This window comes from Hoeflea sp. 108, from assembly GCF_000372965.1.
In the GTDB taxonomy this organism is placed as follows: domain Bacteria; phylum Pseudomonadota; class Alphaproteobacteria; order Rhizobiales; family Rhizobiaceae; genus Aminobacter.
In genome coordinates this window covers 3,655,415-3,767,088 of record NZ_KB890024.1, presented here as the reverse complement: position 1 = coordinate 3,767,088, position 111,674 = coordinate 3,655,415, and the positions used below count along the sequence as shown (strand labels likewise).

General features: G+C 64.1%; 106 protein-coding genes (2 of these 106 running past the window's edge). 59 read left to right on the top strand and 47 right to left on the bottom strand.

Features of this window, described 5'->3' with window-relative positions; genetic code table 11:
• From flgB to B015_RS0118660, 5 genes are all read right to left on the bottom strand, one after another.
• Window positions 1–121, bottom strand: partial view of a flagellar basal body rod protein FlgB gene (flgB, locus tag B015_RS0118680; protein ID WP_018429260.1) — the 5' end (the start) only. The gene continues 260 nt to the left of window position 1, outside the view; the window shows 121 of its 381 coding nt (coding positions 1–121); the start codon lies at window positions 119–121; the stop codon falls past the left edge of the window.
• Between the two features lie 82 nt (window positions 122–203).
• Complete coding sequence (locus B015_RS0118675) at window positions 204–833, bottom strand: hypothetical protein (RefSeq protein ID WP_018429259.1); 630 nt, start codon at window positions 831–833, stop codon at window positions 204–206.
• Complete coding sequence (gene fliI / locus B015_RS0118670) at window positions 817–2,175, bottom strand: flagellar protein export ATPase FliI (RefSeq protein WP_018429258.1); 1,359 nt, start codon at window positions 2,173–2,175, stop codon at window positions 817–819. The genes B015_RS0118675 and fliI overlap by 17 nt, the downstream gene beginning before the upstream one ends.
• 50 nt (window positions 2,176–2,225) lie before the next feature.
• Window positions 2,226–2,948 (bottom strand): flagellar basal-body rod protein FlgF, encoded by a 723-nt coding sequence (gene flgF, locus B015_RS0118665; RefSeq protein ID WP_018429257.1) that lies wholly within the window; start codon window positions 2,946–2,948, stop codon window positions 2,226–2,228.
• A 7-nt stretch (window positions 2,949–2,955) separates the two neighbouring features.
• On the bottom strand, window positions 2,956–4,077 hold the full coding sequence (locus B015_RS0118660) for a DUF1217 domain-containing protein (protein ID WP_026227461.1): 1,122 nt from the start codon (window positions 4,075–4,077) through the stop codon (window positions 2,956–2,958).
• A gap of 151 nt (window positions 4,078–4,228) precedes the next feature.
• Between B015_RS0118660 and motA the strand changes: the two genes are divergently transcribed.
• From motA to B015_RS0118630, 6 genes are read left to right on the top strand one after another with little or no spacing between them, the layout of a single operon-like run.
• On the top strand, window positions 4,229–5,104 hold the full coding sequence (gene motA, locus B015_RS0118655) for a flagellar motor stator protein MotA (protein WP_026227460.1): 876 nt from the start codon (window positions 4,229–4,231) through the stop codon (window positions 5,102–5,104).
• A 36-nt stretch (window positions 5,105–5,140) separates the two neighbouring features.
• Entirely contained in the window at window positions 5,141–6,073 is a 933-nt protein-coding gene (locus tag B015_RS0118650) for a FliM/FliN family flagellar motor switch protein (protein WP_018429254.1), read from the top strand.
• Between the two features lie 54 nt (window positions 6,074–6,127).
• Window positions 6,128–6,526 (top strand): flagellar motor switch protein FliN, encoded by a 399-nt coding sequence (gene fliN, locus B015_RS0118645; protein WP_018429253.1) that lies wholly within the window; start codon window positions 6,128–6,130, stop codon window positions 6,524–6,526.
• 44 nt (window positions 6,527–6,570) lie between these two features.
• Window positions 6,571–7,581: a flagellar motor switch protein FliG gene (locus B015_RS0118640; RefSeq protein WP_018429252.1), complete on the top strand. Its 1,011-nt coding sequence runs from the start codon at window positions 6,571–6,573 to the stop codon at window positions 7,579–7,581.
• Between the two features lie 21 nt (window positions 7,582–7,602).
• Window positions 7,603–8,682 (top strand): flagellar biosynthesis protein FlhB, encoded by a 1,080-nt coding sequence (gene flhB, locus B015_RS0118635; RefSeq protein ID WP_018429251.1) that lies wholly within the window; start codon window positions 7,603–7,605, stop codon window positions 8,680–8,682.
• Window positions 8,679–9,119, top strand: coding sequence for a hypothetical protein (locus B015_RS0118630; protein ID WP_026227459.1), 441 nt, complete (start codon window positions 8,679–8,681; stop codon window positions 9,117–9,119). Before flhB ends, B015_RS0118630 begins: the two co-directional genes overlap by 4 nt.
• A gap of 72 nt (window positions 9,120–9,191) precedes the next feature.
• On the opposite strand, the gene B015_RS33895 is transcribed toward B015_RS0118630, so the two are convergent.
• Both B015_RS33895 and B015_RS0118620 read right to left on the bottom strand, forming a co-directional pair.
• Complete coding sequence (locus B015_RS33895; protein WP_018429249.1) at window positions 9,192–9,944, bottom strand: helix-turn-helix transcriptional regulator; 753 nt, start codon at window positions 9,942–9,944, stop codon at window positions 9,192–9,194.
• On the bottom strand, window positions 9,941–10,642 hold the full coding sequence (locus B015_RS0118620) for a helix-turn-helix transcriptional regulator (RefSeq protein WP_018429248.1): 702 nt from the start codon (window positions 10,640–10,642) through the stop codon (window positions 9,941–9,943). The genes B015_RS33895 and B015_RS0118620 overlap by 4 nt, the downstream gene beginning before the upstream one ends.
• 392 nt (window positions 10,643–11,034) lie before the next feature.
• Here B015_RS0118620 and B015_RS0118615 point away from each other — a divergent pair, with 392 nt between their 5' ends.
• A complete protein-coding gene (locus B015_RS0118615; RefSeq protein WP_018429247.1) occupies window positions 11,035–12,219 on the top strand; it encodes a TMEM43 family protein in 1,185 nt (394 codons plus the stop codon).
• A 107-nt stretch (window positions 12,220–12,326) separates the two neighbouring features.
• Here B015_RS0118615 and B015_RS0118610 read toward each other — a convergent pair whose 3' ends face one another.
• Window positions 12,327–13,358 (bottom strand): histone deacetylase family protein, encoded by a 1,032-nt coding sequence (locus B015_RS0118610; protein WP_018429246.1) that lies wholly within the window; start codon window positions 13,356–13,358, stop codon window positions 12,327–12,329.
• Window positions 13,355–14,029, bottom strand: a complete 675-nt coding sequence (locus B015_RS0118605; protein WP_018429245.1) for a TetR/AcrR family transcriptional regulator — start codon at window positions 14,027–14,029, stop codon at window positions 13,355–13,357. The genes B015_RS0118610 and B015_RS0118605 overlap by 4 nt, the downstream gene beginning before the upstream one ends.
• Before the next feature lie 262 nt (window positions 14,030–14,291).
• Here B015_RS0118605 and B015_RS0118600 point away from each other — a divergent pair, with 262 nt between their 5' ends.
• From B015_RS0118600 to B015_RS0118565, 8 genes are all read left to right on the top strand, one after another.
• Window positions 14,292–15,968 (top strand): amidohydrolase, encoded by a 1,677-nt coding sequence (locus B015_RS0118600; RefSeq protein ID WP_026227458.1) that lies wholly within the window; start codon window positions 14,292–14,294, stop codon window positions 15,966–15,968.
• 126 nt (window positions 15,969–16,094) lie between these two features.
• On the top strand, window positions 16,095–17,189 hold the full coding sequence (locus tag B015_RS0118595; RefSeq protein WP_026227457.1) for an ABC transporter ATP-binding protein: 1,095 nt from the start codon (window positions 16,095–16,097) through the stop codon (window positions 17,187–17,189).
• 3 nt (window positions 17,190–17,192) lie between these two features.
• Window positions 17,193–18,113: an ABC transporter permease gene (locus B015_RS0118590; RefSeq protein WP_018429242.1), complete on the top strand. Its 921-nt coding sequence runs from the start codon at window positions 17,193–17,195 to the stop codon at window positions 18,111–18,113.
• Window positions 18,106–18,906, top strand: coding sequence for an ABC transporter permease (locus B015_RS0118585; protein WP_018429241.1), 801 nt, complete (start codon window positions 18,106–18,108; stop codon window positions 18,904–18,906). The genes B015_RS0118590 and B015_RS0118585 overlap by 8 nt, the downstream gene beginning before the upstream one ends.
• Before the next feature lie 17 nt (window positions 18,907–18,923).
• Window positions 18,924–19,958: an extracellular solute-binding protein gene (locus B015_RS0118580; protein WP_018429240.1), complete on the top strand. Its 1,035-nt coding sequence runs from the start codon at window positions 18,924–18,926 to the stop codon at window positions 19,956–19,958.
• Window positions 19,959–20,073: 115 nt separating this feature from the next.
• Window positions 20,074–21,096 (top strand): extracellular solute-binding protein, encoded by a 1,023-nt coding sequence (locus tag B015_RS0118575; RefSeq protein ID WP_018429239.1) that lies wholly within the window; start codon window positions 20,074–20,076, stop codon window positions 21,094–21,096.
• 69 nt (window positions 21,097–21,165) lie between these two features.
• Complete coding sequence (locus B015_RS0118570) at window positions 21,166–22,362, top strand: serine hydrolase (RefSeq protein WP_018429238.1); 1,197 nt, start codon at window positions 21,166–21,168, stop codon at window positions 22,360–22,362.
• A 32-nt stretch (window positions 22,363–22,394) separates the two neighbouring features.
• Window positions 22,395–23,573, top strand: a complete 1,179-nt coding sequence (locus tag B015_RS0118565; protein ID WP_018429237.1) for a serine hydrolase — start codon at window positions 22,395–22,397, stop codon at window positions 23,571–23,573.
• Between the two features lie 73 nt (window positions 23,574–23,646).
• On the opposite strand, the gene B015_RS0118560 is transcribed toward B015_RS0118565, so the two are convergent.
• Window positions 23,647–24,633, bottom strand: coding sequence for a LysR family transcriptional regulator (locus B015_RS0118560; protein ID WP_018429236.1), 987 nt, complete (start codon window positions 24,631–24,633; stop codon window positions 23,647–23,649).
• Window positions 24,634–24,909: 276 nt separating this feature from the next.
• Here B015_RS0118560 and chvE point away from each other — a divergent pair, with 276 nt between their 5' ends.
• The 5 genes from chvE (at window position 24,910) to B015_RS0118535 (ending at window position 30,800) form a co-directional block, all read left to right on the top strand.
• A complete protein-coding gene (gene chvE / locus B015_RS0118555) occupies window positions 24,910–25,977 on the top strand; it encodes a multiple monosaccharide ABC transporter substrate-binding protein (protein ID WP_018429235.1) in 1,068 nt (355 codons plus the stop codon).
• Window positions 25,978–26,078: 101 nt separating this feature from the next.
• A complete protein-coding gene (gene mmsA / locus B015_RS0118550; protein WP_026227456.1) occupies window positions 26,079–27,614 on the top strand; it encodes a multiple monosaccharide ABC transporter ATP-binding protein in 1,536 nt (511 codons plus the stop codon).
• The gene (gene mmsB, locus B015_RS0118545; protein ID WP_018429233.1) at window positions 27,611–28,867 is read left to right on the top strand and encodes a multiple monosaccharide ABC transporter permease; all 1,257 of its coding nucleotides are present in this window, start codon (window positions 27,611–27,613) and stop codon (window positions 28,865–28,867) included. Before mmsA ends, mmsB begins: the two co-directional genes overlap by 4 nt.
• Window positions 28,868–29,020: 153 nt before the next feature.
• Window positions 29,021–30,016, top strand: coding sequence for an AraD1 family protein (gene araD1 / locus B015_RS0118540; protein ID WP_026227455.1), 996 nt, complete (start codon window positions 29,021–29,023; stop codon window positions 30,014–30,016).
• 13 nt (window positions 30,017–30,029) lie between these two features.
• Window positions 30,030–30,800, top strand: coding sequence for an SDR family oxidoreductase (locus B015_RS0118535; RefSeq protein ID WP_018429231.1), 771 nt, complete (start codon window positions 30,030–30,032; stop codon window positions 30,798–30,800).
• 7 nt (window positions 30,801–30,807) lie between these two features.
• Here the strand turns inward: B015_RS0118535 and B015_RS0118530 are convergent, their stop codons facing one another.
• The 5 genes from B015_RS0118530 to B015_RS0118510 form a co-directional block, all read right to left on the bottom strand.
• A complete protein-coding gene (locus tag B015_RS0118530; RefSeq protein WP_018429230.1) occupies window positions 30,808–31,827 on the bottom strand; it encodes an aldose epimerase family protein in 1,020 nt (339 codons plus the stop codon).
• 174 nt (window positions 31,828–32,001) lie between these two features.
• Window positions 32,002–32,853, bottom strand: coding sequence for a formyltetrahydrofolate deformylase (gene purU / locus B015_RS0118525; protein ID WP_018429229.1), 852 nt, complete (start codon window positions 32,851–32,853; stop codon window positions 32,002–32,004).
• Window positions 32,854–32,960: 107 nt separating this feature from the next.
• Window positions 32,961–34,187 (bottom strand): FAD-dependent oxidoreductase, encoded by a 1,227-nt coding sequence (locus B015_RS0118520; protein ID WP_157632783.1) that lies wholly within the window; start codon window positions 34,185–34,187, stop codon window positions 32,961–32,963.
• A gap of 5 nt (window positions 34,188–34,192) precedes the next feature.
• On the bottom strand, window positions 34,193–34,507 hold the full coding sequence (locus B015_RS0118515) for a MocE family 2Fe-2S type ferredoxin (RefSeq protein ID WP_018429227.1): 315 nt from the start codon (window positions 34,505–34,507) through the stop codon (window positions 34,193–34,195).
• Between the two features lie 43 nt (window positions 34,508–34,550).
• Window positions 34,551–35,639 (bottom strand): fatty acid desaturase family protein, encoded by a 1,089-nt coding sequence (locus tag B015_RS0118510; protein WP_018429226.1) that lies wholly within the window; start codon window positions 35,637–35,639, stop codon window positions 34,551–34,553.
• Window positions 35,640–35,800: 161 nt separating this feature from the next.
• Between B015_RS0118510 and B015_RS0118505 the strand changes: the two genes are divergently transcribed.
• The 12 genes from B015_RS0118505 to B015_RS0118450 all read left to right on the top strand — a co-directional run bounded on the left by B015_RS0118505 (window position 35,801) and on the right by B015_RS0118450 (window position 50,157).
• Window positions 35,801–36,832, top strand: a complete 1,032-nt coding sequence (locus B015_RS0118505) for a LacI family DNA-binding transcriptional regulator (RefSeq protein ID WP_018429225.1) — start codon at window positions 35,801–35,803, stop codon at window positions 36,830–36,832.
• A 164-nt stretch (window positions 36,833–36,996) separates the two neighbouring features.
• Window positions 36,997–37,812: a TIM barrel protein gene (locus tag B015_RS0118500; RefSeq protein ID WP_026227453.1), complete on the top strand. Its 816-nt coding sequence runs from the start codon at window positions 36,997–36,999 to the stop codon at window positions 37,810–37,812.
• Window positions 37,813–38,120: 308 nt separating this feature from the next.
• Entirely contained in the window at window positions 38,121–39,056 is a 936-nt protein-coding gene (locus B015_RS0118495) for a substrate-binding domain-containing protein (RefSeq protein ID WP_018429223.1), read from the top strand.
• A gap of 95 nt (window positions 39,057–39,151) precedes the next feature.
• The gene (locus tag B015_RS0118490) at window positions 39,152–40,696 is read left to right on the top strand and encodes a sugar ABC transporter ATP-binding protein (protein ID WP_026227452.1); all 1,545 of its coding nucleotides are present in this window, start codon (window positions 39,152–39,154) and stop codon (window positions 40,694–40,696) included.
• A gap of 32 nt (window positions 40,697–40,728) precedes the next feature.
• Window positions 40,729–41,772, top strand: a complete 1,044-nt coding sequence (locus tag B015_RS0118485; protein ID WP_018429221.1) for an ABC transporter permease — start codon at window positions 40,729–40,731, stop codon at window positions 41,770–41,772.
• A gap of 103 nt (window positions 41,773–41,875) precedes the next feature.
• Window positions 41,876–42,865 carry an inositol 2-dehydrogenase gene (gene iolG, locus B015_RS0118480; protein ID WP_026227451.1) on the top strand — a complete coding sequence of 330 codons (990 nt, stop codon included), beginning with the start codon at window positions 41,876–41,878 and terminating at the stop codon, window positions 42,863–42,865.
• Window positions 42,866–43,036: 171 nt separating this feature from the next.
• Window positions 43,037–44,965 (top strand): 5-dehydro-2-deoxygluconokinase, encoded by a 1,929-nt coding sequence (iolC, locus tag B015_RS0118475; RefSeq protein WP_018429219.1) that lies wholly within the window; start codon window positions 43,037–43,039, stop codon window positions 44,963–44,965.
• A 61-nt stretch (window positions 44,966–45,026) separates the two neighbouring features.
• Window positions 45,027–46,877, top strand: a complete 1,851-nt coding sequence (gene iolD / locus B015_RS0118470; protein WP_018429218.1) for a 3D-(3,5/4)-trihydroxycyclohexane-1,2-dione acylhydrolase (decyclizing) — start codon at window positions 45,027–45,029, stop codon at window positions 46,875–46,877.
• A gap of 284 nt (window positions 46,878–47,161) precedes the next feature.
• Window positions 47,162–48,079, top strand: a complete 918-nt coding sequence (gene iolE, locus B015_RS0118465; protein ID WP_018429217.1) for a myo-inosose-2 dehydratase — start codon at window positions 47,162–47,164, stop codon at window positions 48,077–48,079.
• Between the two features lie 160 nt (window positions 48,080–48,239).
• Window positions 48,240–48,440: a hypothetical protein gene (locus tag B015_RS0118460; protein ID WP_018429216.1), complete on the top strand. Its 201-nt coding sequence runs from the start codon at window positions 48,240–48,242 to the stop codon at window positions 48,438–48,440.
• Between the two features lie 6 nt (window positions 48,441–48,446).
• The gene (gene iolB, locus B015_RS0118455) at window positions 48,447–49,259 is read left to right on the top strand and encodes a 5-deoxy-glucuronate isomerase (RefSeq protein ID WP_018429215.1); all 813 of its coding nucleotides are present in this window, start codon (window positions 48,447–48,449) and stop codon (window positions 49,257–49,259) included.
• A 91-nt stretch (window positions 49,260–49,350) separates the two neighbouring features.
• Window positions 49,351–50,157 (top strand): 3-methyl-2-oxobutanoate hydroxymethyltransferase, encoded by an 807-nt coding sequence (locus B015_RS0118450; protein WP_018429214.1) that lies wholly within the window; start codon window positions 49,351–49,353, stop codon window positions 50,155–50,157.
• Between the two features lie 109 nt (window positions 50,158–50,266).
• On the opposite strand, the gene B015_RS0118445 is transcribed toward B015_RS0118450, so the two are convergent.
• The 5 genes from B015_RS0118445 to B015_RS33350 form a co-directional block, all read right to left on the bottom strand.
• A complete protein-coding gene (locus B015_RS0118445; protein WP_018429213.1) occupies window positions 50,267–51,889 on the bottom strand; it encodes a GNAT family N-acetyltransferase in 1,623 nt (540 codons plus the stop codon).
• Window positions 51,890–51,910: 21 nt separating this feature from the next.
• Window positions 51,911–53,248: an HlyD family type I secretion periplasmic adaptor subunit gene (locus B015_RS0118440; RefSeq protein ID WP_018429212.1), complete on the bottom strand. Its 1,338-nt coding sequence runs from the start codon at window positions 53,246–53,248 to the stop codon at window positions 51,911–51,913.
• A 12-nt stretch (window positions 53,249–53,260) separates the two neighbouring features.
• Window positions 53,261–55,729 (bottom strand): type I secretion system permease/ATPase, encoded by a 2,469-nt coding sequence (locus B015_RS31210; RefSeq protein WP_018429211.1) that lies wholly within the window; start codon window positions 55,727–55,729, stop codon window positions 53,261–53,263.
• 20 nt (window positions 55,730–55,749) lie between these two features.
• Complete coding sequence (locus B015_RS0118430) at window positions 55,750–57,783, bottom strand: hypothetical protein (RefSeq protein WP_018429210.1); 2,034 nt, start codon at window positions 57,781–57,783, stop codon at window positions 55,750–55,752.
• 137 nt (window positions 57,784–57,920) lie between these two features.
• Window positions 57,921–59,741, bottom strand: a complete 1,821-nt coding sequence (locus B015_RS33350) for a hypothetical protein (protein WP_018429209.1) — start codon at window positions 59,739–59,741, stop codon at window positions 57,921–57,923.
• 773 nt (window positions 59,742–60,514) lie between these two features.
• Here B015_RS33350 and B015_RS0118420 point away from each other — a divergent pair.
• Together B015_RS0118420 and B015_RS0118415 are read left to right on the top strand one after the other, a co-directional pair.
• Window positions 60,515–61,258 (top strand): response regulator transcription factor, encoded by a 744-nt coding sequence (locus B015_RS0118420; RefSeq protein WP_018429208.1) that lies wholly within the window; start codon window positions 60,515–60,517, stop codon window positions 61,256–61,258.
• A gap of 7 nt (window positions 61,259–61,265) precedes the next feature.
• Complete coding sequence (locus B015_RS0118415) at window positions 61,266–61,748, top strand: hypothetical protein (RefSeq protein WP_018429207.1); 483 nt, start codon at window positions 61,266–61,268, stop codon at window positions 61,746–61,748.
• Window positions 61,749–62,045: 297 nt separating this feature from the next.
• Here B015_RS0118415 and B015_RS33615 read toward each other — a convergent pair whose 3' ends face one another.
• On the bottom strand, window positions 62,046–62,285 hold the full coding sequence (locus tag B015_RS33615) for a hypothetical protein (RefSeq protein WP_051091915.1): 240 nt from the start codon (window positions 62,283–62,285) through the stop codon (window positions 62,046–62,048).
• Between the two features lie 2 nt (window positions 62,286–62,287).
• Here B015_RS33615 and B015_RS33610 point away from each other — a divergent pair, with 2 nt between their 5' ends.
• The gene (locus tag B015_RS33610; protein ID WP_018429205.1) at window positions 62,288–62,638 is read left to right on the top strand and encodes a hypothetical protein; all 351 of its coding nucleotides are present in this window, start codon (window positions 62,288–62,290) and stop codon (window positions 62,636–62,638) included.
• 57 nt (window positions 62,639–62,695) lie between these two features.
• On the opposite strand, the gene B015_RS31200 is transcribed toward B015_RS33610, so the two are convergent.
• Together B015_RS31200 and B015_RS0118395 are read right to left on the bottom strand one after the other, a co-directional pair.
• Window positions 62,696–64,411 (bottom strand): GNAT family N-acetyltransferase, encoded by a 1,716-nt coding sequence (locus B015_RS31200; protein WP_018429204.1) that lies wholly within the window; start codon window positions 64,409–64,411, stop codon window positions 62,696–62,698.
• 94 nt (window positions 64,412–64,505) lie between these two features.
• Window positions 64,506–66,101 carry an ABC transporter substrate-binding protein gene (locus B015_RS0118395; RefSeq protein WP_018429203.1) on the bottom strand — a complete coding sequence of 532 codons (1,596 nt, stop codon included), beginning with the start codon at window positions 66,099–66,101 and terminating at the stop codon, window positions 64,506–64,508.
• 325 nt (window positions 66,102–66,426) lie between these two features.
• On the opposite strand from B015_RS0118395, the gene B015_RS0118390 reads away from it, so the two are divergent.
• From B015_RS0118390 to B015_RS0118375, 4 genes are all read left to right on the top strand, one after another.
• Entirely contained in the window at window positions 66,427–67,350 is a 924-nt protein-coding gene (locus B015_RS0118390; protein WP_018429202.1) for a sulfurtransferase, read from the top strand.
• A 120-nt stretch (window positions 67,351–67,470) separates the two neighbouring features.
• A complete protein-coding gene (locus tag B015_RS0118385) occupies window positions 67,471–68,682 on the top strand; it encodes a YeeE/YedE family protein (RefSeq protein ID WP_018429201.1) in 1,212 nt (403 codons plus the stop codon).
• Between the two features lie 157 nt (window positions 68,683–68,839).
• The gene (locus tag B015_RS0118380) at window positions 68,840–69,094 is read left to right on the top strand and encodes a hypothetical protein (RefSeq protein WP_018429200.1); all 255 of its coding nucleotides are present in this window, start codon (window positions 68,840–68,842) and stop codon (window positions 69,092–69,094) included.
• A complete protein-coding gene (locus B015_RS0118375; RefSeq protein WP_018429199.1) occupies window positions 69,075–69,683 on the top strand; it encodes a hypothetical protein in 609 nt (202 codons plus the stop codon). The genes B015_RS0118380 and B015_RS0118375 overlap by 20 nt, the downstream gene beginning before the upstream one ends.
• A gap of 5 nt (window positions 69,684–69,688) precedes the next feature.
• Here the strand turns inward: B015_RS0118375 and B015_RS0118370 are convergent, their stop codons facing one another.
• From B015_RS0118370 to B015_RS0118360, 3 genes are all read right to left on the bottom strand, one after another.
• Window positions 69,689–70,795, bottom strand: a complete 1,107-nt coding sequence (locus tag B015_RS0118370) for a serine hydrolase domain-containing protein (protein ID WP_018429198.1) — start codon at window positions 70,793–70,795, stop codon at window positions 69,689–69,691.
• 28 nt (window positions 70,796–70,823) lie between these two features.
• Window positions 70,824–72,419 (bottom strand): ABC transporter substrate-binding protein, encoded by a 1,596-nt coding sequence (locus B015_RS0118365; RefSeq protein ID WP_026227450.1) that lies wholly within the window; start codon window positions 72,417–72,419, stop codon window positions 70,824–70,826.
• 108 nt (window positions 72,420–72,527) lie between these two features.
• On the bottom strand, window positions 72,528–73,661 hold the full coding sequence (locus B015_RS0118360) for an FAD-binding oxidoreductase (RefSeq protein WP_018429196.1): 1,134 nt from the start codon (window positions 73,659–73,661) through the stop codon (window positions 72,528–72,530).
• Window positions 73,662–73,777: 116 nt separating this feature from the next.
• Here B015_RS0118360 and B015_RS0118355 point away from each other — a divergent pair, with 116 nt between their 5' ends.
• A complete protein-coding gene (locus B015_RS0118355) occupies window positions 73,778–74,401 on the top strand; it encodes an XRE family transcriptional regulator (protein ID WP_051091979.1) in 624 nt (207 codons plus the stop codon).
• A 62-nt stretch (window positions 74,402–74,463) separates the two neighbouring features.
• On the opposite strand, the gene B015_RS0118350 is transcribed toward B015_RS0118355, so the two are convergent.
• The 6 genes from B015_RS0118350 to phnC form a co-directional block, all read right to left on the bottom strand.
• Window positions 74,464–75,600, bottom strand: coding sequence for an alpha-D-ribose 1-methylphosphonate 5-triphosphate diphosphatase (locus tag B015_RS0118350; RefSeq protein WP_018429194.1), 1,137 nt, complete (start codon window positions 75,598–75,600; stop codon window positions 74,464–74,466).
• Between the two features lies 1 nt (window position 75,601).
• Complete coding sequence (locus B015_RS0118345) at window positions 75,602–76,309, bottom strand: DUF1045 domain-containing protein (RefSeq protein WP_018429193.1); 708 nt, start codon at window positions 76,307–76,309, stop codon at window positions 75,602–75,604.
• Between the two features lie 189 nt (window positions 76,310–76,498).
• Window positions 76,499–77,884: a phosphonate ABC transporter, permease protein PhnE gene (phnE, locus tag B015_RS0118340; protein ID WP_018429192.1), complete on the bottom strand. Its 1,386-nt coding sequence runs from the start codon at window positions 77,882–77,884 to the stop codon at window positions 76,499–76,501.
• 2 nt (window positions 77,885–77,886) lie between these two features.
• A complete protein-coding gene (phnE, locus tag B015_RS0118335) occupies window positions 77,887–78,840 on the bottom strand; it encodes a phosphonate ABC transporter, permease protein PhnE (protein ID WP_026227447.1) in 954 nt (317 codons plus the stop codon).
• 73 nt (window positions 78,841–78,913) lie between these two features.
• Entirely contained in the window at window positions 78,914–79,825 is a 912-nt protein-coding gene (gene phnD / locus B015_RS0118330; protein WP_018429190.1) for a phosphonate ABC transporter substrate-binding protein, read from the bottom strand.
• A gap of 91 nt (window positions 79,826–79,916) precedes the next feature.
• Complete coding sequence (gene phnC, locus B015_RS0118325; protein ID WP_018429189.1) at window positions 79,917–80,759, bottom strand: phosphonate ABC transporter ATP-binding protein; 843 nt, start codon at window positions 80,757–80,759, stop codon at window positions 79,917–79,919.
• 237 nt (window positions 80,760–80,996) lie between these two features.
• Between phnC and B015_RS0118320 the strand changes: the two genes are divergently transcribed.
• On the top strand, window positions 80,997–81,341 hold the full coding sequence (locus tag B015_RS0118320) for a GFA family protein (protein WP_018429188.1): 345 nt from the start codon (window positions 80,997–80,999) through the stop codon (window positions 81,339–81,341).
• Window positions 81,342–81,415: 74 nt separating this feature from the next.
• On the opposite strand, the gene B015_RS0118315 is transcribed toward B015_RS0118320, so the two are convergent.
• Window positions 81,416–81,754, bottom strand: coding sequence for a helix-turn-helix domain-containing protein (locus B015_RS0118315; protein WP_018429187.1), 339 nt, complete (start codon window positions 81,752–81,754; stop codon window positions 81,416–81,418).
• 145 nt (window positions 81,755–81,899) lie between these two features.
• Here B015_RS0118315 and B015_RS0118310 point away from each other — a divergent pair, with 145 nt between their 5' ends.
• The 4 genes from B015_RS0118310 (at window position 81,900) to gltS (ending at window position 85,853) form a co-directional block, all read left to right on the top strand.
• Window positions 81,900–82,814 carry an NAD(P)-dependent oxidoreductase gene (locus B015_RS0118310; protein ID WP_040456307.1) on the top strand — a complete coding sequence of 305 codons (915 nt, stop codon included), beginning with the start codon at window positions 81,900–81,902 and terminating at the stop codon, window positions 82,812–82,814.
• Window positions 82,774–83,214, top strand: coding sequence for a GFA family protein (locus tag B015_RS0118305; RefSeq protein WP_343122996.1), 441 nt, complete (start codon window positions 82,774–82,776; stop codon window positions 83,212–83,214). The genes B015_RS0118310 and B015_RS0118305 overlap by 41 nt, the downstream gene beginning before the upstream one ends.
• Window positions 83,215–83,390: 176 nt before the next feature.
• On the top strand, window positions 83,391–84,425 hold the full coding sequence (locus B015_RS0118300; RefSeq protein WP_018429184.1) for a Tim44 domain-containing protein: 1,035 nt from the start codon (window positions 83,391–83,393) through the stop codon (window positions 84,423–84,425).
• A 222-nt stretch (window positions 84,426–84,647) separates the two neighbouring features.
• Window positions 84,648–85,853, top strand: a complete 1,206-nt coding sequence (gltS, locus tag B015_RS0118295; RefSeq protein WP_026227445.1) for a sodium/glutamate symporter — start codon at window positions 84,648–84,650, stop codon at window positions 85,851–85,853.
• 2 nt (window positions 85,854–85,855) lie between these two features.
• Here gltS and B015_RS0118290 read toward each other — a convergent pair whose 3' ends face one another.
• The 7 genes from B015_RS0118290 to phnG form a co-directional block, all read right to left on the bottom strand.
• On the bottom strand, window positions 85,856–86,473 hold the full coding sequence (locus B015_RS0118290; RefSeq protein ID WP_018429182.1) for a DapH/DapD/GlmU-related protein: 618 nt from the start codon (window positions 86,471–86,473) through the stop codon (window positions 85,856–85,858).
• Entirely contained in the window at window positions 86,470–87,177 is a 708-nt protein-coding gene (gene phnL / locus B015_RS0118285; RefSeq protein ID WP_018429181.1) for a phosphonate C-P lyase system protein PhnL, read from the bottom strand. Before phnL ends, B015_RS0118290 begins: the two co-directional genes overlap by 4 nt.
• Window positions 87,178–87,244: 67 nt before the next feature.
• The gene (gene phnK / locus B015_RS0118280) at window positions 87,245–88,021 is read right to left on the bottom strand and encodes a phosphonate C-P lyase system protein PhnK (RefSeq protein ID WP_018429180.1); all 777 of its coding nucleotides are present in this window, start codon (window positions 88,019–88,021) and stop codon (window positions 87,245–87,247) included.
• The gene (locus B015_RS0118275; RefSeq protein ID WP_018429179.1) at window positions 88,018–88,911 is read right to left on the bottom strand and encodes an alpha-D-ribose 1-methylphosphonate 5-phosphate C-P-lyase PhnJ; all 894 of its coding nucleotides are present in this window, start codon (window positions 88,909–88,911) and stop codon (window positions 88,018–88,020) included. Before B015_RS0118275 ends, phnK begins: the two co-directional genes overlap by 4 nt.
• Complete coding sequence (locus tag B015_RS0118270) at window positions 88,908–90,017, bottom strand: carbon-phosphorus lyase complex subunit PhnI (RefSeq protein ID WP_018429178.1); 1,110 nt, start codon at window positions 90,015–90,017, stop codon at window positions 88,908–88,910. Before B015_RS0118270 ends, B015_RS0118275 begins: the two co-directional genes overlap by 4 nt.
• Window position 90,018: 1 nt before the next feature.
• Window positions 90,019–90,615 carry a phosphonate C-P lyase system protein PhnH gene (gene phnH, locus B015_RS0118265; protein WP_026227444.1) on the bottom strand — a complete coding sequence of 199 codons (597 nt, stop codon included), beginning with the start codon at window positions 90,613–90,615 and terminating at the stop codon, window positions 90,019–90,021.
• 8 nt (window positions 90,616–90,623) lie between these two features.
• Entirely contained in the window at window positions 90,624–91,094 is a 471-nt protein-coding gene (phnG, locus tag B015_RS0118260; protein WP_026227443.1) for a phosphonate C-P lyase system protein PhnG, read from the bottom strand.
• A gap of 85 nt (window positions 91,095–91,179) precedes the next feature.
• On the opposite strand from phnG, the gene phnF reads away from it, so the two are divergent.
• The 11 genes from phnF (at window position 91,180) to B015_RS0118200 (ending at window position 102,949) form a co-directional block, all read left to right on the top strand.
• The gene (gene phnF, locus B015_RS0118255) at window positions 91,180–91,962 is read left to right on the top strand and encodes a phosphonate metabolism transcriptional regulator PhnF (protein ID WP_018429175.1); all 783 of its coding nucleotides are present in this window, start codon (window positions 91,180–91,182) and stop codon (window positions 91,960–91,962) included.
• A 90-nt stretch (window positions 91,963–92,052) separates the two neighbouring features.
• Window positions 92,053–93,999, top strand: a complete 1,947-nt coding sequence (locus B015_RS31195) for an acyltransferase family protein (RefSeq protein WP_018429174.1) — start codon at window positions 92,053–92,055, stop codon at window positions 93,997–93,999.
• Window positions 94,000–94,385: 386 nt separating this feature from the next.
• On the top strand, window positions 94,386–95,492 hold the full coding sequence (locus tag B015_RS0118240) for an extracellular solute-binding protein (RefSeq protein WP_018429172.1): 1,107 nt from the start codon (window positions 94,386–94,388) through the stop codon (window positions 95,490–95,492).
• Window positions 95,493–95,699: 207 nt separating this feature from the next.
• Window positions 95,700–96,635, top strand: a complete 936-nt coding sequence (locus B015_RS0118235) for an ABC transporter permease (RefSeq protein WP_026227441.1) — start codon at window positions 95,700–95,702, stop codon at window positions 96,633–96,635.
• On the top strand, window positions 96,635–97,429 hold the full coding sequence (locus B015_RS0118230) for an ABC transporter permease (protein ID WP_018429170.1): 795 nt from the start codon (window positions 96,635–96,637) through the stop codon (window positions 97,427–97,429). Before B015_RS0118235 ends, B015_RS0118230 begins: the two co-directional genes overlap by 1 nt.
• Window positions 97,429–98,514 (top strand): ABC transporter ATP-binding protein, encoded by a 1,086-nt coding sequence (locus B015_RS0118225; RefSeq protein WP_018429169.1) that lies wholly within the window; start codon window positions 97,429–97,431, stop codon window positions 98,512–98,514. Before B015_RS0118230 ends, B015_RS0118225 begins: the two co-directional genes overlap by 1 nt.
• A 75-nt stretch (window positions 98,515–98,589) precedes the next feature.
• Window positions 98,590–100,083: an NAD(P)/FAD-dependent oxidoreductase gene (locus B015_RS0118220; protein ID WP_040456911.1), complete on the top strand. Its 1,494-nt coding sequence runs from the start codon at window positions 98,590–98,592 to the stop codon at window positions 100,081–100,083.
• 9 nt (window positions 100,084–100,092) lie between these two features.
• On the top strand, window positions 100,093–100,593 hold the full coding sequence (locus B015_RS0118215; protein ID WP_018429167.1) for a hypothetical protein: 501 nt from the start codon (window positions 100,093–100,095) through the stop codon (window positions 100,591–100,593).
• Complete coding sequence (locus B015_RS0118210; RefSeq protein WP_018429166.1) at window positions 100,590–101,165, top strand: peroxidase-related enzyme; 576 nt, start codon at window positions 100,590–100,592, stop codon at window positions 101,163–101,165. The genes B015_RS0118215 and B015_RS0118210 overlap by 4 nt, the downstream gene beginning before the upstream one ends.
• A gap of 37 nt (window positions 101,166–101,202) precedes the next feature.
• On the top strand, window positions 101,203–101,811 hold the full coding sequence (locus B015_RS31190) for an XRE family transcriptional regulator (protein ID WP_018429165.1): 609 nt from the start codon (window positions 101,203–101,205) through the stop codon (window positions 101,809–101,811).
• Window positions 101,812–101,869: 58 nt separating this feature from the next.
• The gene (locus B015_RS0118200; protein ID WP_018429164.1) at window positions 101,870–102,949 is read left to right on the top strand and encodes an NAD/NADP-dependent octopine/nopaline dehydrogenase family protein; all 1,080 of its coding nucleotides are present in this window, start codon (window positions 101,870–101,872) and stop codon (window positions 102,947–102,949) included.
• A 46-nt stretch (window positions 102,950–102,995) separates the two neighbouring features.
• Here the strand turns inward: B015_RS0118200 and B015_RS0118195 are convergent, their stop codons facing one another.
• Genes B015_RS0118195 through B015_RS0118180 form a run of 4 tightly spaced genes read right to left on the bottom strand, consistent with a single transcriptional unit; the run spans window position 102,996 to window position 105,698 of the window.
• Window positions 102,996–103,805, bottom strand: a complete 810-nt coding sequence (locus B015_RS0118195; protein WP_018429163.1) for an anti-sigma factor — start codon at window positions 103,803–103,805, stop codon at window positions 102,996–102,998.
• Entirely contained in the window at window positions 103,802–104,359 is a 558-nt protein-coding gene (locus B015_RS0118190) for a sigma-70 family RNA polymerase sigma factor (RefSeq protein ID WP_018429162.1), read from the bottom strand. The genes B015_RS0118195 and B015_RS0118190 overlap by 4 nt, the downstream gene beginning before the upstream one ends.
• Before the next feature lie 19 nt (window positions 104,360–104,378).
• Window positions 104,379–104,711 carry a cupredoxin family copper-binding protein gene (locus B015_RS0118185; protein ID WP_018429161.1) on the bottom strand — a complete coding sequence of 111 codons (333 nt, stop codon included), beginning with the start codon at window positions 104,709–104,711 and terminating at the stop codon, window positions 104,379–104,381.
• A gap of 30 nt (window positions 104,712–104,741) precedes the next feature.
• Window positions 104,742–105,698, bottom strand: a complete 957-nt coding sequence (locus B015_RS0118180; protein ID WP_026227439.1) for a metallophosphoesterase — start codon at window positions 105,696–105,698, stop codon at window positions 104,742–104,744.
• 207 nt (window positions 105,699–105,905) lie between these two features.
• Between B015_RS0118180 and fghA the strand changes: the two genes are divergently transcribed.
• Window positions 105,906–106,739: an S-formylglutathione hydrolase gene (fghA, locus tag B015_RS0118175; RefSeq protein ID WP_026227438.1), complete on the top strand. Its 834-nt coding sequence runs from the start codon at window positions 105,906–105,908 to the stop codon at window positions 106,737–106,739.
• 48 nt (window positions 106,740–106,787) lie between these two features.
• On the opposite strand, the gene B015_RS0118170 is transcribed toward fghA, so the two are convergent.
• Entirely contained in the window at window positions 106,788–107,726 is a 939-nt protein-coding gene (locus tag B015_RS0118170; RefSeq protein ID WP_018429158.1) for a LysR family transcriptional regulator, read from the bottom strand.
• Between the two features lie 72 nt (window positions 107,727–107,798).
• On the opposite strand from B015_RS0118170, the gene B015_RS31185 reads away from it, so the two are divergent.
• Together B015_RS31185 and B015_RS0118160 are read left to right on the top strand one after the other, a co-directional pair.
• A complete protein-coding gene (locus B015_RS31185) occupies window positions 107,799–109,199 on the top strand; it encodes an MFS transporter (RefSeq protein WP_157632782.1) in 1,401 nt (466 codons plus the stop codon).
• A gap of 38 nt (window positions 109,200–109,237) precedes the next feature.
• Window positions 109,238–110,293, top strand: coding sequence for an alpha/beta hydrolase (locus B015_RS0118160; RefSeq protein ID WP_018429156.1), 1,056 nt, complete (start codon window positions 109,238–109,240; stop codon window positions 110,291–110,293).
• 39 nt (window positions 110,294–110,332) lie between these two features.
• Here the strand turns inward: B015_RS0118160 and B015_RS31180 are convergent, their stop codons facing one another.
• Window positions 110,333–111,289 carry a LysR family transcriptional regulator gene (locus B015_RS31180; protein WP_018429155.1) on the bottom strand — a complete coding sequence of 319 codons (957 nt, stop codon included), beginning with the start codon at window positions 111,287–111,289 and terminating at the stop codon, window positions 110,333–110,335.
• A gap of 52 nt (window positions 111,290–111,341) precedes the next feature.
• Window positions 111,342–111,674 carry the end of an aminobutyraldehyde dehydrogenase gene (locus B015_RS0118150; RefSeq protein ID WP_018429154.1) on the bottom strand. It continues 1,101 nt past the right edge of the window, so 333 of the gene's 1,434 nt are visible here — the last part of the coding sequence; its start codon lies off the right edge, out of view; the stop codon is at window positions 111,342–111,344.

Genomic DNA, 111,674 nt, shown 5'->3' with positions numbered 1-111,674 from the left:
CGTCGTGCGTCCGGTATCCGGGCGTGTTGGCGTTGGCTATGTTGCCGGCGATGGTCGTCTGGCGCACCGAGAGCCAGCGCGCCTGCTGGCTGGCCAGATCGAACAGGTTGACGGGGTCCATGGAAATCTCCGATCAGATTTCCAAACACTATTGCGCCAGTCTTGCGCGGGCCTTGCGAGGCCCGGCAAGCTTCGGGGCGCGGTCAGCGGGTGACCTGGAGGACCTCTTCGCGCGAGGTGACGAGCACCCACTTGCCCTTGCGCTGTTCGATCGAGGCGACCTTGCTGGAATCGGGCAGGACCGATCCGCGCTGGACGACCCACACGCCGGCGTCGTCCTCGATCATGGCGCGGCCGTTGGCAACATGGACCAGCTTGAAGCTGATCTTGGGGCCGGGGAAGGGCTGGTCGGCAATCTGGGCGCTGCTGCTGCCATCTTCGGTGGCGGGCTTCAGCGAGCCGGTGGCGAAGAGATCCAGCTTCATCGGCGGAATTTCCTCGGGCGTGATCGGCGCGCCGACGCGCTCGACCTGCTGGCCCATGGCCAGCGGCACGGACTGTTCGCTGTCGCCCTTGCCGCTGAACTTCATCGCGCGGATGCCGAACTTGTCCTGGTTGAAGAAGATGTACCAGGGAAACAGCGCACAGGTGGTGCCCAGCGCGATGCCAAGGCAGGCGATGATGAAGTCGCTCCTGTGATCGCGCTTCTTGCGGCGCGGCTCGATGGTCAGCGGCGGGCGCTGCAGCCCGACGCGCTGGAGCAGCGTGCGGGGCCTGTCCTGCGCGCCGATGATGTCGAGCAGTTCGCGCTCGGGATCACTCCGCCTGAACATTGGGTCTTTCCTTGGCTCTCAGATGGCTGGCGAGATCGGAGAAGGGATCGTGCGAAGGGCCGTCGGCGGGCGACTGGGCCAAGGCTTCATAGATCACCGGCACCTGTCGCACGGCGAGGTCTAGTTCGGGGTCGGCGCCTGGCTGGTAGGCGCCGAGCAGGCGGATGTCGCGGGTGTCCTCGAAGCGCGAAATCATGGCCTTGAGCTTGCTGACCAGAAGTCGCTGGTCGGGGCTCCAGGCTTTTGAAGCGAGACGCGAGATCGACGACAGCGGATTGACCGGCGGATAGCGGCCCTGCTCGGCGATGGAGCGGTCGAGCACGACGTGGCCGTCGAGGATACCGCGCACGGAGTCGGCGACGGGATCGTTGTGGTCGTCGCCATCGACAAGCACCGAGATGATGGCGGTGATCGATCCCTTGCCTTCCATGCCGGGGCCGGCGCGTTCGAGCAGTTTCGGCAGTTCGGTGAAGACGGACGCCGGATAGCCCCGCGCCACCGGCGGTTCGCCGGCGCCGATCGCCACCTCGCGCAGGGCATGAGCGAAGCGGGTGATGGAATCGAGCACGAGCAGCACACGGTCGCCCTGGTCGCGGAAATGCTCGGCGACGCGCATTGCCGTGTCGGGCGCGCGCCGGCGCATCATGGCGCTTTCGTCCGACGTGGCGACGACGGCGACCGTCTTGGCCATGCTGGCCGCACCGATCGTGTCTTCAAGGAATTCGCGCACCTCGCGGCCACGTTCGCCGATAAGCGCGACGACGACCGTGTCGAAGGCATCGGCGCCGGCAAGCATGGCAAGCATCGTCGATTTGCCGACGCCCGAGCCGGCGAAGACACCCATGCGCTGGCCGAAGCAGAGCGGGGTGAAGATGTCGATGACGCGCACGCCGGTCATGAAGCCGGTTTCGACGCGCTGGCGCGCCAGCGCTGCCGGCGGCGCGGCCTCGGACGTCTGGGTGATGGAGGCGCGGATGAGGGGCGGCCCGTTGTCGATGGGCCGAGCCATGGCGTCGATGGCACGGCCGCGCCAGCTCGGGTGAGGGGTGATGACGATCGGGCCACGGGTGAAGATGGGGTCGCCGACGCCAACCTCGCCGCTGCTTTCATAAGGGGCGACGAGCACTTCGTCGCGACCGATCTGCACGATCTCGCCACGGCGGCTGCGGCCATGGCCGCGATGCTCGACGATGTCGCCGAGGCGGGCAATGGCTGACAGGCCGCCGACCTTGTAGTGGGTCGGGGCGATTTCGGTTACGCGGCCGCCGCGCCGCACCAGTGTGCGGTCGTCGGCAAAACGGCGCTGGATGCGCTCGAGCGCCTCCAGCCGGTCGTCGTGCATTGTCTCTGCTTCCGTACGGATGGCGTGCGGGGTGGTGCTCACTTAACGGCCTATTTCGAGCCGAGCGTCTTGATTGCGTCGGAGAAGGAGCTTTCCGTCTGGCGCATCAGGGCGGCGGTGTTCTCGAAGGCGCGCTGCACCATGATGAGCTTGGTCATTTCCTTGACCGGATTGACGTTGGACTCCTCGACGAAGCCCTGCACCATGCCGGCTTCCATACGGTCCACGACCGGTTCCGGCGTGGTCGGCGCGACGACGCCGGAATTGCCGTAGCGGATGAAATCCGGACCCGGGTTGAATTCGTAGAGGCCGATGGCACCAACCAGGCGGCCGTCCTGGCGCAGCGTACCGTCGGCGCCCGCCTGCGGCGGACCGGCACGCGGGTCGAGCTGGATCGGGGAGCCGCCGGCGTCGAGCACCGGGTGGCCTTCATGGGTGATGAGCTGGCCTTCCGTCGTCATCGAAAACCGGCCGTCGCGGGTCATGACGATTCCAGCCGGCGTGTCGATGCCGAACCAGGCCTGGCCTCTGATGGCGAAGTCGAACGGGTTGCCCGTCTGGGTCATCGCGCCGTGTTCGGTCGACAAATAGGTGTTGCCGGGCGAGGTGAACGACACCGACTTGGAGCCGAGGCCGGAGACGACATCCTCGAACTTCACTCCAGTGGCGCGGAAGCCGACGGTGGAGGCGTTGGCGACGTTGTCGGCAATGGTGTTCAGACGCTTTTCCAGCGCCACCTGCGCCGATAGCGCGACATAGAGACCGTTCTGCATGATCGGTTCAGAACCTCAGCTTCTGCATGGCAAAGAGGAGGTCGGTCGAGACCCCGTATGTGTTGGGCATCCCGAAAAGGATGCCGGTCGATTGCGCAGTGGGCGAACTCGGGTTCTCGAGTTCCCAAAGACTGGTGAAGCGCTTCAGGAACTGGTCGAGCTTCTTGGGATCGGAGAGATCGCTGACCTTCATCTTCTGTTCGAAAAACTTGACCTGCCGGTCGATGTCGGCATTGGCGAAGGATGCGGGCAGGCCCAGCGCGGTGCGCATCACCTTGCCCATCGCCGGATCGGCGAGCACTTCGTAGAAATTCTTGATGCCTGGCGCCTTGCGCTGGAAATAGAGGGCCAGGCGGACGCCTTCATTGTCCTTGCCGGCGTCTTCCTCGAGCTTCTGCCGGAAGAACTTCTCGGTCGCGGGTTTCTGCGAGGCGTTGATGGTGGTGGTATCGGCGCCAAGGGCCTCGAAATTATATGTCGAGGCAAACGCTGCGAAGCGCTTGTCGACCATCTGGTTGGCGTAGCTCTTGGGATCGCGGACGCCGCCATCCAGAACCTTGGCCATCATCTCCTTGTTGGGGATGGAGGAGCTGAGACCGAAGGCCTTCATGGCGAAGGTGTAGAGGCGGTCGTCGGCGAGCAGATCCTTTGAAGACTTCACCTTGACGATGTTGTCGAGGTAGTACTTGACCTCGGCCTTGGTCGCATCGGAGGTCGGATCGCCACCGCCCAGCTTGACGGCTGCGAGGTATTTGTCGACCGCACCCTTCTGGGTCTGGTTGTAGGTGGTGGCGTTGGCGCCGAGTTCGGCGAAGTTGAAGCTCTTGACGAATTCGGCGTAGCGCTTGTCGGTCAGCTTGTTGGCGAAGGCGCCCGGTTTGGCGATGCCTTCATTCAACACCTTCTTCATGAAGGCCTTGGCGTAGGCCATGTCCTCGAGGCCGTGGGCCTTCATCGCATATCTGAAAAGCCGATCGTCCTTCAGGAGCTCGTCGACGCTTTTCACCTTGACGATGTTCTTGAGGTAATACTCGGTCTCGCGCTCGACCGTCGGCTGGTTTTCGACACGGTCGATTGCCTTGCCGATGTTCTTCGCGATCAGCATGTAGCTTGTGTAAGTATTGAGCACGGCAAGGCCCTTCCGTCGCAGGATAGTCGGGACAGGCTATGCGCAAATGCTTGCGCGAGGCTGAATCATTTCGCGACAAGGCTTCAAGCCTCACACAAGGCACGGCCGCTATCTCTGAGTGCATATTGCTTTCAATGCGGAAGGACCTGCCGTGGGCATTCTTATCGGACTCGTCGTGACGCTGGGCTGTGTGCTCGGCGGTTTCATGGCGATGGGCGGCCATCTCGAGGTCCTTATCCAGCCTTGGGAACTCGTCATCATCGGCGGTGCAGCACTCGGTACCTTCCTGGTCGCCAACCCGATGTCGGCGGTCAAGGATACCGGCAGGGGCATCATGGAGGCCTTCAAGCAGGCGGTGCCGAAAGAGCAGAACTACCTTGAGACGCTGGGCGTGCTGCACTCCCTGATGCGCGAGCTGCGCACCAAGACGCGCACGGAGGTCGAAGCGCATATCGACAACCCCGACGACTCGGTGATCTTCCAGGCCTTCCCGACAGTGCTGAAGAACTACGACCTGACGCATTTCATCTGCGACTACTGCCGCATCATCATCATCGGCAACGCCCGCTCGCACGAGGTCGAGGCGCTGATGGACGAAGAAATCCAGACCATCCGCGCCGACAAGCTGAAGCCCTATCACGCGCTGACCGCCGTTGGTGACGGCCTGCCCGCACTCGGCATCGTCGCCGCCGTGCTCGGCGTGGTCAAGGCGATGGGCGCGCTCGACCAGTCGCCGGAAATCCTCGGCGGCCTGATCGGCGCTGCGCTCGTCGGCACCTTCCTCGGCATCTTCCTTTCCTATGCCGTGGTCGGTCCGATCGCCACCAAGGTGAAGACGGTGCGCGAGAAGAACAACCGCCTCTACATCATCGTCAAGCAGACCCTGATTGCCTACATGAATGGCTCGCTGCCGCAGGTGGCGATCGAGTTCGGCCGCAAGACGATTTCCTCCTACGACCGTCCGTCCATTGACGCGGTCGAACAGAGCACCTTGAATACCGGCATTATCGAGAAGAAGGCGGCCTGATCCCATGCGGGACGCTGACAAAGGGCAACTGCAATCATGAACACCACCGCAAGCCCGGCGGAACCGCGCGACGTCGTCATCGAGCGCATGCTCGGCGATACGGGCGAGCCTGCCAAGGTGCATTCCGCCGCCCGCCGCCTGGCGGAGCGCTCGGCGCCGCTGATTGCAAAATACCTGACCGACGTGTTGCCCGAGCAGGTCTTCGTCGAGGTGGTCGAGGTCAAGCTCGGCCGCATGGCCGATGCCAAGGCCGGCAAGAACAACCAGGCCATGGCCGTGGCGCTGACGCAGAGCTCGCCCGATGGCCTGGTGATGACGCTCGACCCTCAGGCGATTGCGATCCTGGTCCACCTCCTTTTCGGCGGCGAACCCAGCCGCGAAGTGGCGCCGATCGACCGCGAGCTCTCGGCCATCGAGATGGGCGTGGTGAACCTGGTGTTCCAGGATGTCGCCAAGGCGATGAACGCGCAGGGCCCGGACGGCGGCGTCGGCGTGAAGTTGCCGGTGGCCGAGCCGATGAGCGGCACGACCATGAAGAAGCACGTGTTCCGTGACGGGCCCTCGGCACGCATCACGCTGTCGGTGGCGACCGCAGTGTCGCGCGGCACGCTGACCTTGACGCTTCCGCAGCGCGTGCTGATCGAGGACAAGCGCGGCAAGGCCGAAAAGGAAGCGGCGATGCCGACCACCGAATGGCGGTCGCGCTTCTCCGATGAGCTGATGCGCTCGGCCGTCCGTCTCGAGGCCTCGATGCCGCTCGGTCGCATGACGCTCGGCGAACTGACCGGGCTCGAGGTCGGCCAGGTCATCGAACTGCCGGAAAACACCCAATCCAACGCCGTCATCGCGGCGCGCGGCAAGACGCTGTTCGCCTGCGAGTTCGGCAAGCTCGGGCAGAACTACACCGTCCGCATCAAGCGTCCGTTCGATTCGACGGAAGAAACCATTGAAGGGATCGTCGCAGGCTGATCACGGCCGCTACGCAGCGGCCGACAGCGCGACCGATAGAACTGGAGAAGACCGATGACCAAGGCGCAGGCAAAGCCCGAGATCGACAAGCCGGAAGTCGTGACCGAAGACGACGATCAGCTCAACCGCGCCATCGAAGAGCTGCGCGGCGTGCTGAGCGAGGAAGAGAAGCGTCCCGGTCCGGGCCGCGGCGCTCCTGCCGGCAACAATGTCATCCTCGACATCCCGGTCGAAGTGCAGATCGTGCTCGGCAGCACCGAGATGCCGGTGTCGGACCTGATGACCCTGCAGAAGGGTTCGACGGTCGCGCTTGACCGCCGTATTGGCGAACCTGTCGATGTTGTGGTCAACGGTCGCCGTATCGCGCGCGGGGAAATAACCGTGCTAGAAAGCGATCCGTCCCGCTTCGGCATCCGACTCACCGAGATCGTTGCCGCGACCAAGAGTGCCTGAGGTTTCGTGAAAGTGCTTTCCCATCCTACCCGAAAGGCTTCCGCATGAGCCCGCTGTCGACGCTGACGCGGCCGCAGAAGGCCGCGGCCATATTGGTGGCGATGGGCAAGCCTTCTGCCAGCCGTCTGCTCAAGTTCTTCAAGCAGGAGGAGCTGAAGGCGCTGATCGAGGGCGCACGGCTTTTGCGCACCATCCCGCAGGCCGATCTCGAAAGGATCGTCGCCGAATTCGAGGCCGAGTTCACCGAGGGTGCCGGCCTGCTCGATTCGGCCGACAAGATGGACACGATCCTCAACGAATCGCTGTCCGAAGAAGAGATGAATGCGCTGATGGGCCGGGGCGAGCCCGTGGTGAAGAAAGACAATTCGCCACCCGTCTGGCCGCAGCTTGAGAAGCTGGAGGCAGCGCAGGTGTCGGCCTTCCTCGTCAACGAGCACCCGCAGACCTCGGCGATGATCCTCGCCAATCTCGCGCCGAGCTATGCCGCCAGCGTCGTGCTGACGATGGACAAGCCGATGCGCAGCGAGATCATCAAGCGCATGATGGAAATGGCGACCGTTCCGGAAGCGGCGGTCAGGATGGTCGAGAGCCAGATTCGCACCAACGTGCTTTCGGGAGGCGCGCAGAAGGACAATTCTGCCGGCCAGACGCGCGTTGCCAGCCTGCTCAACGAGCTCGACAAATCGCAGCTCGAAGAGGTGATGACCGATCTGCAGGAAGTCGGCATGAACGACCTCGACGCGATCCGCGCTCGCCTGTTCTCGTTCGACGACATCCCGATGATGACGCAGAAGGCGCGCGTGTCGCTGTTCGACGGATTGTCGAGCGAGCTCATCACGCTGGCGCTGCGCGGTACGCAGCTGACGGTGGCCGAAGCCGTGCTGTCGTCGATCGGCGCGCGTACCCGGCGCCTGATCGAATCCGAGCTGAGCCAGGGGTCGGAGGGTGTGCTGCCAGCCGATATCCTGAACGCACGCAAGTCCATTGCCTCGACCGCGCTTCGCATGTCGAACGAGGGACTGCTCGAACTGCCGCAGGCGCAGAACGCGGCCTGACCGGGCGAGCGTCGTTGAGCCATGTCTGAAAACGACGACAAAGACTCAAAAACAGAAGAAGCCACAGAGAAGAAGATCCGCGACACGATCGAGAAGGGCAAACTGCCCGTCTCGAAGGAAGCCGCGATCTTCACCTCGTTCCTGGCTATCCTGGTCTACGCCGTGTTTTTTGCCAGCAGCTCGGTGGCCGAGCTTGGCGTCTTTCTGTCCAATTTCCTTGAAAAGCCGGAATCCTGGCCGCTCGGCACGGAGCGTGACGTCATCGAGCTGTACCATTCGGTGATCATGGAGATCGGCCGTGCCGTTACAAGCCTGTTGATCATGCTTGTCGTCGCCGGTCTCGCCGCCTCCATCCTGCAGAACGTTCCGCAGTTTGTCGGCGAACGCATCCGGCCGCAGCTGTCGCGCATATCTCTGACCAAGGGCTGGAGCCGCATGTTCGGCGTGCAGGGCCTGGTCGAGTTCTTGAAGTCGGTGGCCAAGCTCAGTCTCGTCGTGCTTGTGCTGATCTTCGTGCTGTCCAACGACCACCGACGGCTGTTGGCCGGCATGATCACCAATCCGGTCGCCTTTGCCAGTGTCATCCGCAGCATCGCGGTCGACATCCTGGTTGTCATCGTCTTCGTCATGGGCGCTATCACGGTGGCCGACTTCGTCTGGTCGCGGTTCCATTGGCGCCAGGAACAGCGCATGACCAAGCAGGAGGTCAAGGACGAGATGAAGCAGGCGGAAGGCGACCCGATCATCAAGTCGCGCCTGCGCTCCATCGCCCGCGACCGCGCCCGCCAGCGCATGATAACGGCAGTGCCGCAGGCGACCCTCGTTATTGCCAACCCGACCCACTTCGCCATCGCGCTGCGCTATGTGCGCGAGGAGAATGCCGCCCCTGTGGTGCTTGCCAAGGGACAGGATCTGGTGGCGCTCAAGATACGCGAAATCGCCGAGGCAAATGGAATTCCAGTCTTCGAAGACGTGGCGCTCGCCCGCTCCATGTACAAGCAAGTTTCAGTAGATAGTGTGATCCCACCTCAGTTCTACCAGGCGGTCGCCGAGCTCGTGCGCATCGTTTATGGAAATAAGGCTCAACGCAGGACACCATGAATCTTCAGCCACATGCTACGTCCCGGGAAATGATTGTTGCCACCGCCATCCAGCCTGTGGTGCGTGAGCTCAGGCTTGTCGATATCGCAGACTACATAGCCTTTATTCGCATGGAGCATTTCGCCAGCGTCGCCGACCTGGTGGATTCGGCGGCGGAGCTCTTTTTCATGCCGGGCGCCCTGCGCATGGGCCTTGGCGGGGAGGCGCATGTCTGCTGGACCGGCAGCCCCAGGATCGTGCTCGATCTGGAGCTTCGGCCCGAAGGTGCGGTCGTCTATTTCCAGCTGTCGATGACGGCCGACCATGCCTCGGTCGAGGTTCACTATGTGTCGTTCGAAAAGCCTGACGCGGAGCCGGAGAAGAACACCGAATATCTCGCCGCAGCGATCGAGCAGGCGATGATCCGGCGCACGGTGCCGCGGGCGGAGGCGGCCTGAGCCGCAACGCGCAAAGGCGCACGCCCTGAAGGCGTGTGCCGCGTGACGGTCAACGTTTCAGAAAAGAAGAAATCAGTCGATCAGGCCGAGGCGCAGTGCCTTGGCAACCGCATGCATGCGGTTGACGGCGTTGAGCTTCTGGGTCGTCTGGGTGAGGTACTGGTTGGCGGTGTGGACCGACAGCTTCAGTTCCTTGGCGATCTCCTCGCTGGTGTAGCCGCGCGAGGTAAGCTTCAGGCATTCGATCTCGCGGCGCGACATCGAGGGCATGGCGGCGGCGCGGCCGCGCGCCAGAGCGGCAATCGAATTGAACAGCTGGAAGCAGCGGCCGTGCAGGTCGTGAAGCGCAGCTGAACTGGGCGCCAGCTGGGCGCCGGCAAAGACGAAAAGGCCGGCCTGGCCACAATCGCTGTAGACCGGGAAGGCGATGCCGCGTCCGCCTCCGGCGGTAGGCTCCAGGCGGTTGGTCCAGACGAGGCCCGCAAAGGCCTCGGCTTCCGCCTCGTCGGCCCACCAGCACGGTGCGGTCGAATGCCTGACCTGGCGCAGCAACTGCTCGCCGATGCCGTCGTCGAGAAGACGGGTCGAGGCCGAGGCGACGAGATGATCGGAATCGAAGCATGGCACCAGGCGGCCGCTCTCGGCCGCCGAGCCCACCGTGCAGAACGCGAAGTCCTGTGCGCCGAGTTCGATGGCGATCCAGCGGCAGCGCCTGATGGCATCCGCCAGCGCGATTGCCCGCGAGGCGTTGCCGCCGGCGCGGGATGGAACGTCCTGCGCGACTTCGGGCGCAGTGGACGTCTGTCTTGCGTGCGCCCGGGTCAAATGATGCCGCTCCTGATCGCGGTCGCAATCGCCATGGCGCGATTGCTGGCCGACAGTTTCTGGATTGCGTGAGTGATGTAGCTGTTGACGGTGTTGGAGGAGACGCCAAGGATCAGCGCCACGTCCTCCGTCGTCTTGCCTTCGGAAACCCAGAACAGGCACTCGCGCTCGCGGTCGGAGAGCGGATCCTGAAGCGAGGCGGAGGCGAGGATGCCCTGCGCCTGCGACAGCGCATAGCAGCATTCGAGCTGGGCGCGCGGCATGGCCGTGGCATCGATCTGGCCGGCCTCGGCGGCTGAGAACAGGACGAACAGCCGCTGGCGTCCGACTTGCAGGCGCAGCGCGAAGATTTCGGAATGACCGAGCACCTCCAGCAGGCGGGCTTCCTCGCCGCCGAGCAGCGCCGGCGCCTGGGAGGCGACGAGGCTTTGCGGGCGGACACCCGGAGCGCTGGCGTATGGGCTCTGCGCCAGCCCGGCGATCAGCGCGTGGCCGGCCATCTGGATGGCGTCGTAGATCCAGTTGGAGGCGATGATCTGAAGATTGTCACGGTCTTGGTCGTGCGAGATGGCGACCAGCATGTAGCCGTCGGCGCCGATTTCGTCGGTAAGGCCCATGAAGAAGGCGGTCAGATCGCTGCGCGAAGCGAGCCTTGCTGCGACGGTCGTCTGTGCGGTGCGGGCTGCGAGGGCGGTCATGCGAGTACTTGGCCGAATCCATTGGAGGCCGGAAAAGGCCGCTGCCCGGTCCGGTCGAAAACGCTTCACTTGAGACGAAAAACGCCACGCAGATGCCTGACAGCATCCATCGGCCGAATCCGTACGGGTCGCGCGAAACCTGACGCGCTCTCAACCGAGGAAAGCCCCGGCATTTCAGAGAGTTGGTGGTTCGCCGCGCCCCCCGTGGACCGGCTGATTCGGGTTCAATTTAACCCCTCGCGAATCGCTCCGCAAACAGAATTGACAAAAAGTTAATTCAGAGTCCTTCCGCAGACTCGGAAGGCCGGAAATGCTGGAATCGCAGGGCGCGAAAACCATTGATCGGCTGGTGCAAACGGCTTAACCCTCCCCGCATTTGGGTGGGGATTTCAATGAGCGATCAATTTCGAGAGGTGAATTCGGTTTCCTGGTTCGGCCGGATCAAGAATGCGCTGATCGGCGTCTTGGTCGGGCTGCTGCTGGTTGTGGCGATGGTGGTGGTTCTGTTCTGGAACGAGGGCAGGGCTGTGACCACGGCGCGGTCCCTGGCCGAAGGAGCAAGCGCGGTGGTGTCGGTCACGGCCGATGCGGTCGACCCGGGCCATGACGGCAGGTTGATCCATGTCGGCGGAGCGCTTGCGACGTCGGAAGGCCTCGAAGACGAGGATTTCGGCATCGCGGCCAAGGGTGTGCGCCTGGTGCGCGAGGTCGAGATGTACCAGTGGGTCGAAAGCTCGAAATCGGAGTCGACCACCAAGCTGGGCGGCGGCGAGGAGACGGTCACCACCTATAGCTATGCCAAGGAGTGGCGCGACCGTCCTGTCTCGTCCTCGGAATTCAAGCAGCCTTCCGGACATGAAAACCCGTCAATGGAAATCGAGGGGCGCACATTCCAGGTTGCCGAGGCGAAGCTCGGCGCCTTCACCCTTGGCGAGCCGGTACTCGACCTCATGGGCAATGCCGACAAGCTGTCAATCTCCCCGACGCAGAAGGCGGCCATCGAGAGTGTTTTTGCGGGGTCTCAGCGCGTGGGCATCAGCGACGGGCAGATTTTCCTCGGGGCCAACCCGACTGCGCCTGGCGTCGGCGACTATCGCATCGGCTATCGTCTGGTTCCTCTGGGCGAGGTCAGCGTCATCGGGCGGCAGGAAGGGACGGGCGTTGCGGCCTACCAGACGGAAGCGGGCGACGAGCTGCTGATGGTCGACAGCGGCAGGGTACCGGCCGAAAAGATGTTTGCCGAGGCCGTGACCGCAAACAAGATCATCACCTGGCTGTTGCGCGCCGGGTGCCTGCTGTTTCTGGTGTTCGGCTTCAGCCTGCTGCTCGGACCGCTCGGTGTCCTGGCCGATGTCATCCCGTTCGTGGGTTCTATCGTGCGCATGGGCACCGGCCTCATCGCTTTCGTCCTGGCACTTCTGGTGGGAACGTCGACGATCGCCGTCGCCTGGTTCTGGTATCGGCCGCTGCTGGCGCTCGGCATCCTGGCGGCGGGACTTGCGGTGGCTTACCTGCTGACGAAGATCGGGCGCAGGAAAGCAGCAGCTCCGGCTGCTGCAGGGCCCGTTTCGGCATAGTGATTTGAGAATGGCCGGGGCAGCATTGGCGCTGCCCCTCATCCGCCCCTGAATTTGCCGAAGGGCTGGGACCTTCACCCCGCTGGCGGGGAGAAGGGGCTTGACGGCTAGCGTCCCTCGAAGCCGGTGAGCACGCCGACGGCGTTGATGCCGATCTCGTCCACGGCATAGCCGCCTTCCATGACGAACAGCGTCGGCAGGCCGAGCTTTGCGATGCGGGCGCCGATCTTCGGATAGTCGGCGCTCGTCAGCTTGAACTGGCTGATCGGATCCTTCTCGAAAGTGTCGACGCCGAGCGAGACGACAACGACGTCGGGCGCATAGGCGGTAAGTTTCTGGCAGGCATCCTCGAGCGCCTCGTTCCACTTTTCCCACGAGGTGCCGAAGGGCATCGGGTAGTTGAGGTTGAAGCCTTCTCCTTCGCCCGCGCCGCGTTCGTCGGCATGGCCGAGGAAGAACGGATATTCGGTCATCGGGTCGCCGTGCAGGTTGATGACCTGGATGTCGGCGCGCGAATAGAAGATCTCCTGGGTGCCGTTGCCGTGGTGGTAGTCGACGTCGAGGACGGCGACGCGCTTGGCGCCCTGGTCGCGGAACCATTGAGCTGCGACTGCTGCGTTGTTGATGAAGCAGTAGCCGCCCATGAAGGCAGCGCCGGCATGGTGCCCCGGCGGACGGCAGAGCGCGAAAGCTGCGCGTTCGCCTGCCTTGACGAACTGGGCAGCGGTCAGCACCACGTCATAAGACGACTTGATCGCTTCCCAGGTGCCCTCGACGAAGGTGGCGCCGCCATCGAATGAATAATAGCCGAGCAGCGCCTCGATGCCCTTTGGCCTGACATCGCCGCGCAGGCCGCGCGTCGGCCAGGCGAATGGGATGGCCGAACCGGACTTGCCGGCGGCCTGCCATTGCGGCCAGACGGTCGGCAGGAAGTCGATGTAGTCGGCGGTGTGTACGCGCTTGGCGGCGGCGAGATCATGCACCTGGGGTGCCACGATCGAGCCGAGCTTCTCGCTCTCGACGCGCTTCCTGATGATCTCGGCCCGCGAGGGCTTCTCGAAGCCGGGCACGATGGCGCCGGCGACAAGCTCCATCTGGTCGCGGTGACCGGCGTGGAGCGGCGAAAAGACTGTCTTCATGAAAATCCTTCCTGGTTCTGGTTGAGGTCGAGATAGGGGGCGACGAGGGCAAGCCACATGGTCTTGACGTCGTCCTGGATGAGATCGAATGCCTTGCGGTCGCGCTTGAGGCCGACGAGGCGGCAGACGTGGCCGACTTCCATCATCACCACGCCGAGCCGGCTGGCGATGTCGCCCTCGAGGTTCGGGTTCACATGCTGCAGCCAGGCGGCATAGAGCGCGATGATCTGCTCGTCATATTCGTTCTGGATGGGCCTGAGGTCGGGATTGCCAGTAATCGCCTCGATGACCGGCATCAGGCTGGCATTGTCGAGATAGAGCCTGGAGGTGTCGACGAAGAGCTTGTCCACCTCCTTCTGGAACTCGTCCTGATTGGACGGGCGGGGAGCCTCGATGCGCTTGGCGATGACCTCGGGGAAGGCGCCGAGCCAGCGCCGGGCGAGGTCGAGAAGAATGGCTTCCTTGTTGGGGTAGTATTGATAGACGGAGCCGACGGACAGCCCGGCATGCTGGGCAATGGCAAGCGTGGTCGGCGTCTTGGTTCCCTGTTCCCTCGTCAAGACGAGGGCGGCATCGAGAATCCTGTCGACAACTTTGCTCGACCGTTCCTGTCGCGGCTGCTTGCGCGGACTGAGCGCCGCGCTGGCCTTCTTGGTCAGACTGCGATTCACGGGCAGAACTTCTCGCTCCCTGCTTGTTGCCAACATACACGAGAGACGTCCTCCACAACGCATCCCCGGGGAAACCCGCATATTGACAAACGCGAATAATTAGTCGCATTTTTTCTTGGCGCTGTCTTTAGGGAAACAAGGGGAATTCCTTGAAGTAGCGGATCGGTCTCAGGCTTTCCGTCTGGCTGCTCATTTCCTCGGGAATGGCGGGCAATCGGCGCAAGTTTGAATGGTCACTGTCAGTCAAGTGCGCGGAGTCGCGATGTCTGTCCAAACGGTTCGCAATGCCGACCTGATCGTCATCAACGGCCGCGTGCTGACCATGGACACGACCCGGCCGACGGCAGAAGCGGTGGCCGTCACGGATGGCCTGATTGCAGCTGTCGGCGACCTCTCCACGATCGAAGCCTTGCGTGGGCCCGATACAAGGGTGATCGACGCGCGCGGCGGCTCGGTGGTTCCGGGCTTCATCGAAGCACACATGCATCTCTTCTCCGGCGCTGCCGAACTGGCGCATCTGCAGCTCGCAGGCGTTCACGGCTTCGAGGCCCTGCGCGAGGCCGTGCAGGCCTATGCCGCTTCGCGCCCGAACCAGCGCATGCTGGTTGGCCAGGGCGCCGACTACACCATTCTCGGCAGCGAACGCGTGACGCGGCATCACCTCGACGCCATCCTGCCCGACAGGGCTTTCCTGATGGCGGCCCCCGACCACCACACCTACTGGGCCAATACCCGGGCGCTGGAGATGGCCGACGTGCTGCATGGGCGGGAGCTTACGCCCGGCAACGAGATCGTGATGGGCATCGACGGTCTGGCCGAGGGCGAGCTGCGCGAGAACGAGGCGTTCAACCCGGTGCTGAAGCTTGCGGGGGAGGAGCGGGTGCGGCTCGGCCTGTCGACCGGTGGCGAGCCCAACCCTATGCCCGATGCCGACGAGCGCGAAGGCGACCGCGCCATCATGCGACGGGGTCTCGACTGGTGCGCGCGCCACGGCATCACCTCCATCCAGAACATGGACGGCAACTACTACCAGCTCGAACTGCTGTCGGAGGTCGAGGCTGAAGGTGACCTGATCTGCCGCGTGCAGGTGCCGTTCCATTACAAGAACTTCATGACACCAGACATGCTGGACAAGGCGTCCGACATGGCCGAGCGCTACGACAGCGACTGGCTGTCGTCGGGTCTGGTCAAGCTGTTCTATGACGGCGTGCTGGACTCGTGGACGGCGGTCATGATCGAGCCCTATGCCGACCGGCCGGGTTGGGTCGGCGAGCCGCTGTTTTCGCCCGAGGAGTTCAAGCGCTTCGCTGTCGAGGTCGACCGGCGCGGCCTGCAGATCGCCGTGCATTCGATTGGCGACGGTGCGACACGCGCCGTGCTGGACGGTTATGAGGCGGCACAGGAGGCCAACGGCAAGCGCGACAGCCGCCACCGCGTCGAACATGTCGAACTGACCACCGCACGCGACATCCAGCGTTTCGTCGATCTCGGCGTCATCGCCTCGATGCAGCCTCCGCACCCGCCCGGCGGCATGAGCTTCCCGCTGGAGCCGACCGTGTCGCGCATCGGCCGCGAACGCTGGCCCTATGCCTATCCGACCCGCACGCTGATCGATGCCGGTGCACATGTGGTGTTTGCTTCCGACTGGCCGGTGGCGCCTATCGACCCGATCCAGGGCATGCAGGCGGCCATGCTGCGCAAGCCATGGGCTGACGACATGCCCGACCAGAGCGTTTCGCTGCACCAGGCGCTGGCAGGCTACACCGTCGAGGGCGCTTATGCCGAGTTCATGGAAGACAGGAAGGGCACGATCAAGCCGGGCTATTTCGGCGATCTGGTCGTGCTGTCGGCCGACTTGGAGGCGACCGATCCGGCCGCGCTGCACGAGGTGCGGCCCGTGACCACCATCTGCGGAGGGCGGGTGACCTACCAGGCGTGAGCCGCATGGCGAGCGTCTGGCGAAATGATTGAGTGCTGTTGTTGCCAAGCCATTTGGCCTGTGGTGACAATCGGTCAGGGAAAAAAGTTCCACTGTGAAGGTGGACGAAAACAATGGGGCGTTTGAGTGCCGGACACACCGGGTAAGAATGCGATCGAGGTTCGTGGGGTTCGAAAGGTGTTCGGGACGGGAGAGGCGCAGGTCGCGGCGCTGGACACCGTTTCGGTTTCGATCCGGGAAAACGAGTTCTTCACGCTGCTTGGACCTTCCGGCTGCGGCAAGACCACACTTCTGAGGCTGATTGCCGGTTTTGACTTCCCGTCGGAGGGCGAGATCATGCTCTACGGCCAGGACATCGCGCCGCTGCCGCCGTTCAAGCGGCCGGTCAACACCGTATTCCAGTCCTACGCGCTGTTCCCGCACATGACGGTGGCCCAGAACATCGGCTTCGGGCTGGAGATGCTGGGCAAGCCGCGGGCCGAGATCGACGCCCGCGTCGCCGAGATGCTGAAGCTGGTGCGCATGGAAAAGCTCGCCAAGCGCCGCACCAGCCAGATTTCCGGCGGCCAGCAGCAGCGCGTGGCCTTGGCTCGCGCATTGGCGCCGCAGCCCAAGGTTCTGTTGCTCGACGAGCCGCTGTCGGCGCTCGACTACAAGCTGCGCAAGGAAATGCAGATCGAGCTCAAGCGTCTGCAGCATGAGACTGGCATCACCTTCATCTTCGTCACCCACGACCAGGAAGAAGCGCTGACCATGTCGGACCGCATCGCGGTGATGTCGGCCGGCAGGATCCTGCAGGTCGGCAGCCCCCGCGACATCTATGACCGGCCGGCCGAACGCTTCGTTGCCGATTTCATCGGCGAGACCAACTTCCTCGATGCCAAAATCGACAGTCTGGACGGCGCCAAGGCCAAGGTGACGCTCAAGTCGGGTGCGACGATAGCCGCGACCGTGGCCGAGGGCTTCAAGCCCGATGGTGACGCCACCGTCGTGATCCGGCCCGAACATGCCAAGGCCGTCAAGGGGCAGGGCGATATCTCGGGCATCGTCGAAACCGTCGTCTATTTCGGCACCGACACGCATGTGCACATCCGCCTCGACGACGGCGAGACGTTCACCGTGCGCCAGCAGAACGCGCGCGGCGCGGTGGCTGCCTTTGAACGCGGCGACCGCGTCGGCATCGTCATCGGCGACGATGCGGCCCAGATCCTCAGGGACTGAGCCATGGCGACCGCTGCTGAAATCGAAAAACAGGCAGAGCAACGCGAGATCCGCAATCGCTGGTTCCTGTCGGCGCCGGCGCTGCTGATCATCTTCCTGGCCGCCTCCGGTCCGCTGGTGATCGTGCTGATCTATTCGTTCCTGACGCCCGGGCCGTATGGCGACGTCGTCTGGAAATTCTCGACCGACGGCTGGATGTCGGTCTTCCTCGAACGCGACATTTTCGACGACACGCTGTCGTTTGCGAGCGCCCATATCACCATTTTCTGGCGCTCGCTGAAGCTGGCGCTGATGGCCACGGTGGCGACGCTGATCTTCGGCTTTCCCACCGCCTATTTCATCGCCACGCGTTCGGAGCGGACGCGCGACATCTGGCTGTTCTTGATCACCATTCCGTTCTGGACCAACCTGCTGATCCGCACCTTCGCGGTGCTGCAGGTGATCCGCAACGAAGGCATCATCAACACGGCGCTGATCAATCTCGGCATCGTCAACCAGCCGATCCAGATGCTCTACACCGACTTCGCCATCATGGTGGGCATGGTCTATGTCTACCTGCCGCTGATGGTGCTGCCGCTTTATGCCAGCATGGAGAAGCTGGACTTCCGTCTGGTCGAGGCCGGCTACGACCTCTACGCCTCGCGCTGGCAGGTGCTGCGCCGGATTATCTTCCCGCTGGTCCGGCCTGGCGTTATCGCCGGTTCGATCCTGGTGTTCATCCCGGCCATCGGCGCCTATGTGACGCCGAGCGTGCTCGGCGGCGGCAAGAACATGATGTTTGCCAACCTGATCGAGCTGCAGTTCGGCCAGGGGCGCAACTGGCCGCTGGGGGCAGCCCTGTCGATCACGGTCATGGCCATCGTGATGGTGGCGCTGCTGGTCTATGTCCGCAACACCTCGGGTTCGGAGACGCGTCATGGCTAAGCGTTTCTCGATCCGCCACCAGACCGGCTTCACCGGCATAGCGGCTGCCTGCTTCGTGCTGCTCTATCTGCCGATCGCCGTGCTTGTGGCCTATGCCTTCAACGAGTCCACCTCGGTGTCGGAATGGGGCGGCTTCTCGCTGCGCTGGTTCGTCTCCGCCTGGAACAACGTCCAGGTGATCGACGCATCGGTGCGCTCGCTCAAGATTGCCGCTTCGGCTGCGATCATCGCCACCACCGTCGCCACCATGGCGGCACTGGCGACGACGCGGACGCAGGCCTATCGCGGGCTCACCTTCAAATACGCCTTCATCAACCAGCCGCTGATGGTTCCCGAGATCGTCACGGGCGTTGCGCTCCTGATCTTCTTCTCGCAGATCAAGGTCGCCACCGGCTATTCGGGGCTGGGCTACCTGATCGCCGCGCACACGGCGTTCTGCATTCCCTTCGCCTATCTGCCGATCCGGGCGCGCCTCGAGAACATGGACCTGACGCTCGAACGCGCGGCCGCCGATCTCTATGCCACGCCCTGGAATGCGTTCCGTCGGGTGACGCTGCCGCTGCTCTGGCCGGGCATCATCGCCGGCCTGATGCTCGCTTTCGTCATCTCGCTCGACGACGTGGTCATCACCGAGTTCGTCAAGTCGGGCGGCCAGGACACCTTGCCAACCTACATGCTGGGGCAGATCCGCCGCGGCATCACGCCGGAGGTCAATGCGATATCGACCGTCTTCCTGCTCTTGTCGGTCGTCATCGTCACGCTGTTCTTCTTCTTGAGCAGGAAACGGGATTAATCAACGGGAGTGAAATGATGAACCTGAAATCCATGTCGATGGCCGCCGGCCTGGCGCTGCTGGCCTCGACCAGCCTCGCCTCCGCCGCCGGCGAGCTGAACATCTACAACTGGGGCAACTACATCAGCCCCGACATGATCAAGAAGTTCGAGAAGCAGTACGACGTCAAGGTAACGGTGACCGACTACGACTCGAACGACACGGCACTTGCCAAGGTGCGCCAGGGCGGTACCGGTTTCGACATCGCCATGCCGTCCCAGACCTTCATCCCCATCTGGATCAAGGAAGGCCTCATCCAGGAGACCGATCCGGGCAAGATGGAGAACGCGAAGAACATTGCGCCGGAATGGGCCAATCCCGACTTCGATCCCGGCCGCAAATATTCGGTGCCATGGGCCTGGGGTACGATCGGCGTCGTCGTCAACACCGACACCTACAAGGGACCGGCCGACAGCTGGGGCATCATCTTCAACACGCCGGAAGAGCTGAAGGGCAAGGTCAACGTCGTTCCCGAGATGAACGACGTGATGTTCGCCGCGATCAAGTATGTCGGCGGCCAGCAGTGCACCGAGGACAAGGAAATCCTCAAGAAGGTGCGCGATACGCTGGTGGCGGCCAAGCCGAACTGGATCGCCATGGAATACAACACCATCGAAAAGATGGGTGCCGGCGACTTCAAGGCGACCAGCGACTGGAACGGCTCGGCCCTGCGCCAGCGCCTGGCCAATCCGGCGATCCACTACAACTATCCCAAGGAGGGTTATGGTCTCTGGAGCGACAACATCGTCGTGCTGAAGGAAGCCAAGAACCTCGAAAACGCCAAGCTGTTCCAGAACTTCATGATGGATCCGGAAAACGCGGCGATGAACTCGGCCTTCCACCGCTATGCCAACGGCATTGCCGGCTCCGACAAGTTCATGCCGGCCGACATGAAGGACGCGCCTGAAGTGATCATCCCTGAGGCTGAAAAGTCGCGTGGCGAACTGCAGCGCCTGTGCTCGCCGGAAGTGCAGGCACTGTACACCAAGATCTGGACCGAACTGCAGAAGTAAGCGTTCGCCAGGAACCATCACAGCCGGACGCGCTCCGGCTGTGATGTGACTGTAGCCTGCCGCTGGCAGGGTGCTCACAGCCAACAAAAAAAGGAGACCCGCTGTGAAACCAATCATGTCCACTGCTGTTGCGGCGATCGCGCTGCTTGCGGCGACCGGCCTCGGCCGCGCCGAGGGCCAGCTCAACATCTACAACTGGGGCAACTACACCAACCCCGAAGTCATCAAGAAGTTCGAGGACAAGTACCAGGTCAAGGTGACGATCACCGACTACGACTCGAACGAGACCGCGCTCGCCAAGGTGCGCCAGGGTGGCAGCGGCTTCGACATCGTGGTGCCGTCGCAGACCCACCTGCCGATCTGGATCAACGAAGGCCTGCTGCTCGAGACCAATCCCGGCGGCATGGAGAACTTCAAGAACGTCGCGCCCGAATGGGCCAACCCCGAGTTCGACCCCGGCCGCAAATATTCGGTGCCGTGGGCCTGGGGTACGCTCGGCGTGGTCGTCAATACCAACACCTACAAGGGCGACATCAACACCTGGAAGATCCTCTTCGACACGCCCGACGAGCTGAAGGGCAAGGTCAACGTCGTTCCTGAAATGAAGGACGTGGTCACGGCCGCCGTCCACTATGTCGGCGGCGAGCAGTGCACGACCGACAAGGACGTGCTGAAGAAGGTGCGCGACCTCCTTGTTGCCGCCAAGCCGAACTGGGTGGCCATGGAATATGGCGCCGTCGACAAGATGAAGGCCGGCGACTTCCAGGCCTCGAGCACCTGGAACGGTGCCGGCCTGCGCATTCGCCTGGCACGCCCCGAGGTGCATTTCGGCTATCCGAAGGAAGGCTTCACCTACTGGAGCGACAACGTGGTCGTCCTGAAGGACGCCAAGAACGCCGAGAACGCCAAGCTGTTCCAGAACTTCATCATGGACCCGGAAGTGGCCGCTGGCCTGTCCGCCTTCCACCGCTATGCCAACGGCATTGCCGGCTCGGACAAGTTCATGCCAGCCGACATGAAGGATGCGCCGGAGATCGTCATTCCGGAGGAAAGCAAGGCGCATGGCAAGATGGCGCTGATGTGCTCGCCGGAAGCGGATGCGATCTACACCCGCATCTGGACCGACCTGCAGAAGTAAGCAGTTTCGACTGCGGGGTCCGGCGTTCGCGCCGGACCCCAAGCATCCCGGCTGCGCGAGGGTGATACCATGAGCTCGTACCGCAACAGCGAAAACGTGCCTCCGATCATGCAGGGCTCGCCGCCCGCAATGCCCGTGCCGAAGGCGGCATGGGACATGCCGCCATGGAATCGCTGGGCCTTCCAGCATGTGCGCGAGATGGTGCCGACGGTCGAGGTGTGGCGCGGCGAAGGCCCGGTGCGCGCCTTGCCGCGTGCGGAGATCGATCTCGACCAGCTCGCTGTGACCGACAGCGAGGGCAGGGCAACGACGCTGTCGGGCCTGCTCGATGAGACTTACACCGACGGCCTCCTGGTGCTCAAGGACGGCAAGATCGCCTATGAGCGCTACTACAACGGCATGACGCCGCGCACGCCGCATCTGTCGCAATCGGTGGCAAAGTCGGTGACGGGTAGCGTGTTCGGTATCCTCGCCGGACGAGGCATCGTCGACCCCAGGAAGCTGGTGACCGACTATCTGCCGGAGCTTGCAGCGACCGGCTGGAACGGAGCCACCGTCCAGCACGTGCTCGACATGACCACGGGCGTGCGCTTCAGCGAAGCCTACACCGATCCCTATTCCGACATCGGCCAGGTCGATGTCGCCTGCGGCTGGAAGCCGGTTCCATCAGGGACCGATCCCGGCTTCCAGTGGCCGAAACATGTGTTCGAATTGATCCAGCGGCTGACAGGCACCACGCGCCCGCATGGCGCTGCCTTCGAATACCGCTCGATCGAAACCGACGTGCTTGCCTTCATCATGGAGCGGGCGACCGGCAAGCGGCTGGCGCAGCTGGTGTCCGAAGAGCTGTGGCAGAAGATCGGCGCCGAGGAGAGCGCCTATTTCACCGTCGACAGCGCCGGCTATGCGCTGGCCGACGGCGGCTTCAACGCGACGCTGCGCGACTATGCGCGCTTCGGCCAGACGATTCTCGAAAACGGCGCCGGCATCGTTCCAGCCGACTGGATCGCCGAAACGCGCAATGGCGTGCACGGCCCCAACTACAGCGCCTCGATGCCCGAGGGCAGCTACCGCAACCAGTTCTGGATCGAGGACCCGCGCTCACGCGCCTTGATGTGCCGAGGTGTGTTCGGGCAGCTGATCCATATCGACTGGGACAGCCGCATGGTGACGGTGAAGCTGTCGACCTGGCCCGAATTCACGTCCGTCGCCTATTCGGTGGCGACGCTCAAGGCCATCCACGCGATATCAGCTGCGCTCGCCTGAACGGCCGTACGATCAACAAGCAAGGACATATCATGACGACTTCCACCGCGTTCGAGCGCATGTTCGGCTTCGCCCGCAAGGATCTGAGCCTGGGCAACTGGCGCGAGCAGCCTTTCAACCGCTGGGCCTTCCAGAATGTCGCGGAGATGGTGACCAGCACGCGGATCGCGGCGCGCGAAGGCAATCTCGAGGCCGCCCCGGTCGATTTCGGCGGCCTCCTCGGCGAGACGGTCGAGATCAACGGCAAGAGCGAGACGGTCGCCGATTTCCTCGCACGCTCGTCGACCGACGCGCTGACCGTGATGAAGAAGGGGCGCTTCGTCGGCGACTGGTTCGCGCCGACCATGAAGCCAGATGCACGTCACATCATCTTCTCGATCTCGAAGTCGCTGACGGCGATCCTCGCCGGCGCGCTGGAGGGCGAAGGCAAGCTCGATCCGAACGCGCCGGTGACCGACTACGTGCCGGAGGCCAAGGGCTCTGTCTATGCCAATGCCAGCGTGCGGCATGTGCTCGACATGACCGTCGCGCTCGACTTCGAGGAAGCCTATCTCGACCCCGAGAGCCTGTTTGCGCGTTATCGCCGCGCCACGATGTGGAACCCCGGCGGCGGGGCGGAGTCGCTGCGAGAATTCCTCGTCACGCTGCAGCAGCTGAACGAACCGCACGGCCAGACCTTCCGCTACCGCTCGCCCAACTCCGACCTGCTCGGCATCATCGTCGAGCGTGCATCGGGCCAGCGCTACGCCGACCTCATGTCCGACAGGCTGTGGAAGCCGCTGGGCGCCAAGCGCGACGGCTTCGTCACCGTCGACAAGGAGGGCTCGGCGCGCGCGGCCGGCGGCGTGTCGATGGCGGTGCGCGACCTTGCCCGCGTCGGCGAGATGATGCGCCAGGGAGGTACGTCGGAAGGCGGGCGCATCGTGCCGCAGGCCTGGGTCGAGGATACGATCCATGGCGGCGATGCGGCCGCCTGGCAGCGCGGCGACATGACCAACCTGTTCGCCGGCGGCCGCTATCGCAACAAGTGGTACCAGAGCGGCAATGCTGCCCAAGCCTATTGCGGCATCGGCATCCACGGCCAGTGGCTCTATGTCGACCCGAAGGCAGAGGTGGTCATCGCCAAGATGTCGTCGCAGGCGCTGCCGGTGGACGATCCGCTCGACCTCGACAATGTGGCCTTCTTCGAGGCGCTGTGCACGAGAGTTTGAGGCGTCGGGCTTTTCGGGCCCAATAGCCCCTCTCACCGGTCACGGCTTCGCCATGCCGGTGAAGGCGTCATTGCTACGCGATCTCGCGCAGGATGTGATCGTGCAGCAGCTGCGCGGTGGGCGAGAGCGTGCGGCCGCGGACGGTGATCAGGCTGTAGGGCTGGACGTTGATCTCGAACGGGATCGGCACGACCTCGATCGACCCGGCGAGGCCGTTCTTGCTGTTGACGAAATCGGCGACCTCGATGGCAATGGGCGCGATGGCGTCGGTTTGCGCCACCATGACCAGGGTGAGCAGCAGCGAACTGGTGTTGAGGACGCGGTCGGGCATGCGCACGTTGCGGCTCATGAAGATGCCCTGCATGGTCTGGCGCAACAGCGAGCCGCCCGGCTGGAACACCCAATCGTATTCGGCGAGCCTTTCCAGGTCGACGGTGCCGCCTGAAGTGAGAGGGTGGCCGCGCCGGGCGATCAGACAGGCCTTTTCGACGCCGATGATGCGGCTGTCGAACAAGCGTGGATCGAGATCGTCGGGAATGCGGGCGATGATGAAGTCGTGGCGCGAAGCGAGCAGCTCGCGGGCCAGGACCGCACTTGTTTCGACCTGGACGCTGATTTCGACGCGGGGATAGCGCTCGCGGATCTTGCGGATCGCCGGCACCGCCAGTTCGATCGCCGGCGCCGTCACCGCACCCATCGCAACCGAGCCGCCCTTGCCCGATTTGAGATCGGAAATCTCGCGGTCGACCTGCTGCATCTCGAGCAGGATGGCGCGGCCGCGACGGGCGAGCGCGGCACCATAGGAGGTGAGTCTCACGCCGCGCGGCAGCCTTTCGCAGATGTCGACGCCGATGATGCCCTCGATCTCCGCGATCATCCGCGAGGCGGCCGGCTGCGACATGTTCATGAGCTGGGCTGCGGCGCTGATCTGTCCGTGGTCGTCGAGTGCCACGACCATGCGCATGTGCCTGAGCTTGAGGCCGCTGCGCAGCAGCGTCTCACTCTCGTTCAGCCGCACATGGGCGCCGGGCACTCTGGCGTCAGTGGCGAGATCGACCATGTGCGATGCTTTCCTACAGGAGGCGATCCCACAGTCTGGCATATCGTAAATGGCATAGGAACAGCCGATATTTGCATTTGACTGTTATGGTTTCGTCCGTGAACTTGTCATCGTCGCGAGTTCGATGCCAGCCCGGTTGGCTCATCGAGCGGAGGAGACGCAGCGCTCGCGACCCTGGAGGATGACACGCAGATCTGGCTTTGCCGCGCCATTCATGGCGAGGCCACGCGCGAGCGTTCGTGCCCGCGCGCCGGCATTTCACAAGGGAGAGAGAAGGTGAAGATCATCAAGACACTCGTCGCCGCACTCGCGGTGAGCCTCGCCGCCATGTCCTATCAGGCCCACGCCCAGGACAAGGGCGCCATCGGCATTGCGATGCCGACCAAGTCTTCGCTGCGCTGGATCAGCGACGGCAACGAGCTGAAGGCCGCGCTCGAGGCAAAGGGCTATACCGTCGACCTGCAATATGCCGAAGACGACATCCCCAACCAGCTGGCCCAGATCGAAAACATGGTGACCAAGGGGGCGAAGGCCCTGGTGGTCGCTTCGATCGACGGTACCACGCTGAGCGACGTGCTGCAGAAGGCGCATGACGGCGGCTCGATCGTGGTGGCCTATGACCGGCTGATCCGCCAGAGCCCGAACGTCGACTATTACACCACCTTCGACAATTTCAAAGTCGGTGTGCTCCAGGCCAATTCGCTGCTCAAGGGCCTCGGCTATCCCGAAAAGCCGGGTCCGTTCAATATCGAGCTGTTCGGCGGCTCGCCCGACGACAACAACGCCTTCTTCTTCTACGACGGCGCCATGAGCGTGCTGCAGCCGCTGATCGACAAGGGCGTGCTGGTGGTGAAGTCCGGCCAGATGGGCATGCAGAAGGTCGGAACGCTGCGCTGGGATGCCGCCGTTGCCCAGGCCCGTATGGACAACATCCTGTCGGCCAACTACTCGGACGGCAGCCGCGTCGATGCCGTTCTGGCCCCCTATGACGGCCTGTCGCGCGGCATCATCTCGTCGCTGCGCGGCGTCGGCTACGGCACTGCGGACCAGCCGTGGCCGATCATCTCCGGCCAGGACGCCGAGACGCCTTCGGTCAAGGCGATCATCGCCGGTGAACAGTACTCGACCGTGTTCAAGGATACGCGCGAGCTCGCCAAGGTGACCGCAAATCTGGTGGACGCCGCACTTGCCGGCGGCAAGCCGGAGATCAACGACGAGAAGACCTACAACAACGGCGTCAAGGTGGTCCCGTCCTACCTGCTCGAGCCGGTGTCGGTCGACAAGTCGAACTACGAGGAAATCGTGGTCAAGTCGGGCTACATCAAGGCCGACGACCTGAAGTGATCGTTGCGACCGGAAGGCCCTCGGGCCTTCCGGTTTCCATCCAGCCTTTGTAGGCTACAATGTCCGGCATCCGCCTGAGCTTGTCCGAACGGGAGAGGACGATGGGCCAGACCATCCTGGAGATGCGCGACATCACCAAGACGTTTCCGGGCGTAAAGGCCTTGTCGAACGTCAATCTGAGCGTCGAGGCAGGCGAGATCCATGCCATCGTCGGCGAGAACGGCGCCGGCAAGTCCACGCTGATGAAAGTTCTCTCGGGCGTCTATCCGCACGGAACCTACGAGGGAGCGATCCACTACGAAGGGCGCGAGTGCCGTTTCCATGGCATCCATGACAGCGAGCGCGTCGGCATCGTCATCATCCATCAGGAACTGGCCCTGGTGCCGCTGCTTTCGATCGCCGAGAACATCTTCCTCGGCAACGAGCAGACCCGCTTCGGCATCATCGACTGGAACATGGCGCGCCGCCGCGCCGCCGAATTGCTGCGCAAGGTCGGCCTGCGCGAAAATCCCGACACGCTCATCACCAATATCGGCACCGGCAAGCAGCAGCTGGTCGAGATCGCCAAGGCCCTGGCCAAGGAGGTGAAGCTTTTGATCCTCGACGAGCCGACGGCCAGCCTTTCGGAAAAGGACAGCGCCGCTCTGCTCGACCTGCTGCTCGAGTTCAAGCGGCAGGGCATGACCTCGATCCTGATCTCGCACAAGCTCAACGAGGTGAAGAAGGTGGCTGACCGCGTCACGGTCATCCGCGACGGCCAGACCATCGAGACCATGGGCAGGGACGAGGTGACCGAAGACCGGATCATCACCTCCATGGTCGGACGCACGATGGAAGACCGCTATCCGACGCGCACGCCAAACATCGGCGAGACCATCTTCGAGGTGAAGAACTGGACGGTGCACCATCCGCTGCACCCGGAACGCCAGGTCATCAAGGGTATCGACGTCAAGGTCGGCAAGGGCGAGGTCGTCGGCATTGCCGGCTTGATGGGTGCGGGCCGCACCGAATTCGCCATGAGCGTCTTTGGCCGCACCTATGGAACCAACATCAGCGGCGAGGTCTGGCTGCACGGCAAGAAGGCCGACACATCGACAGTGGGCAAGGCGGTCGCCAACGGCCTCGCCTACGCGACCGAGGACCGCAAGGTCTATGGCCTCAACCTCATCGACCACATCAAGCACAATGTGACCATTGCAAACCTGCCGAGCGTGTCCAGGAAGGGCGTCATCGACGACATGGCAGAACTGAAGGTCGCAAACGAATATCGCCGCAAGACTAATATCCGCTCGTCGTCGGTCTATCAGATCACCGGCAATCTTTCAGGCGGCAACCAGCAGAAGGTGGTGCTGTCCAAATGGCTGTTTGCCAACCCCGACGTGCTGATCCTGGACGAGCCGACGCGCGGCATCGACGTCGGCGCCAAATACGAGATCTACACCATCATCAACAAGCTGGCCGAGGAGGGTAAGGGCATCCTGGTCATCTCTTCCGAGATGCCGGAGCTGCTTGGCATCTGCGACCGCATCTATGTGCTCAACGAAGGCCGCATCGTCGGCGAGATGGCCGGGCACGAGGCGAGCCAGGAAAAGATCATGCGGGCGATCGTCCGTGGGGAGGAAAGGGCTGCATCATGAGCACTGACACCGCCGGCACGACCACCAATGCGGCCAAGGCCACGGCGCGCGATGCCATGAAGGAGAATTTGCGCCAGTACGGCCTGGTGCTCGCGCTCATGGCGATCATGGGCTTTTTCGGTGTCATGACCAACGGCATCCTGTTCCTGCCGGTCAACCTGACCAATGTGGTGCTGCAGAATTCGTACATCGTCGTGATGGCGCTCGGCATGCTCCTGGTCATCGTGGCAGGGCACATCGACCTCTCGGTCGGCTCTGTGGCCGGCTTCGTCGGCGCGGTGGCGGCCGTGCTGATGGTCGACTACGGCTTCCATCCGCTGCTTGCCGCCATCTGCTGCATCGCCGTCGGCGGCGTCATCGGCGGCGCGCAGGGCTACTTCATCGCCTATATGAAGATCCCTTCCTTCATCGTCACGCTGGCGGGCATGCTGGTTTTCAAGGGCCTGCTCTTGTGGCTGCTCGGCGGCCGCTCGGTCGGGCCGTTCCCGACCGGCTTCCAGATGCTCAGCGCCGGCTTCATTCCCGACGTGATCGGGCGCTGGACGATCATCGAGCCGCAGCTCAACGCTTCGGGCGCAGCGATCCCCAACACCGGCCTGTCGTTGCATACCACCACCCTGCTGATCGGCGTGCTGATCGTGGCGGCGATGCTGTATTTTGCGCTGCAAAGCCGCAGAAGCCGGGAGAGCCATGGCTACGAGGCCGAGCCCTTTGCCCTGTTCGTCGCCAAGAACCTGGTGATTGCAGGCATCATCATGTTCCTGATGTACAAATTCGCGTCCTACAGGGGCCTGCCCAATGTACTGATCGTGATGGGCATCCTGATTGCGCTGTTCGTGTTCATCACCAAACGCATGACCTTTGGCCGACGTATCTTCGCCATGGGCGGCAACGAGAAGGCTGCCAAGCTTTCGGGCATCCACACCGAGCGCCTGACATTCCTCGTCTTCGTCAACATGGGCATGCTGGCAGCGCTTGCCGGGCTGATCTACGCCGCCCGCCTCAATCAGGCGACGCCCAAGGCGGGCGCGGGCATGGAGCTCGACGTGATCGCGGCCGTGTTTGTCGGCGGCGCTTCCGCCATGGGCGGCGTCGGCGAAGTGGCCGGCGCTGTCATCGGCGCGTTCATCATGGGCGTGATGAACAATGGCATGGGCATCATGGGCATCAACATCGACTGGCAGCAGGTCATCAAGGGGCTGGTGCTGCTCGGGGCGGTGGCGTTCGACCTATACAACAAGAAGAAGACATAGGCCCGGGGAGAGGCCGAGCGCGGGCCTGCGAAAGCCGGGCGCCGCTATCTGAAAGACAAGAGTTTGAACGTGCGGCAGTTGCCGCGCGAGAAGAAGGTTTTTGCCGATCGTCGGATGCGAGGCCGGCTGTGGCGAAACGAAAGGAGTGCCGAAATGCTGATGTCCCAGATTGTCTCCGCTGACGGCAGGGGGCGGGTTGCGGTCCGCGACGGCGAGGTTGCGCGGCTGGTCAACGACGCCAAGTCGATCTATGCGCTAGCGCTCGAAGCGGTACGGGCGGGGACGACGCTTGCCGCCGTCGTTGCCGACCGCGGGCTTGGCGAAGCTGTCGATCTGGTGGCCGCGCAAAAGGCGGGACAGCTGTCGTCGCCGGTCCGGCATCCCGATCCGGCGCATCTGCACCTCACTGGAACCGGGCTCACCCATCTCGGCTCGGCCGCGACGCGCGACAGCATGCACAAGAAGGCTTTGGCCGATGGCGAGGAACAGCTGACCGATTCCATGAAGATGTTCCGCATGGGACTCGAAGGCGGCAAGCCGGGCCGCGGGCAGGCAGGCGTCCAGCCCGAATGGTTCTACAAGGGTAACGGCAACATGGTGGTCGATCCCGGCAAGCCGCTGGTGTCGCCGCATTTCGCGCTCGACGCCGGCGAGGAGCCGGAGATCGCCGGTGTCTATCTGGTCGGCGATGACGGTACGCCCTACCGGATCGGCTTCGCGCTGGCCAACGAGTTTTCCGATCATGTGACGGAGCGGATCAACTACCTCTATCTGGCCCACTCGAAGTTGCGCAACGCCTCCTTCGGTCCCGAGATATTGATCGGCGAGTTGCCGGCCGACGTCCGGGGCACATCGCGTATCCAGCGCGGCGGCAAGACCGTGTGGGAAAAGCCGTTCCTGTCGGGCGAGGCCAACATGTCCCACACCATTGCCAATCTTGAGCACCATCATTTCAAATATGGCGTGTTTCGCCAGCCGGGCGACGTGCATGTGCATATGTTCGGCACCGCAACGCTCTCCTTCGCCGACGGGGTGCGGGCCGAGCCTGGCGATGTGTTCGAGATCGAGGCCGAGGGCTTCGGGCTGCCGCTGCGGAATCCGCTGAAGCAGGCCAGGGCGAGCGCGCCCGTGGCCATCAGGGCGTTGTGAGGAGGCCAGGGCGATGAGCGAGAACCAGTTCGGGCGCTATCCGAGCCTCAAGGGCCGGTCGGTGCTGATCTCAGGCGGGGCCACTGGTATCGGCGAGGCGCTGGTGCGGGCATTTGCAGGCCAAGGGGCCAGGGTCGGCTTCGTCGACCTTGCGCAAGACGAAGGCGACGCCTTGGCGGCCGAACTGAACGACGGCGGCGCAACAGTGGCGTTTCGGCGCTGCGACGTCACTGACATCGAGGCCTATCGCGCCGCGATATCAGAGATCGAGGCACTGCATGGTCCCGTGCAGGCGCTGGTCAACAATGCTGCGAACGATACCCGGCACGATTGGCGCGAGGTGACGGCCGACTATTTCGACGGCCGTGTTGCGGTGAACATGCGCCACGCTTTCTTCGCCATTCAGGCCGTGGCTCCGGGCATGGCCGCCGCGGGCGGCGGCTCCATCGTCAATTTCGGTTCGATCGGCTGGATGAAGGCGTCGGGCGGCTATCCTGTCTATGCGGCGTCGAAGGCGGCCATCCATGGCATGACACGCTCCTTCGCCCGCGACCTGGGCAAGCACGGCATCCGCGTCAACACGCTGGTGCCGGGCTGGGTGATGACAAAACGCCAGCTCGATCTCTGGGTCGACGATGCCGCCAATGCCGAGATCGACAAGGCGCAGTGTCTTTCGGGACGGGTGACGCCGGAAGACATCGCGCGCATGGCGCTGTTTCTGGCGGCCGACGACTCGCGCATGTGCACGGCGCAGAACTTCGTCGTCGATGGCGGGTGGGTCTAGGCCCCGCTCACTCGACCATCGAGAAACGATATTCCGTCATCTGCGAGTAGATCTCGCCGGGCCTGAGCACGGCGCTCGGGAAATGCGGATGGTTGGCCGCGTCGGGGAAACGTTGCGGCTCGAGGCAGAGCGCGCCGTGGCGGACGCCTTCGATGCCGCCGCGCAGGGTGGGGGCGACGGGCAGGTGGACGCCGTCGTAGAACTGCAGCCCGGGTTCGGTGGTCCAGAGATCGAGACGGATGCCGGAGCTCGGTCCCTCCAGCCGGGCGGCATGCCAGGGTTCGGGCGCCGGCTGCATGGCGAGCACGAAATTGTGGTCGTAGGCTTGATGCGTTTCGTCAGGGCCGTTGCGGACGGCGCGCATCTCGCGGAAATCGAAGAGGCTGCCGTCGACCGCCGGCACCTCGCCAGTGGGGATGCTCGCGGCATCGACAGGCGTATAGGCCTCGGCCGCGATCTTGAGGCGATGGTCAAGGATCGAGCCTGAGCCGTCGAGATTGAAATAGGCGTGGGTGGCGAGGTTCATCAGGGTGGGCGCATCGGTGCGGCCGCCGAGCGCGATGCGCAGGCGGCTCTTGTCGACCGAATAGCGGCAGGTGACGATGACCTTGCCGGGGTAACCCTGGTCGCTGTCAGGCGAGGTCAGGCCGAGCAGCACAGAGCTTTCGCTGACGTCGATAATCGTCCAGTTGCGGCGGAAGAAACCGTCCGAACCGCCATGCAAGTGGGTGCGGCCGGCTTCGTTGAGATCGAGTTGGTGTTCCGTGCCGTCGAGCGTGAAGCGGCCGCCGGCTATGCGGTTGGCCGAGCGCCCGGCGATGGCGCCGAAATAGCCGCTATGGGTCAGGTAGCCGTCGAGGCTGTCGAAGCCGAGAATGACAGAGCGCGGGCCTCCTGGCGTCGCGACGACGAGGTTGGCGAGCGTTGCGCCGAAGGTGAGCACCTTGGCTTCGATGCCCCCGGCCGCGATCGAGATGGCCTCGACCACCGAACCATCGGGCATCCTTCCGAATTCGCTGACCGGCATTTTGACACTCCTCAAGCTTGCCCCCAGAGTCGGTCCCGCGTTTCTGCGAAGCACGGATCCCACTCTGTCCTCTCAAGCAATCCGGACGGAAAACCGCTGCACGGTTTTCCTGGAATTGCTCTCGGGCAGGCAGACAGTGTCACCACTGCCGGCCGGATGCCAGTGCGGAAAGGCTTAAAACACAACGGTCCTGTGGCCGTTGATGACCACGCGGGATTCGAGGTGGTACTTCACCGCGCGGGCCAGCACCCGGCTTTCGATGTCGCGGCCGGCTGCGACGAAATCGTCCGCCGTCATGGCGTGGCTGACGCGTTCGGTCTCCTGCTCGATGATCGGGCCTTCATCGAGGTCGGAGGTGACGTAGTGGGCGGTGGCGCCGATCAGCTTGACGCCGCGCTCATGCGCCTGGTGGTAGGGCTTGGCGCCCTTGAAGCTCGGCAGGAACGAGTGGTGGATGTTGATGGCGCGGCCGTAGAGCCGCTTCGACAGGCTGTCGGAAAAGACCTGCATGTAGCGGGCGAGGATGACCAGCTCGGCGCCGGTCTCGTTGACCAGGGCCAACAGCTTGTCTTCCTGCTCGGCCTTGTTGTCCTTGGCGACCTGCCAGCAATGATACGGAATGCCCTCGATCTCGGCGGTACGGCGGCTATCCTCATGATTGGAGACGATGGCCGCGACCTCGGCGTTCAGCCAGCCGACGCGGATCTGGTAGAGCAGGTGCAGCAGGGCATGGTCGAATTTGGAGACCATGACGATGATTTTCGGCTTGCGCGCCTGATCGACGAGCGCGGTCTTCATGCCGAAGCGGTCGATGGGCGATTTCAGCGAGCGCTCGACGCTTTCACGGTCGAGCTTCTCGGGGGCGGCAAAGGCGATGCGCATGAAGAAGCGGTTGGTCTGGCGGTCCCAGAACTGGCTGCTCTCGGCGATGTTGGCGCCCATCGAGGCGAGTTCGGTGGTGACGGCGGCGACGATGCCGGGCTTGTCGTCGCAGGACAGAGACAGCACGTAGTTTCGTTCGGACATGGCTTTTCCGTAGGTTGCAGGCGGGAGAGCCGCGAAGCGAATCCGCAGCCAGGGGGCAACAATGATCTATTGGCAACGCGGCTCGATGTCAGCCGTGTGACGTCGCCTCAGAGAAGGCTTTTCAGCTTGATGGCCGATGACGCCAGGGCCTCGGGATCGGGGCTGGCCATCTTGCCGATCAGCATCTCGGCAAGCCGGATATCGCGGGCGACCGCATTGTCGGGGCCGATGCCGCTGGCGGCGACCAAGCGGCCATCGTTCTTGAGATGGAACAGGATGAAAGCACCGTCACCGAGATCGCGGCGGACAGTGCGCTCGCCTTCGTCGGGCAGGCCGGCGATCTGCAGGGTAAGGCCGTACTGGTCGGACCAGAACCACGGCACGCCGGCGTGAGGTTCTTCCGATCCGAGCATGTTGCGGGCAGCGAGTGCGCCATGTTCCTGGGCGCTGCGCCATGCTTCGAGACGGACGCGGCGGTCGCCATAGATGGCGAGCGGGAAGGAACAGCAGTCGCCGGCGGCGAAGATCTCGGCATCGCTGGTGCGCAGACGAGCGTCGACCGAGATGCCGTTGTTGAGGGCGAGGCCGGCAGTTTCGGCGAGTGCTGTGACCGGCATCGCACCGATGCCGATGACGGCGAGGTCGGCCACTATCGCGCGGCCGCTCGACAGTGTGATGCGCACGGTCTCGCCGTCGTCTTCGATTGAGGCGATGCCGTCGCCGCAGACGATCTCGACACCGGCGGCCGTGTGAGCGTCATGGACGATGGCGGCGATTTCCTCGGGCACGCCGCGCATCAGGATGCGGGGTTGTGCCTCGATGACGGTCACCTCAGCGCCGAGTTTGCGGGCCGAAGCTGCCAGCTCGAGGCCGATGAAACCGCCACCGACGATGGCCGCGTGGACACCTTGGCGAAGATGCCTGCGGATCAGGAGCGCGTCGTCGAAGGTCCGGAGATAGACCGAGCGCGGACCCATGCCTTGAAGCGGCAGTTTGCGCGGCACGGCACCGGTGGCCAGCAGAAGCTTGTCGTAGGCGAGGTCGGAACCGTCGGCGAGGCGCACCGAACGATTGGCCCTGTCGATGCAGGTGGCGTTCGTCGAGCCCTTGAGGTCGATGCGGTGCTCGGCCAGGCGCGCAGCATCGGCGATGGCCTTGAGCGAAGGCGCTTCGTCGCCCGTCATGGCTTCCTTGGAGAGCGGCGGGCGCTCATAGGGCAGGTGGGATTCGGCGCCGATGAGCGTGACCTTGCCGTCATAGCCCGCCTCGCGCAGGGCGAAGGCGGCGCGCGTGCCGCACTCGCCGGCACCGATGATCACCATTCCCGCAGTCATGTCGATCAACCCAGCTGGATGAAGACTTTGCCGCCGTCGACCTTGACCGGATAGGTCTGGAGGTTGACGCAGACGGGCGCGCCGCGAGCGGCGCCGGTCTTGTAGTTGAAGCGGCCGTTATGCTTGGGGCATTCGATGATGTCGCCCATGACCAGCCCCTGCGCGAGGTGAATCTGCTCGTGGGTGCACAGGCCGTCGGTGGCGAAGAACTCGTCTTCCGGGCTGCGGTAGATGGCGAAGCTTCTGCCCGCATGGTCAAAGCGGATCACGTCTTCCTCGTCGATGTCCTCAGTCGTACAGGCCTCGATCCAGTCACTCATGTCTCTCTCCCTGGGATTTTGGAATGCGGGGCGCCTTGGGAGGCTATTCGGCCGCAAGCGCTGCCTCGCTGTGGAACTCCTCGCGATAGGGCCGCGCCGTCGGCGGCAGCTCGCGCTTGACGAAATAGTCCTCGTTGCGGAGCTGGCGGACGAAGGCCGGCAGCATTTCGCGGTAGCCTTGCCACATGGACTGAGATGGCGCCGGCAGGTCGTGCTTGATCATCTCATGCAATTTCGGCAGTGCGTGATAGGGCACCATCGGGAACATGTGGTGTTCGACGTGGTAGTTCATGTTCCAGTAGATGAAGCGGCTGATGGGGTTCATCAGCACGGTGCGGCTGTTGAGGCGGTGGTCGACGACGTTGTCGGCGAGGCCGCCATGCTGCAACAGGCCGGTCAGCACGTGGTGCCAGGCGCCGTAAAGGCGGGGCAGGCCGACCAGCATCAGCGGCAGCCACGAGCCGAGATAAAGCGCGAGTGCCACGGTTGCCACATAGATCGCGAGCCAGATGCGGGCGATGCGGATGGCACGGGGCTGCTCGCTTTCGGGGATGAAGGTCTTCTCTTCCTTGCCGATGATGCCTGATGCGTTGCGGACCATGTCGACCATGGCGTGCCAGGCGTCGAGCAGGCCGAAGAAGTTGAGCACGACGCGCAGAAGGTCCGGCGGACGCATGACGGCGATTTCGGGATCGCGGCCGACGATGACGGTGTCGGTGTGATGGCGGGTGTGGCTCCAGCGCCAGGTCACCGGATTGCGCATGATCATGAAACAGGCGATCTGGTAGACCGCGTCGTTCATCCATGGCGTCCTGAAGGCCGTGCCGTGGCCGCACTCATGCCAGCGCGAGTCGGTGGCCGAACCGTAGAGCACGCCGTAGCAGAGGAAGAAAGGCACGCACCACCAGCTGCCCCAGAGTGCTGCACCGGCCGCACCGAAGGCGATGAGCAGGCCGAGCCAGATTGCCGTGTCGCGGATGGCCGGGCCGTCGGAGCGCTGCATCAGCTCCTTCATCTGCTTGCGCGGAATGTCGGTGTGATACCACTCGGCGGCGGCAAGGCCGCTCTCGACGGCGCGGCGCGCGCTTTCTCCCACAAGGCTGTAGTCGCGCGCCGAAGGCGTCACGGTCATGGCTCTCTCCCTGGAAGTCGGAAACAGGTCCGCGATGGGCGCCGGACATCGTTCACTGGAAGAATGGTAGCTCATGATGCGATATTTTCAATCATGCTTTGATAGTTTCTATCATTTTCTATCATGGTGCGTTAAGCTGCGACCAAATCCAGGGATTGGACATGAGCAAGCGCCCGACCATCACCGATCTCGCCCAGGCCTCGGGCGTCAGCGTCGCCACCGTCGACAGGGTGCTGAACGGGCGGCTGCCGGTACGCGAGGAAACGCAGCGTCGTGTCTATGAGGCCGCGACATCGATCGGCTATCATGCCGCCGGGCTGATCGCGCAGCGCATGCGCAAGGAGCTGCCGGTGTATCGGCTCGGCTTCGTTCTGCTGCGCCCGCAGGATGTTTTCTACCGCGCTTTCGCCGGTGAGCTGGAGAAGGCGATCGCCCAGTCGACTGGTTTTCGCGGCACTGGTGTCATCGAATTCGCCGACACGCTTGCGCCCGAGGAGATTCTGGAGAGGCTGAGACGGCTGGCGGCGACCTGCGATGCGGTGGCGCTGGTCAGTCCCGACCATCCCAGCGTGACGGCTGCCGTGGCCGAGCTTAAGGAGCGCGGCATGCCGGTGTTCTCACTGCTGTCGGATTTCGCGTCAGGCATCCGCGAGGGCTATGTCGGCATCGACAATCTCAAGGTCGGGCGCTCGGCTGCCTGGATGATCTCGAAATGTGCGCGACGGCCGGGCAAGGTGGCATTGCTTGTCGGCAGCCACCGCTTCCACGGCCACGAGTTGCGCGAGATCGGTTTCCGCGCCTTCTTCCGCGAGCATGCCTCCGAATTCACGCTGCTCGAGACCATCGTCAATCACGAGTCCCACGAGATCACGCAACAGGTGCTCGGCGATCTGCTCAAGCAGCATGACGATCTCGTCGGCTGCTATGTGGCTGGCGGCGGCATCGAGGGGGCGATCTCGGCGCTGCGGCAGGTGCGGCCCGACCCACTGCCGGCGCTGATCTGCAACGAGATAACAGCCGATACCCGCGCCGCGCTCGCCGACAATCTGGCTGTCATGGTCATTGCGACGCCGCTCGGACCGCTGTGCCGCGAGCTCGTCGCGCTGATGGCGCATTCGATCGAGGCGGGGGCGGCCAATGCGCCCGGGCAGACCTTCCTGCCGTTCGACATCTATCTGCCCGAAAACATCTGAGTGAGCCTGGCGCCGGCGTGGCTCGGCGGCGACAGCGGCCGCCGTCCATCCGAATCTATCAGCGAATGATAGATTCCGCTCAGCTTCCGGATTGACTATTCCGTTTTACGAGTAGAATGGAACGTAAATATCGAGGCCTGTCGCCCGCGGAGGAGAAATTCGGCATGACCAGCAAGCTCACATTCGCGCTGAACCATATGGTGGCTCCGGGCCTGAAGCCTGCGGCGTTCTTTGCGCTCAGCCGCGAGCTCGGCCTGAGCGACGTCGAAATCCGCAACGACCTCGCCGGCAACGCCATCGTCGACGGCACGCCGGCCGCCGCTGTCGGGGCGCTCGCGGCGGAAAATGGAATATCCATTGCAAGCATCAATGCGCTGCAGCGCTTCAACGAATGGAATACGGCGCGGGAAGCCGAGGCGATCGAACTCGCTGATTACGCGCGCGACGTAGGTGCGCAGGCTTTGGTTCTGGTGCCGGTCAATGACGGCACGGGGCAGGCGGATGGCGAGCGCCAGCGCAATCTGAGGACGGCGCTGTCGGCGCTGAAGACCATTCTCGGCGATCGTGGCGTGCGCGGCCTGGTCGAACCGCTCGGCTTCGAAATCTGCTCGCTGCGTTCCAAGCGCGAGGCCGCCGAAGCCATCGAGGATGTCGGCGGCACGGCAACGTTCCGCATGGTGCACGACACGTTCCATCATCATCTGGCCGGCGAGCCCGATATCTTTCCCGGCATGACCGGACTGGTGCACATTTCGGGTGTCGATGATCCGGCCGTGACTGTGCCCGACATGCGCGATCCGCACCGCGTCCTGGTCGATGCAGCCGACCGCCTCGACAATGTCGGCCAGATCCGGGCGCTGCTTTCGGGCGGCTATCAGGGACTGCTGTCCTTCGAGCCGTTTTCGCCTGCTGTGCAGAAGCTTGCCGACCCGCGCACCGCACTTGCCGAGAGCATCGCGTTCATCCGCGAACGGCTGTAAGCCGCTGCAACGGCAGGGCGGTCCCCGTCCGGCCGGTTGCAACCGTCTGAGGTGCGCTTTTCACGCAAAGATTGATCGGCCAGCGATGGAATGCCTCTTGACGTTCACACGAAATATGGAATAAATATTTCATATACAAAAAGCACGGCCCGAACATTCTGAAATCAGGGCTGGCATCGGGAAACGGGCGGCACATTTTGCATCGCGGAGGAGCGATGGTGGCGCCCGCAGAGACGGGCCTTCGGCATGACCGCGGGCTTCCGGCACAACGGGGTGCAGCCGGACACCATTGTTGGAGGAGAGTGATCATGAAGAAATTCTTGCTCGGCGCTGCCATGACCGCGCTGATGACGGGTTCTGCATTTGCCGGCGACATCGGTGTCAGCATGGCCAATTCGGACACCTTCCTGACGGTCCTGCGCAAGGGCATCGAAAAGGCCGCAGCCGACGCCAAGCAGCCGGTCGTCATCGAAATCGCCGACGACGACGTCAACAAGCAACTCAGCCAGGTTCAGAACTTCATCGCCGCCAAGGTCGATGCCATCATCGTCAACGCCGTCGACACCTCGGCGACAGCCCCGATGACCAAGCTCGCCAACGACGCCGGCATTCCGATCGTCTATGTCAACCGCCAGCCGATCGACGTCGATGCGCTTGGCGCAAAGGGTGCGTTCGTTGCTTCGAACGAAGCCGATTCCGGCACGCTCGAGACCAAGGAAGTCTGCCGCATCCTCAAGGAAGCCGGCAAGACCGAAGCCGGCATCCTGGTGATGCAGGGCGATCTCGCCAACCAAGCAGCGCAGATGCGGACCAAGGACGTCCACGACGTCATCGCCACGCCGGACTGCTCGTTCATGAAGATCATCGACGAACAGACCGCCGGCTGGGATCCGGTCAAGGCGCAGGACCTGATGACCAACTGGATCGCCGCCGGCCACAAGCCCGACGCCGTGATCTCGAACAACGACAACATGGCCATCGGCGCCATCAACGCCATGAAGGCGGCCGGCTGGGACATGAAGGACGTCGTCGTCGGCGGTGTCGACGCCACTCAGGAAGCGCTTGCCTACATGAAGGCCGGCGATCTCGACGTGACCGTGTTCCAGGACGCGGCCGGCCAGGGCAGCGGTGCTGTCGATGCGGCGATGAAGCTCGCCAAGGGCGACAAGGTCGAAGCCAAGGTCTGGATTCCGTTCCAGCTGGTGACGCCTGCAAATATGGACCAGTTCACGTCCAAGAACTGATATGATCCACTCAATGCGCCGCCGCTCGGCGGCGGCGCATTTCCCCTGATAGACTGTGCCCCCGCGCAAGCGCCGGGCCGGGTCTGGGAGGACCGATCGCCATGAACGGCACAGGCACGATGGAAGCGGCCCCCGCAGGCGCCGCTGCGGTGAACGACGGCTATCTTCTCGAGGTCGAGAATGTGCGCAAGGAATTTCCAGGCGTGCTTGCGCTCGACAACGTCCAGCTCAGATTGAAGCGCGGCAGCGTGCATGCGCTGATGGGCGAGAACGGCGCCGGCAAGTCGACGCTGATGAAGATCGTGGCCGGCATCTACACGCCCGACACCGGCACCTTCAAGCTGCGCGGCGAGGATATCCGCCTCAAGGGCCCGCTCGACGCGCTGGAGCATGGCATCGCCATGATCCACCAGGAACTCAACCTGATGGCGCCGATGACGGTGGCCGAGAACATCTGGATCCGCCGCGAGCCGCTGACACGTCTGGGCTTCGTCGACCATGGCGAGATGCGGCGCAAGACGGCAGCGCTGTTCAAGCGCCTCAACATCGACATCGATCCCGACATCCAGGTCGGCACGCTGAGCGTCGCCAACCGGCAGATGGTCGAGATCGCCAAGGCCGTATCCTACGAATCCGACGTGTTGATCATGGACGAGCCGACATCCGCGCTGACCGAGCGCGAGGTCGACCACCTGTTCACCATCATCCGGGCGCTGCGCGAGCAGGGCAAAGGCATCATCTACATCACTCACAAGATGAACGAGCTGTTCGAGATCGCCGACGAGTTCTCGGTGTTCCGGGATGGCAAGTACATCGCCACCAAAGCGTCGACCGAAGTCACCCGCGACGACATCATCCGCATGATGGTCGGTCGTGAGATCACCCAGATGTTCCCCAAGGAGGAGGTGCCGATCGGCGATGTCGTGCTGTCGGCCAAGGGGCTGACGCTCAAGGGCGTATTCTCGGACGTTTCCTTCGACGTGCGCTCGGGCGAGATACTCGGCATTGCAGGGCTCGTCGGTTCTGGCCGTTCGAACATCGCCGAAACCGTGTTCGGGGTGACGCCGTCGGACGCCGGCACGATCGAGCTGTTCGGCAAGACAGTGCGCATCGACAGCCCGGCAACGGCGATGAAGCACGGCATGGCGTTCCTGACCGAGGATCGCAAGGAAACCGGCTGCTTCCTGCTGCTCGACATCCAGGAAAACACCCAGATGGCGGTGCTGCAGTCGGGTTATGTCAAGAACGGTTTCGTCAAGCAGAAGCACCTGGCCAGGGATTCGGTCGAGATCAGCCAGCAGCTCAGGGTGAAAACGCCCGACATGGCAGAGCCGATCATCAATCTTTCCGGCGGCAACCAGCAGAAGGTGCTGATCGCGCGCTGGCTCCTGACCAAGCCGAAGATCCTGATCCTGGACGAGCCGACGCGCGGCATCGACGTCGGCGCCAAGGCCGAAATCCATCGCCTGATCTCGAAGCTGGCGGGGCAGGGCGTGGCGGTCATCATGATCTCGTCGGAGATGCCCGAGGTGCTGGGCATGAGCGACCGCATCATGGTGGTGCATGAGGGCCGCGTCACCGGCTTCCTCGACCGCGCAGAAGCCAGCCAGGTCAAGATCATGGAACTCGCGTCGCACTGATCGGCGCCAACTAGCTCAAGGGTGGAAGAACCATGTCGACGAACGAGATTGCGAGCCCCGCAAACGTCATCGGAAGCAAGAAGCGCCTGCCGCCCGAGGTCTCGATCCTGGGTGTGTTGATCGGCATCGCCATCGTCTTCGAGATTCTCGGCTGGATCTTCGTCGGCGACAGCTTCCTCGCCAACAAGCAGCGCCTGTCGATCATCATCCTGCAGGTGTCGGTGATCGGCATCATCGCGGTCGGCGTGACCCAGGTCATCATCACCGCCGGCGTCGACCTGTCCTCGGGCTCGGTCGTCGGCCTCGCGGCCATGGTGGCGGCCAGCCTGGCGCAGACATCGGCCAATCCGCGCGCCGTCTATCCCTCCTTGACCGACATATCGCCTATCTGGGCGATCCTGGCGGGTCTCGGCGTCGGTCTGATTGCGGGCACGATCAACGGGTCGCTGATCGCTCGAACAAAGATACCGCCCTTCATCGCCACGCTCGGCATGATGGTGTCGGCGCGGGGTCTCGCCAAATGGTACACGCTCGGCCAGCCGGTGGCGCTGCTCGACGACAGCTTCACCTGGTTCGGCAAGAGCTTCAACATCCTGGGCTTTCCGCTGCCTCTGCCGGTCATCGTGTTCCTGCTCGTCGCCGTCATCTTCCACATTGCACTGGGCTACACACGCTACGGCAAGTTCACCTACGCCATCGGCGCCAATCCGCAGGCGGCGCGCGTGTCGGGCATCAATATCGGCGGCCATCTGGTCAAGGTCTATGCCATCGCCGGCCTGCTTTCGGGCCTGGCAGGGGTGATGACGGCGGCGCGTGCCGCCTCCGGCCAGCCGGGCATGGGCGTGGCCTATGAGCTCGACGCCATTGCGGCGGCTGTCATCGGCGGCACCTCGTTGTCGGGCGGCGTCGGGCGCATCACCGGCACGGTGATCGGGACGATCATCCTCGGTGTCCTGACTTCGGGCTTCACCTTCCTCAAGGTCGGCGCCTACTATCAGGAAATCATCAAGGGCATCATCATCGTGGCGGCCGTGATCATCGACCAGCACCGCCAGAACAAGCGCAAGAAGGCCTGATGCAAAACCAAGGTCGCCCGGCACCCGTCGGCAGGCGGCCCTTTATCCTCCCAATTCAAGATTGCAGGCCCGGACGGCGCGGGCCAAGGAAAATGAGGTTGTCATGACAGTTCGGTTCGGTGTCCTGGGTGCAGGCCGCATCGGCAAGGTTCACGCCAAGGCGGTGGCCTCCAACCCGCAGGCGAAGCTGGTGGCGGTTGCCGATGCCTTCGAGAAGGCGGCGAACGATCTCGCCGAGGCCTATGGCTGCGAAGTGCGTTCCATCGACCAGATCGAGAAGGCGTCGGATATCGATGCGGTGGTGATCTGCACGCCGACCGACACCCATGCCGACCTGATCGAGCGCTTCGTGCTCGCCGGCAAGGCGGTGTTCTGCGAGAAGCCGATCGATCTCGATGCGGCCCGTGTCGAGAAATGCCTGGCAGTGGTCGAGAAGGCCGGCGGCACGTTGATGGTCGGCTTCAACCGGCGCTTCGACCCGCATTTTGCCGCCGTGCGCAAGGCCATCGACGACGGCGCCATCGGCAAGGTCGAGCAGGTGGTGATCACCTCGCGCGACCCCGGCCCGCCGCCGGCAGAATACATCACGCGTTCGGGCGGCATTTTCCGCGACATGACGATCCACGACTTCGACATGGCGCGTTTCCTGCTCGGCGAAGAGCCGGTGGCGGTGACGGCGACGGCCTCCGTGCTGGTCGACAAGAAGATCGGCGAGCTCGGCGATTTCGACAGCGTCTCGGTGATCCTGGTGACCGCAAGCGGTCGTCAGTGCGTCATCAGCAATTCGCGCCGCGCCACCTATGGCTATGACCAGCGCATCGAGGTGCATGGCTCCGACGGCATGGTGTCGGCCGAGAACCAGCGCGCGGTTTCGATCGAGGTCGCCGGTGCGATGGGCTACACCCGCCCGCCGCTGCACGACTTCTTCATGACCCGCTACACCGAGGCCTATGCCAACGAGATCGCGGCCTTCATCGCCTCGGTGACGAAGGGCGCAAAGATCTCGCCCGACGGCAAGGACGGCCTGATGGCGCTGAAGCTGGCTGATGCGGCGCTGAAGTCAGCCAAGGAAGGCAAGACCGTCAGGCTCTAGGCCGACGGGCAGACAGTCGCCTCGGGGCAATGGGCCTCGGGGCGGACAGTCACAATCTGTCGATGGAATGAAAATTCCGATTGACTGATTTATGGAATTGAAATTGCATTGTGTGGCCTGCGAGCGGAGCAAGCGGGCAGGCCGGCGCGGCGGAGCGACCGGGAGGACAAAATGACCGACCCCAAGAACCAGCCTACACTCGACGTCATCACCATCGGGCGCGCATCGGTCGATCTCTATGGGCAGCAGACTGGATCGCGGCTGGAGGACGTTGCGTCCTTTGCCAAATCGGTCGGTGGTTGCCCTGCCAACATTGCCATCGGCACGGCGCGTCTCGGCCTGCGCTCGGCGCTTCTGACCCGGGTCGGCGACGAACATATGGGCCGCTACATCCGCGAGCAGATGCTGCGCGAAGGCGTGTCGGACAAGGGGCTTGTCACTGACAAGGAGCGGCTTACGGCACTGGTGCTGTTGTCGGTCGAGGACGACAAGACGTTTCCGCTGATCTTCTATCGCGAGAATTGCGCCGACATGGCGCTCGTCGAAGACGACATCGATCCTGATTTCATCAAGTCGGCGCGGGCGATCGTCGTCACCGGCACGCATTTTTCGCGGCCCTCGACCGATGCTGCGCAGCGCAAGGCGATGCGGCTGATCAAGGAAGCAGGCGGCAAGGTGGTGTTCGACATCGACTACCGCCCGAATCTCTGGGGCCTCGCCGGCCACGCCGCCGGAGAGAGCCGCTACATCGCCTCCGATGCCGTCTCCAACCATCTCAAGGGTGTGCTGGCCGATTGCGACCTGATCGTCGGCACCGAAGAAGAGGTGATGATCGCCTCCGGTGAAAGCGAGCTTCTTGCAGCCCTCAAGACGATCCGCTCGCTGTCCAAGGCAACGATCGTGCTCAAGCGCGGTCCGATGGGCTGCATCGTCTATGACGGGGCGATCTCTGATGACCTTGAGGACGGCATCGTCGGCAAGGGTTTTCCGATCGAGGTCTACAATGTGCTGGGCGCCGGCGATGCCTTCATGTCCGGCTTCCTACGCGGCTGGCTGGGCGGCGAGAGCCTGGCGACTTCGGCGACCTGGGCCAATGCCTGCGGTGCTTTTGCCGTATCCCGGCTGCTCTGCTCGCCTGAGATCCCGACCTTCGACGAGCTGCAGTTCTTCCTCAAGAACGGCAGCAAGGAACGCGCGCTGCGCAAGGACGAGGCGATCAACCACGTGCATTGGGCAACGACCCGCCGACACGAGATCCCGTCGATGATGGCGCTGGCCTGCGACCATCGCATCCAGCTCGAAGACATCGCTGCCCGCACCGGCGCCGATGCGTCACGCGTCCGCGATTTCAAGGTGCTGGCGGTGAAGGCTGCGGCCAAGGTGGCCGACGGACGCGACGGCTACGGCATGCTGATCGACGAGAAGTTTGGCCGCGAGGCGATGTTCGAATTCGCCCGCCATCCCTTCTCCTGGCTTGGCCGGCCGGTGGAGCTGCCGGGCTCGCGACCGCTGCGTTTCGAGTTCTCGCAGGACATCGGCTCGCAGCTGGTGGAGTGGCCGGTCGAGCACTGCATCAAATGCCTGTGCTTCTACCACCCCGACGATCCGGCCGAGCTCAAGGCCGAGCAGCAGCAGAAGCTGCGCACGCTGTTCGAGGCGGCGCGGAAGGTGGGCCGCGAACTGCTGGTCGAGATCATCGCCGGCAAACACGGCAAGCTCGACGAGAACACCATTCCACGTGCGCTGGAAGAGCTCTACGCGCTTGGCATCAAGCCCGACTGGTGGAAGCTCGAGCCGCAGGCTTCAGCTGCCGCGTGGAAGAAGATCGAGGCGGTCATCAACACCAACGATCCCTATTGCCGTGGTGTCGTGCTGCTGGGGCTCGAGGCGCCGCTGGCCGATCTGGAGGTAGCGTTCGCCGCGACCGCGGACGCTGCGGTGGTCAAGGGTTTTGCCGTGGGGCGCAGCATCTTCGCCCATGCGGCTGAAGAATGGCTGGCCGGCCGCATGAACGACCAGGCTGCGGTCGACGACATGGCCCAGCGTTTCGAACAGCTGACCAAGGCATGGCTTGCGGCGCGCGACCGTCGGGCGGCATAAACAGACAGCCGAGGCGAGGCCGGCATCTCAGGATGCGCCGCCGAAGCGGGAGGAGAAGACGATGACCAAGACCGTTCGCCTGACCATGGCGCAGGCGCTGACGCGCTACCTGACGCGGCAGATGACCGTGATCGACGGCAAGATGGTGCCGCTGTTCGGTGGCGTCTGGGCGATATTCGGCCACGGCAACGTCGCCGGCATCGGCGAGGCGCTCTATCAGGTGCGCGAGGAGCTGCCGACCTACCGTGCCCATAACGAGCAGGCGATGGCGCATGCGGCGATCGCATTTGCCAAGGCGAATTTCCGCCAGCGCATGATGGCGGCGACGAGCTCCATCGGCCCCGGCGCGGTCAACATGGTGACGGCCGCAGCACTCGCCCATGTCAACCGTCTGCCGGTTCTGCTTCTGCCCGGCGACGTGTTTGCCAACCGCGTGCCCGACCCGGTGTTGCAGCAGGTCGAGGATTTCGGCGACGGCACGGTCTCGGCAAACGACTGCTTCCGTCCCGTGTCACGCTATTTCGACCGCATCACCCGGCCAGAGCAGATCATCCCGGCGCTGGCGCGCGCCATGCAAGTGCTGACCGATCCGGCCGAATGCGGGCCGGTGACGCTGTCCTTGTGCCAGGACGTGCAGGCCGAGGCTTATGATTATCCCGAGAGCTTCTTTGCCGAGCGCGTGTGGACGCCGCGCCGCCCGCGTCCGGATCGCGACGAGCTTGCGACTGCGGCAGAGGTGCTGAAGGCGGCGAAGAAGCCGCTGATCGTGGCGGGTGGCGGCGTGCTCTATTCCGGTGCGTCGGAAGAACTCGATCGCTTCGTCCAGGCCACGGGCATTCCTGTCTGCGAGACCCAGGGCGGCAAGTCGGCGCTGACCGATGAGCATGGGCTGAACATGGCGGCGGTCGGCGTGACCGGTACAGCGGCAGCCAACCGGCTGGCCGAGGAAGCCGACGTGGTGCTGGCCGTCGGCACGCGCCTGCAGGACTTTACCACGGGATCTTGGTCGCTGTTCAAGAACGCCGGCAAGGCCATCATCGGCCTCAATGTGCAGCCCTTCGACGCCGGCAAGCACATGGCGCTGCCGTTGGTGGCGGATGCGAGGGAAGGGCTCGTCGAACTGGGCGCCGCTGTTGCCGGCTACAAGGCGCCGGCGTCCTGGACCGAAAACGCCAAGGCAGGCAAGGCCGAGTGGCGCAAGGCTGCGGCCAAGGTGACGGCGGCGACCAATGCCGCCTTGCCGTCGGACGCGCAGGTGATTGGTGCTGTGCAGCGCACGCTGGGCAGCGACGTCATCGTGCTGCATGCGGCCGGCGGCTTGCCGGGCGAGATGCACAAGCTGTGGCAGGCGGGCGGCCCCGGCTCCTACCACTCCGAATATGGTTTCTCCTGCATGGGCTACGAGATCGCAGGAGGCCTGGGCGCCAAGATGGCGCGGCCGGACAAGGAGGTCGTCATCATGATCGGCGACGGCTCTTACCTGATGCTGAATTCGGAGATCGCGACCTCGGTCATGCTGGGGCTGAAGCTCACCATCGTGCTGCTCGACAACAGGGGCTATGGCTGCATCAACCGGCTGCAGATGGCGACAGGCGGCGCCAACTTCAACAATCTGCTGCGCGACAGCAGGCATGAGGTTCTGCCCGATATCGACTTCGTCGCGCATGCGAAAAGCTTGGGCGCCAACGCCGAGAAGGCTGCGTCCATCGCCGACCTGGAAGCCGCGCTCGACCGGGCGCGCAAGAGCGACAGGACGACGGTGGTGTTGATCGATACCGATCCGCTCATCTCGACCGGCGAGGGCGGCCACTGGTGGGACGTGGCCGTGCCTGAGGTGAGTGCGCGTGCCGAGGTGAATGCCGCCCGCAAGGGCTATGAGGAGAAGCTCAAGCTGCAACGCGTGGGCGACTAGGTGCCCGGACTTGCGAGGTCGGCGCTGCCCTTGCTTGTGATGTGCACGCTGCCCCTCACTGTCCTGCCGGACATCTCTCCCCGTGAACGGGGAGAGACCCGCTGGTCGCGCTGATTTCGCCAATCGGCACCGCTGGAAATGTTGGCGCGACGGTGGTGACAGCCACTCTCTCCCCGTCTGCGGGGAGAGATGTCCGGCAGGACAGTGAGGGGCAGCGCTACGTTGGAAGATCATGCGCCGCCTGGGGCGGGGCGCCGGAAAAGAATTGAGACTGGAGAACTGACGTGAAAGCCAAACTGGGCATGTCCCCCATCGCGTGGTGGAACGACGATCTTGCCGAACTGAGCGATGACGTGTCGCTGGAGGAGTGCCTGCGGCAATCGCGCTCGGCCGGCTTTACCGGCATGGAGCAGGGGCGCCGCTTTCCGAGCACGCCCGAGGCGATGCTGCCGATCCTGAAGGCCGCCGACGTCACGCTTTGCGGCGGCTGGTTTTCCGGCACGCTGGTCAATGAAGACCTCGCCGCCAACAAGGACCGCATCCAGCCGATGATCGACCTGTTCAAGGCGGTGGATGCGCCCTGCATCGTCTATGGCGAGGTCGGCCGCTCGATCCAGGGCGATCGCTCGAAGCCGCTGGCGACCAAGGCGGTGCTATCAGACGACGAGATGAAGGCCTATGCCCGCAAGCTGACCGAATTCGGCGAATGGTGCGCGGAGCAGGGCATGCCTTTGTCCTACCACCACCACATGGCGGCGGTCGTGCAGTTCGAGCGTGAGCTCGACGCCTTCATGAAGCATTCGGGCGAGGGCATTCCGCTGCTGCTCGACGCCGGCCATCTCGCCTTTGCCGGCGGCGATGTGCTGCGCGCCATCGACAACCACCACAAGCGCATCAGCCATGTGCATGTGAAGGACGTGCGGATGGATGTCATCAAGGCGCTCGACTGGACGAAGCAGTCGTTCCTCGACGCGGTTGCGCTCGGCGCCTTCACAGTGCCCGGCGACGGCTCGCTCGACTTCGGCGCGATCGTGCAGAAGTTCGCCGACCATGGTTATGAGGGGTGGTTCGTCGTCGAAGCCGAGCAGGACCCGAAGAAGAACCCGCCGCTGAAGATGGCTCAGGTCGGTCATGCCGAGCTGATGCGGGTGATGACGGCTGCCGGCTACACGGTCGAAACGCAAGGTTTTCCGAACGCATGACTGCGAAAATCGAAGCGGATTTTCGGACAAGACCATTCACAGGTTCAAAAAGCTACAGCATCCTTTGCGCGTCGAGGACGTGCCGCGCTGTAATGCTTGAGCCCAATGTTCCGGGCGGCTACGATCCCGAGAGTATCCGAGGCAAGGCAGTACGCGATTGATGAACGACCAGAACCATCCGTTCCTCAGGCCGCTGTGGCGGCGCGTTGCGCTCGTCGCCTTCTGTGCGGCCTGGTCTATCTTCGAGTTCGCTACCGGATCGGCCTTCTGGGGCACCTTGGCCGGCGGCATGGCGGCACTTGGCGCCTACCAGTTTCTGATCGCCTACAAGCCCGGCAACGACGCCACCGACAAGGAGTGAGAGACCATGTCGAAACTTCTCATCAAGCCGAAGCATGGCACGGGCCGGGTGACGCGTGTCACGCCCGAAAGCGCTGGCTGGACCTATGTCGGCTTCGACCTGCACAGGCTGGAGCCCGGCGACACCTTCGGCGACTGGAGCAACGACCGCGAGACCTGTCTGGTGCTGGTGTCAGGCAAGGCGCATGTGCGTGCCGACGACCAGGATCTCGGCACGCTGGGTGAGCGCACGACGCCCTTCGAGGGCAAGCCGTGGTCGGTCTATATGCCGGCGGGCACGGAGTGGTCGGTACGGGCCCAGACGAATGTCGAACTGGCGGTCTGCAGCGCGCCGGGCCTTGGCGGCGGGCATGCCACCAGGGTGATCGGACCTGACGACGTCAAGCAGGAGGTGCGCGGCAAGGGCACCAACACGCGCTACGTCACCAACATCCTGCCCGAAGGCGAGCCGGCGGATTCGCTTCTGGTGGTTGAGGTCATCACCCCAGGCGGCCACACCTCGAGCTATCCGCCGCACAAGCACGACCAGGACAATCTTCCCGCTGAATCGCTGCTGGAGGAGACCTATTACCACCGGCTCAACCCGCCGCAGGGTTTTGCCTTCCAGCGCGTCTATACCGAGTTCAACGACGCCGGCCACCGTGAGATCGACGAGGCGATGGCGGTGGAGGACGGCGACGTGACGCTGGTGCCCAAGGGTTATCACCCCTGCGCTGCCTGCCACGGCTACGATCTTTATTATCTCAACGTCATGGCGGGGCCCAAGCGGACGTGGAAGTTCCACAACGCCAAAGAGCATGAGTGGCTGCTGAAGGCCTGAGGGCCCAGAGCCAATACATTCACGTTGTTAAATCCGCGCATCGTGCTTTCCGAAAACGATTTTCGGGCGATGCGCCAGAGAGGACGAAACGATGGCACGCAACAGGCCAACGGTCGCGGATCTGCGCGCGTTGAAAGGCAGACGGCAACTGTCGAAGCTGAGGGTGACGACGCTGGAGGAAGCGGAGGCCGCCGAGCGCGCCGGCATCGACCTGTTGTCGGTCACTTACGGCCTGATGCTCGATCCCCGTTTCCGCGATGCGGCACCGACCTGCTTTACCGTGCCCGGCGACGAGTACGGCATGATGGGGGCGACCTCAGACGAGATCCTGCGCACGGCGGTGAAGCTGAAGGCTGCGAGTGCGGATGCGGTCTACTGCTCGGCGAGCGCGCAAACCATTCGGCGGCTTGCCGACGAGCGCATTCCGGTGTGCGGCCATGTCGGGCTGATCCCCGTTCATTCGACCTGGACGGGTGGGTTCCGCGCCGTGGGCAAGACCGCCGAGATGGCCGAACTCGTCTGGCGGCAGGTCAAGGAGTTGGAACAGGCGGGCGCCTTCGCCGCCGAGATCGAAGTGGTGCCGGCGGAGGTGGCCGCAGCGATTTCGAAGCGCACGCCGCTGGTGATGATATCGATGGGGGCGGGGGCGGGCTGCGATGCGCAATATCTGTTCGCAGAGGACGTGCTCGGCCTCAATCGCGGTCGCTATCCGCGCCATGCCAAGGTCTATCGCAACCTGGCCGCCGAGTATGACCGCATCCAGCAGGAGCGGATCTCGGCTTTCGGCGAGTATGCCAGCGACATCGCCAGCGGCGCCTATCCGGCCGACAGCCACATGGTCGGCATCGAGGCGGAGGAACTGCGCAAGTTCGAGGCGTTTCTTGCGGCGCAAGGCTGATCAAGGCGAGTCCCGGACCTCGCAGGCAGAATCAACAAGCTCATGGCCAGATTCATCTGGCTCGGCGAAGTCCTTGTAAAGTTTGGTTTTCGCGGCCGATGTCCCCGCCCTACAGTGCCTGCATGGACGCTCGCACGGCCGGTCTCTGCAGTGGCGTGAGCACGAGGTAGTCGGAGCTTGGTTCCGGCCGCAGTTCCTTCAGCAGCGCGTCGGTGTTCGAAGCCAGGACGTTATTGCCTGGCGCTTCCTCCAGCCTGTGGTGGAGATCTTCGAGGATGTCGATTGCCTGTTCGCGCTGTCCCATGGCGGCAAGGCTCTTGCCGAGCATGAGGCGTGCGCCGGCGAAGTCCTCGTTGAGCGCCAGCGACTTGCGGAAGGCGCCAGCTGCATCGTCGTGGCGGCCAAAAGCCTGCAGGGCGGCGCCCAGCCTGAACCAGACTTTCGAGGCGCTCGGGGCGACTTCGGCGAGAGTCGCAAACAGCGCCTGCGCTTGCTGGTGGTCGCCCTTGTCGGACATCATCTGGCCAAGGCCGTAGAGTGCGCGGGCGTGCCTGGGGTCGGTGCCGAGGATCTGGCGATAGCCATTTTCGGCACGGGCAAGCTCGCCCTGCTCGTGCATGCGGGTGACCTCGGCAAAGACGCTGTCGAGCGTGCGCGGGTCGAGCCGGTCGCCCAGATTGCGGCCATCCTTGGTGGCGACGAGGGCGCAGCGGATCCTGCTTTCGGTGACGCCGAACGCCATCTTGTAGGGCTCGTCGCCGCGAAGGAAATCGTAGGTCTCCAACCCCTGTTCGATGGCCAGCCGGATGCTGTGCCCGTGCAGGATCAGGCCGACCGGGGTTGAATTCGCTGTCTCGTCGCGGCCGGAGATGTAGAAGAGCATGGCCTTCTTGACCGGATCGACGAAGCTCGCAAGCACGCCGAGCGGCCGCTCGCCCTGCCACAACACCGGCATGAACAGCGAACCGCTGTCGAAGGCCGTACGCAGGACGATGCGGTTGTGGCGGAGGATCGATTGCAGGCGGTCGCCCTTGCGGGACCCCCAGCGTGTCCGCCAGAAGGTCAGCAGCGTGTCGATGTCGCGGTCGATGGTGGTGGCATCGGCATGGGTGATCCGGAGCTGGCCTGCGTCGACCTTGCGCGTGAAGCGCTTCAGCTTCTGTCGGGTGTTGCTGCTCAGGACCGTTTCCACATAAGCGTCGAAGCTGTCGGGCAGGCTGGCTGCAAAGCAGCGGCAGTTGTTGACGTTGTCGGACTTGTTGATGCGGAGAAACTCGCGCGCGGTCAGCGTGTCCGACGGCAATTGCCCCATCATGGCCAGCAGCCGCTCCTCGGACATGTGCAGGTTCTCGAGGTGGATGCGGGTCCAGTGCATGTCGCGCAGATGGCGGCCGAAGGCCTGCATGGCGGCCACGGCAAGTTCTGGAAGGCAGACGGCCCCGGTATAGTCGGCAGCGTAGTTGCCTGCCATGTTGATCTCGTTGAAGAACTCGCCGGTCTTGATGTTCATCCGGGTCCGCAGGCGCAGGGGCATCAACGCCGCGTAGGGCGTGCCGGGCCCGCCATCGCGGGCGGCGAGCAGAAACCATGTGCCTTCATAGAGCCTGAGGTGGCGGGCCAGCCAGGTCCAGGAGAGGAAGAACTGCGCCTCGGGATCGGCCTCGTAGAGGCGGTCCCAGTTTTCCCTGAGACCGTCGAGCGCTTTCGGATCGGTGATGACGTCGACCTGCATAATGTCCCCCGGCTGGTGGTTTCAGCGCTCCATGAAGGCGCGCGACATGCTGTCTTCGATCGGCTTGGTGAGGTAGCGGAAGAAGGTCCGCTCCTGGGTCTGGAGAAGGACCTCGGCGGGCATGCCGGGCGTGGGCGTGAAACCCTGGACGCGGGCGATTTCGGTGCCTGGAAGGCTGACCCGGGCGAGATAGATTTCGCGCGGCGCCGGACCCGACATGTCGGCGATGGCGTCTGCCGAGACGTAGATGACCTTGCCGTCGAGCACCGGCGTGGTGCGGCGGTTCAAGGTGGTGAGGCGGATGGTTGCCTGCTGGCCGACATGGACGTTGTCGATGTCGGTGCGCGACACCTGCGCCTCGATGACCAGCGGCACGTCGGATGGCAGGATCTCCATGATCGGCTTGCCGCTTTCGATGACGCCGCCGGCGGTGTGGTAATAGGCGCGCACGATGGTGCCGGCGACGGGAGCGTTGATGGTGACTCGGTTGAGCACGCTGCGTGCCTGGCGCAGTTGTTCGCGGACCGTGTCGAGGTCGCCTTCGAGGTTCTGCAACTGTTCGAGGGCCTGTTGCTTGTAGGCTTCCTCCGTCTGGTTGATCTGCTGTTCGAGCTTGATGATCTCGGCGCCGGCCTCGGCGACTTCGGCGGCCAGGCGTCCGATCTGGCCTTCGGCGTCGGCCATGGCGCGCTGGATCGACTTGACCTCCGTGGCGCGCAGCAGTCCCTTGTCGAGCAAGACTTTCTTGCCGGCATATTCTTCCTTCATGAGCGCCAACTGGCGTTCGACGGCGTCGTGCTGCTGCTGGTAGCCGTCGGCGCGAAAATGGAAGGCGGCTATGTTCTGCTGCAGCAGGCCGATCTCGCTCTGCAGTTTGCCGCGTGCGGCGTCGAAGTTGCGCTGCTGGCCGTCGATGATCGGCTTGATCTCGGGGTCGCTGATATTGTCGGTGACGTCGTCGGGGAACGATATCTCGGGTGCGCGCGCCACTTCGGCATTGAGCCGGGCGGCGATGGCGTCGAGGCGCACCTGCCTTAGGAAGAGCTGCCGTTCTGTGGCCTGGGCCGCCGTTTCGTCGAGGCGGACCAGAGGCTGGTCATAGGCGACGTGGTCGCCTTCGCTGACCAGCAAGTCCTTGATGATGCCGCCCTCCAGATGCTGAACGATCTTGTTCTGACCGGAAGCGACGAACGAGCCTTGTGCGATGATTGCAGCGGCCAGTGGTGCCGTGAAGGCCCAGGTGCCGAAGCCGCCGAAGGTAATGAGGATGAGCAGCAGGCCGAGCTTGGTCTGTTTGGCAATGGAGCGCGGCACGTCGGCGTACCATTCGATGTCATGGACCTTTGCGATGTCGCTCATGGCAATACCCGCCTACTGAATCTGATGACCGAAGGAGCCGCCTTCGATGCTGAGGCCGCGCTGGGCGAGCGCCTGCAGCACCTCCTGACGGGCGCCGAACAGGGCCACCGTGCCGTTGACCAGCAAAAGGATCTTGTCGACGCTCTGCAGCAACGCCGGCCGCTGGGTGATGGTGATGACGGTGATCTTGTTGTCCTTGGCGTGCTGAAGCGCCTTGGCAAGCGCTGCATCGCCGGCCGCGTCGAGGTTCGAGTTGGGCTCATCCAGCACCACCATACGCGGGTTGCCGAAGAAGGCGCGGGCCAGCGCGATGCGCTGCTTCTGTCCGCCTGACAAGGGCGCGCCGTCGGCGGCGACGAATGTCTCGTAGCCATGCGGCAGGGTCGAGATCATCTCATGCACGTCGGCCAGCTGCGCTGCCTGGTAGATATCGGCGTCGCTGGCGTCGTCACGCATACGGGCGATGTTGGCCTTGATCGAGGCCGGGAACAGCTGCACGTCCTGCGGCAGGTAGCCGATGCTTTCGCCGAACTGGCGCTGGTCCCAGTTACGCAGGTCCATCAGGTCGAGGCGGACATTGCCCGAGGTCGGCAGGATGGAGCCGACCAGCATCTTGCCGAGCGTGGTCTTGCCGGCGCCGGAATTGCCGATGACGGCGAGCGAATCCCCTGGAGCCAGCGCGAAGGTGATGCCGTTGAGCACGACACGCTTGGTGCCCTGCGGCACGAACAGCAGGCGCTCGACATCGAGACGACCTTCCGGTCGCGGCAGGTTCAGCCGTTCGAAATTGAGCGGCGAGGTCTGGAGCAGGCTGGCGATGCGGTCATAGGCGGCGCGCGACTGGACGACGTGGTTCCAGCCCTCTATGGCGCCCTCGATCGGGCCCAGCGCGCGGCTGGCGATGATCGAAGCGGCGATCACCATGCCGCCGCTCAGGTGGCCGTCGAGCGCCAGATGCGCGCCCCAGCCGAGCATGGTGATCTGCGTCAGCAGCCGGGTCGCCTTGGACAGGGCGGCGAAGGTGATGTTGCGGTCCTGGGCGATGACCTGGGCGCGCAGCGAGTTGGCCGTGTCCTTGCCCCAGATGCGCACGGCTTCCGGGATCATGGCCAGCGCGTTGATGATCTGCGAATTCCGCGACATCGAATCGAGATGCAGGTTGGCCTTGGTCAGATGCGTGTTGGCCTCGCCGAAGGGGCCGGCGGTCGAGCGCTGGTTGATGATGGTGATGACCAAAAGGATCAGCGAGGTGGTGACGACGATGAAGCCAAGATGCGGGTGCACCAGAAACACCGCCAGCACGAACAGAGGCGCAAGCGGCGCATCGAGCAGGGTCAGCAGCGTTCCCGAAACCAGGAAGGAGCGCAGCTGCTGCAGATCGTTCAGCGTCTGGTATTCGCGGCCGTTGCTGTGGAGTGCTGCGCGGGCGGCAGCACTCAGGATCGGCGCGCCGAGCTGGGCTGCGACCTCGACGGCGGTGCGCATCAGGATCAGGCGGCGGATGGCGTCGAAGATGGTCTGCAGGATGACCGCGCCGACGATGACGATGGTCAGCATGATCAGCGTGTCGACCGAGCGGCTGGTGAGCACGCGGTCGGAAATCTGGAACAGATAGAGCGGGATCGCCAGCACCAGCACGTTGCTGGCCAGCGTGAACAGCATGACGATCAGGAGGTTGCGCTTGACGACCTTGAGGCCGGCCTTGAGCGAGGCGGAGAAATCGACCGGGCCGAGGCGCTTGTGGAAAACGCCGTCGCCGCCGCCGCCACCTCCGCCACCACCCTTTCCGCCATCGATGTCGCCGCCGTTGGGGCCCTTGGCATCAGGCAGTTTTTCACGCGCCTTGATCGGTCCGTTGTCGGCTTCGATGATCTTGCCGACCGGTTTCGACTTCATCTCGGCGGCGGGAGCCTGCGGCTCGACGATGCGCAGCTCCGGGGGCGCGACCTTCTCGGCTGCGACGGTTTCGTCCTTTGCCTGCCGGTCGGGGGCGGGAGCCTCTGACTTCTGACGTTCGGGGGCGGGAAGAGGGGCCTCCGGAGGTGCGTGCCGTGCCGGTGAGGGCGGCACGCTCGGAGCCATCGCGGCGGGGGCAGGCGCCGGGGGGCGCGAGGCCGGAATGGTCCGCTCCGGAGGGGGAGGCGCCGGCATCGCCATTGCTGGCTGGACCGGCTTGTGCGGCGTTTGGGGCGCGCCGCCTGATTTGTCTTCATGGTGCGCCTTTGCCTCGGAATGGCGCGCTGCCTTCGGCGTTTCGTGCCTGTCGCCGGCGGCATCATGCAGATCGCTGATGATGCGGTCGATGTCGCGCTCCAACAGGTCGAGCGCCTTTTCCTGATGGGCCACGGCGACCGACAGCTTTTCGTCGGGGGCTGGGCGGAGGTTCAGCGACCTCGGCCGCTCGCGCGGACCCTGGCGGTCGTCGTCGTCTTCGCGTTCGTTCTGGAGGCCGCTCCAGTCCAGTTCGCGGTCGTCGGTCATGTCGCGTCCTCCGAAACGGCTTAGCCCAGCATGTGCTGCATGACGTCGGCCGATCCGGAATCGGCAGGCTGCGGGGTGAGGTGATCAGTGTGGTGCGCGCTGCCGGTGTCGTCGGCGCCGTCGCCGAGGAAGGCGACGGCCTCGGTGACGAGAATGTCGGGGTTCTGAGCGCCGAGATGGGGATCGCTCGAGACCAGATTTGCCTGGATGAGAATTTCGTCCGAGTAGCCTTCGCCGCCGACATAGATCTTGTTGGCGCCGTCGACGTCGACGATGGTCGCATGATTGACCAGCTGGTTGCCGCCGGTCTTGATAGTCCAGTCGGCATCGTTGTTGGCGGCATACTGGTTCATGGCGAGCGCAACCTGGTCGCTGTCGCCCATGATCGTGGTCTGGTGGATATACTGCAGATTGTAGATGTCGCCGGAAATGTAGAGCACGCGCAGAAGGCCCGTGCCGGCGAAGGCCGGATCCTGGAGGATCGAGTCGGGCAGGGATTTGTTGCCGGCGGCGAGATTGTCGCCGGCGGTCCTGTAGGCGTCGGGCAGCGTCTCATAGGCGCCGGTGCCGACATTGATGATGCTCGCCTGATTCCACAGCAGGTTGTCGGCCGTGGAGATCGAGCCATGGCCCGTCGTTTCGAAGCCTGAGACGGCGCCGATCGTGTCGTTGTCGATAAGAAGGTTGAGTTGCTGGATGATGCTGGCGTCGTAGACGTGGCCGCCGACGATGATGAGGTCGTAGTTGTGGCCAAGCTCGTTGAGGTCGACGCCATTGAGTGCGGTGTTGCCACCGGTCGAAAGCATGGTGTGCACGCCCGACGAGGAGGCGATCGCGACATCGTTGTCCGTGACGAAGGCGTACTGGTTGACCCAGTTCATCATGATCAGGTCGCCGGTGACCTGGGTGACCACATAGTAGGCAGGGAAGCCGGAAGGGGCTTCGGCCGGCGTCACCTCGGCCGTCGGGTCGATGTGCTTGAACATGGCGATGTTGAAGGTCTGGTCGGCGGTGCCGCCAGGGTCGAACGGCCAGCCGCCGATGGCGCTGCCGACGCTGTCGCTGTCGCAGATCGCATTGATCTGGATGATGGCGTTGAGCGAGATGTGATTTCCCATCACCGCCATGACCGCTGACGAGGCCCAGTCGTTCACGACCACGGCGGAATTGATGACGGTGTTGCCGCCGGTCAAGATTTCGACGCTCGGGTCTGCCGTGCCGACGCCCCAGCCATGCATGAAATCGCCCGAGGTCGGTGCGGAGTGGAGGTCGAGCGGACCGTTGGGTCCTTCAGCAGTGCTGTCCTTTTCCTTCAGGTAGTCGACATAATCATCGACCTTGGGCGTGTCGGCCTCGTCGATGAGCTGGCCGTTGACATAGGTGCCCTCGATCGTCGTGCCCTTGATGCAGAAGATGTCGGCGTTGCCATGGTCGTCCGCATCGAAGCCGTCGAGCCTGGCCGCCGCGGTGGTGACGAATGTCGCCATGTCGGCCGAGTTGCCCGGTATGCCCAGGTCGTCGATGGGATTGATGTCCAATGCAGCCTGGTGAAGCGCCTGCATCTGGCTGTCGTCGACAGGAGCCGGGGTGAATTTCAATCCGCTGCCGCCGACGCTGGCATAGTCGTTGTCGGAGAGCTTGATTTCCTGGTTCAGGATGATTGCCACCGACCCCGGCGGTTCGATCTGCGGGAGGTGGAAGCCTTCAGAACCATGGATCGAGCCTGAGCCATGGTGCGTTGGTGAATGATATTGCGCGCCATGGTGGGGTGGAACGTCTATGGGCCGGAAGTGGACATTTGAAATGACCGATGTCGTTTCGACGTTCCACTTGAGGGGCAGGTAGGGAACACGCGGGTCGAAGTCCTCCATCTGGTGTGAAGCGTCGACCTTGACGGGCTGCGTTTCGTGGTCGGCAAGTTTTGGGTCGGCCTTGTGTGCGGCCCGGAACTCCGCATAAGCCTGCTTCAACCTGGCATCTTCGCTCGCAACCTCGAAGAGCCCGACGAAATGTGCAATCGCCTCGGTGACCTTACCGAAATACGCCGAATACATGGTCTTGCCTCCGCCCGGAGTTCAGACACGATGAGGCATGGTCTTCGTCCCACCGGCCAGTAAAGACTGCGCGGGGGAGACGCCCCGCGCAGCCTGCGCACCCGGCTTCGCCGTGGCGAAGCCGGGGCTGTTGTCAGCTAGAGATTGCTGTGGTCGGTCGAGTCTTCGCCGGTCAGGATGTGATGGTAGTCGCCACCCACCACGGTCATGTTGACCGTGTTGCCCTGCAGGTTGGCACCCATCACGATCTGCTGGTTGAAGGCGCTCGGGTCGATCGTGACGTCGGAATGCGCAGTGCTCGTGCCGGTGACGTAGCCGTCATGGCCATTTTGCGAGCCCCACATGCCGCCATCGCCGCCATCGCCGCCATAGCCGGTTGTCGCCGTGCCGCCGGCACCGCCGGCCGCACCCGCGCCGCCCCATGCGAGGCCGCCCGTGGCGTCGCCGCCATTGCCATCGGCCCAGGCGCCGCTCAATGCGCTGCCGCCCACGCCGCCCCAGGCGCCTGCGAGACCGCCCGTGCTGGCGCCGCCGGTCGCGTTGCCGTTGGTCGCGTCGCCGCCGGTGCCGTCACCGCCGCCGCCGCCGCCACCACCGCTGCCGGTGCCTTCGCCGGTGCCGGAGCCGGTGCCCGAACCGGTGCCGCTGCCTGCGCCGCCTGTAGAGGAGGCCGCGCCGCCGGTCGCATCAGCTGCGCCCGAGGCCGCGTCCGCAGAGCCGGTTCCGCCGCCACCGCCACCGCCGCCGCCACCGCCGGTGTTGCCGGCGTTGCCGCCATCGCCTTCAGCATCGCCGCCGAAGCCGAAGTTAAGGATGGGAACGATCGGGACGAATGCGTCGATGCCGTCGCCGCCATCGCCATTGGCGTTGCCGCCTTCGGAATCACCGCTGTTGCCGCCGTCGGCGCCATTGCCGCCGTCGCCGCTGTCGGCCTTCGCGTCGCCGCTGTCGGCCTTGGCATCGCCGCCGTCAGACTTGGCATCGCCGCCGAGGCCGGCGCCGAGACCCAGGCCGAGCCCGAGACCGAGACCGAGGCCCACGCCGTCGCCACCGCGACCGCCGTCGCCGCCGTCGCCCTTGCCGCCGCTGGCGTCATTCTTGCCATCGCCGCCGTCGCTGTCGCCGCCATCGGCCTTGACGTCACCCTTGGTGTCGCCGCCGATCGCTGCGCTGAGCGCCGTGCCGCCGGTGCCGTCGCCGCCATCGGCCTTGCCGCCATGAGCGTCGCCACCATCGCCGCCGCCGCCGCCGTCAGCCTTGGCGTTGCCGCCACCGCCACCGCCGCCACCGCCGGCATTGATGCCGTCGCCAGCCGAGGCGTAGCCGCCCTTGGCGTCGAAGTCCTGCTTGAAGGAGCCGGTATTCTGGACGGTCGCACTGCCGAGAGTGTCGTTGTCCGTCATGTTGGCGACCTGGTTCATGACGAAGGCGGTGTTGTTGCCCTGGCCATTCAGCGAGTTGTTCAGCAGGTCCTTGAAATTGATGTCGTCGCCCGGATCGTAGGAGACCGTGCTGTCCTTGGCGATGATCATGTCGTTGATGTTGCCGCCGCCGGTGTCGATGTCGGCGAAATCGTTATCAGAGTGGTTGTCGCTCGGCGCCAGGCCTTCGTGCTGAAGGTCGACCTTGACGTCTACGTTGACGTCTACCTTGGTCTCGTTCTTGTTTTCGTTGGTGTTCTTGTTCTCGGATTTGTTCTCGTTTTCATTCTGATTCTTGTTGTCGGATCTGTTCTCGTTTTCGTTCTGGTTCTTGTTGTCCGAGTCGTTCTTGTTTTCATTCTGGTTCTTGTTGTCGGAATCGTTCCAGTTGCCGTTGTCGTTATTCGAGTCGTTCTTGTTTTCGCTCTTGTTTTCATTCTCGTTGGAGTTTTCGTTCTCGCCACCGCCGAGATCGAATTCGTTGCCTACGAATTGCAGGCCAAACGTATTGATGTTGTTGCTGTTGCGATCAGACATCGTCTTGTCCTCATTTGGGACCGCGCCTGCCGGACCGTCTTCATCTCTCACACGGCCTTGAGCTCAGCGCGGACGCTGCTTCTATTCGCTTGTTGTCTGGATGCGTGGATCTGGTGGCCGAGGGGACTGAAGGCCAAAGATCCCTGCTCGTGACTGGATGGCCATTGCCTCCCTTGGTTTCTGGGGCAGGGCGGATCCGATCTCTTCACAAAGACGTGATGATGGTGCTTGAAGCGGCCGCCATTGTACGATGTGGGAAAACCGGTTGCGCCGCGCCCTCGCTTTGCGGAACCATGAAAGTCTGTGGCTGGGCCGGTGAAATTGTAAGCTGACAGTTCGCGCTAGGCTGTTCGGGCGATCCAGAGCAAGAATTGGCAGTGTCGATCTAGACAGTCGATCGAGGCCATCAGGGCTATTTTTCTACGGCTGCGCCCGAGCAACAATTGCATTGCATTTGCAAGAGGAAAGCAGATCAGCGCGAAGTGCTTTCGGGCGCAACCATCATATTCCAAATGATGTATCAGAGCGCGCTGGGGGCAGATCGAACGAGCGGTTTTGCAAGCTGTTGCAACGCTTCGATCACAGGCCGGAAGAACTAGCGGCAAGATGGAATAGCTCGTCTTGCTTATACCGAAGCGTTAATAGCTGGTATATGATCCAGAAATAGTTGTCGGGAAGCGGCGCCCGGCGCTGGTCGCATTAGCGATTGGAGAGCGGGAGTTCCAATGTACCGAGTAGCTGTTTCCAGCTCTCGCCGCGCGTCTGCAAGCGGCGTGTCCGAGCAAAAAGCCTGCAAGACCCTGTTGATCGTTGCCCCTGCCGATTTCGTGTCGGAGACGCTGGTCTTTGCGATCGAGCGTGAATTCCCATGGCTCCGGGTGGAGTGCGTGGGCGAGTTGGAGCAGGCCTGCGCATCCTTCGAATGCCCGGTGCCACTGATCCTGCTCGAAGCCCAGCAGTTGCCAGATGTTGCTCTGTACTCCGATCGGATCCATCGCCTGCATCCAGCCGCACAGATCATGCTCATCCAGGAGGATGGGCGCCATCAGGTGGCGATCCGCGATGTGGTGACGGCCCGCAACGTGCGCGGGGTGCTGCCGATGAACCTCAAGCTCGACGTGTGGCTTTCGGTGCTCCGGCTGGTGCTGCGCGGCGGGGAGTATTTCCCGTTGTCGCTGTTCGAGCCGATCATCGCGCCTGAGCGCAGCGATGTTGCGGTCGAACTCGGCGAGGCGCCAAGGCTGCGCAATCGGCCGGAAGGCGAGGCCGACGATTTCTACGAGCTGACCGACCGGGAACTGCAGATCCTGGGCATGGTTGCGCGGGGCCTGCAGAACAAGCTGATTGCAGCGGCGCTCGGCCTTTCGGAGCACACGGTGAAGATTCACCTTCACAACATCATCACCAAGCTCGGCGCACACAACCGCACGGAGGCGGCCGCAATCTATCATGCACGTCGCGACCTGGGCGAGCGCGGCCCGAGCGAGACGTCCAAGCTGCACCAGCTGCCGGCATGAGGCCTAGATGCCACGCTTTCAGGACGTGCTGCTCGCCGTTGGCCAGCTGAACTACACCTGGACCAACACCGAGAGCCTGCTCATCCATCTGATCGCCGGGCTGGCCCGCGTCGACAAGGAAACGGCGATCATCATCTTCCTGACGCTGAACACGACGCGGGCGCGCCTTGATCTGGTCGAGCGCCTCGCCAAGATGGCGGGAACCTCGCCGGTCTGCCGCAAGGCGGTGCTGGCCGTGTCTGAACAGCTGACCCACCAGGGCAAGCTGCGCAACAAATACAGCCACTGTATCTATTCCTTCGATGAGACGGGCACACGTGCCAGTACCCAGCTCATGCGTATCTTCGACAGCAAGGATTCAGTGCGCTACGGCAAGCATGAGGAGCTGGACGACGACGAGATGCAGCGCATCGGCGCTTCGATCGAGGCGATCAGGGGCATCAATCGCCAGATCTGGCAGATCGTCGAGGACAATTCCTTCCCGCATTGAATGCAGCTGGCGAAAGGTCCCGGCATGCGACCGGCCCGAGCGCGGCCGACCGAGTGATGCGGCTGCGCGACTTCAACGTGCCGTCCGCTTTCTCCTGAGGGGCGCCGCCAATTCATTACATTAGAGCTAGATAAATCAACCGATGCGGGAGTTGATTGCACCTGATGTGAATGGGCGTATGCTTAACAAAGTGTTTCCGACGCGGAGACATTTGATCATAGCGCCAGTTTGGGGACGGGCGCATTTTTTCCCTCAGGAGGAAGAAATGACGACGTACCCGACCTGCGCACGCAGGATTCAGACGATTCTGCTGCTTTCATCCGCCTTTGCGGCCTTCAGCTTCACAGCACCGGCGTCTTCCCAGGAAATCCGTCCGCGGATGACGGCTGCACAATGCCAACCGCTTACCCAAGGCAACTTCGAGATGTGCTGCATCGCCATCAACCGGGGCAGTCTGATGTCGTCCGGCCAGTTGGCGCAATGCCCGCCCATCACGACATCGCTGATCGCCGCGGTCCTGGCCGGCAGCGAGAACAACAATGGAAATGATGGAAGCACTGGCGACGGCAACGACAATGGCGACGGCACGCCTGGTGGCGGCACCCCGGGCGGTGGTGGCACTCCCGGTGGTGGTGACACCCCCGGTGGTGGTGGAACCCCCGGTGGTGACCCTGGCGACAGTGGCGGTGCTGGCGGAGCTGGCGGCGCCGGTGGTGGTGGAGGCGGAGGCGGCGGCGCTGGTGGTGGCGGTGCTGGTGGTGGCGGAGGCGGCGGTGGCGGCGGTGCTGGTGGTGGCGGCGGTGCTGGCGGAGGCGGTGGTGCCGGCGGAGCTGGCGGAGCAGGTGGTGCCGGTGGCTGAGCCCGATTTCGCCAAATCGATTTCGCGATGAGTTCTGCCGGGCGGCCTTGCCGCCCGGCATTTTGTCGTCAGCCTGTCGGGCCGGCGGTCATTTCGGGGCCGAGTGGGGCGCCGTCGCCAGAGCGGCACGATTGGCAACGGCCTTCGCAAAAGTCGCATCGATGGCAAGTGCCCTGTCGAAGCAGGCCAATGCCTCGGTCCTACGGCCGAGTTCCCGCATCACCACACCCATGTTGTTGTGGGCTTCGACAAAACCGGGTCGCAGGGCAGTTGCCCGTCCATATGCAGCCAGTGCTTCATCGTGACGCTTCAGCGCGCGCAAGGCGTTGCCGTGGTTGTTCTGGGCGACAGCATGCGTGGGATCGGTTGCGAGGGCACGGCGCAGATATTGTTCCGCCGCATCGAATTCGCGGAACTGAAGGCAGGCGATGCCGAGCATGAAGTTGGCGCCGAAATGATGGCGGTTCTTGTCGAGTATCGCCACGTAAAGCCGGGATGCTTCGAGCGCATTGCCTGTGCGATGGAGATCCTGCGCGCGGGCGAACTGGATGTCGGGATCGCCGGCCATGTCGTCATGCAACGCGGCCAGCAATTCGGTTGCTTCAACATGTTCCGGCGCGAGCTCCAGTATCTGCCGGCAGCCTTTCTCCGCCAGTTCGAACCTGCGCTCGGTGCGCAACCGCTTCACCCAGCCAAGAGCTGCCTGCGTGGTCCTGGGATCGAGGCGGCCACCGAGATTGCTGCCGCTTCGCGTCGATATCCTGGTGCCTTCGATGCGATGTTCTTTCGATCCGAAGCTGTATTTGTAGGAAAAATCGCCTGTTCCCAGATCATAGACGGTGAAGCCGTTGGCTATCGCCCAGCGCAGCGTAAAGGCATGGAGCACGAAGCCCGGCGGCGGTTTCCTGATAGAGCGGTCACGTCCGACAAGGAAGCAGATCAGCCGCCGCTTTGCCTTGTCGATGAAGGCGATATGGACGCCGACCTGCTTGTCGCCTTGCCAGAGCACCGGTGCAAAGAGGCAGCCATCCGCAAGGCAGGGCGGCAGCATCTTCCGGCAGTTGTCGACGATGCCGCGGGCATATCCTTCGCTCTTGGAATACCACTGCTCGAGCCAGAACCGCATGAAGGCATTGAGGTCGCTCGCAGCAGTGGTGGTGTCGGCTAGAGTAATCCTGAACTCGTCGCCCGCGTCGGTCTTGCGCAGAAAATACCTGACATCGCGCCGGATCTTCGGGCCAAGCCTGGTGTCGAGAAACGCCTCCCAATCGCCGGGCAGATCGACATAGACGTAAGTGTCGTGATCGATGTCGTCGCCGGCGGCCGTGACGTGCCGCCGCCGCTCGATTTTCTCCGCTGAGAAGACATCCGGCTCGAAATATCCGGCGAAAGCCGCACGCCGCCTGTCCGACATGAACAGGTCGTCGAGATGAAATCTTCGCCAGTTGAGGGCCTTGATGCGTTGGGCGAAAGCCGGCAGGGCTGCTGCCTCCGCGTCGGGTGCGCAGAGCAAGCCGGTGTAGACGGCGAAATAGGAACCGCCCATGCGGATGCTGTTGTAAAAGCCGGTCTTCTCGTCCAGTTCGACGCGGATCTGCAGGGGCAGGAAAGCTTCGTAGCGGCCCGGACCGTCAGTGGCCCTGACTGCCAGCACCAACCAGCTGAAATTCGCCTGGTGCAGCCAGTTGGACATCCAGGTCCACGACAGAAAGAAGTGGGCTTCCGGATCCGCGCCATAGACGCGCTCCCAGTCCTCTCGCAGCGGTTCAAGCTTGTCGAAGCTATCGACCACATCGACCTGCATGCGCCGTCCCCTCCCGGTGGAGTGCGGTTCTGCCTGCTCGTACGATATTTGGCCTGTTTATCCGGCACTGCGCAAGCGCCGGGGCGAAGGTGCTTCAGAAGGGCTGCTTCGACACGCCCCAATAGCGGTCGTCGGAGAAGGTCGTGCCCATGGCAAGGCCCTTGATCCGGGCGCTGATGCCGATCTTGCGGACCTCCTGGAACATCAGGATGAAGGGCGAGGTGTCAGTATGCACCTTCTGGATGGCCTCGTACATGGCCTTGCGCTTGCCGGTGTCCTGCTCGCGAACGGCGGCCATGGCGTCGGGAGACAGGCTGCCTGCCTTCCAGCCGAAGCGATCGGCGAGGCTGTCGGAGCCGTCGGGCGCATCCTGCTTGTTGACCGCGAAGGCCTTGGCATTGGAATGCGGGTCGGGGTAGTCCGGTCCCCACAGGCCGAGCCAGATGTCGAGGTCGTGGTTGCGATAGCGCTTCAGCCATTCGCGTCCGTCGACGATTTGGAGGTTGAGGTCTATGCCGGCGGCGGCCATGTTCGCCTTGATGGCCTTGGCGAAGTCGGTGAAGGGCAGGGTATCCCACACCACCATGTCGAGCGAGAATTCGCCGCTGACGCCACCTTCGGCAAGGAGCGCCTTGGCCTTTTCGACGTCGAAGCTGAACGGCCTGTAGGCGATGGCGCCGAGGAAGCCATTGGGCACCAGCGTCTGGTGCACTTCCATTGTGCCGCGCGACACGGTGTCGGCGATGCCCTGGTAGTCGACCAGATACTTCATCGCCTCGACCACCTTGGGATTGGCCAGGTACTGGTTCCTGACGTTCAACCCCATGTAGTAGATGTTGCCCGAACGTCCGTTGACGACCCTGAGTTTCGGGTTGCTGGAGATCTGGTCGAAATCGTTGGGAGCCAGGCGGTTGGCGATGTCGATATCGCCTGCTTCGAGCAGGGCGCGCTGGGCCGAGCTTTCGGCGACGTGCCGGATCAGGATGTGCTCGACGCTGGGAGCGCTGCCCCAGTAGTTGTCGTTGCGCTTGAGCAGGATCGACTGCTTCGGCTGCCATTTGCTGAGGACGAACGGGCCGGAGCCGGCAGAGTTGTCTGCCTTCAGCCAGTTGCTGCCGTAGTCGCCGTCGACCTCGTGCTGCTTGACGATCTTGCTGTCGACGATGCCGCCAATGTAGGACGACAGGCAATAGAACAGGAAGCTCGGCGCATAGGTGTCGGCGACCTGGATGACCAGTGTGCTGTCGTCGAGCGCCTTGATGCGGTCATCGACGTTCTCGGGCGAGAAGCCGAACTGGCCGATGATGAAGGCCGAGCGCGATTTGAGGTGGATGACGCGGCGCAGCGAGTATTCGGCGTCCCAGGCGGTGACGGGGTTGCCGGAAGCAAAACGCGCCTTCGGGTTCATCTTGAAGGTGAAGGTGCGTCCGTCAGGCGAAATGGTCCAGCTTTCGGCGAGCAGGCCCATGATGCGGGTCGGGTCGTCGACATCGAAGGTGACCAGCGACTGGTAGATCTGGCTCGAGGCAAGCACGCCGCCGACCTCGCCCACTTCGTTGGGGTCCAGCGTCATGACGTCGTCGATGGCGTCGGCGACAACCAGCGTGTCCTTGGGCGTCTCGGCGATGGCCGAGGACAAGGCAAGGGCGAAGCCGAACGCGGCGACGGCTATGGCCTTGAGCAAACGCATACCGATGTCCCCTTGCATTCTTTTGTCACGGCGCGGGCTTGATGCCCGCGCGCTGGGCGCCGTCGTTTTTCGCCTGTCGGCTGGCGGTTGCGGCGCCGTTGAGAAAATCCTCGCAAAGGACCGATTTGTGAAGAGGTAATATTGTTTTTCCGAGGTCGTTGAAGCCGCAGGCGGATTGGAATGAAATTCCACACTCTTGGCGATAGAGAGAATTGCCTTCCGAAACAATCCGGAAATTAGCAGCGGCTTACCGTGCTCGGCGGTGCTGGCCATCCTATAAAGGCTACCGACTGTTGTATTTGGAATCTTTTTTCAGGAGTGGCCGATGCGCTTTTCCCTCGTTGCTGCGGCTCTGGGTGCCGCACTTGCCTTTGCCACCGGTGCCCAGGCCGAGCGCCTGACCGACCAGCCGCTGGTCGACGCCGCCTGGCTCAAGTCGCATCTCGGCAACAAGAGCCTGGTCGTGATCGACGTGCGTGACGCGGCCAAGGATGGCGCCAATCCCTATGCCAAGGGTCACGTTCCGGGTGCCGTCAGCGCTCCTTATTCGACCGCCGGCTGGCGCGCCGAAGTGAACGGCGTTCCCGGCATGCTGCCGCCGCTGGAGACCATAACCAAGACCATCGGCGACCTTGGCGTCGGCAATGACAGCCATGTCGTCATCGTGCCGAACGGCACCGACTCCTCCGAATTCGGCGGCGCCACCCGCGTCTACTGGACCTTCAAGGTTCTGGGCCACGACGCCGTGTCGATCCTCGACGGCGGTGCGCGGGCCTGGGAAGCTTCCGGCGGTGAAGTCGCGACCGATGTCGCTAAACCCGCCGCGGTCGCCTTCAAGGGTGAGCTGAAGAAGGAACTGCTGGCCACGACTGCCGATGTCGAGAAGGCCCGCGCCGAAGGCATCAAGCTGATCGACGGCCGCCCGGCCGCGCAGTTCAAGGGCGAGGCCAAGAGCCCGGTCGTCCGCGTTGCCGGCACCATCCCCGGCTCGAAGAACCTCGAAAACACCAAGCTCTATGACGCCGACAAGGCTTCGTTCGCCTCGAAGGAGACGGTCGGCAGCCTGTCGCAGTCGGTCGGCCTTGGCAAGGACGAGCAGAACATCGCCTTCTGCAACACCGGCCACTGGGCTTCAGTCGTGTGGTTCGGCCTGAGCGAGGTCGAAGGCAACAAGAATACCAAGATGTATGACGGCTCGATGGCCGGGTGGGCAGCCGATCCGGCACGTCCCGTGCAGCCCGGCAACTGATTGCCTGAAGGGCCGGCCCGAATTGCGGATGTCCAGGAGCAATCCTGGACATCTTCGTTTGAAGCGGCCACGCTTGGCCCTCCGGATTTTCCCATATCGACCTGAAATGACTGGCCTGAAATGACTGAGATAAATGCCACCGCGCCGGCGTCTGTCGCTGGCGTCAATCTCGACAAGGGCCCCGTCGTCTTTGTCGGGCTTGCCTTGATCCTTGGTGCGCTCGCCATCGGCCAGGCGATCGACACGCGCCAGGCGTTGCTGTTCGCGATCGGCGGCCTGCTCGGCCTGACGCTCTACCATGCCTCCTTCGGCTTTACCGGCGGGTGGCGCCGCTTCGTCGTCGAAAAGCGCGGTAATGCCATCCGCGCCCAGATGCTGATGATCGCGGCGGCAGCGGTCGTGTTCATCCCGCTTCTGTCGCTCGGCAGCTTCAACGGCCAGGCGCTTGTCGGCGCCTTTGCGCCGGTCGGCGTGTCGGTGCTGGTCGGGGCCACAATGTTCGGACTTGGCATGCAGCTCGGCGGCGGTTGTGGTTCGGGCACGCTGTTTACCGTCGGCGGCGGCAGCTCGCGCATGCTGGTGACGCTGGTCTTCTTCATTGTCGGCGCGGTCATCGGCACCGCGCATTTGCCGTGGTGGCTGGCGCTGCCGGCGCTGCCAGAGATCAGCCTCGGCAGGACACTTGGCGTGCCGGGCGGGGTGACAGTGACGCTCGTCGGTCTTGCCGCCGTCGCCGGTCTCACCGTGCTGGTCGAGCGCCGGGCCCATGGCAGCATCGAGAAGACAAAGCCCGCGCCGCGCCAGGGTATCGCCCGCTTGCTGCATGGCCCGTGGCCGCTGATCGGAGCGGGGCTTCTGCTCGCCGGGCTCAACATCGCAACGCTGGTCACTGCAGGCCATCCCTGGTCGGTGACCTTCGGTTTCGGCCTGTGGGGCGCCAAGGCGGCGCAGGCGGTCGGCGTTCCGGTCGAGACCTGGGCGTTCTGGAACTGGCCGGGGCCGGCCAAGGCGCTGGGCTCCAGCGTGCTCGCCGACGTCACCTCGGTGATGAATTTCGGAATCATCCTGGGTGCGGCACTCGCCGCAGGCCTCGCCGGCAAGTTCGCGCCCAAGGTGCATGTGCCCTTCGCCTCGTTCCTCGCGGCTGCCATCGGCGGCGTGCTGATGGGCTACGGCGCGCGGCTGTCCTTCGGCTGCAATGTCGGGGCGCTGTTTTCGGGCATCGCCTCGGGCAGCGTGCATGGCTGGCTGTGGTTCGCCTCCGCCTTTGTCGGCAGTCTTGGCGGTGTCGCGCTGCGTCCGCTGTTCGGTCTCGATGGGTTCAAGAAATGAGCGCGCGCAATACCCTCCTGTTCGGCACGGCTTTTCTCGCCGCCACGTCGGCCGTTGCGGTCGACCATTATCGTTTCGCTGCGGCCAAACCGGCACCGGCGGCGAGCGCGCCGGCAACGCCTTGCGCGGCTGGAAATCCGGGCGCGGCTGGAAATCCGTGCGCGGCCAACTCGCCCTGCGCTGCGGCGGCGCCCTGTTCGGCTGCCTCGCCCTGCGCTGCGGCGGCGCCATGTGCCGCGTCGCCATGTTCGGCGGCTTCTCCATGCTCGGCGGCTCCTGCCCCGGCCGCCGCCGCACCTTGTGCCGTAGCTTCGCCCTGTGCTGCGGCACCGGCGGCCTCACCTTGCGCGGCTCAGCCGCAATAGGCCAAGTTACGGCCCTGGAGGCTCGCCATGGACGTCAACAGATCTGAAGCCGCCCGGCAGGCGCTGTTCTGCGAGCATGTGCTGGCCAAGTCGGGCAGCAACGTGCTGCTCGAGACGCTGCGCGACGCCAAGTCCGTTGCCGTCTGGGAGCACTTTCCCGCGGGCGACGTGTTCGATCCGGAGACGGGCGCGCAATGGTACTACCACAGCCATCCGCCGCAGGAAGGTCTGGCCGAGCATGGGCATTTCCATTGCTTCGTGCGACCCAACGGAGCGGGCGGGCCGGTTCATCACCTCGCGGCGATCGGTGTCGATCCTTATGGCCGCCTGCTCAGGCTGTTCACCGTCAACCAGTGGGTGGTCGGCGATGAGTGGCTCGATGCGGAGGGCACGATCGCGCTTTTGCCGCGCTTCGACCCGCATTTCGCCCGGTCGTCCTATCTGGTCAATCGCTGGCTGGCGGCGGCGTTCGCGCTGTTCCGCGACGAGATCGCGACGCTGATCCACGCACGCGACGAGGCGATTGCCGCGCACCGGCCGGCAAATGAAGCTCCAGCGCGCGAAGACCGCGCGCTGGAGGTGACATCCGAGCTGGTCATCGACCTGCGCCAGGTGGCCGCCAGCCTCGGCGTCTGAACGTCCTAGATTTCCTGCAGGATGATCCCGATGGCCCGGTCGACGACCGGGTGGATGCCACTGGCATAGAAGGACAGCCTGTTGCCCGAGCCGGCATTGCTGGTCATGGCAATGGTCAGCCGGGACACGGGGTCATGTTCCATGACGGTGACGTAGCCCGGGATGCTGCCCTGGTGGCCGAGAACGAGGCGCCCGGCATATTCGCTGGCGATGAGCCCGGCGCCGGTTTCGCGCAGGCGCGTGCCGGGATAGCTCACCTTGGTGCGGCCGTCCTTCATGGTGACGAGCAGCGGAGCAGGCAGCAGCCGGCCGTCGAACAGCCCTTTCATGAAGCCGACGAGATCGCTTGGCGTCGCGACCATGTCGCCGCAGCCATAGGCGCCCGAGTAGGGGAAGCTGTCGGAAGAATCCTGCAACGCGTCGGAATAGGGCAGCACGCCGTCCATGCGCCACATCTCGCCGCCCTCGGCCAGTGCCGAGCTGGCGCCCGTGGCTGGCTTCGGCCGATGGTAATAGCCCCTGACCATGCGCGCTTCCGGGAAGCTTTCCGTTGCCGGCGACCAGGTGTCCTTGAGGCCAAGCGGCTCGAGCACTTTCCTTCGCACATATTCGCCCAGCGTGAGGCCCGATGCCGCCTCGATCAGCATGCCGGCCAGCACATAGCCGGTGTTGTTGTAGACGGCAGGGCCGCCCGGGGCCGTCTGGCCGCCGACGCCGAAGGCAAGCTCGACCAGCTGCGCCGGCGTCCAGCTGCGGCTCGGGTCCATCGGGATGTCGTATTCGAATTCCGGCAGGCCACCGCGATGGTTGACCAGTTGAAGCACCGTCACTTCGCCCGATCGCGGCAGGTCGGGGAACCAGCTCGATATGGGTGCATCGAGTTCGGCCTTGCCGTCCTCGACCAGCTTCATCAGTGCTGCCGCCACGAAGGTCTTGGTGCAGCTGCCGATCTTGAACAGCCGGTCCGGCGTGACAGGCGCGCCCGTCGCCCTGTCGGCAAGACCCGACGTGACGGTGATCGTGTCGCCATCGCCAAGCGAGAAGGCGAGGGAGGCGCCTACCGCGCCATCGGCGCGGTAGGCTTCGAGCAGACGGTTCAGTTTTTCAAGCATTACGGTCTGCCCTCCGGTTCCTGTCGCCTTATTCGGCGATGTCGACGGCGGCGAAGTTCTGCCGGCCGAACGGATCCATCACGTAGTTGAGCACGCTCTTGCGCACCGGGATCGAGACCACCGAGTGGGCGATTGGCGCTTCCGGCACCTCGGCCTTCAGGATCGCCTGCGCCTTGCGGTAGATTTCGGCGCGCTTCTCGGGGTCGGACGTGACGCGGCCGGCCGCGAGCAGCTTGTCGAACTCGGGGTTGCACCAGCGCGAACGGTTCGAGCCGCCCTTCACGCCGTCGCAGGCAAACGAGAAGGACAGCATGTTGTCGGGATCGCCATTGTCGCTCGAGCCGCCGAGCAGATAGGCGTCGTGCTCGCCCTTGCCGGTGCGGGTCAGATACTCGCCCCACTCGAAGGTGACGACCTCGGACTTCACGCCGACGGCGGCCCAGTCGGCCTGGATCATCTCGGCCATGCGGCGGGCGTTGGGGTTGTAGGGCCGCGAGACCGGCATGGCCCAGAGCTTGATGTTGGTGCCGGCGTCGAGGCCTGCTTCCTGAAGCAGCTTCCTGGCGCCTTCCGGATCGTAGTCGATGGCCGCATCAGTGACCGCACCCAGCTGCATCGGCGGCACCATGCTGCCGGCGAGGCTGCCTGCGCCCTGGTAGACCGCCTCGACGATTGCCTGCCGGTTGATCGCCTTGGCAAGTGCGGTGCGCACGCGCACGTCGCCCAGCGGCTTGTGCTCGGTGTTGAAGCCGACGGAGCCGATGTTCTGGCCCGGCTGGCTGAGAATGTCGATGTCGGGATTGTCCTTGAGTTCGGCAAGGGCTGCCGCCGGCGGCGGGGCCGCGACCTGGCACTCGTTGGCCTTGACGCGGGTGACGCGGACGACCGGCTCCGGCGTGATGGCGAAGATCAGCGTGTCGATCTTGGGGGCGCCGTTCCAGTAGTCCTTGTTGGCGACATAACGGATCTGGGCGTCCTGCTGGTAGGCCTGCAGGATGAACGGACCGGTGCCGACCGGGTGCTGCTCGATGACATCGGGCGTGCCGGCGGCGACCATCTTTTCGGTCTGTTCGAGCGACAGGATGGAGAGGTAGTCGAGCGCTATGCCTGCGAGGAAGGTGACGTTCGCCTCGTTCAGTGTGAAGCGCACCGTGTAGTCGTCGACCTTCTCGATGTTTGCGATCATCGAGCCCATGCCGAGACCGTTGAAGTACTCGTAGGTGCCGTTTGCCAGCTTGTGGTACGGATTGTTGGCGTCGCGCTGGCGGTTAAAGGTGTAGAGCACGTCGTCGGCGTTGAAGTCGCGGGTCGGGGTGAAAGTCTCGTTGGAGTGGAACTTCACGCCCTTGCGCAGATGGAAGGTGTAGACCTTGCCGTCTTCCGACACGTCCCATTTCTCTGCCAGCGCGGGCCCGACTTCAGTGGTGCCCGGCTTGAACTCGACGAGGCGATTGAAGATCGTCTTGGCTGCGGCGTCCATGGTCGAGTCCGCCACCGTCAGCATCGGGTTGAAAGTTTCGGGGCTCGCCTCCGAGCAGTAGACCAGCGTCTTGGCATAGGCCTGGCCGGCGAAAAGGATGGTCGAGGCGACAAGCGCCGTACGCAAAATACCCAAGGATTTCATCGCGGAGTTTCCTGATGGTGTTTCAAGTTGACGTAACCGCGCGGTGGTTCTCCTCCCCCGCGCCAACCGATTGCGGAATGGATCGTGTCAAACCTCGTGGCGTTTCCGCTACGCATGAGGTGCCTGCAGGAACCGCTCCGGCGACAAGGCGCCGTAGCTGATGCCGAGATCGGCCAGGTCGGCGGGGATGGGCTCGCCGTGCATCAGCGACGACGACAGCCGTGCCAGCGTCAGCGATACCTGGAAGCCGTAGCCGCCCTGGCCTCCGAGCCAGAAGAAGCCGGGCAGGCGCGGATCGAAGCCGGCCACCGGGCTGCGGTCGGGCGAGAAGGTGCGCAAGCCGGCCCAGGGCGTCTGCGGGCGGCCGACGGCCAGTCCTGTGGCTTCCTCGATGTTGTAGGCGGCGGTGGCGATGTCGATGTCCTCTGGATAGGCATCGCAAGGCTCGGTGTCGGTCTCGTCGGCAAGCGAGCCGATCAGCCGTCCGGCGTCCGGCTTGAAATAGAAGCGTTCGTGCAGGTCGACCACCAGCGGCCATTTGCGGGCGTCGATGCCTTCGGGCGGGTCGAACAGGAAGGCGGTGCGGCGCTTGGGCTTGAAGCCGAGGCCTGACAGTCCCGAACGTTCGGCAATGACGTCGACCCAGGCGCCCGCGGCGTTGACGACGATGTCGGCCTCATGGATGCCTGACGCGGTGACGACGCGGAAGCCATCAGGCGTGCGCTTGATTTCGAGCACGTCCGCGCCGGTGACGATCCTGCCGCCGGCTGCCTTGAGGGCCGTGGCCTGGGCCTGCACCATCTTGCCGGTGTCGATGTCCTTGGCGTCGGGCTCGAACACGCCGCCGCAGGTGAGCTCGGGGGCAATGGCGGGAACGAGCGCGCTGACCTCGGCGGGGCTCAGCCGGCGCACGCTCGGCACCAGGGCGCGTTGCTCCTCGGCCATCCGGTCGATGGTCTCGCCATCGTCGGGGCCGCCGAAATGCACGGCGCCGCGGTCGTGCTCGACAAAGCCGCCGTCGATGATCGCCTGGCGGCTTGCGACCGACAGCGCCCGCACCAGCGCATTGCCGTAGGTCTCGGAAAACAGCGCCGCGGAGCGTCCGCTGGCGTGGTAGCCGAGCTGGGTTTCGCGTTCGATCACCGTGACTTCGGCCCATCGCTGCACGCAGGCAGCGAGGGAGAGGCCGGCGATGCCGCCGCCGATGACGATGACTTTTTTGGCTTGGGAGTCTGACTGCATAGCCATTCGTAAAATCAATTTCCGATACGGTCAATATTTAGCGTATAGGAAAATTCTTGGTGATTGTTGCGATGGCTGTGGAGTTGGAATAGCTAAGGCAGATGATGGAGACGTCCATGTCGGAACAGCCCAATCTCGGCGACTGCCTTCGAAGCCTCAGAAAACAGCATGGTTGGACGCTGCAGGATGTCAGTCACCTGACCGGCGTTGCGGTTTCGACCCTGTCCAAGGTCGAGAACGACCAGATGTCGCTGAGCTATGACAAGCTGCTGCAGATATGCAGCGGGCTGGGCATCCATGTGACCGAGTTGCTGAGTGGAGCAGTCCGGCAACCAATGGCGCGCACGCGCCGCTCGGTCACATCAAAGGCCAACACGCTGCGCCAGCTGACCCGCAACTACGACTATTATTACCTCGCCACCGATCTGGTGAAAAAGCGCATGGTGCCGATCCTGGCCAATGCCAGGGCACGTACACTCGAAGAATTCGGGCCACTGACCCGCCACGCCGGCGAAGAGTTCCTGATCGTGCTCAAGGGCGAGATCGAGCTCCACACCGACCAGTATGCGCCGCTCCGGCTCAAGGAAGGCGAGAGTGTCTACATCGACTCGACCATGGGCCATGCCTATCTGTCGGTGGGCGAGGGCGATGCCGAGATGCTGTGCATCTGCTCGGGCGAGGAGCCCGACATGGAAAAGACGCTGATCGGCCTCAACGACGTCGAAGCGCTGGGCTCGTAGGCGAAAACGCAGCGCATCCGGGCGGATGCACTGCGTCTTGTTCGTTGAACGGCAGCTGAAAATCAGGCGACGCGGCGGCCTTCGCGCCAGACGGTGCGGACCACAGGCACATGCTCGTCGACGCGGACGCGCACCAGGTCGGCGCGGCGGCCGGCCTCGATCACGCCGCGGTCGGTGAGGCCCACCGCATCGGCCGGATTCTTGGACACCATGGCGACCGCCTGCGGCAGCGAGATGCCCTCGACGACTTCGCCGAGGAAGAAGGCCGACTGGATCAGGCTGAAGGGGATGTAATCCGACGACAGGATGTCGAGCAGGCCCTGCTCGGCGAGCGTGCGGGCCGAGACGTTGCCCGAATGCGAGGCGCCGCGCATGACGTTGGGCGCGCCCATCAGCACGCCGAGGCCGGCGCCCTTCGAAGCATTGGCTGCCTCGAGCGTGGTCGGGAACTCGGCGACGCGGATACCCTGCGCGATCGCCTCGTCGACATGGGCGGAGGTGGCGTCGTCATGGCTCGCCAGAACGATGCCGCGCGCATGGCAGGCTGCCGAGATGGCATTGCGGTTGGGTGACGAATTGCGGGCCGAATCACCCATGCGCTTGTCGCAGAACGCCTGGAATTCGACGTCGTTGAGCTTCAGCTTGCGCTGGTAGTAGTAGGCGTAGGTCTCGAGATCGACGAACTGGCGCTGGCCCGGTGCATGGTCCATCAGCGAGGCGAGCCTGACGCGGTCGTCGCCGTCGAAATGGGCGAAGCCGGCGAGGCAGTCGGCAGCGGAGACTTCGCAGCGCAGGTGGATGAAGTGGTCGGCGCGGACGCGATCGGCGCGCACGCTGTCTTCGATGGCGTCGGCCAGCTTGCGCATGTCGGCCGCTCCCATCTCCGCATCCTCGTCCATGCCGACGCGCAGCGCGTCGAAGACAGTGGTGATGCCGGCGGTCGCCACCTGGGCGTCATGGGCGAGCACCGAGGCGATCGGATTCCAGCGCACGCGCGGGCGCGGCGCGTAATGGCCTTCGAGGTGATCGGTGTGCAGCTCGACAAGGCCCGGGATGACGAAATCGCCGCCCATGTCCTCGCCGATGGCGCTTGGGCCGGTCGAGATTTCGGCGATCTTGCCGTCGCGGACGACGATGGAGCCGTCGATCACCTCGTCGGCGAGCACGATGCGGGCGTTTTTCAGTACAAGGTCGGTCATCTCAGGCGGTCTTTCTCTCGGCTTGCTTGCCCAGGGCGTGGTAGCTCAGCACCTCGAAGGGGGCGCCGGCGGTCGGCTCGACGAAGATGGCGAGCCCGGCGACGGGCACCGGCTTGTCGAGCACGTTGCCCAGGCATTGTTCGATGGCGGCACGGACGCGCAGAGCCTCTTCGGCGGCGACGCGGCCGGTCATGGTCATGTGAAAACGGAAGGCGTCGAAGACGTATGGATAGCCCCACTGGCTGAGATAACGGCATTCCTGGGGCGTCAACGCATCGGGGTTGCGGCGGGCAACCTCGGCGTCGGACAGCGGCGCGCGGTGCGGTTCGAAGGCTTTTACCACTTCCGCTGCGAAATCGTTCAGTTCGGGCAACTGCTCTTCCGGGACGAGGGCGAAGAAGCCGTCGATCTGGGTGAGCTTCAGGCGCGGAATGTCGAAGGGTTCGGTGCCGGCGGAAAAGGCGTCGACCGCATCGACCAGCGCCTTTTCGCTGACGCCGTCGGCAAGCCGGAACGGCGCCTTCAGCGTGGCGTGGAAGCCGTAGCGGCGCGCGGCGGCGGTGTGGAACGCAACCTCGGCGGCCGACAATTCGCCATGCGCCTTTGCGGGAATCGCCGCGCCTCCAAACGCATCGCGTCCGAGCCAGCCAGCTGCGATACGGCACAGCGGATCGTCATGCTCGGGCGTGAAATAGATGGCGTAGCGCATGGCGCGATTTCCTCCTGCCCATTTCGCTCGAAATGGGCTGAACCTTATTGTTGGAGCATGATCTGATGCGAAAACCGTCCCCATTTTTCGGGATCATGCTCTCGACGACAGCCCGATAGATGATTTGCGTGACAGTTTGACGAAGTAGTGGCCGACTTTCGCAGTTTTGCAAAGGCCGGCCACAGATGTTCAGTGGCTGGCCTTGGTGCCGATCAGCCGCTGGCGCAATGCGGTGGAAATATTGTCGAAGATGAACACAACCACCAGGATCAGCAGCACCATGTAGGCGACGTTCTCCCAGTCGGAGTTGGTGCGCATGGCCTCCCACAGCTTGAGGCCGATGCCGCCGGCGCCGACGGCGCCGATGATGGTGGCCGAGCGCGTGTTCGATTCCCAGAAATAGAGCGACTGGCTGACCAGCACCGGCAGCACCTGCGGCACCACGCCGTAGCGCTGGACCGAGGCGGGCGAGGCGCCGACCGAGCGCATGCCTTCACGCTGCTTGTCGTCGATGTTTTCCAGCGCCTCGGAGTAGAGCTTGCCGAAGGTGCCAGTGTCGGTGACGAAGATGGCCGAGATGCCGGCGATGGGGCCGGGGCCGAAGGCGCGGGTGAAAAACAGCGCCCAGATCAGCATGTCGACCGAGCGCAGGAAGTCGAAGAAGCGCTTGGTCACCTGATTGACGAGGCTGTTGCGGGTGATGTTGCGGGCCGCCATGAAGGCGAGGGGGAAGGCGAGCAGGCTTGCAAACAGCGTGCCGACGAAGGCCATGACGATGGTCTGGGCAAGCTTCAGCCAGACGTCGCCATGCTGCCATTCCGAGTTGTTGACGATGTTGTCCCAGGCGAGCGCGGCGTTCGACATCTTGGGATCGATGCGGTCATTCGACATGACCAGCGACCAGACTTCACCCGTCGACTTGCCCCAGAAGGGCGAGTTGGCGTCGAAGAAGAAGTTTTCCCAGCCGAGGAAGCGGTGGCGGATCTTGACGTCGTCGGCGTCGATCTGGACGCTGCCGGTAAAGCCGAAATCGGCGACGATCTTTGCGCCCGGCGTCTTCTGGACGGCCCATGAGGGCAGGGTGCCGGTGACGGTGATGCTCTGAAGCGGCACCACGGCCACGTCGAGCGTTTCGCCGCCATGGCTGACCACGATACGCTCAGGCGCGATGTCGATTGTCGTACCGGAGCCGATATGGGCAACGACGCGGTCGGCAGGCGCCTTGTTGCCTGTCACGGTGGCGCTGGCAGGCTGGGTGATGTCGAGCCAGTCGGGGTGGCGGTCGGCGCGGTAGGACGAGAAGCGCGGATAGCTGACGTCGAGGCGATCAGGACGGAAGGCGACCTGCGGCCGGACCTCGTAGCTGACCCAGTCGGCCAGATAAGTGCCGGCGATGCCCCAGTTGCCGCCGGCAAGCACCGCGCCGACGGCGAAAAACCACCAGGCGAAGACGAGATAGGCGACGATGCCCGCGCCCACGGCCCAGCCGATCAAGCTCTTGCGCCAGGAACCCGAGAAGACGCCGGGATGACGGTCGGCGATTGCCTGCATTTCGGTCATGGAAAGGGTGGTCATGATTATTCTCCGCGACCGAAGGCGAAGGCCTGTTCGCCGACCAGCTTCTTGCGCAGCCAGGCCGAGAACTGGTCGACCGCAACGATGGTGCAGAACAGGAGGATGATGATGGCGATGGTCTTGGCTTCGTGGTTGCGGCTGATCGACAGGCGCAGCGCCTCGCCGATGCCGCCGCCGCCGACAGCGCCGATGATGGTCGAGGCGCGGACGTTGATCTCGAGGCGCAGCAGGCCATAGCTGAGGAAGTTGGGCATCACCTGCGGCACGATGCCGGACCAGACGCGCTCGGGCCAATTGCCGCCGACGGCGCGCAAACCTTCATCAGCCTTCATGTCGGCGTTCTCGACCACTTCGAAGAACAGCTTTCCCAATGCGCCGATGGTGTGCAGGGACACTGCGATGATCGCCGGGATCGCGCCCATCGAAAGCACCGCCAGGAAGAAGCCGGCAATGACGATCTCGGGAAATGCGCGGAGGATTTCGAGGAAGCGGCGGACGAAGAAACGCAGCCAGCGCTGGGTGACGAGGTTGGACGCGGCCAGGAAGCAGAGCAGGAAGCCGAAAGCGAAGCCGATCAGCGTCGAGACCAGCGCGATGTTGATCGTCTCCAGCATCTTGTAGACGTATTCGGGCAGGTAGAACGAGCCGAACAGGTACATCCGGCCATCGGGGTAATCGAACTTCAGGCTGCCGTCGGCATAGGGCGAGGGCAGGTCGAACATGGCGCGCCAGACTTCGAAGCCGTCGCGCGGGATCAACTGGTCGACGAAATCGAACAGATGCGGCAGCCGGTCGAGGAATTTGCCGGCATTGGACTCGTTCGCAAACCACAGCGAGCCGGAAAGGGCGAGGAACAGCAGGATGAGGCCGCCGATGGTGTGCAGGCGGCGACGGCTGGCGAGCTCGCGCCAGTGGCGCTCGACCGCGAGGCCGGCTTCCGTGAGTGGCATTGTCATGGTGTTCCGTCCGATTCCGGATAAAAAGGGACGCGCCGCGAGACCTCGCGGCGCGTCCGTGTCGCCTTGTGGCTTAGCTGCCGATCTGCGCCTTGCGGGCGTCGATCACGGGCTGGTAGAACTCGGGGGTGACTTCGGTGAAGCCCTTGAAGTCGCCGCCCTGGATAGCCGAGAAGCAGGCCGGATCGGTCTGCGGCAGCTTCATCATGTAGTCCTTGAACTTGGTCTTGACGTCTGCGTCGAGCGAGGTGCGAACGACGATCGGGCCGTTCGGGATCAGCGGCGACTTCCAGACTTCGACGAGGTCGTCCATGTCGAGGATGCCCTTGTCGACCATCTTCTTGAGGTTGCCCGAGGTGTAGCCATCCTTGAATTCGCCGACGCCCGAGCCGAAGGTCGTGCCGGCGTCGAAGGTGCCCTTGAGCACTTCGAGGACGAGGTTCTCATGGCCGCCGCCGAAGCCGGTCTCGGCGAAGTAGTCCTTCACGGCTGTGCCGCCGAGATCCTTGGGCAGCGAGGTGACGGGGATCAGGTAGCCCGAGGTCGAGTCCGGATCGGCGAAGCCGAGCTTCTTGCCCTTGAGGTCTTCGAGCTTGGTGATGCCCGAATCCTTCTTGGCGACCATGATCGAGTAGTAGCCGGTGGCGCCGTCGGTCTGGACGGTGGTCAGGATCGGCTCGACCGCGTCCTTGTTCTGCAGATAGATCTTGGCATAGCCCGAAGCACCGAGCTCGGCGTAGTCGAGCGTGCCGCCGAGCAGGCCCTGGATGGTGCCGTCATAGTCGGCGGCCGGGAACAGCGACACCTTCTCGACGCCGATGGCCTTGGGCAGCTGGTCGACGAGGCACTGGAAGTTGCGCAGGCGGTCGGCTTCGTTTTCGCCGCCGATCAGGCCGATGCGGAAATCCTTGAGTTCTGCGGCATGAGCCGAGCCGATCGCCAGGACGGCGAGCGAAACGGCGCCCAGAAGTGCTTTCTTGAACATGACATGTCTCCAGATTGGCCCAGCACCTTGCTGGGTCATTTCGGTTGCTGATTGCCGGCCCTTGACGCGGGCAAGACGACCGCTGATGGCCTCAGACCGGGGCGTATGCCGGTTCGAGAGGTGCGGCGGATGCGGGAACCCTGACCTTGACCGGGCGGATGCTGGTCGAGGTGATGGCTTCGGAAATCTCGGCGCCGTCGGCGTCGGCGCCGTAAACGAGGCGGACGGCGTCGATGGTGAGGTCTTCAGGCGCGCCGTCGAAGACCACCGTGCCGCCCTGCATGCCGATGATGCGGTTGCAGTAGGTGCGGGCGGTGTCGAGCGTGTGCAAGTTGGTGATGACGGTGATGCCTTCGCGCAGGTTGATGTCCTGCAACGCGTCCATCACCACCTTGGCGTTGAGGGGGTCGAGCGAGGCGATCGGCTCGTCGGCGAGGATCAGCTTCGGCTCCTGCATAAGCGCCCGGGCGATGGCGACGCGCTGCTGCTGGCCGCCCGACAGCGTGCCCGCCGGCTGGAGTGCGGTGCGGGCGATGTCGAGGCGTTCGAGTGCGGCGATGGCCCGGATGCGCTCCTCACGGGAAAAGATGCCGAGCAGGTTGAGCCCGGTCGAGCGATGGTTGAGGCGGCCGAGCAGCACGTTGGTAAGCACGTCGAGGCGCGGCACCAGGTTGAACTGCTGGAAGATCATGGCGCAGTCGCGCTGCCATCGGCGCAGCTGGGCGCCGCGCAGCGACGACACTTCGGTGCCGTCGAAGGAGATCGAGCCCTCGCTCGGGTCGATCAGGCGGTTGATGGTCTTGAGCAGGGTCGACTTGCCGGCGCCGGAGCGGCCGATGATGCCGACCATCTGGCCCGGCTTGATCTGAAGGTTGACACCGTTCACGGCGACATTCTTGCCGAAGCGGCGCGTGACGTTGCGGATTTCGAGCATCGTGGCTTCCCTGTCCCGTCAGGGCTTTTTCGCCCTTGTCTCAGATCGGCCTAGACCCGTGAGATGAAGCTGAAATGTCGGGACCATGTCAGTTTTGTTACGAAGCACAGGCTGAAGCGGCCCAAACGGCAGGAAAATGCGGTATTCGCCTCGAGAGGGGCTTTGGCGGGGTGCAATTGTTTCGGCGTGGTCGCGCCTGTAACGTGTGCCTGCAATCCATCAGGGGGAGGTCATCAGATGGCCAAGGGAAGCTGTCACTGCGGAAATGTGTCGTTCGAGGTGGAGGGCGAACCGGCAAGCGCCATCGAATGCAATTGCTCGCATTGCAGTCGCAAGGGCTATCTTCTGTGGTTCGTGCCGCGCGAGAAACTGACCGTCACCACGCCCCCGGAGCGGCTTGCGACCTACAAGTTCAACAAGCACGTGATCGACCACATGTTTTGCTCGAACTGCGGCTGCGCGCCTTTCGGCATGGGCGTCAGCCCAAGCGGCGAAAAGACCGCGGCGATCAATGTGCGCTGCATTGAAGAGATCGATCTTGCGAGCTTGAAGCGCATTCCGTTCGACGGCCGCAGCCGCTGAACGCTTCGGCGCAGCGGAACCCTCTTGCAACCGGGAGCAGGCTGGTCGCCGGCCTGCTATGATCGGCGCGTTTGTCAGGCTGCCTGTCGCTGGTCCTTCCAGCTCGCGTGCTGCTTTCCCCATGTCGACATCGCCGTCACGGCATCGTTCAGGCTCAGGCCCAGCGGCGTGATCGAATATTCGACGCGTGGCGGCACCTCGTCATAGGCGTGCCGGCTGATGAGTCCGTCGGCCTCCATCTGGCGCAGTTGCTGCGCCAGCATCTTCTCGCTGACGCCCGGCAACTGCCGGCGCAGTTCGGCAAAGCGGTGGGACCGCAGGTGCAGTTCCCACAGCAACGCTATTTTCCACTTTCCGCCGATGGCCTGCATCGCGGCAGCAAAACCGCAGCTGTCCGGTTCCTTGCGCCTCATTTGGCAGCTCCTGTCATGATGCCTGTCGCTTACTTCAAGGTGCGTACTTCTCAACGTGGTGACAGTACATATGTTCGGACCGAGCGCGCGCCAAACATAAACCCGGCCCTCGTTGCGAGGGCATTCGCCTGTCGGAGAAATCATCGTGAAATCAAACGTCTGCGTGCTCGGCGCGGGCCGCATGGGCTCGTCCATCGTCCGTACATTGCTCGACCAGGGCTATCCCACATCGGTCTGGAACCGGACTGCTGCAAAGTCCGAACCCTTGGCTGCCCTGGGAGCGAAGGTGGCCGCTTCGGTGGAGGACGGTGTCGGGGCGGCTGAGGTCGTGATCGTCAACGTCCTTGATTATGCCGCCAGCAAAACGTTGCTCAGGTCCGACAATGTCGCTTCGGCGTTGTCAGGCAAAGCAATCATACAGCTCACCTCCGGTTCGCCGCGTCTGGCGCGAGAAGAAGCACGTTGGGTTGAGGCGCGTGGCGCCGGCTACCTGGACGGGGCAATCATGGCGACGCCGGATTTTGTCGGCAAGCCCGAGACGACGCTGCTCTATTCCGGCTCTCGCGAAGTCTACGACCGGTACAAGCCCCTGCTCCTCGCGCTCGGTGGCGGCACCAGTTACGTCGGGGAGGTGCCAGGGCAAGCTTCGGCGCTCGACACGGCGTTGCTCACCCAGATGTGGGGCGGGCTCTTCGGCACGCTGCAGGGCATGGCTGTCGCCGAGGCCGAGGGGCTCGATCTGCTGACCTTCAGGGGGCATCTCGCGGCGTTTAAGCCGGTTGTCGATGCCGCGCTGTTCGATGTTGTCGACCGGACCAAGGCGCACCGTTTTGCCGGCGACGAGGCGACGCTTGCCTCATTGGGTGCCCATTACAGCGCCTTCCGGCACCTGCTCGAAGCGTGCGAGGAGCGCGGCCTCAGCGCGGCCATGCCGCGCGCCATGGATCAGATTTTCCAGAAGGCGCTTTCGCTGGGGAGCGGGACGGACGATTTCGCATCGCTTTTCCCGCTGTTTCAGAATGGCTCCGTACGGCAGGAGAGGAAGCCGGCGCATGCATGACGGCGAGAGGACACGCACCGCGACCTGCTCCTGTCGAAACGTGAAACTCGTCCTCGCCGGGGAGCCGCGCCGCGTCTATGCGTGCAGCTGCATGGAGTGCCAGAGATGCACCGGGGCCGCATTCTCCTACAGGGCGATCTATGCGGATTCAGCTGTCGTCAGCCAAGAAGGCGAGACCAGATCCTGGCGGCGAACCGGCTCGTCGGGACAATGGTTGGAGCAGACATTCTGCACCACCTGCGGATCGGTCGTCTTCATGCGGGCCGAAGCACTGACGGGCGCGCTTTCGGTGTCGGTCGGTTGCCTGGAGGACCAGGAGTTCCCGGCCCCGACGAAGCTCCATTGGCCCGGCCGAAGGCACAGATGGCTTTGCCTGGAAGGCGTGAGCGAAACCCCTTGAAAGGCCGCCAGGCGGCTTGCCGGGTAAATGATCTGCAATCGGGCCGCGGTTAAAATCGTTTTGATTCAATGTTTTGGCGGAATCTCGCAAGATTCCGCCAAAACTTGACGCCCGAACCCTGACACTACAGTTGTTAGACATTATATGAGGGCGGACATCACTTTGAGGAGCCGCCGATGAAATTGTCCCGAACGACCCGCTTTGCCACTCTTTTCGCGGGCCTGTTCCTTGCGTTCTCGATGGTCGCGGTCGACCACGCCGATGCCCGCCGTGGCGGCAGCTTCGGCAGCCGGGGAACGCGCACCTTCCAGTCGGCGCCGCCGACGCGCACCGCGCCGCAGCCGACTGCTCCGGTGGAACGCTCGATGACGCCAAACACCGGCCAGGCGACCAACCCGGCTGCCACCAATGCCGCCCGTCCTGGTGCGGCCGCGCCGCAGCGTCCCGGTTTCCTGGGCGGTTTCGGCGGCGCGATGATCGGCGGCCTGTTGATGGGCGGCCTGTTCGGCATGCTGATGGGCCAGGGCTTCGGCGGTCTCGCCGGCCTGTTCGGCATGCTGATGCAGGTGCTTTTGATCGGCGGCGCCATCTGGCTGGCTCTGCGCTTCTTCCGCTCGCGGCAGGCCGTCAATTCCGGTCCGGCGATGGCTGGTGCGGGGGCTGGCGCTGGTGGCGGCAACTTCAGCTATCGCGATGCGTCACCGTCCGAGGACGGCGGCAAGGCCAATGGCGGCAGCCGCTCGTTCAGCATTCCGAACATTGGCGGCAGCCGCGCCAACGCAGCACCGCAGCAGCCCGTGAGCCAGGAGATCACTGTATCCGGCGACGATCTCGACACCTTCCAGCGCCTGCTGACCGAGGTGCAGGAAGCCTTCGGTCGCGAGGACCACAAGGCGCTGCGCCGCCTGGTGACCCCCGAGATGGTGTCGTATCTCTCGGAAGAACTGGCCGACAACGCCCAGAACGGCGTGCGCAACGACGTGACCGACGTCCAGCTGCTGCAGGCCGACATTGCCGAAAGCTGGAGCGAGGGCAATCGCGACTATGCGACCGCTGCGCTGAACTATCAGTCGATCGACGTGACCTGCAACCGCACCACCGGCGAGGTTGTGGAAGGCGATGCGAAAGAGCCGACCGAGACGACCGAACTGTGGACCTTCGTGCGCCAGAACGGCGGCGACTGGCAGCTTTCGGCGATCCAGCAGGCCTGAGTTTTTTCAAGCTGCCGGAGTTCTTTCCGGCTGAATGACGCCCGCGGTCTTGCCCCTTGAAGGGGCGGCCGCGGGCGTCTTGTTTTGAAAGGTGGCCTCCTCTCTGGCGCCGCAATTCCGATTGCTCTCGAAATTATTCTAGGCAAGGTTGAGGGCCAGGGGAGATCGGGATCGTCCGACCCGGCACCGGTTGCCCGGTGTCCAAGCGAAGCTCGGATGGCCATGGCCGACAATGTTCTCGTTTCGCCCGATTTCCTGACGCTCACGCTCGGCATCGTCGTCTACTTCGTCGGCGTTCTGCTCAACCGCCACGTTGCCTTCCTGCGCAACTACAACATCCCCGAGCCGGTCACCGGCGGGTTTCTGGCGGCCGCGGCCGTGTGGGCGTTTTACAAGCTGTCGGGGATGGAGATCGTCTTCGAGATGACCACGCGCGACAGGCTGCTGGTCATCTTCTTTGCCACCGTCGGCGTCAATGCGCGGCTGGCCGACCTTTGGGTTGGCGGGCGGGCTCTCGCGGTGCTGTGCGTGCTGACGGTGCTTTTCGTGTTCCTGCAAAATGGCGTCGGCACGCTCGGGGCCTGGCTGTTCGGACTGCCTTCCGCCGCAGGCGTCATCATGGGGTCGATCGCCTTTGTCGGCGGCCATGGCACCACGATTGCCTGGGCGCCTGCGATCGCGGCCGAACACGGCTTTCCGGCCGCGCTGGAAGTCGGGACCGCTGCTGCGACGCTAGGGCTGATCGTCGCCAGCGTCCTTGGCGGTCCTGTGGCAAAATTCCTCATCGAGCGCGGCAAGCTGACAACGCGCAATAGCGGGTCTGACGCGGAAGCGGCTGTCGCTCAGGCGGAGGCTGTACCTATCGACAAGTCGAATTTCATGCAGGCGGTTCTGCTGGTCAACATAGCCGTGGTGCTCGGCTATCTGGTTCACGGGCCGGTTACGGCGATGGGCGTGAAGCTGCCGCTGTTCGTGCCGTGCCTGATCATGGGGGTGATTCTGTCGAACACGATCCCCTACCTGTTTCCGCGCCTGCCCTGGCCGGCGCGTTCGCCGGCGATGTCGTTGATCTCGGACTATTCGCTCTCGGCCTTCCTCGCCATGTCGCTGATGAGCATGCAGCTTTGGACGCTTGCCGGGGTCGCGGGCCCGCTGCTGGTCGTGGTCGCCATGCAGGCGCTGCTCGCGGTCGCCTTCATCCTGATCGTGCTGTTCCCGCTTTTGGGCCGGGACTATCAGGCGGCAGTGCTGAGCGCCGGCTTCACCGGCCTTTCGCTTGGCGCCACGCCCACCGCGATTGCCTCGATGACGGCGGTGACAAAGCACTATGGCCCGTCACCGAACGCCTTCATCATCCTGCCGCTGGTCTCGGCGTTTTTCGTCGACCTGGTCAACATGATCGCGATCCAGTTCTTCCTGGCGGGGTGACCTCAGCCGTCGTGCTTTTCCAGAAATTCTTCCGCTGAGAGATTGCGGAAGTCGTCGAGGGCGACGCGCAGTCTGGCATGATCCCAGTCCCACCAGGCGAGCGCCTGGAAGCGCTCGGCGGTCTTACGGTCGAAGCGTTCGCGCAGCGGCCTGGCTGGCACGCCGGCGACGATGGTGTAAGGCGCAACGTCCTTGGTGACGACCGCGCCCGAGCCAACCGCAGCACCGTCGCCGACGGTGACGCCCGGCAGCACCGTCGAGCCATGGCCGAGCCAGGTGTCATGGCCGATGGTCACCGCGTTGGAACGGCGCCATTCGAAGAACTCGGTCTCGTGGCTGGCGTCCTCCCAATAGTCCGACGCGCGGTAGGTGAAGTGGTGCAACGTCGGCCGCCAGGTTGGGTGGTTGGTGGCGTTGCAGCGCACGGCGGCTGCGATGTTGGAGAATTTGCCGACCGTGGTGCACCACAGGCTGCAGTCCTGCATGACGTAGGAATAGTCGCCAAGCGAGCTCTCGCTGATGCGGGTGCGCTCGGAGACCTCGGTCCAGCGACCGAGCGTCGACTGCGTCACCTCGGCCGACGGATGGATCCAGGGCTGTTCGGACAGCTTGCGGCTCATGCTGCAACCTTTCCGGCGGCGAAGGCGGTGACGTCGATGATGCGGTCGGCGACCGCCTCGCGCACGTCGGCGTCGTGGAAGATGCCGAGCAGGGCTGTGCCCTTCAGCTTCTTCTCCTCGATCAGGCCGATCACCACCTCGCGGTTGGTGGCGTCGAGCGAGGCCGTCGGCTCGTCGAGCAGGAGCACCGGATGGTCGGTGATGAAGCCGCGGGCGATGTTGACGCGCTGCTGCTCACCGCCGGAGAAGGTGGCCGGCGGCAGGCTCCACAGGCGTTCTGGCAGGTTCAGCCGGCCAAGCAGTTCCGAGGCGCGGGCATGTGCCTCCGAGCGTTCGGTGCCGCGGGCAACCAGCGGCTCTGCGACGACGTCGAGCGCCGAGACGCGCGGCACGGTGCGCAGGAACTGGCTGACATAGCCGATGGTGTCGCGGCGCACCGAAAGCACCGTGCGCGGATTGGCGGTGGCGAGATCGACCAGCTGGCCGTGGTGCTCGACGATGATCTGGCCCTGGTCGACGCCGTAATTGCCGTAGACCATCTTCAGGATCGAGCTCTTGCCGGCGCCCGACGGACCGCCGAGCACGGCGCATTCGCCTGCCCGGACCGAAAACGAGACATTGGCGACCACGGGCAGGCGGATGCCGCCGCGCAGGTGCATGGTGAAGGCCTTGGCGACCTCCGAGACGATGAGTGGCGTGGCCATGGTTACAGCCTTTCCTTTGAGAGCATGATCTTGTCTGAAAACCGGGAACCACTTTTCGGGATCATGCTCAGACCTGAAGGATGGAGGAGACGAGGAGCTGGGTGTAGGGCGCGCGCGGATCGTCGAGCACGCGGTCGGTGAGACCGGCTTCGACGACGTGGCCGTCCTTCATCACCATCATGCGCTGCGACAGAAGCCGGGCGACAGCGAGGTCGTGGGTGACGACGATGGCCGCCAGCCCGAGATCGGTGACCAGCCCGCGCAAAAGGTCGAGCAGGCGCGCCTGTACCGATACGTCGAGACCGCCGGTCGGTTCGTCCATGAACACCAGCTGCGGGCCGGTCACGAGGTTGCGGGCGATCTGCAGGCGCTGGCGCATGCCGCCGGAGAAGGCGCGCGGCTCGTCGTCGATGCGCTGCTCATCGATCTCGACGCGGCCGAGCCAGTCGATTGCGGTTGCACGGATGTTGCCATAGTGGCGGTCGCCGATGGCCATCAGCCGTTCGCCGACATTGGCGCCGGCCGACACCGTCATGCGCAACCCGTCGGCCGGGTTCTGGTGGACGAAGCCCCAGTCGGTGCGCATCAGGAAGCGGCGCTCTGCCTCGCTCATGCGGTAGAGGTCGCGCCACTGGCCGTCGCGCATGCGGTAGCTTGCAGTGCCCGACGTCGGCAGCAGCCGCGTCGACAGGCAGTTGAGCAAGGTGGTCTTGCCCGAGCCCGATTCACCGACGATGGCCAGCACTTCGCCGGGCCAGAGATCGAAGGAGATGTCCTCGCAGCCGATGCGCGAGCCGTAATATTTGGACAGCGCCGTGACGCGCAGAAGCGGTTCGTCGGTCATTGTGCGGGCTCCAGGATTTCAGGCGAGAGGTGGCCGCGGTGGCCGCAGGCCTGGCGTGTCTCGCAATGGTCGGTGTCGGAACAGACGAACATGTGGCCGCCCTTGTCATCGAGGATGACCTCGTCGAGATAGACCTGCTCGGCCCCGCACAGGGCGCAGGGCTGGTCGAAGGTCTGGATCTCGAAAGGATGATCCTCGAAGTCGAGGCTGACGACCTTGGTGAAGGGCGGCACGGCGTAGATGCGCTTCTCGCGGCCGGCGCCGAACAGCTGGAGTGCGGGCGACATGTGCATCTTCGGATTGTCGAATTTCGGCGTCGGCGAGGGGTCCATCACATAGCGGCCCTCGACCTTGACCGGATAGGCGTAGGTCGTGGCGATGCGGCCGTGCCTGGCGATGTCCTCGTAGAGCTTGACGTGCATCAGGCCATACTCCTCAAGCGCGTGCATCTTGCGCGTTTCGGTCTCGCGCGGTTCGAGGAAGCGCAGCGGCTCGGGGATCGGCACCTGGTAGACCAGCGTCTGGCCCTCGGTCAGCGGATACTCCGGGATGCGGTGGCGGGTCTGGATGATCGTCGCCTTGGCCGTCTCGGTGGTAACAGCGACATCGGCGACCTTCTGGAAGAAGGCGCGGATCGAGACCGCATTGGTGGTGTCGTCGGCGCCCTGGTCGATGACCTTGAGCACGTCGTCGGGACCGATGATGGCGGCCGTCACCTGCACGCCGCCGGTGCCCCAGCCATAGGGCATCGGCATTTCGCGGGATGCGAACGGCACCTGGTAGCCGGGAATGGCGATGCCCTTGAGGATGGCCCGGCGGATCATCCTTTTGGTCTGCTCGTCGAGATAGGCGAAGTTGTAGGTTGCGATGTCTGGTGCTGCGGTGGTCATTCTGCCGCCTCGCGCTGGTCGGTGTCGGTTGGTTGGTTGCGCTTTTCGTGCTCCGAGCGCATGCGGCGGACGAGGTCGAGCTCGGCCTGGAAGTCGACATAATGCGGCAGCTTCAGGTGCTCGACGAAGCCGGTCGCCTGGACGTTGTCGGAGTGCGAAATGACGAACTCCTCGTCCTGGGCCGGTGCGGTGATGTCTTCTCCCAGCTCGCCGGCGCGCAGCGCCCGGTCGCACAAAGACATGGCCATTGCCTTGCGTTCCGACTGGCCGAAGACCAGGCCGTAACCGCGGGTGAACTGCGGTGGCGCCTTGGCCGAGCCCTTGAACTGGTTGACCATCTGGCACTCGGTGACGCGGATGCGGCCGAGCGTGACGGGGAACGGCAGTTCCGGCACGTCGAGTTCCAGCTCGACCTCGCCGATGCGGACCTCGCCGACGAAGGGATGGCTGCGGCCATAACCGCGCTGGGTCGAGTAGCCGAGGGCAAGCAGAAAACCCTCGTCGCCGCGCGACAGCGCCTGGAGGCGGATGTCGCGTTCCATCGGGAATTCAAGCGGCTCGCGGGTGATGTCGCCGGTGAGGTGGTCCTCGGGCAGCTCGCCGTCGGCCTCGATCAGGCCTTCATGGGCGAGGATCTCGGACACGCGCGCCATGCGCTGGCCGTCGCCCTCGCGCTGCTCTGGCTCTGCAATGGCAGGGTCGTTCTCCAGTTCCGGATCGAGCAGGCGGTGGGTGTAGTCGAAGGTCGGGCCGAGCAGCTGGCCGCCGGGAAGGTCCTTGTAGGTGGCCGACACCCGGCGCTCGACCTGCATGGCGGCAGTGTCGATCGGCCGGGTGTAGCCGAAGCGCGGCAAGGTTGTGCGGTAGGCGCGGACGAGGAAGATCGCCTCGATCAGGTCGCCGCGCGACTGCATGACGGCAAGGGCAGCAAGCTCGCGGTCGTAGAGCGAGCCTTCAGCCATGACGCGGTCGATGCCGAGCGCCAGCTGTTCGACGATCTGGTCGATGCGCAGCGCGGGCACCGAGCGGTCGCCGCGACGACGGTCGGCGAGCAGGCGATGGGCGTTGGCGATGGCTGTTTCGCCGCCTTTGACAGCAACATACATATCAGGCCTCCATCGTCTTGATGCTCGTGGTTCGGGGCAGGCAGGCGACCGCATCGGGCGCCGCCAGGATGACGTCGACGCCGCGTGGGAAGCGGGCGCCGTTCTGCTTCCACTGCTCGACGAAATGGCGCGGCAGTGGCGTCGGCGCGATCGTGGCCGTCGTCTCGATGCCGGGGCCTTTGAGCTGGAGCGGCTCGCCTGCGGTCAGGCTTTCGACCTGCAGGATCAGCGTCGTCGACCGATCAGGATATTCCTGCGTGCCCTGAGCAAAGTTCTCGAAAGCGATCAGCGTCGCCGGATTGGCGACGAGGGCGAAATGCGCATCCGCTGCCGTTGCCGCCAGCGGCGCGCCGCTGTGGAAGGCGAGCCAGGATCTGGCCGCCGAAGCCTGGAGGCCGGTGTCGAGCCAGAGCGGCGCGTCGTGGTCGCACAGGGTGAGCGCCACAGCGCCCGCAGTCGCCGACAGCGGCGCTGGCGGCTGGGCCCGTGCCGCAACCGGCTGGATCGTGCCCGGTCGCGCCATGGCGTCCATGACGGCGCGGAAAACCGTCTGCGCGTCGAAAACGGGAGCGGTAAAACCGCCGTCGATAACGTCCATCTGTTCCATCAATCCTCTCCGCGAACCATGGTGAAGAAGTCGACCTTGGTGGCCGCCGTCTCGGCGCGCCGCGTGGCATCGGCCTCGATCTGGGCTGCACGCAGGGGGGCAAGAATCTTGTCCTCGACCTCGGCGCGGCGGGCCGGGTTCTGCCAGAGCGCATCGGTTATGGCCGAAAGCCTGGCCTTCTCCTTGTCGCGGCCGAGCGCATAGGCATGGCCGATCTCGCCGGTGGCCAGGCGCACCGTGGCGCGGGTCACGGTTGCCTCGCCGAAATTGAAGGGCGCGCCGCCGCCGCCGATGCGTCCGCGCACCGACACCAGGCCCGTCTCCGGCCCGCGCAGCATCTCGGCTTCGCCTGAAATGCCGGCTGCCGCGCACAGCCGCTTCAACTCGTCCACTGGCGCCAGCGAAAGCGCCGCCATGGCAGCCTTGCGCTGAGCCTCCAGTTCTCTTTCTTGCCGTCGGTCCATCTTCATCGCCGCTCCGTTCGTGTATTTGTCTATTGTTCTATACAAACGAACAACATACAATGGGCTTGTAGCGACGCTCCGTGACGGGCACATGACAGGTGGCAAGGCAGGGACGGCGGATTTGATCGGGCAGGGACAAAAACAGGCGGTGACGCGCAAGAGCGGGGTGGCGCTGTGGCGCCAGATCGCCGACCAGATCAGACAGGCGATATCGGCCGGCACCTTGGGCGCCGACGGCAAGCTGCCGCCTGAAATGGTCCTGTCCGAGCGCTTCGGCGTGAACAGGCACACGCTGCGCAGCGCCATTGCGGCACTGGTGCAGGAAGGTGTGCTCAGGGCCGAGCAGGGCAGGGGCACCTTCGTCGAAAGCCGCCAGAAGCTGTCCTATCCGATCTCGGCGCGCACCCGCTTCTCCACCGGTCTGCGCGGCCAGACGCGCGACCGGCGCAGCAATCTTCTCGCCCATGCCGTGGAGCCGGCGGCGCGGCGTGTGGCCGAGGGACTAAGCCTCGCCGAGGGCGCGCCTGTGGTCCGGCTGGAGACGCTGAGCGAGGCCGACGAACGCCCGGTGTCGCGCGCCACCAGCTGGTTCGACGCGGCGCGGTTTACCGGCTATGCCGAAACCTATGCCGAAACCGGCTCGATCACGCTCAGCTTCCAGCGCTATGGCATCGAGGACTATTTCCGCAAGTCGACGCTTGTTTCGGCCCGCCATGCCGACGCCGCCGACCTCGCCGACCTCAAGCTATCTGCCGGCGCCATCGTGCTCGTCGCAGTCGCCGTCAATGTCGATGCCGAGGGCGTGCCGATCCAGTACGCCGAAACCCGCTTCGTCGCCGACCGGGTCGAGCTGAGCGTCTCGACCGAGGCGTGATCGGTTTGGCTCCGGCAGCTGACTGTCGTTGCTGCCAAGCCTGGGGCGCGCTATCAACACGGGGTCGACTGCCAGGCAGAGAAATCTGTGATGCAATATCGTCCCGAGGTTGACGGCCTTCGTGCTGTCGCCGTGCTGCCCGTGCTGTTTTTCCATGCCGGTTTCACAAGTTTTTCGGGCGGCTTCATCGGGGTCGACGTCTTCTTCGTCATCAGCGGATATCTGATCACGTCCTTGATCGTCGAGGACATCAAGTCCGGTTCCTTCTCTCTTCTTGGTTTCTACGAGCGGCGGTTCCGCAGGATTTCGCCAGCGCTGCTGCTTGTCTGCATGGCGACGATACCATTTGCCTGGGTGTGGATGGCGCCGCGCGAGTTCAATGACTACGGCCAGAGCCTGTTTGCGACCAATCTGTCAGTGTCCAACTTCCTGTTCTGGAGGGAGGCGAACTACTTTGGTGCCGATGCTGAGCTGAAGCCGCTTCTGCACACCTGGTCGCTTGCAGTCGAAGAGCAATTCTACCTGCTTGTTCCGCTTCTGCTGATGGCCTGGCGCGGACGCAGCAGCCTGATTTGGACTGTTGGCGCCATTGTCGTTGCAAGTTTCGCGCTGACCCACATGCTGGCAAGCCGTGCTCCGACTGCCAATTTCTATCTGTTGCCGACCCGGTTCTGGGAGCTTGGCGTCGGCTCCTTGCTTGCTCTGGCAGGTTCCAATCGCCAATGGCTTCAGGGTTTGGGTGCGCAGGCGCTCTCCCTTGCCGGGCTGGTCCTCGTGGTCGCTTCGATCTTGCTGCTCGATGGCAACAGGCCGTTCCCTGGCTGGTGGGCGCTGCCGCCCGTTGCTGGAACAGCACTGGTCCTTGTCTTTGCAAGATCGGGCACGCTCGCCGCCAGCATATTGTCATGGCGGCCGCTCGTTGCGGTCGGTCTCATCAGCTACAGCGTCTATCTTTGGCACCAGCCGCTGTTCGCCTTCGCCCGCATTCGCATGTTTGGCGAGGTGACAATGTCAATCTACCTGCTGCTGATCGCGCTGACATTGCTCCTGTCATATTTGTCCTGGCGGTTCGTCGAGCGCCCCTTCCGCAACCGTCGTCTCGTCAGCGGCAGGCAATTGTTTGCAACGATCGGGGTGATAGGAGGCGGGTTGATCATCTTTGGCGTGATCGCCGACCAGACGAACGGCCTGCCACTTCGTCATCCAAACAAGGCGTTTGCCAGCGCTGTCAACGAGCGCATGCGCATCAATTTCGGATTGAGCGATGGCTGTGAAGGCAAACTGCCTTTGCCACAGGCTTGCATGACGAGCGACAAGCCGGAGGTCATCGTGTGGGGCGACTCTTTTGCCATGCATCTCGTGGCAGGCATCGTGCAGTCCAAGCCCGATGTAGCCCTGGTGCAGTTCACCAAGAGCGACTGTGGTCCCTTCATCGACATCGCGCCGATCATGCCGCCCAAATATCCGGCAAGCTGGCCCGCTGACTGCCAGGCGTTCATCGATGGCGTGAAACGCTACGTCGAGAGCACACCGTCGATACGCTATGCCGTGCTTTCTTCGCCATTCGGCCAATATCTGGATGGCGTGCCTTCCGTCCTCTACGGAGGCAAGGTCGTGCAGGCCAGTCCAGAATTCATACGAGAGCGAATGAGGGCGACGCTCGAATGGTTCGTGAGCCACGGCATAACCCCGGTGATCTTTGCGCCGCCGCCCCGCGACGGCAGCGAAATAGGTGCCTGCCTGGCGCGGTCCAGATGGCTGGGGAGCGGTGCCGAGAACTGCCTGCTCGATCGCGCCGAGGTGAGGCGCTTCGGCAGGCAGGTGAACGAATTCCTTGACTATCTGAAACGAGACTATCGGGTCGTCGATATCGGCGATTTTCTGTGCGACGACATTGCCTGCAAGGTCGAGGACGGCGACGTGCTGATCTATCGCGACCGTGGGCACCTGTCATACGAAGGCTCTCGTTTCCTCGGCGAGAAAATGAATTTCTATGACATCATAACGGGGCACTCGGGCCGGCGCGGCAACGGGTGATTTTTGAATTCCGGCATCTGAATGCCAGCTATTTGTCGTCGACCTTGGCCCCGCTGCGCCGTACGCATGTGTATTTCATCCACAGCTACTATGCGGTTGCCTGCCATGAAATGTTGGTGGGCAAACAGATTTTTTCTAACAATGCTTGACAAGCGTCCGGTTTACAGAAAAATTCCAGTTTAGCGGAATTTGCGGACGGCATGTCGGAATTCAGAGCCGGTTGAGTGGAGGAATAAACACCGGCTCCAAAACGCTCCGTAGATCATCGCTGAACATACAGCTTCGCCGGCTTGTCGGTCGCATTGCCCATCGGCTTTGCGTGGCGGCCTCTTATTGTGCGGTCTCGGCCGCGCGCAATGAAATACAGCTTTCGAATGGGGAACATAATGAACAAGATTATCACCAGCCGCCGTACAGCGCTCAAGTTGCTTGGCGGCGGCGCTGCCGCTCTTGCGATGCCGCATATCATCCGCCCGATCCCGGCCTGGGCCCAGAATGGCGTGCTGAACATCACCACCTACGACAAGTTCCTGCCGAAGGAATTCCTCGACAAGTTCCAGAAGGACACCGGCATCGAGGTCCGCATCCGCCTCACCGACGACCAGGGCAAGCAGTACAACCTGCTGACCGCCGAAGGCGCCAATCCCTCGACCGACATCGTCACCGTCGCCGGCCATCGCTATTCGCAGTTCATCAGCGCCAAGCTGCTGCAGCCGCTCGACACCGGCAAGATCGCCAACTGGAAGAACCTCAACACGGCCTACCAGGACGCTCCCTGGGCGCGCGTCGACGGCAACCTCTGGGGCCTGCCGATCCTGGCCGGTTATGAGGGTCTTGCCCGCAACGTCGACTATGTGAAGGACGCGCCGAGCTGGGACGTCATGTTCGACCCGCAGTACAAGGGCCAGACCTCGTACATCGTCAGCGACTTCATGACCATCGTCATGCAGTATCTCGGCCATGACGGCGACTTCGTCAGCTATGTCGACAAGGCCGACGTTGCGCAGAAGGCGACCAACGAGGCGCGCGACTTCCTGATCAAGCAGAAGGACATGGTCCGCAAATACTACGAGGCCGGCTCGGAAGTGCAGCAGATGTTCATCAACGAAGACATCTACCTGGCGCACTCGTGGTCGGGCCCGGCCGCCAAGCTGATCATGGACGGCCATCCGATCCAGCTGTCGGTGCCGAAGGAAGGCACGTTCGGCTTCTGCTACACGCTCAACATCGTCAACAACGCGCCGAATGCCGAGAACGCCTACAAGCTTCTGAACGCCGTTCTGGAGACCCCGGAAGTGGGTGCTGCGATGACGCGCCAGTCGGGCTACAGCTCGACCATCAACGGCGTCGGCGACCTGCTCAACGATCGCGAGAAGCTCGCATCGACCCTGCCGCAGGAAGAGATCGAACGCATCATCTTCTTCTCGTCGGTCAACCGCGACATGAAGAACGAGATGATCGACCGCGCAACCGCCGAGGTGAAGGCGGCCTAAGGCTGCCTGGCCCCGATGCCGGAGCCTGTCCCGGGGCGCTGCGACGTTCCGGGACAGGCGGCGGGGCCGCGCTTGTCCGAACTCTGCAACGCGCAATGACCGGCGACCGGCCCTACCGGCCGTCGCCGGTCGGCTTGCGCCCAACGAGATGGTCAGATGGTGACTAGCAACACGACTGCCGGATACGGCGCGCCGCGGGATGCGGCGGTGCCACGGTATTCAACCCGTATAGCCAAAATCGTCAATTCGAGCCTCTACCGCCACACGCTGGGGGCGGCGGTCGAGTCGCGCTGGGGGCGGCTGATCCTGCTCGCCGGCGTGCCGCTGGTCTGGCTGATCGCGCTCCATATCGGGCCGATCTATCAGATGCTGAAGATCAGCCTGCTGTCGCACTATCCGGTGCAGCCGGGCGTCGAAAGTCACTTCACGCTCGCCAACTACCGGCTGTTCTTCAGCGAGGCGCTGTACTTCTCGCCGCTGATCAAGAGCTTCATATTCGCGACCCTCGCAACGGCTTCGACGCTGATCGTGGTCTATCCGGTTGCCTATTATGTCGCCAAGGTCGTGCGGCCCGAGGGCCGCTCCAAGGCGCTGCTGCTGCTGCTGGTGCCGTTCTGGGCAGGTGAGCTGATCCGTACCTTCTCGGTCATCATGCTTCTGGCCAACCGCGGTGCGGTCAACGTGCTGCTGCGCGAGATCGGACTGATCGACCGGCCGATCCCGATGCTCTACACCTCGTTCTCGCTCGGCTTCGGCCTGGTCTATCTCATCTGCCTGTACATGCTGTTGCCGCTTTATTCGGCGATCGAGAAGATCCCCACACAATATCTCGACGCTGCCGCCGACCTCGGCGCCGGGCCGTTCACGCGCTTCCGCAAGATCATCCTGCCGTTGTCGAAGGACGGCATCGTGTCGGGCTGCTGCCTGGTCTTTCTCACCTGCATCGGCGTCTTTGCCACCCCGATGATGCTCGGTGGCCCGAACACGGTGCTGTTCCCCGAAACGATCAGCGGCTTCTTCCACGGCGCCAGCGACAAGTGGCCGGTGGGTGCTGCCTTTGCGCTGATCATGCTGGTCACCGCGCTGATCGCGGCCGGCATCTTCATGCGCCTGGTCGGTGGACGCAAAAGGAGTGCAATCTGATGCGCAACATGTTTGCCGATGCCCCGCGCGCGTCGCTGACCGCGGCCTACTGGGCCTTCATCCTCTATCTGCTCCTGCCGCTTACGCTGATGATGGCGATGAGCTTCAAGGGCGCAAACTACATCGCCTTCCCGATCGGGGAGTGGACGTTCGACTGGTACGTCCAGGTGATGCAGGACAAGCAGTTCCTGGACGCCTGCCTCTATTCGATCATGATCGCGGCGGCGACCACGCTTGCTGCAACGATCCTTGGAACCTGGATCGCCATGCTGATCGTGGCCGAGGGCATTCGCGGCCAGGTCGTCATCTTTGCCATCGCCTGCCTGCCGGCGGTCGTGCCGGGCATGATCTCGGCGATTTCGCTGCGCATCTTCATTTCGACCGTCGACATGCCGACGGGAACGATGGCGATCATCCTGGGGCACACGGTGCACGCCGTGCCCTTCGTCGTGGTGATGGCGCTCACCCGCCTGCGCACGATGCCAGGCAATCTGGTCGACGCCGCCCGTGACCTCGGTGCCGACAGCGTCGTCGCCTTCTTCCGCGTGACGCTGCCCTATCTGTGGCCGGCGCTGTTCGGCGGCATGATCTTCTGCGTGCTTTTGTCGATCGATGACTTCGTCCGCACCTTCTTCCTGGGCGGTTATCGTCCGACCCTGCCGATGCTGATCTTTGCCAAGGTGCAGGGCGGCATGTCTCCCGAAATCAACGCCATGGCGACGCTCGTGCTGGTGGTTACCGCCGCCGTCGGGCTCTACGCCGAATACATGACCCGCCGCGCGAGGACCCGCTGATGGAACCCGTCGTCAAGTTCGACAACGTCACCAAGAGCTACGGCAAGCACGTTGCCGTCGAAAACCTGAACCTGAGCATCGAGCGCGGCAAGTTCGTCACGCTTCTGGGCCCGTCCGGCTGCGGCAAGTCGACCTCGCTGCGCATGCTCGGCGGCTTCGAGACGCCGAATGCGGGCCGCATCCTGCTCGGCGGCAAGGACGTGACCCGGCTGCCGCCCAACAAGCGCAACGTCAACATCGTGTTCCAGGACTATGCGCTGTTTCCGCATATGAGCATCGCCAAGAACATCGCCTTCGGCCTGGAGCTGCAAGGGCACGACAACCAGCACATCCATCGCCGGGTGTCGGAGCTGCTCGAACTGGTGCAACTGCAGGATTTCGCCAAGCGCCTGCCGTCGGAGCTTTCGGGCGGCCAGCGCCAGCGCGTGGCGCTGATGCGGGCGCTGGCGCCGGATCCCGAGGTGCTGCTGCTCGACGAGCCGCTGTCGGCGCTCGACGCCAAGCTGCGCCAGCAGATGCAGATCGAGCTCAAGTCGATCCAGGAGAAGACCGGCAAGACCTTCATGTTCGTGACCCACGACCAGGAAGAGGCGCTGACCATGTCCGACACCATCGTGGTGATGAACAAGGGCAAGATCGAGCAGATGGGCGACCCGAACACGCTCTACGGCAAGCCGGGCAGCGTCTTCGTCGCCAACTTCATCGGCGAGACCAATCTGTTGCGCAGCACGGTGCTGGGCACCGAGGGCGATGTCGCGGCGCTGAACTGGAACGGCATCACCATCAAGGCCGAGCAGGGCGGGCTCACGCCCAAGGCTGGCGACCATCTTTATGTGGTGCTCCGCCCCGAGGCGATCCACTGCTCGACGGCGGAGCCGACCAGCGTCAACCGCATCAAGGGCAAGATCCGTCAACGCGTGTTCAAGGGCAACCACACTTCGCTGTCGATCGAGGTCGGCGACGGCGCTGTGCTCAACACGCTCGTGCATCCGTCCGACGTCGCGCAGATCTCCGGCGAGGACATCTGGGTCGGCTGGAAGGCCGAGAGCACGACGGTCATCCCCGATCGCCACGCGGTCAACTGAGGAGGGACGGCCGCACTGATCAGGTGCGGCCATCACGGGACAATGCCAAACGATGACCTCGAGGGAGCGGTGACCATGACTTACGACGTACAGGCGCCGCTCAAGGCCGCAGCTGCCAATCTGGCAGAGCTGGAACAGCGGGTGCGCGACGATCTCGCCTGCATGTGCTATCCGCCCGCCAACTGGGTGGCGCCGACCAAGGCCGATGAGACGGTCCACGACGTCGTCGTCATCGGCGGAGGAATGTGCGGAATGGTGGCCAGCTTCGCGCTGCTCGCCGGCGGCATGCGCAACATCCGCATCTTCGACCGCAGTCGCGAGGGTTTCGAAGGGCCGTGGCTGACCTATGCGCGCATGGAGACGCTGCGTTCGCCCAAGCAGTTGGTCGGCCCGGCCTATGGCATGGCGTCGCTGACCTTCCGCTCCTGGTACATTGCCCAGTTCGGCAACGAGGCCTGGGCCGAGCTCGACAAGATCCCGCGGCCGATGTGGATGGACTATCTCCGCTGGTACCGGAAGGTGCTGGAGCTGCCGGTCGAGAACGGCGTCGAGGTCGACAAGATCGTGCCCGAGGGCGAGCTGATGCGCCTGACGCTGAAGGGCGAGGGCGCGCGCGAAAAGTCGGTTCTTGCGCGCAAGGTGGTGATGGCCACGGGGCGCGACGGCATGGGCCATCCCAGCATTCCCGGCTTCGTCGCCGGCCTGCCGCGCAGATGCTGGGCGCATTCGTCCGACGCCATCGACTTTGCCACCCTGCGCGGCAAGCGTGTCGCTGTCGTCGGCGTCGGTGCGTCTGCCGTCGACAACGCAGCCGAAGCACTCGAGGCGGGTGCTGCCGAAGTGCGCCACCTGATCCGCCGCAAGCAGATGCCCACCGTCAATAAGCTGATGGGCATCGGTTCGTTCGGCTTCACGGCGGTGTTCCCGAAGCTCGACGATGCCAGGCGCTGGCAGATCATGAACTATTCGCTGCGCACCCAGACGCCGGCGCCGCGCGGCTCGACCATGCGCGTCAGCCGCCATCCGAACGCCTATTTCCATTTCGATGCGGCAGTCGAGAAGGTCGAGCTCGACGGCGAAGAAATCGTCATCACTACGCCTTCGGGCAAGACGGTGCGGACCGATTTTCTCATCCTCGGCACCGGCTTCACGGTCGATCCGCTGGCACGCAAGGAACTCGACGGCTACGCCGACAAGATCGCGCTCTGGCAGGACCGCTACACCCCGCCTGTCGGCGATGAGAATGGCGACCTCGGCAAGTTCCCCTATCTCGCCGACGACTTCACCTTCACCGAGCGCGAGCCTGGTACCGCGCCGTGGCTGTCCAACATCCACAGTTTCAATGCAGGCGCTGCCGCCAGCCTCGGCAAGATGAGCGGTGACATCCCCGGCATCAGCGAAGGTGCGGCCCTGCTCGCCCGCGAGATCGCCGCCAGGCTCTACCACGAGAATTTCGGCCAGCATTGGCAGCGGCTGCTCGACTACGACACGCCGGAACTGCGCGGCGACGAATGGACGCCGTCGTCGCTGCCGGACGACGAGCGGGTCGCTGCCCGCAAGCAGGCATAGGAGGAAGGCATGGCCGAAACGAAAGACGTGATCGCCGAGATCGTCGGCATCGAGCCGGGCAGCACGCTGGCGCAGGTGGTGGCGGGCCGGGCCGACATCATGGCGCTGACCCAGCAGACCCACGACGGCGCGCTGATGCCGGAAACGCCAGGCGGGCTGTCCCATGCCGAGCGCGCCGCGCTCGCCTGCCGCATCGCCAAAATCAACAACGAAACTGCGTTCGAGGCGCATTTCGAGGCGCTGATGGACGAGGCCGGCGCGTCGGATGCCACGGCCCGCATTGCCGACATCTGGTTCGACGGTGGCAGCGACGCAAGGCTCAAGGCGCTGATCCGCCATGTCGATCTCGTGGCGCATGCGCCCAAGGATGCGACGCGGCGCGACATCGAACTCCTGCGCGAGGCTGGCATCGCCGAGCCCGACATTGTCCGGCTGGCGGAGCTTGTCGCTTTCGTCAGCTATCAGATCAGGGTTGCCGCCGGGCTGCGGTTGATGCGGGGGCTGGCATGAGCAGGATCGTTCACGAATTCACCACCGATATCCCGGCCTGGAAGCCCTATGTGAAGCCGCTCGACCTTACCGAGGCGAGCCCCGAGCAGCTCGATGCGCTGAAGATCACGCCGTCCAATACCAAGGTATCGGACTATGTGCTGGTGCTGGCGCATGATGTGGAGACGCTGAAGCACCGAACGCCGCTGTTCAACGGCGTCATGTACAACAAGGGCGGCCTGTCGCGGGCCGAGCGCGAGATCGGCGCGGTCGGCGCCTCGATCGTCAACCGCTGCATCTATTGCGCTGCCGTGCATGCCGGCCGCTACAACCAGCTGACCAAGGACGAGACGGTCATCGACGCGATCTTTGCCGATGGCGTCGATGCCGAGATCGAGCCGCGGCTCAAGGCCATCCTCGATTTCTCGGTCAAGCTGTCCAAGTGTCCGCAGGACGCCAACGAGGACGACATGCAGGCACTTGTCGATGCGGGCCTCGCCAGAGACGAGATCCTCGACCTCATCTTGTCGACGGCGTTGTTCGGCTGGGCCAACCGGCTGATGCACACGCTCGGAGAACCGATCGCGGAATAGGCGCTGCCGCTGGGCACGGAGGAGGAAGGGGGAGCAGATGAACATAGCCAGTCCACCCGAAATCGGGCCGCGCCTGCAGGCGTTCCGCAAGGAGCGCAAGCTTACGCTCGCCGATCTGTCGATGATGTCGGGTGTGTCGCGCTCGGTGCTTTCGGAGATCGAGCGCGGCAGTGCCAATCCAACCTATGGCACGCTGTGGCACCTGACGCGGGCGTTGGATGTCGATCTCAACAGCCTGATGAGCGGCGCCTCGGAAGAGCGTGGCGACCGCATCGATCTGCAGCCGGAGAATTTGACGCCGACCATCAGGAGTGTCGACGGCAGCTGCACGCTGCAGATCCTGTCGCCGGCCGGAATGGTGCCGCTGATCGAATGGTACCTGCTCGATTTCGAGCCGCATGGCAGGCTCACCAGCGAGCCGCACGGAACTGGCACGGTCGAGCATCTGCACTGCACCGAAGGCGAGATCGTGGTGCGCAGCGCCACCTCGGAGATGATGGTGCGCTCGGGCGAGACGGCGCGCTACGCCGCCGACGTGCCGCACTCGCTGACCAGCGTCGGGCCGACCGCTGCCAGGGCATTCCTGGTCGTGGCATCAGCCGATGTCGGCAGCAGCGCGACGCGAGCCCTGTCGCGCCAGAAATGAACGTGCGGGTGCCGTTGCGCTTCCGGGAAATGTTTTTGACCAGAAAGGATTGTTTGAAATGCGGGTAGGTATTGTCGGTGCGGGCTCGATCGCCTTCGGAACGGCGGCGTTTCTCGAACAGCAGGGCCACAAGGCGACTCTGTGGTCGCCGTCGGGCGAGCGCACCAAGGCATTGGCCAGGGGCGAAGCCCTGGTCGCACAGGGCGCGGTCGAAGGCACGTTCCACCCCGCCGCCGCTGAAAGCGCCGAGGCGCTGGTTGCCGGCGCCGAGGTCATCGTGATCGCGCTGCCGGCCTATGGCCACAAGGCGGTGCTCGATGCAATCGCGCCGTACATCCGCCCCGACCAGACCATCGTCATCAGCTCGCACGCTTCGTTCGGCGCGCTCTATCTGTCGCGCCTGCTCGCCGCGCGTGGCGTGGTCGCGCCCATCGTCGGCTGGGGCACAACAGTTGTTTCCGGTCGCCAGCTCAGCCCGACCTCGGTCAACGTCAACACGGTGCGCAAGAAGATCGACCTGTCGACGGTGCCGGCCTCGCGCAGCGCCGACGGCCTCGCCATCTGCCAGGCGCTGTTCGGAGACCGTTTCGTCGATCGCGGCAGCCTGATGGCCATCGCCCTGTCCAACCTCAACCCGCAGAACCACATGGGCATCGCGCTCGGCAACATGACGCGCATGGAGCGTGCCGAGACCTGGAGCCAGGGCCAGAACGTGACGCCGAACGTCGGCCGCCTGCTCGAGCAGCTCGACGAGGAGCGCATTGCGATCGCCACCAAGCTCGGCCTCGAAGTGCGCAACATCTTCCAGCACTTCCATCTGTCGTTCCACGTGCCGATGAGCTCGATCTCGCAGATGAACCAGGAGATGCATGAGGCCGGCAATGGCGGGCAGGGACCGACCACGGCCGACAGCCGCTACGTCACCGAGGACGTACCGTTCGGCCTGGTGATGACCGCCAAGATCGGCCGTCTCGCCGGCCAGCCGGCCGAGCTGCACGAATCCGGAGTCAGGATTTTCTCGGCCATGTATGGCCGCGATTTCAACGCCGAGAACGACCTGCTTGCAGCGCTCGATCTCGATGCGATGTCGCTGGCCGAACTCAACGGCCTCTGCCGCGACGGATATGCGGTAGCTTAAGGTCTGGGTACCGCGGGTGCGGCGGCCTGGCGGCCGCTGCACCCTACTATTTCGGTGGCGCAGCAGACGTCGCTGCCGCGCGGAAACGGTCGGCGAATTGCTGCAGCTCGTCGCGTCCGATGTCCGAAACAGCCCAGTAGGAAAATGTGCCGTCGCTCCACCGCACAATCGGGAAGCCACCGGCGGATAGGTCGGGCGCGCCGGCCTGCGGCGCTGGCTGGTCCTGCGGTATCGCGATCAAGGTGATCAGGTGCTTGCGCAACTGGTAGACCAGCGCCGGCACCGGCTTGCCATCGATCACTTCGACACGACCGCCAACCAGCGCATATCCAACCGCCGACAGGTCGACCGCGGGCGGGGACACGCCGATCCGCGCATCGAGCCAGGGCTTGACCGTGTGACGGTCTGAGGATGCGACATCGACTGCGCTTGCCGCAAGAAGGCTGCGCCTGTGGCTGCCGGCGATCTCGGACGCGAAGCCCTGGAGTGCCGGACCCTGGGTCGCCCAGTAGGTTGCGCTGCTCGCCAGGAAGGCCGTGACCAGGATCGAGGCGGCGAGCGCCCGCCAGTCGAAGGACTGATCGCTACGCCGCGCAGGCGCTGCCAAGGGCGTCCCTGCGTGATGCAGTTCTTCGATCCTTGCCAGCAGCTGCGGGCTCGGCTGTTGCGGCGGCAGGGCCTGAAATGCCGTTTTCAGCGCGACGATACGTGCGTGTTCAGCCGCGAGGGCAGGGTCGCTGGCCATCTGTCGTTCGAGGGCGAGTGCCGTTGCCGCATCAAGTTCGCCATCGGCCAGCGCATGCAGCAGAAGCCTGATGTCGGGGGGATCGGTGGATATGGTGCCCGGCGTGGTCATTTGAGGTCCCCGAGTTCGGCGATCAGCAGGGCGCGCGCCCTGGAAAGGCGCGACATCACCGTGCCAATCGGCAGGCACAGCATGGTGGCGATCTCGCGGTAGCTCAGGCCGTTGATGTCGCGCAGCACCACCACCTCGCGGAACGGATGCGGCAGGCCGGAGATCGCGCCCGCAAGCGCTGCCGCATCGGATTTTGCAATCAGCGCTGCTTCCGGGGTCGTGTCATCCTGCCCGTCATTGCCGGCAAGGCCGTCGAGATCGGACAGGTCGCCAGCCATGACAAGGCTGGGCGGGTGGTTCCTCGCCAACCAGCTGTAGGAGCAGTTGCGCACGATGGCGAGCAGCCAGGCGCGGGCGCTGCCGCCGGCATAGGTCGAGATGCCGGCATAGGCCTTGAGGCACGCGTCCTGGACGACGTCCTCGGCGTCGTCAGAACTGCCGGTAAGCCAGCGGGCCAGCGCCAGCGCGTCGCCGAGATGCGGCAGCACCACTTCGCCAAAGCGTCCGGCCGGTGTGTCTGTGTTCGGCACGACCTCGCCGGCCGGCGCGCTCATTTGGGCCTGCCGACCGCCTTCATGGGCTGACGGTGATCTTGCCCTGCATATGCGGGTGGATGCCGCAGAAGTAGGGAAAGTCACCAGAACTCGCGAATGTGAAGGCATAGGTGTCGCCGGTGTCAAGCGCCTTGGAGCGGAACGACCCGTCCGCGGCCACGACCAGATGCGGAATGTCGTCGTCATTCTCGAAGACGACCGTCGTTCCCGCCTTGATCGCCAGGTCCTGAGGCGTGAAGGCGAAGTTCTCGATCTTGACGCGAACCGGGTCTGCGGCGCGCAGCGGCATGGGCATCGCTGCCGCGCCCAGGGCGACGAAGATCGCCAGCAGTGAAAGCCTGTTGGACGGCATGGCATTTTCTCCAGAGGGCGGCATCGCCGTTCATGCCCCGGCCAGGGTGGTGTCGATGATGGCAAGCTCGGTCTTGCCTTGCTTGACTGCGACATCGGTGATGCCGAGCAGGCTGCGCAGCTGTCCGGCCGGAACCGTCATCGGTCCGGGGGCAGGGGCTGTTCCGGGCGCGGGCTGGGGGAAGGCCGTCGAGCGCGCCGTGTGGAAGGTCACATTGCCTTCGACCTTCTGCATGATCTGATGGATGTGCCCGTTGAGCACGGTGACCGAGCCGAAACGCTTGAGCAGCGCCAGCGCCTGGGTCGAGTCGTCGGTGCCCCAGCCCCATTCGGGATAGATCGTCCACAGCGGGATATGGGCGAAGACGACGATCGGGGTGGAGGCGCTGACCGGTTTGAGGTCGTCGGCAAGCCAGGCGAGCTGTTCGGCACCAAGATTGCCCAGGCCACCGGCCTTGAGATTGACGACATTGACCAGGCCGACGAAATGGATGCCGTTCTGGTCGAAGGAAAACCAGCCTGCGCCCTTGGTGTTCTTGCCGTAGCGGTCGAGATAGGCGCGGCCGTTGTTCTCGTCGATGACGTCGTGCTCGCCCGGCACATAGTGCACGTCGAAGCCGGCGCCGCCGATGATCTCGCGGGCGGTATCGAATTGCTCGGCCTTGGACAGGTGGGTGATGTCGCCGGTGTGGATCAGGAAAGAAGGCTTGACAGGCAGGGCATGGATCTTGCCGATCGCCTCTTTCAGCGTGTCGATCGCATGCGGGTTGGCGGCCTTGTCGAAGCCTATGTGGCTGTCGGAAATCTGCAGGAAGGTGAAGCCGCCTGAAAGCGCTGAAGCGGCCTCGGCTTCGCCGAGCAGGTTGAGCGAGACGGGCACGCCGCCCGAGACGGTCCAGAGCACGCCGGTGCCGGCCCAGAGCATGCATTCCAGTGCATGGCGGCGGGTGATGCCGTCGCCGTCGGTGTCATCGCGATGGGAGGTCATGTCGGTCTCCTCCGCGCCATCATGGCGCATGCATGAAGGACCGCGGTGCGGCCGGGTTTATTCCCGGCGGGAAGCGGCCGGGGCTTCACAGCAGCGTGATGGCCGGCATCCGGCATCAGGCGACATCCGATGTCTCTCTTTGAGTTGCGGCCTCATCCGTCTGCGGCTATGCCGGATCCGAGTTTGCAGGACGAGAAGGCAGATCAGATGAAGACCGTTTCCACGTCGAAGTCGCATGGCGGCATTCAGGGTGTCTATTCGCATGCCTCCGAGGCCTGCGCCTGTGACATGACCTTTGCCGTGTTCGTGCCGCCGCAGGCCAAGGACGGTCCGGTGCCGGTGCTGTGGTACCTGTCGGGCCTCACCTGCACCCATGCCAACGTCATGGACAAGGGCGAGTACCGGCGCCTGGCGGCCGAACTCGGCCTGATGATCGTCTGCCCCGACACCAGCCCGCGCGGCGAAGGCGTGGCCGACGAGAAGGACAACTGGCAGTTCGGTTCGGGCGCCGGCTTCTATGTCGATGCCACGCAGGCGCCGTTCGCCGCGAACTACCGCATGTACTCCTATGTCACGGAGGAACTGCCTGCGCTGATCGCCGCGAACTTCCCCGCCGACATGTCGCGCCAGGCGATCTTTGGTCATTCGATGGGCGGGCATGGCGCTTTGACCATCGCACTCAAGAACCCCGAGCGCTTCAAGAGCTGCTCGGCCTTTGCACCGATTGCCCAGCCATCGACGGCCGGCTGGTCGAAGCCGGCGTTGGAGAAATATCTCGGCCCGGACGAGGCCGCATGGCGCGCCTATGATACGACGCTGCTGATCGAGGACGGCAAGCGCTTCCCGGAGTTCCTGGTCGACCAGGGTTCCGCCGACGGTTTCCTCAACGACGGCCTGCGCCCTTGGCTGCTCGAGGAGGCGTGCGGCAAGGCCGGCATCGGCCTCTCCCTGCGCATGCAGGACGGCTATGACCATTCCTACAACTTCATCTCGACCTTCATGGACGACCACCTCAAATGGCACGCCGAACGGCTGCGCTGAGACGCGGCTGATCAAGCTTTAGTGCCGTACGGACTGGTCGTGCGGTACCTAAAGAAGCGCTCCGGTTTCGCGCGTGAAGGTGTCGATCAGAAGACGCACGCCCGGCAGCATGCCGCGGTTGGCAGCATGGACAAGCGAAATATCCAGGCTGGGGCCGGCCCAGCCGGGCAACACGTGGATGGCGGTTCCCTCTGCGACCATCCTGCGGCCGACGAAAGTCGGCAACCGGCCAATGCCGAGCCCGGCTTCGATGGCCTCTGCGATGGCACGCACGCTGTTGGCCGACATGCGCGGCTTGAACTCGATTTTCACCGGCTTGTGGGCGTCGTGATGAAGTGCCCAGGTCTGGCTTTCGCTCGGGGCGATCTGCTCGCCGATCAGCGGACAGCCGGCGAGTTCGCCTGGGCGTGACGGCATGCCATGCGCAGCGATCAGGGACGGGGCGGCAAACATCGATGCCTCCGTGCTGCCGATCTTGCGGCGGATCAGCGAGGAATCCTTGAGCTTTCCGACGCGCACGGCAAGGTCGTACCCTTCGGCGACGAGATCGACGTAACGATCGGAAACGTCGATCTCGCAGCGCAGCTTCGGGTTGGCGGCGACGAAGCGCGCCACGATCCTGCCGAGGCCGGCCTCGACCAGCACCGACGACATGGTCAGCCTGAGCCGCCCGGAAGGCTCGGCCACCGCATGGGCTGCCTCGTCGGTTGCCCGCTGCAGAGCGTCGACGATCAGCCGGCCATGAATGAGGAAGCGCTTGCCCGGCTCGGTCAGCGACGAGCGCCGTGTCGTCCGCGCGATCAGCCTGACGCCGAGATGCTCCTCCAGCTCGGCCACCCGTTTGCTGACGGTCGCCAGCGGAACACCCATGGCGCGAGCCGCTGCGGTGAAGCTGCCCGTCTCGGCAACGCGGGTGAAGATGACGACGGCCTCGACCGGCGGAAGGCGTTCAACGGTCGGCCCCAGCGCTTTTCCATTATCTACCATTGTAGATACTAATTCCAGTTTGACCAAATTATCGCATCTGTCGGGATAATCTATCTTCTCCCCATGAACCAGATGTTTTCACACTCCTCACCCGAAGCCGGCACGCCGGCACAATCCGCGCGGCTGATGCTGGCAATCATCTGCGGCGCCCAATTCCTGGTGGTCATCGACGCCGTCGTCCTGATGGTTGCCGGCCCGGCGCTGGCGCAAGCCCTCGGCGCCAACGAACGCGACCTGCAATGGGTCTTCAACGCCTATGCGCTCACCTTTGGCGGGCTGCTGCTCCTGGCGGGCAGGGCGGGCGACCGCATCGGCCACCGCCGCGTCTTCACCGCCGGCGCGCTGGTCTTCGCGCTGTCTTCGCTCATCGGCGCCTTCAGCCAGTCGATGGCGATGCTGATCGCCGCAAGGGGCCTGCAGGGTGTCGGCTCCGCCATGCTGGCGGCCAATTCGCTGGCTCTGCTCACCTTGCACTTCCCCGCCGGCCCGTCACGGTTGCGCGCGCTCGGGCTGTTCGCCTCGTCGGCGACTGTCGGTGTTGCGTCCGGCACCTTGCTCGGCGGCCTTCTCACCAATTATTTCGGCTGGTCGTCGGTGCTGCTCGTCAATGTACCGCTCGGCCTCGCCATGGCCTGGGCCACGAGCAGGACGAAGGGGCAGTCCGAAACCGAAGCGGCGTCCGCAGCTGGCTTGGACTGGGCCGGTGCGGCCACGGCAACCCTTGGCTTCGCTGCCCTTACTCTTGGCATTGCCGAGATGGCGGCGCCGACCCCCATGACCTTGGCTATCCTGGCTGCTTCCATGGTGCTGCTCGGTGCCTTCGTCGCCATCGAGCGTCGCAGCGCCGCTCCGCTGCTCGACCTCGGCGTGCTCCGTCTCCGTCCTGTCGCGGCCGGCAACGCGCTGATTTTCGTCCACTCCGCCGGCCCGCTGGTCATGCTGTTTTTCGGGTCCCTGTACTTCCAGCAGGTGCGCGGTCTGCAACCGCTCGAAACCGGGCTGCTGTTCCTGCCAATGGCGCTTGCCTCGATCGCCGGGGCGCGTTTTGCTCCCGCCGCCATGGGGCGCCTTGCCCCGCGCATCATCGTGGCGCTCGGCTTTGTCTTGATGGGTGTCTCGGCCCTCATCCTGTCCTGGTTGCCGGCGGCGCCCGAGCCCTTCATCGCTGCGTCATCCGTGGCCTTCGCCATCGGCGGCTTCGGCTCGGCGCTTTCCTTTGTCTGCCTGACGGAAGCCGCAACCTCGTCGGCCAGAAAGGGCGAGGCAGGTATGATCTCGGGGCTGGTCAACACCTCGTTGCAGATGGGCGGTGCGTCGGTCCTCGCTTCGACCCTTGTCATTGCGGCAGTGGGCTCGTCCGCTCCGCTCGACGTTCATTCCAGTGCTTTCACCGCCGCTGCCGCTATCCTGCTTGCAGGCGCTGCCGCTGGCTTCTTCCTGCTCCCAGGCAAGTCCGGGCGGGCAGGGGCCTAGACATCGACAAACCCTCACAAACTTCCAGGAAAACCATCATGCGCCTCAACCGCAGGGAACTCGCCGCCATGTCTTTGTCCGCCCTCATGTTCGCCGCCGATGCCAGCGCCGAGACCGCCGCACCGGCGCCCGGACAACCAGCGCCGACGATCACCGACCCGCTTGGTCTCGTCGATCCCGAGCTTCGCCCGATCCTCGACCGGATCCCGCCGCTTCATCTCGGCATGGACAATCTGCAGGCGGTGCGCGGCACCCAGTTCCCTCCGGCCTTGCCGCTGCCGGCCATCCAGCCCGAGGACCGGTTCATTGCCGGCGGCGAGGGCAATTCGAAGCTGCGGATCGTCGTCCTCGATCCTGCCCCGGAGCGTTCCGCCAAGCCCGCGATCCTGCATATCCATGGCGGTGGTCTGGTCGTCGGCAAGCCGGAGGTCGCGATACAGGAACTGCAGCACCTGTCGGCCGAACTCGGCGCCGTCGTGGTGTCGGTCGACTATCGCCTCGCGCCCGAATATCCGTTTCCGGCCGGCCTGAACGACGCCTATGCGGCGCTCGCATGGCTGCATGGATCGGCGGAGGAGCTTGGTATCGATCCGCAACGCATCGCCGTGATGGGTGAAAGCGCGGGCGCGGGGCTGGCGGCAGCCGTCTCGCTCCGGGCACGCGACCGGAAAGAACTCCCGATCCGCTTCCAGCTGTTGCGCTACCCGATGCTCGACGACCGCACCGCTCTGCGCACGCCGCCCGCCCATGTCGGTACTTTCATCTGGAACTGGCAGTCTAACCTCTTCGGCTGGACATCTGCGCTTGGCCGCAAGCCGGTCATGGACGACGCGCCCGCGGAGGCCGTGCCGGCACGCGCAACCAGTTTCGGTGGCCTTCCGTCCACCTGGATCGGGGTGGGCACGCTCGATCTGTTCGCGCAGGAATCGATCGGTTTCGCGGCGCGACTGATGGAGGCCGGCGTGCCGGTCGAAATGTCGGTGGCGCCGGGTGCATACCACGGCTTTGACAGCATGGTTCCGCAGGCGCGCATCTCCGCCGCCTTCGCAGCCAGCTGGAAATCCGCCCTCGGGCGCGCATTGGGCGTCGACTAAGTCACGACAGGCCTGAGCCCACCGGTGGCTGTCTTACGTCTAGCCCTGGGCAGCCGCGCTGACGGCGGGTGACGTATCAACGGTCCAGGCGGTGCCGGGGCGCGAGCGGGCACAGAAGGCGCTGGCGCTCTGGCGGGCATATTCGGCAACCAGCTGAATGATCTTCTGGTGGGTGGACGACTGGTAGGTGGCGACGATCGGCATGGGCGGGAACCATTTCGCCACGTCCATCTGGTGCAGCAGCCCCAGCTTGAGCTCGCGTTCGATGGTGACGGTGGGAAGTGCGGCCACGCCGAAGCCGTCGATCAAAAGGTTGATGATGGCGAACAGCGAGTTCGAACTGGTCATCTTCGAGGCCAGCACGCGCTCGTCCTGGAAGTAGGGCGCGATCTGGCGGTAGGGCGGGGTGTCCTTGGGAAAGGTCACGATCGGCATGCGCGCCAGCTCGTCGACGCTGTAGGTCTGGCCTTGCTGCACCAGCTTGGGCGAGCCGGCCCAGGTCATCTGCCAGACGCAGGCGATGAAGCTGCGGAAGCCGTCGCCGATGGCGGGGTCGAGGCAAAAGATCAGGTCGAACTTGCCGCGTTCCATATGATGGACGAGGTCGGACGTGGCCTCGACGGTCAGCTCGATGCGGAGGTTGGGTGCTTCCTCGCGCAGCGTCTCCACCAGCTGCGGCATCCAGGTCGAGGCGACCGAGTCGATGACGCCGATGCGGATGGTGGTGGTGGCGGCGCGGTAGCCCTGCTTGAGCTCGCCGCGAAGGTCCTGAAGGTTCTCGATGACGCCCTGGAACACTTCGAGGGCGCGTTCGCCCTCCGGCGTCAGCCGGAATTCGCGGTCGCCACGATGCACCAGCCGGCAGCCGAACTCGGCTTCGAGCGCAGCCAGCCTGGTTGAAATGGCCGGCTGCGTCGTGTTCAGCTCCTGGGCTGTGCGCCCGAAGTGGCGGTTGCGCGCCAGCACGAGGAAAGTGTTCAGGTCGAGGATACGCATGGCGTATCTTCTACCAGAAAAGCGTGCCGGCACCATGATGCGACCCGATGGCTCAGGCCTGGGTCATGACGTGGCGAACCTGCGTGTATTCGAGCAGCGACTGCATCGACAGGTCGGAGCCATAACCAGAGTTCTTCATGCCGCCATGTGGCATCTCGGTGGCGAACGAGCCGTGGGTGTTGACCCAGGTGACGCCGTATTCGAGCCTGTCGGCAACGGAAGCCGCCGTTGCCAGGTCGCGCGACCAAACCGACGAGGCGAGGCCGTATTCGGAGGCGTTGGCCCAGTCGAGCGCGGTCTCGACGGAATCGACAGGCGTGATTGTCAGCACCGGCCCGAACACTTCCTTCTGCACGATCTCGGCCTCGAAGGGGGCTGCGACCAG

What these genes read in the sequence shown, in the direction of transcription:
- B015_RS0118275 (WP_018429179.1), bottom strand. Translation starts at nt 88,911, where the DNA reads ATGACCACCGCAGCACCAGACATCGCAACCTACAACTTCGCCTATCTC.
- B015_RS0118515 (WP_018429227.1), bottom strand. Translation starts at nt 34,507, where the DNA reads ATGAGTGACTGGATCGAGGCCTGTACGACTGAGGACATCGACGAGGAA.
- fliN (WP_018429253.1), top strand. Translation starts at nt 6,128, where the DNA reads ATGACCAAGGCGCAGGCAAAGCCCGAGATCGACAAGCCGGAAGTCGTG.
- B015_RS0118240 (WP_018429172.1), top strand. Translation starts at nt 94,386, where the DNA reads ATGAACAAGATTATCACCAGCCGCCGTACAGCGCTCAAGTTGCTTGGC.
- B015_RS0118570 (WP_018429238.1), top strand. Translation starts at nt 21,166, where the DNA reads ATGAGCTCGTACCGCAACAGCGAAAACGTGCCTCCGATCATGCAGGGC.
- B015_RS0118615 (WP_018429247.1), top strand. Translation starts at nt 11,035, where the DNA reads ATGAGCGATCAATTTCGAGAGGTGAATTCGGTTTCCTGGTTCGGCCGG.
- mmsA (WP_026227456.1), top strand. Translation starts at nt 26,079, where the DNA reads ATGGGCCAGACCATCCTGGAGATGCGCGACATCACCAAGACGTTTCCG.
- B015_RS0118190 (WP_018429162.1), bottom strand. Translation starts at nt 104,359, where the DNA reads ATGAGCGCGCCGGCCGGCGAGGTCGTGCCGAACACAGACACACCGGCC.
- B015_RS0118215 (WP_018429167.1), top strand. Translation starts at nt 100,093, where the DNA reads ATGGCCGAAACGAAAGACGTGATCGCCGAGATCGTCGGCATCGAGCCG.
- fliI (WP_018429258.1), bottom strand. Translation starts at nt 2,175, where the DNA reads ATGCACGACGACCGGCTGGAGGCGCTCGAGCGCATCCAGCGCCGTTTT.
- B015_RS0118375 (WP_018429199.1), top strand. Translation starts at nt 69,075, where the DNA reads ATGGACGTCAACAGATCTGAAGCCGCCCGGCAGGCGCTGTTCTGCGAG.
- B015_RS0118170 (WP_018429158.1), bottom strand. Translation starts at nt 107,726, where the DNA reads ATGGTAGATAATGGAAAAGCGCTGGGGCCGACCGTTGAACGCCTTCCG.
- B015_RS0118530 (WP_018429230.1), bottom strand. Translation starts at nt 31,827, where the DNA reads ATGCCGGTCAGCGAATTCGGAAGGATGCCCGATGGTTCGGTGGTCGAG.
- araD1 (WP_026227455.1), top strand. Translation starts at nt 29,021, where the DNA reads ATGCTGATGTCCCAGATTGTCTCCGCTGACGGCAGGGGGCGGGTTGCG.
- B015_RS0118560 (WP_018429236.1), bottom strand. Translation starts at nt 24,633, where the DNA reads ATGGTCGATCTCGCCACTGACGCCAGAGTGCCCGGCGCCCATGTGCGG.
- B015_RS0118450 (WP_018429214.1), top strand. Translation starts at nt 49,351, where the DNA reads ATGGCACGCAACAGGCCAACGGTCGCGGATCTGCGCGCGTTGAAAGGC.
- B015_RS0118355 (WP_051091979.1), top strand. Translation starts at nt 73,778, where the DNA reads ATGTCGGAACAGCCCAATCTCGGCGACTGCCTTCGAAGCCTCAGAAAA.
- B015_RS0118495 (WP_018429223.1), top strand. Translation starts at nt 38,121, where the DNA reads ATGAAGAAATTCTTGCTCGGCGCTGCCATGACCGCGCTGATGACGGGT.
- gltS (WP_026227445.1), top strand. Translation starts at nt 84,648, where the DNA reads ATGGCCGACAATGTTCTCGTTTCGCCCGATTTCCTGACGCTCACGCTC.
- B015_RS33610 (WP_018429205.1), top strand. Translation starts at nt 62,288, where the DNA reads ATGGAAATGATGGAAGCACTGGCGACGGCAACGACAATGGCGACGGCA.
- B015_RS0118345 (WP_018429193.1), bottom strand. Translation starts at nt 76,309, where the DNA reads ATGCGCTACGCCATCTATTTCACGCCCGAGCATGACGATCCGCTGTGC.
- B015_RS0118230 (WP_018429170.1), top strand. Translation starts at nt 96,635, where the DNA reads ATGCGCAACATGTTTGCCGATGCCCCGCGCGCGTCGCTGACCGCGGCC.
- B015_RS0118505 (WP_018429225.1), top strand. Translation starts at nt 35,801, where the DNA reads ATGAGCAAGCGCCCGACCATCACCGATCTCGCCCAGGCCTCGGGCGTC.
- B015_RS0118650 (WP_018429254.1), top strand. Translation starts at nt 5,141, where the DNA reads ATGAACACCACCGCAAGCCCGGCGGAACCGCGCGACGTCGTCATCGAG.
- B015_RS0118415 (WP_018429207.1), top strand. Translation starts at nt 61,266, where the DNA reads ATGCCACGCTTTCAGGACGTGCTGCTCGCCGTTGGCCAGCTGAACTAC.
- B015_RS0118290 (WP_018429182.1), bottom strand. Translation starts at nt 86,473, where the DNA reads ATGAGCCGCAAGCTGTCCGAACAGCCCTGGATCCATCCGTCGGCCGAG.
- phnE (WP_018429192.1), bottom strand. Translation starts at nt 77,884, where the DNA reads ATGACCACCCTTTCCATGACCGAAATGCAGGCAATCGCCGACCGTCAT.
- B015_RS0118315 (WP_018429187.1), bottom strand. Translation starts at nt 81,754, where the DNA reads ATGAGGCGCAAGGAACCGGACAGCTGCGGTTTTGCTGCCGCGATGCAG.
- phnL (WP_018429181.1), bottom strand. Translation starts at nt 87,177, where the DNA reads ATGGCCACGCCACTCATCGTCTCGGAGGTCGCCAAGGCCTTCACCATG.
- B015_RS0118180 (WP_026227439.1), bottom strand. Translation starts at nt 105,698, where the DNA reads ATGACCTCCCATCGCGATGACACCGACGGCGACGGCATCACCCGCCGC.
- B015_RS31195 (WP_018429174.1), top strand. Translation starts at nt 92,053, where the DNA reads ATGCAATATCGTCCCGAGGTTGACGGCCTTCGTGCTGTCGCCGTGCTG.
- phnE (WP_026227447.1), bottom strand. Translation starts at nt 78,840, where the DNA reads ATGACAATGCCACTCACGGAAGCCGGCCTCGCGGTCGAGCGCCACTGG.
- B015_RS0118185 (WP_018429161.1), bottom strand. Translation starts at nt 104,711, where the DNA reads ATGCCGTCCAACAGGCTTTCACTGCTGGCGATCTTCGTCGCCCTGGGC.
- B015_RS33350 (WP_018429209.1), bottom strand. Translation starts at nt 59,741, where the DNA reads ATGTCTGATCGCAACAGCAACAACATCAATACGTTTGGCCTGCAATTC.
- B015_RS0118485 (WP_018429221.1), top strand. Translation starts at nt 40,729, where the DNA reads ATGTCGACGAACGAGATTGCGAGCCCCGCAAACGTCATCGGAAGCAAG.
- B015_RS0118590 (WP_018429242.1), top strand. Translation starts at nt 17,193, where the DNA reads ATGGCGACCGCTGCTGAAATCGAAAAACAGGCAGAGCAACGCGAGATC.
- B015_RS0118675 (WP_018429259.1), bottom strand. Translation starts at nt 833, where the DNA reads ATGTTCAGGCGGAGTGATCCCGAGCGCGAACTGCTCGACATCATCGGC.
- B015_RS0118210 (WP_018429166.1), top strand. Translation starts at nt 100,590, where the DNA reads ATGAGCAGGATCGTTCACGAATTCACCACCGATATCCCGGCCTGGAAG.
- flhB (WP_018429251.1), top strand. Translation starts at nt 7,603, where the DNA reads ATGTCTGAAAACGACGACAAAGACTCAAAAACAGAAGAAGCCACAGAG.
- B015_RS0118350 (WP_018429194.1), bottom strand. Translation starts at nt 75,600, where the DNA reads ATGACCGACCTTGTACTGAAAAACGCCCGCATCGTGCTCGCCGACGAG.
- B015_RS0118600 (WP_026227458.1), top strand. Translation starts at nt 14,292, where the DNA reads ATGTCTGTCCAAACGGTTCGCAATGCCGACCTGATCGTCATCAACGGC.
- phnG (WP_026227443.1), bottom strand. Translation starts at nt 91,094, where the DNA reads ATGAAGATGGACCGACGGCAAGAAAGAGAACTGGAGGCTCAGCGCAAG.
- B015_RS31210 (WP_018429211.1), bottom strand. Translation starts at nt 55,729, where the DNA reads ATGACCGACGACCGCGAACTGGACTGGAGCGGCCTCCAGAACGAACGC.
- fghA (WP_026227438.1), top strand. Translation starts at nt 105,906, where the DNA reads ATGAAGACCGTTTCCACGTCGAAGTCGCATGGCGGCATTCAGGGTGTC.
- B015_RS31185 (WP_157632782.1), top strand. Translation starts at nt 107,799, where the DNA reads ATGTTTTCACACTCCTCACCCGAAGCCGGCACGCCGGCACAATCCGCG.
- B015_RS0118620 (WP_018429248.1), bottom strand. Translation starts at nt 10,642, where the DNA reads ATGACCGCCCTCGCAGCCCGCACCGCACAGACGACCGTCGCAGCAAGG.
- phnD (WP_018429190.1), bottom strand. Translation starts at nt 79,825, where the DNA reads ATGTTCAAGAAAGCACTTCTGGGCGCCGTTTCGCTCGCCGTCCTGGCG.
- phnF (WP_018429175.1), top strand. Translation starts at nt 91,180, where the DNA reads ATGACAGGTGGCAAGGCAGGGACGGCGGATTTGATCGGGCAGGGACAA.
- B015_RS0118440 (WP_018429212.1), bottom strand. Translation starts at nt 53,248, where the DNA reads ATGAGCGACATCGCAAAGGTCCATGACATCGAATGGTACGCCGACGTG.
- flgF (WP_018429257.1), bottom strand. Translation starts at nt 2,948, where the DNA reads ATGCAGAACGGTCTCTATGTCGCGCTATCGGCGCAGGTGGCGCTGGAA.
- B015_RS0118220 (WP_040456911.1), top strand. Translation starts at nt 98,590, where the DNA reads ATGACTTACGACGTACAGGCGCCGCTCAAGGCCGCAGCTGCCAATCTG.
- B015_RS0118460 (WP_018429216.1), top strand. Translation starts at nt 48,240, where the DNA reads ATGAACGACCAGAACCATCCGTTCCTCAGGCCGCTGTGGCGGCGCGTT.
- B015_RS0118430 (WP_018429210.1), bottom strand. Translation starts at nt 57,783, where the DNA reads ATGTATTCGGCGTATTTCGGTAAGGTCACCGAGGCGATTGCACATTTC.
- B015_RS31180 (WP_018429155.1), bottom strand. Translation starts at nt 111,289, where the DNA reads ATGCGTATCCTCGACCTGAACACTTTCCTCGTGCTGGCGCGCAACCGC.
- B015_RS0118365 (WP_026227450.1), bottom strand. Translation starts at nt 72,419, where the DNA reads ATGAAATCCTTGGGTATTTTGCGTACGGCGCTTGTCGCCTCGACCATC.
- iolG (WP_026227451.1), top strand. Translation starts at nt 41,876, where the DNA reads ATGACAGTTCGGTTCGGTGTCCTGGGTGCAGGCCGCATCGGCAAGGTT.
- B015_RS0118640 (WP_018429252.1), top strand. Translation starts at nt 6,571, where the DNA reads ATGAGCCCGCTGTCGACGCTGACGCGGCCGCAGAAGGCCGCGGCCATA.
- B015_RS0118445 (WP_018429213.1), bottom strand. Translation starts at nt 51,889, where the DNA reads ATGCAGGTCGACGTCATCACCGATCCGAAAGCGCTCGACGGTCTCAGG.
- B015_RS0118520 (WP_157632783.1), bottom strand. Translation starts at nt 34,187, where the DNA reads ATGACTGCGGGAATGGTGATCATCGGTGCCGGCGAGTGCGGCACGCGC.
- B015_RS0118580 (WP_018429240.1), top strand. Translation starts at nt 18,924, where the DNA reads ATGAACCTGAAATCCATGTCGATGGCCGCCGGCCTGGCGCTGCTGGCC.
- B015_RS0118390 (WP_018429202.1), top strand. Translation starts at nt 66,427, where the DNA reads ATGCGCTTTTCCCTCGTTGCTGCGGCTCTGGGTGCCGCACTTGCCTTT.
- B015_RS0118270 (WP_018429178.1), bottom strand. Translation starts at nt 90,017, where the DNA reads ATGTATGTTGCTGTCAAAGGCGGCGAAACAGCCATCGCCAACGCCCAT.
- B015_RS0118565 (WP_018429237.1), top strand. Translation starts at nt 22,395, where the DNA reads ATGACGACTTCCACCGCGTTCGAGCGCATGTTCGGCTTCGCCCGCAAG.
- mmsB (WP_018429233.1), top strand. Translation starts at nt 27,611, where the DNA reads ATGAGCACTGACACCGCCGGCACGACCACCAATGCGGCCAAGGCCACG.
- B015_RS0118320 (WP_018429188.1), top strand. Translation starts at nt 80,997, where the DNA reads ATGGCCAAGGGAAGCTGTCACTGCGGAAATGTGTCGTTCGAGGTGGAG.
- iolC (WP_018429219.1), top strand. Translation starts at nt 43,037, where the DNA reads ATGACCGACCCCAAGAACCAGCCTACACTCGACGTCATCACCATCGGG.
- B015_RS0118575 (WP_018429239.1), top strand. Translation starts at nt 20,074, where the DNA reads ATGTCCACTGCTGTTGCGGCGATCGCGCTGCTTGCGGCGACCGGCCTC.
- B015_RS0118200 (WP_018429164.1), top strand. Translation starts at nt 101,870, where the DNA reads ATGCGGGTAGGTATTGTCGGTGCGGGCTCGATCGCCTTCGGAACGGCG.
- B015_RS31190 (WP_018429165.1), top strand. Translation starts at nt 101,203, where the DNA reads ATGAACATAGCCAGTCCACCCGAAATCGGGCCGCGCCTGCAGGCGTTC.
- B015_RS0118500 (WP_026227453.1), top strand. Translation starts at nt 36,997, where the DNA reads ATGACCAGCAAGCTCACATTCGCGCTGAACCATATGGTGGCTCCGGGC.
- purU (WP_018429229.1), bottom strand. Translation starts at nt 32,853, where the DNA reads ATGTCCGAACGAAACTACGTGCTGTCTCTGTCCTGCGACGACAAGCCC.
- phnK (WP_018429180.1), bottom strand. Translation starts at nt 88,021, where the DNA reads ATGACCGACGAACCGCTTCTGCGCGTCACGGCGCTGTCCAAATATTAC.
- B015_RS0118395 (WP_018429203.1), bottom strand. Translation starts at nt 66,101, where the DNA reads ATGCGTTTGCTCAAGGCCATAGCCGTCGCCGCGTTCGGCTTCGCCCTT.
- B015_RS0118370 (WP_018429198.1), bottom strand. Translation starts at nt 70,795, where the DNA reads ATGCTTGAAAAACTGAACCGTCTGCTCGAAGCCTACCGCGCCGATGGC.
- B015_RS0118510 (WP_018429226.1), bottom strand. Translation starts at nt 35,639, where the DNA reads ATGACCGTGACGCCTTCGGCGCGCGACTACAGCCTTGTGGGAGAAAGC.
- B015_RS0118585 (WP_018429241.1), top strand. Translation starts at nt 18,106, where the DNA reads ATGGCTAAGCGTTTCTCGATCCGCCACCAGACCGGCTTCACCGGCATA.
- B015_RS0118195 (WP_018429163.1), bottom strand. Translation starts at nt 103,805, where the DNA reads ATGACCACGCCGGGCACCATATCCACCGATCCCCCCGACATCAGGCTT.
- phnH (WP_026227444.1), bottom strand. Translation starts at nt 90,615, where the DNA reads ATGGACGTTATCGACGGCGGTTTTACCGCTCCCGTTTTCGACGCGCAG.
- B015_RS0118305 (WP_343122996.1), top strand. Translation starts at nt 82,774, where the DNA reads ATGGCTCCGTACGGCAGGAGAGGAAGCCGGCGCATGCATGACGGCGAG.
- B015_RS0118630 (WP_026227459.1), top strand. Translation starts at nt 8,679, where the DNA reads ATGAATCTTCAGCCACATGCTACGTCCCGGGAAATGATTGTTGCCACC.
- iolB (WP_018429215.1), top strand. Translation starts at nt 48,447, where the DNA reads ATGTCGAAACTTCTCATCAAGCCGAAGCATGGCACGGGCCGGGTGACG.
- B015_RS0118385 (WP_018429201.1), top strand. Translation starts at nt 67,471, where the DNA reads ATGACTGAGATAAATGCCACCGCGCCGGCGTCTGTCGCTGGCGTCAAT.
- iolD (WP_018429218.1), top strand. Translation starts at nt 45,027, where the DNA reads ATGACCAAGACCGTTCGCCTGACCATGGCGCAGGCGCTGACGCGCTAC.
- B015_RS0118225 (WP_018429169.1), top strand. Translation starts at nt 97,429, where the DNA reads ATGGAACCCGTCGTCAAGTTCGACAACGTCACCAAGAGCTACGGCAAG.
- phnC (WP_018429189.1), bottom strand. Translation starts at nt 80,759, where the DNA reads ATGCTCGAAATCCGCAACGTCACGCGCCGCTTCGGCAAGAATGTCGCC.
- B015_RS0118160 (WP_018429156.1), top strand. Translation starts at nt 109,238, where the DNA reads ATGCGCCTCAACCGCAGGGAACTCGCCGCCATGTCTTTGTCCGCCCTC.
- B015_RS0118300 (WP_018429184.1), top strand. Translation starts at nt 83,391, where the DNA reads ATGAAATTGTCCCGAACGACCCGCTTTGCCACTCTTTTCGCGGGCCTG.
- B015_RS31200 (WP_018429204.1), bottom strand. Translation starts at nt 64,411, where the DNA reads ATGCAGGTCGATGTGGTCGATAGCTTCGACAAGCTTGAACCGCTGCGA.
- B015_RS0118535 (WP_018429231.1), top strand. Translation starts at nt 30,030, where the DNA reads ATGAGCGAGAACCAGTTCGGGCGCTATCCGAGCCTCAAGGGCCGGTCG.
- B015_RS0118610 (WP_018429246.1), bottom strand. Translation starts at nt 13,358, where the DNA reads ATGAAGACAGTCTTTTCGCCGCTCCACGCCGGTCACCGCGACCAGATG.
- B015_RS0118360 (WP_018429196.1), bottom strand. Translation starts at nt 73,661, where the DNA reads ATGCAGTCAGACTCCCAAGCCAAAAAAGTCATCGTCATCGGCGGCGGC.